Genomic DNA, 115,343 nt, shown 5'->3' on the forward strand with positions numbered 1-115,343 from the left:
TACTAAATGCATTATAGATTTATAGTATAAAAAAGAACCTTGATTAATCAAGGTTCTTTTTTATACTACTTGTTATCTATATCATTTTGAGTAGTGTCTTCATTTGTAGTATTTTCTAGGTTATTATATTTTACTTCAGACTCTTCTGTTGTTATAGCAGTTGTATCAACTTTAGATTCATTATTTTCTAAAGGCAATTCTTTATCAAAAGCTTTTATAAATTGCTCTGCATCTAAAGTTTCATGTACTAATAATGCTTGAGCTATATACTCTAAACTATCCATATTATCTTGTAGTAATTTTTTAGTTCTAGCATAAGCTTCATCAACTATTCTGCTTACTTCCTTATCTATTTCATAAGCTATTTCTTCTGAGTAATTCTTTTTAGAATTGAAGCTATTTCCTAGGAATACCTCATCCTCTTGATCACCAAATGCCATAGGTCCAAGCTTTGAACTCATTCCATATTTAGTAACCATACTTCTAGCTGTAGATGCTACTCTTTCTAAGTCATTTGATGCTCCCGTAGATATATCATCTAAAACTAATTCTTCAGCAACTCTACCACCTAGTAAGACAACTATGTTTTCTTTCATTTCATTCTTCGTTGCATAGAATTTATCTTCAACAGGAAGTTGCATAGTAAATCCTCCTGCTCTTCCTCTTGGTACTATTGTAACTTGATGAACTGGGCTTACATGTTCAAGTACATGCGCACAAACGGCATGACCTGCTTCATGATATGCTGTAAGTCTTCTTTCAGGTTCACTTATTACTCTAGACTTCTTAGCAACACCTGCTATAACTTTTGTTATAGCTTCTTCTATTGTTTCCATTTGGATTTTCTTTTCTCTTTTTCTAGCTGTTAATATAGCAGCCTCATTCATTAAGTTCTCTATATCTGCTGGAGTAAATCCAGGTGTTCTCTTAGCTAAAACTTCAATATTAACATCATCTGCTAATGGCTTATTCTTAGAATGAACCTTAAATATAGCTTCTCTACCTTTAACATCTGGTGCTCCTACAACTACCTGTCTATCAAATCTTCCTGGTCTAAGTAATGCTGGATCAAGTATATCTGGTCTATTAGTTGCAGCCATTATTATGATTCCTTGATTAACACCAAAACCATCCATTTCAACTAGAAGTTGGTTAAGTGTTTGTTCTCTCTCATCATGACCTCCACCAAGACCTGCTCCTCTTTTTCTACCAACAGCATCTATTTCGTCTATAAATATTATAGCTGGTGCATTCTTTTTAGCTTGTTCAAATAGGTCTCTAACTCTAGATGCCCCTACCCCAACAAACATTTCAACGAAGTCAGAACCACTTATACTAAAGAATGGAACTCCTGCTTCTCCTGCAACTGCTCTTGATAAGTAAGTCTTACCTGTACCCGGAGGACCTACCATAAGTATACCTTTTGGTATTCTTGCTCCTAAATCAATATACTTTTTAGGGTTTTTCAAGAAGTCTACAACTTCTTGTAAATCTTCTTTTTCTTCATTTAAACCTGCTACATCTTTAAATGTAACTCTAGTTTTTTCGTCATCTTTATGAACTTTAGCTTTTGACTTACCGAAGTTCATAACCTTTCCGCCTCCGCCTTGAGACTGATTCATGAAGACAAACCATATTATTACCATGAAGAATATTAATAATAGTGTCGGTAACATTTCTACAAACCAAGGAGTTGATGGTCTTGGCTCTCCACCAAACACTAATTTACCTTCCATAGCTTGGCTTAAGATTTCATTAGCTAATTTATCTCCCATTACTTCTTTTGGAACATATGACCTAAACTTTACGTTAGAGTTTTTTATAGTTCCTTCTACTGCAGTCCCATCAACAAAATGTATTCTTGATACATTTCCTTTTTCTAATTCTCTATATACCTTAGAGAACTGCATATTTTCTATCTTTTCAGTAGGTTTTCCTGAAAACTGTACTATTCCTACTATGATTATAAATATTAGTAGGTAGAAACCTATTCCCTTGAAAAATTTATTCAAAAGAAGTCCTCCTTTCCTATATCGTTTTATTCTATATTTTCTTAAAGGTAATCTTTAAGACTTCCTTTGTACTATTGTCTATTTTGTAATTTTCACTATTTTTATAATCACCTACACATAAGATACCTTGCTCATCTACTATTATAGGTACATTGCATCTTTCTTCTCTAGGTATTTTTAAATCTATAAATAAGTCTTTTATTTTTTTGCTTCCTGCTGAAAGCTTTATCTTATCGCCTTCTTTTCTACTTCTTACTACTATACCCCCTTTTACTTTATCAAAATCAAAACCTTTAGATTTCTTATCTAGTTTCATACTCTTATATCTATCTATATTCATTGTTTGAGTTTCTAAAACTAAATTAAGTTCTTTTACTTTAATAAAACCGTTACTAGGTAAATTATAACAAAACTCTATAGTTTCGTTAACTATTTCTTTATTAATTAATAGTATAGTATTTTTTCTTCTATATGCAAATATCCCCCTTGGAAGGGTTATCATTTTATCTATCTTTTTATTATCTTCTAATTGCATAATGTCTTCTATATGCTTTTGGTCTACAAAGTTAGTATCTCCAAGTATATGTTTTATACCTTTTCTTAATACCCTTACCTTGATAGCATCATGAAGTTTTGAATACTTTTGTATATCTATTTCGCAGGCATCTTCTTGTAAATTGGAAACTTCTTTAAATTTAATTTCTGATTCTTCTTGGATATAATCGCTGTCAGTTTTTAAACTATTACTCATTCTTACTATAGATTCTATTACATTTGGATTAAAATTATCCTTCATATATGGTATAAGTTCTAATCTTATTTTATTTCTGGTGTATATAGTTTCTAGATTTGTATGATCTATTCTTGGATTTAATTCGTATTCTTCACAATAAGCTTCTATATCTTTTCTATCTATATCTAATATAGGTCTTATTATATTGTTGTCTCTTATATATTCTATTCCTCTTAATCCTTGAAGTCCAGTCCCTCTCATTATTCTCATAAGTATAGTTTCTGCTTGATCATTTAAGTTATGACCTATAGCTATCTTATTAGATTTTGTCTTTTGCTTTATTTCTTCAAACATTTCATATCTAAGTTTTCTTGCACCTTCTTCTACAGATAAACCATTTTCTTTACAGTACTTAGGTACATCTATAGATTTAACAAAGGATGTTACTCCTAAATTTTCACAAAGTTGAGTTATATATAGTGCATCTTTTTGTGCTTCTATACCTCTTATTTGGTGATTTAAATGAGCTGCATATACTTCTATATCTAGTTTTTCTTTTAGTCTATAAAGTATATGTAATAGACAAACAGAGTCTGGTCCCCCAGAAAGTCCTAAAACTATTTTATCTCCATTTTCTATTAGATTATATTTATTTATAGTACTTAGTACTTTTTCAAATATCATATATTAATACCTCTTACATCTAGTTTTTAGTAACTTTTTATGTATAAAGTTTCTATAAAAAAACTATAAACCCTTGTACGTTTTTTAAAACATTCAAAGTTTAGTATAGTTATTATAATACCAAATAAATTAAATAAAAGGTAGTACTTTAACTACCTTTATAAAATTTATATATTTCTATTATTCTTTAATTTCTAACAAAATATCTATTTTATTTCTACCGTTAAACAAATCCATTATATTTATGTCATAATCTATATTTAATTTTATGCAGTTTTCTGCTTTTTTATCTATTTTTAAATCTCTTGTTTTAGTCTCTATTATAAATAAACCTTGTGGAGTTCTATATTTACTTTCATTTACAACTCCCTTTTCAAAATTCATAGTAGAATTTACTTCACCGAACTTCTTTATACTAACCTTATTATCAGATATTTTAATAGTTGTTGTAGTTGGTTTATCCATTTCCACTTCCTTATAAACTACATATAAATCTTCATTTTTATAGTATATGTTTGCATCAGCCTGTTGTCTAATAGTATCTAGTACTCTTTTCTTTTCATATTGTGTTGTAACTATATTTATTTTAGCATTCACTTCTTTTTCCTCCTAAAACAAATATAAACTTTAGATAATATCTAAAGTTTATATTTGTTGATTAGTACTTTTGTATTTCAACATGATTTACATTATCTATATCTCTTTTTATAAACTCTGTGGCTATACTAGCGAATTTTTCAGGTATATCAGAGACATAGTATTCATAATATGCTCTTTCATTACCATCTTTTCTTAATATATCTTCTTCTTCTAGTACTTTTTTCAAATCCATAGCAGTTTCTTTAGCTGGATTCACTAATTTAATATCTTCTCCAACATATTCTCCAATAGTTCTCTTTAATATTGGGTAGTGAGTGCATCCTAGCACTAAAGAGTCTATCCCTTCATTAACTAGCTCTTCTAAATATTTTTCAGCTGTTAGTCTAGCTATTTCTGTATTTGCCCAACCTTCCTCTACTATTGGCACAAATAAATTGCAAGCCTTATCTATTATCTTTATATCTTTATCTATTTTAGCTATTTCTGCATTATAAGTTTTAGAACGTACCGTACCTTCTGTTCCAATAACACCTACTATTTTATTTTTTGTAGAATATGCAGCTGTTCTAGCTCCTGCTTCTATAACACCTATTATAGGTATATCATATTTTTCATTAGCCTCTTTTAAGCATCTAGCAGTAGCTGTATTACAAGCTATAACAATAGCTTTTACACCTTTAGATATTAAAAAGTTTATTGCTTGGAAGGTATATTTCATTACTGTATCCTTTGATCTAGGACCATAGGGAACCCTTGCTGTATCCCCAAAGTAGATTATATTTTCATTAGGTAAGATTTTCATTATTTCTTTTAAGACTGTTAATCCACCTAATCCAGAATCAAATACCCCTATAGGTCTATCACTCATCATAAACACCTGCTTTACTTCTTAGAGTCTATTGCTAACTCTATTAATTTATCTATTAGATTAGAATATTCTAATCCTGTTACTTCCCACATTTTAGGATACATACTTATATTAGTAAACCCTGGTAATGTGTTTATTTCATTTATGAATATTTCTCCTGACTTTCTGTCTATAAAGAAGTCTACTCTTGAAAGTCCTTTACCATCTATTCCTTTAAATGCATCTACTGCCATCTTTCTTATATTTTCCATATCTGCATCACTTATTTTAGCTGGTATTTCATAAGTAGATGCTCCGTTTATATATTTATCCTCATAATCATAGAAATCTTTAGCTGGCTTTATTTCTCCTGCTATAGAAGCCTTAACTTCTTCATTTCCTAAAACAGAAACTTCTATTTCTCTTGCATCTACACCTTGCTCTAAAACTATTCTTGAATCGAATTTTAAAGCTTCATTTATTCCATTTAAAAGTTCTTTTCTATTTGTTGCTTTAGATATACCAACACTTGAACCTAAATTAGCAGGTTTTACAAATACAGGATAATCTAGCTCTCTTTCTATTTTGTTTAGTTCTTCTTCTGTGTTATTGTTAAATACTATTTTAGTTGTATAAGTATAATTTACTTGGGGTAATCCCATTTGAGAGAATACTTTTTTACATACAAGTTTATCCATACCAACGCTTGAAGCTAAAACACCACAACCAACATATGGTATTTGGCTTATCTCAAATAATCCTTGTATTTTACCATCTTCTCCATATGGTCCATGTAAAACTGGGAATAATACGTCTATCTTTTCAAATCTTCCATCTTCAAATTTTATACCTACTTCTCTATTTCCAACAGGTATAAGGTTTATTTCAACATTTTTATTAGCCAAATTCTCCCATTGTCCATTTTTTATGTTTTCTTCACTACCTTCATAATACATCCATCTTCCATCTTTAGTTATCCCTATTGTGAATACATTGTATTTATTTTTATCTATATGTTTATATATTGAAGCAGTTGAAGATAAAGAAACTTCATGCTCTCCTGATTTTCCACCAAATATTAAAGCCACATTAAGTTTGCTCATTAACAATCTCACCTTTCTGGTTTATTTTCTAATTCAAATATTATATGCATTTTACTATCTAAATGATTATTATAGTCCATTATAACAAAAAAATAAAGGAGCCAAGCTCCTTTTTGCGCATTTTTCATCAATTTTCACTATTATTTTGCAAACACATGGTTCCCTATTCTCATATGAGGACTCAAAGTTTTTATCCACTTGCAAGTGGCTATATCTGGATTCCAAAAATATATAGATTCGTTAGTTGGATCGGTTCCATATAAAGCTTCTCTTGCTGCTTTATATGCACTTTCTGTTGGATCCATTTTTATTGAACCATCATTTACAACAGAAAAAGCATTTTTCTGATATATAACATCTCTTATTGTATTTGGAAATCTAGGATCTTTTACTCTATTTATAACAACTGCCGCTACTGCTACCTGACCCTCATAAGATTCTCCTCTGGCTTCTCCTGACACTAATCTAGATAACAATAAAAGCTCATCATTTGTTATGTTTAAAACTTCCTTTTCTTGTTTTTTGGTAATACCTTCTTCTACAGTAGGTACTTCACTTGTTCCTAAATCTTTTCCTTCTGCTAGTACCACATTCGTACATAACAACATGTAGAATAAAATAATTAACGATACTATAGATTTATAGCACCTGCCCATTCTTATGTCACTCCTTTAGTTTTTTAATATTGAATCTATGATTTCTGCTATTTTAAATTTAACTTCTACTCTACTAACTTCTTCTTTAGTTTTATGAGTTATTAAATTGTATTCTTCTTCAGTTAATACTTCCTTTAACTTTTCATCTGTAGCCTTATCTATAACTCCATTTTCTTCATCTATAAAACATAAAGGTGGAAACATTACGCACCACCAATTTTTGCCTGTTCCCTCTCCGATAACTATCTTCAAAGCCTTATATTCCCCTGCTGGAAGAACTACACTTGAATATTGCTTAGTTGGAAAATTACTATATTCTATCCCTACCTTTATGTCATAAGTATATCCATTTTCTTTTATAATATTCTCACTTATTTTTTCTATTTGGTCATATTCATTCTTTATTATTTCTTCACTTTGGCTTATATTTTTTGATTTTGATAGTTTAGGTTGAAGATACTCAATAACCGCATCCCTTACTTTTAGCTTTAGTTCTTGATCTTCATCTGAATCACTATTTGCTATAACATGAAATCTAATTAACTTATCTTTATAATTTTCTGATAATGAATTTATATTTTTGACCTCTCCATTTATAGTTAGTGTCATTAGGCTTATAACGCCTATAAGACTTAATACTAATATTATCAATCTTATCCTTATCTTATTCATAATTATTTCCCCCTCAAAATATTTCTATTTTGAGTATATCCAATCTGCACTTTTTTATACTTTTGCATTTGAATTTTAAATTACTTTATATCACACATAAGAATTCTATTTTTAATTTGTTTATAAAAAATAGAAATTTTTTTATTTTGTTACAATAAAAAAAGAAGGTTTTACCTTCTTTTAAATTTCTTTATTATTCACTGTTCTTTCTATCATAAAGTTTTCTGCTTTTTCAATATGCTCTTTAGCATATTTCTTAGCAAGTTCATTATCTCCCTTTTTTATTGCATCTACAATAGCTTTATGTTCATCTATTATATTTTTCACTGTTTCATAATCAGCTATGTATGTCTCTCTAAATCTGTATACTTGCTCCCATAAAGAATTTATCAACTGATGAAGTTTTTTATTGTTAGTTGATTTAAATATACACTCATGAAATTCTACATCTTTTTTAAGAAGGGCATCAACATCTGAGCTTTTAGCACTTTCTTCAAATTCTTTCGCTATTTTTTCAAGTTCTTTTATATTTTCTGGATTTATTCTTTCTGCTGCTAAAGATGATGCTAACCCTTCTAGTGTTGCTCTTATTTCTAATACGTCTATTATATCTTTTAATGACATATTAGCTACATAAGCACCTTTTCTAGGTAACATAACAACAAGCCCTTCTAACTCAAGTTTTCTTATAGCTTCTCTAACTGGAGTTCTACTTACGCCTAACTGTTCTGCTAGCTGAACCTCCATTAATCTTTGTCCTGGATTTAACTTTCCTTCTACTATTGCTTCTCTAAGATTTTCAAATACTACATCTCTTAGTGGCTTATAATCATCTAGATTTAATTTAGTTAAGTTATCCACAAATTTCAACTCCTTTTTCACTACTGCTTACAACATATACTTGAGAATATTGCTGTAATAGTATGTCTTTACACTTTAGTGCATTTTCAGATTTATCAAATAATCCAAATACTGTAGGTCCACTACCACTCATCATAGAACCTAAAGCACTATTAGCCATCATTATTTCTTCTATTTCATTTATTTCCTTATGAATTTTACTAGTTACATTTTCTAATACATTTGACATATTTTTTGATAAGGAATCTATATCCCCTTTTTCTAGACACTCAATTAAAAGTTTATTATTAGGTCTATTTTCTATATTATTTAAGTCTAAACCTTGATATACATCTTTTGTAGACACAAATAGGTTAGGCTTACATATAAGTATACTTATATTTTTAGGCAGCCCTTTTATGTAACTAAGTTTTTCTCCAATTCCTTCTGCTAATGCAGTTTTCCCAGAAATACAGTATGGAACATCTGCTCCTAACTTTAAACCTAGCTCCTGTAACTCTTGCTCTGTTAAATTTAATTTCCATAGTTTGTTAAGTCCAACTAATACTGCTGCTGCATTTGAACTCCCACCTGCCATACCTGCTGCTACAGGTATATTTTTCTCTATAAATACCTCAATCCCTTTATTTATATTGAATCTTTGCCTTAAAAGTTCAATAGCTTTGTATACTATATTGTCATTATCTAGTGGTATATGGCTACTATTACTCTTTATAACGACGTCATTTGTATCTAATTGCTTTATCTTTATAACATCATACAAGTCAATTGTCTGCATTATCATTTCTACTAGATGGTACCCGTCGTCTCTTTTTCCTAGCACATCTATAGATAGATTAATTTTTGCTCTACTTTTTAATTCTATAGAATTCATCATATCCTCCTTGTATATAGTATAATGTATTCTCAGCTATTAACATTATACTACAAAAAATAAAATAATAGGGGATTGTCCCCCCTATTATTTTATTTTTTACAATATATTTTAATCTGCTAAAACGACCTTCTTTTCTAATATTAAACATTTTCCTGGTCTTAATGGTTCATCAACTTTTATCTCATTAACCTCTGCTATCTCTTCCTCTGTAGTATTATATTTCTTAGCTATATTCCAAAGACTATCTCCTTCTTTGCATATATAAACTATTATACTTGGAGCCTTAGATAAATCATAAATTCCTAAATCATCACCTTTTATTATAAAACTTTCTGATTTCTTATCTATACCCTCTATAAATCTCTTTATTTTCATATTAATATCTATTTCATCTCTATTTAAGTCTACATCTATTTTTTCTATACTAACTGTATTAAATACCTTACAAGTATCTGTTAATCTATCTATCTCTATATCATGTTCAAAAGGAATTTCTTCACTTATTCTATAAACCATTTTTAGCCCTTCCACTGGAACATAAAGAATATCTACTCTTACTATACCTTGGATAACACTCTTGTTATCTTCTATATAAGCATTTTCTATTGATATTGATGGACAAACACTAACTATATCCTTTATTTGTATATCATCTTTATCATTCTTTATGCTTTCTTTTACAACAAAATTTTCTGTTCCACTGTATAATATTTTATTTACATCTATAGCTCTATGATCAAATTTTAGTATTTTTTGAGGAGAGTACGCATCTTGTAATACCTCTCTCGTAGTTTCATCTGTTACTTTAACTTTACTACTAACTGTGCAATCTATATCTAGTATACCCGTATTACTATCTCCATTTTGCTTAAATGTATGGTTAAAATCTCCCATAAATAACATAGCTTCTTCTTTCATACCATCACAAGCTCCAGGAACCTCTATAAATTGTGTAAAATCTATACCAATTCTATCTAACTCTACTAGTTCACCATCATATGTACAAGCCAACGGGTTTACTTCTAGTACCCCACCAACGATTACTTTATTGTCTGCTATCCTAGTTTCTTTTATCCTAGCATTTGGATTTAAACTTATTATAGATTGTATTTCTTCTGTATTAACATTTATAGTATCCCTTATTACACTTTCTGTTCTCTCTATACCTATAATGTCTTGATAACTTATCTCTTTTCTATGTTTTTGTATCCCTTCAACTTGAGATACATCTTTAACTATATCTAATCTCTTTTTGTCAAATAAGCTACCTCTTACATTCATAAGAGCACCAACTTTTATCTTTCTTTCATTCATAATAGTACAATCAACATGTTCAATTTCAGGATATAACATATATTCCATGTCTTGGACTATATTATCCTTTTCTATAACTTCATTTATATCAATTCTTCCATCTACACTAGAAACAGTATTTTTATCATCTGTTATATATATTACATTATAGTTGAAACTTCCTCTACAATGTATTTTGCCATCTGCCACCTCTATTTTTTTAATTGCTATGTAACCTTCTGTTTTTATAATGTCATATACATCTGCTTTTTTATCTGGTACAACTACCTCTGATTCTATAAACGTTTGAAATTTACCGAAGTCTATTCTATTATCTACTTTAATTACATCTTTAATTAATTCCATCTTCGTCCCCCCTGTATTAAATAAAACTATCACACTATATTTATATTTAAGGAACAAAAAAAAAATTACACCTATTTTTGATAGGTATAATTTTAACTTACACTTAATTTATCTTGATGTTTAAATACTTTCAACTTTACGTTAGATGTTAATAAATCAGAGTAACTGTAAGATACTCTTGAATAACCATTTGCTTCGTCATATATTTTTACGACAAATACACTTGGATAAACATTTTCTAGTATCCCCTTCTTAGTAACAATCTGTTTTCTTCCCTTATTTGCCTTAAGTAAAATCTTTTTACCTAAGTGCCTCTCTAAGCTAGTTCTTATATTATCTAGCGTTTGAACAGTGGCCATAATATCACCTTCTCTTAAACGATTATATGTTTACATAATATCACATTTAAGAGGTTTTGTCAAATGTTTAAACTAATTATTTTATATATTTTTGATTAAAAAGTCAATAGTATTTTTTAAAATATACAATATAATTTGATATTATTTTTAATAAATTATAGACTTAGGCATAGCCCATCTAAATTTACCTCTTGTTTCTGACCCGCCTATACCCTTCATACCTGTAACAGTTTGCTCTATTACCTCTTCTATTGGTACTATAGTATCTATTCTTGAGCAAGCTATTTTTTCTACCACAAAAACTGGATCTAGAGCATGTATCATTATTCTCCCTGGAGAGCTTGCATAATTTGCTCCTGCTTTGATTAACTGTTCATAATTTGACTGGCATGCTCCAGCAAATATAACTAAATTATCTAGATTAGGTTGCCACTTTCTAGCTTGTTTTACTGTTTTAATAAAATTCATAGAGTTTTTATAATTGCTTAAATCTGTAGTGTTACCTTTTTTAGAAGTTAAAGCATCATGACCAGTGATTACAAGTATATCTGGATTATGTTTTTCTAACAGTGCTCGTACTTCTTTATACTGATTAGGCTCTGGTATAGCAATTCCGACTGCCGGTATTCCTAACTCTGTATAAACATCTAAGCATAGTTTTAGATATTCTTTATCTCCATCAATTTGAAGGACCTTTCCTGGCATACCATAAACATTTGTATTCATTTGTAATTTCGGAACTGCCCTATTCATCTTTTTTTCTCTTTCCTTTGCTTTTCTCATTGATTGAGATATTAAGGACTCTACATTTTTATCTAATAAAACATCTCTTATATTTGGTAATCTTACTGCCTCTAAATCATCTATTGGTGCATCAGCTAATATTCTAAATGCTACTCCTTTTAATATTGCCACTTTTTCATTTTTTTCATCTATGCTAAAAGCTATTATTTTAAATACTATATCTTTCCCATATGATTTTCTTACTACTATATCTCCTATATTCATATTCGTCCTCCCTAATAACTGTTATCTTAATCTATATTATGTTCGATACTTTTTTTTGTTCCTTAAGAATAAAAACATTTTATTGTTGAAAAATTGGAAAGATAATGTTAATATAATATTAAACAAATGCTTATCGATATAAGCAAATATTTATTTCAGGAGATAAATATGACTGATAGAGAAAAAGAAATTTTAGATATTTTGAAAGAAAATCCTATGATTTCTCAACAAGAACTAGCGGATAGACTATCTATAACTCGTTCTTCCACTGCAGTACATATAACTAACCTAATGAAAAAAGGTTATATCAGGGGAAAAGGTTATATATTAAATAAAAGTAATTATGTAACTGTAATCGGCGGTTCTAATATGGATATTCAAGGGTCTACTAACTCACCTCTTGTTATGTTTGACTCTAATCCAGGTAAGGTTGATATATCTTTAGGTGGTGTCGGGAGAAATATAGCTGAAAATATGTGTAGATTAGGGGTAGATACTAAGCTTATTTCTGCCATTGGAAATGATTTATATGGAAATAAGATACTATCAGAATGTAAAGGACTTGGAATAGATGTTGAAGATTGCTTTGTTTCCAATGAAATGCCGACTTCAATATATGTTTCAATATTAAATGATTCTAATGATATGCAAGTAGCTATATCTCATATGGACATTTTAGAAAAAATAGATACTTCATATATAAACTCAAAACATCAGTTTATTAATGAGTCATTAGCAATTGTAATAGATACAAATTTATCTAAAGAGGCTATAGAATATATAACCTCTAAGTATTCTCATATTCCTATATTTGTTGATACTGTTTCAACAGCAAAGTGTATGAAGATAAAAGATATAATAGGACGATTCCACACTGTAAAGCTAAACAAACTTGAAGCCGAAGCTTTATCTGGAATAGAAATAAATAATTTAAAAGACTTAGAACTTTGTTCTAAAATCCTATTAGATCAAGGAGTAAATAAAGTATTTATTACACTTGGAAAAGATGGTGTATTTTCTGCAGCTAAAGAAAATTCCATTAAATTAGATGGAGTAAAGGTTGATATAGTTAATGCAACAGGGGCAGGAGATGCATTTACAGCTAGTTTAGTGTATTGTCATATGAATGATTTTGACCTAGAGTATACAACTAAATTCTCTGTAGCATCATCAATAATAGCGCTATCACATAAAAATACAATAAATCCAAATATGTCTGTAGACAATGTTGAAAAAATACTTAAGGAGATGATTTTATGTTAGAAAAATATTTACAAGTACATCCAGAAGTTAAAAAAGCTATAGAAGCAGGGGAACCAGTAGTTGCATTAGAGTCTACTATAATTTCTCATGGTATGCCATATCCTAAAAATGTAGAAATGGCAAAAAACGTAAGTAAAATAATAAGAGAAAATGGAGCAGTTCCAGCTACAATTGCTATCATAGATGGTGTGTTAAAAGTTGGCCTTACTGAAGAAGAAATAGAATTCTTAGGAACAAGCAAAGATGTTGTTAAAGCTAGTAGAAGAGATTTACCTTTTATTATATCTAAAAAATTAACTGGTGCTACTACAGTAGCTACTACTATGATATTAGCTGATTTGGCAGGAGTTAGAGTATTTGCCACTGGTGGAATTGGTGGAGTTCATAGAGGAGCAGAAAAAACTTTCGATATATCTGCTGATTTACAAGAATTAGCTAATACAAATGTTGCTGTTATATGTGCAGGAGCTAAATCTATATTAGATATAGGTTTAACATTAGAATACTTAGAAACTAACGGTGTACCTGTAGTAGGATTTGGTACAGATGAATTCCCTGCTTTCTACACAAGAAGAAGTGGATTTGGTGTTGACTATAGAGTAGATTCTTCTATGGAAGTTGCTACTGCTTTAAAAGCTAAATGGGACTTAAATTTAAAAGGTGGTATGGTTATAGGTAATCCAATACCTACAGAACATGAAATGGATTATGATACTATAACAAATGCTATAGAATCTGCTTTAAAAGAAGCTGAAGAGAAAAATATAGCAGGTAAAAAAGTTACTCCTTTCTTATTAGATAAGGTTAAGACAATAACTGCTGGTAAGAGTTTAGATTCTAACATAGAGTTAGTTTATAACAATGCAAGAGTTGCAGCTCAAATAGCGAAAGACTTAGCAGACATAAACAACTAATATAGTACCATTAGATTATTATTGACTTAGGTATTAAAACTATTAATTTTATAATAATATATCTAATAATTTATTATACTTAAAATGCACATTAGTAAATAATGTGCATTTTGTTATGTTATAGAATTAAAATTTTCTACATTATCAAACTTATTGTACTTGGAAAATCATATTACTTCATATCTAATTCTTCTTTAGCTAATTTAGGTACGTCGTTAATATTTACTTCCTCAAAACTATCAACCCCATAGATATCTTTTTTTCTCTCCAGTACCTCCAACATGTACACATATATATGCACCTTTCTTCAAGTTTTTATCTGCATAAAAACTTACCTTAATTGACTTACCTTTTTTGTTATAGGCTGTTGTTTCATATTTGTATATCCAAGGATTTTTTTCTTTGTTATTTTCAATCACACCATCTTGTTCTATTTTTACAAAATACTTATCAGTTCTAATTGATGTTCTCATTTCATCTAAAAAAAAGATCTTTGTTTATCTTAACCCCCATATATATACCTAGTGTTAAGATACCTATAATAATTATACAAATCAAATTTTTAAAATAATTCTTTTCTTTTTTCAAAATTATTAACTCCTTTATTATCTATTTTTTCTTTATTTGATTACAATATATTATTATTCTAAAATCAATATATTTTATTGTTTTTTCAATAAATAATATATATTATTAACTAGATATAAAGTTACGAAAATAAAAAAGAACATATAAATATATCAATTATAAACAATCTTCTGCAAACATATTTAAAGCACTAACTAAAAAAGGTTACTCCAATAATTCAAAATCATCAGAGTAACCTACATATTAATCTTCTTTTAAGTTAGGTATTACTTTTTTTATTTCTTCTATTTGATGCCATGTTCTTTCTAGACTGTTTTCAGATATATAGCTTTTTACTTCACTTAAGTTTGTAAATTCCTTTACTGATAAGTCATCCTCTTCGTTCATGTATCTTAGAATAAACATAAATTTACCTTACTTTCCACAACACTTCTTATATTTCTTTCCACTTCCACATGGACAAGCGTCATTTCTTCCAACCTTTTCTTCTTTAACAACTGTCTTAGATGTCTTGTAAGCTTTTTGTAATTCTTTTCTCTTAGCTTCTGGTAATATTTCATTCCAGCCTGGTAAGTTATATAACCAATGAGCTTCTACAGCTACCATATTGTAGTATAACTTTTCCCAATCTATATCTAATTTTATAGTGCTATCTGCTTCTATAGTTTCTAATGTTATGTCTTCTTTTAAACTTTCACTTATTCCATCTATGAATCCCATGAAGTATTCAACTGATGTATTGTACTTAGCAGCTAACTCGCTAACTACACCTTCTACAACTTCTTGCTTATTATTTAATAACTCGTTGTATATTGAAGCTTCTACCTTTAAATAATCTTCCCAGAACTTTACTTCTGCTTCTTGACTTTCATGGTTATCACTTAAGTTTCTCCATTCAGTATATAAACTCATACGTTTTTCCTCCTAAAACCTTCTATAATATAATTATTAGATTAACTCTTCTATTATATCACAATTAAATAATTCTTTTAATACTTTTATAGCATACTCTTGGTCTATAAAGAAAGGGCTACTTGCTATAGTTATAACTTTGGCACCTTTTATTAATTCCTTTATTTTAGATACTCTCTTATCATAAGAAATATACTCCATATCTTTAGAAAATATGTCTAAATCTATATCTAGCACATACTCTCCTTCTATATCCATTTCAAATCCATAAGAACTATCAATTATTATTACTTCTGAAAAAATATTGTGCTTTAATGCTGGTTGTATAAAGTTACCTACATTAAGTACTTCATTTGTATATCTAAATACATCATCAAGACTATTCATGTCTACATTGTAATTTTCAGGTTCCCTCATATCTTTATGTTGGTCTACATGCACTAGTTTACAACCTTTTTTAAACTTATTTGATTTCAAGCTATTTATCCAAAAATAAAAAGCATGGTTGTGGTTATCGAAAATATAAATGTCCTTATCTTCTTTTTTATAAAAAACCATATTTTTAAGACCCTTAGCCTTTATCTCTTTATCTTCATCAATCTCATTAAACACTATTTCTTCACCAACAGCAACATCTTCTAAAGTACCTTCGATTAATGACGGTACAAATATACTTTTATTACTTCTTTCCTCATAAGAAAATATATTATTTCCCTTTGGTCTATCTATATAAAATCCTTTGTATCTATCCATAATATCTCCTTTTATTTTAATTTATTGTCTAAATTATTATACTATATAGTTTACATTTTTTTATTTTCTAATTACCTACCTTTTATCTTACACTAATGTAATCAATCTGTTATCTGTACGTAAGGCTTTTTTTGTATATTTATCTTATAATATGTATATAGAAAGAACAACTTATTTAAATTTTAAAATATCAATTATTTAACATAGACTATTAAATATTTTAGGAGGAATTATAAAATGATAACATTAATATTAACAACAATATTTTTAATACCTTTAGCTTTAACATTTTTAGCTTACGCAACAACTAATGGTTTTTGTGTTAATCCTATGCAATATAATACTGAAGAAGATTCTATAGACTTAATAAATCTAAATAGTGTTTTATCACTAAGTTTTGATAATAACTTATAAATTAAAAAGTGAAGTACTTCAAGATTATTAAATAATTTTGAAGTACTTCACTTTTTTAGATTATATAAAAATATTTCATATAATTTATCAAATACAATATTTTTTATTTAACGAATAAATTCCAAGGATGTTCTTGTGGTGGTTCACAAACAAACTCCATTCTTTCCTTTGTCGTAGGATGGTCTATTTCTATTTTATGAGACCATAAAGCTATTTGTTGTCCAACTTTATTTACATCTTGTCCATATCTTTGGTCTCCAAATAGAGGGTGTTTTCTACTTGAAAATTGTACCCTTATTTGATGAGGTCTTCCTGTTTTTAAGTCTATTTCAACTAAACTAAATTTCCCCTTAGTACTTAAAGTTTTATAACTTAATTCAGCATTCTTTGCTTCTTTATGGTCTTTTTTTACTACACTAACCATATTAGTTTTCTTATTCTTATAAAGATAATCTTTTAAAGTATCACTTTCTTTATTCATTGTTCCATGTATAACTGCCCTATATGTTTTTTTTAAAGTTTTAGTTCTTACTTGATCAGATAATCTTGAAGCAGCTTTTGATGTTTTGGCAAACACCATAACTCCACCGACTGGTCTATCTAATCTATGTACTAATCCTATATAAACATTCCCTGGCTTGTTATACTTTTCTTTTACATATTGCTTTAAAAGATTTACCATATCTTTATCATTTGTATCATCACCTTGAGATAGTATATTTACAGGTTTTTCTACTACTAGTAAATGGTTGTCTTCGTATATGACTTTAATCATTACTTAGACTCCCATCTTCCAAATATACCACATGGTAATACCTTCCCATCTTTAGATGCAGGTATACCTATTTCTCCACCATATATTTTTCCACCTTTAGCTTTCTTAGCTACTGTAGCATCTAATATATGTTCAAGTATTATTGGTGATAATCCTGTTGTATATGAGTTTATTAAGAAGAATAAAGGTTTGTCTGATAATACTTTTGTACATAATTCAACTAAACCATATAACTTATCTTCTATTTGCCATACTTCTCCCTTTGGTCCTCTTCCGTATGAAGGTGGGTCCATTATTATAGCATCATATTTATTACCTCTTCTTATTTCTCTTTCTACAAATTTAACAACATCATCAACTATAAATCTTACTTTTCTATCTCCTAAACCTGATGTATGTAAATTTTCTTTAGCCCAAGTTACCATACCTTTAGATGCATCTACATGGCATACTTCTGCCCCTGCTGCTGCACAAGCTACTGTTGCTCCACCAGTATATGCAAATAAGTTAAGTACTTTTATTGGTCTACCTGCATTTCTTATTTTATCCATTGACCAATCCCAGTTAGCTGCTTGTTCTGGGAATAATCCTGTATGCTTAAATCCTGTTGGACTTATATTAAACTTTAATTCTTTGTAGCTAACAGTCCATTTCTCTGGGTACTTTTTTTTATGCTCCCATTGTCCTCCACCTCTACTACTTCTGTGGTAGTGTCCATGAGGATTTTTCCATAATCCACTTTCATGTGGTATTGGCCACATAACTTGAGGGTCTGGTCTTCTTAAAACTATATCTCCCCAACGTTCTAATTTTTCCCCGTTACCCATATCTATAAGTTCATAGTCTTTCCATTTATCTGCTAATAATAACATTTATGTCCTCCTAAAATTTTTATTCTTAATCTATGTATTATATCATATATTTAACTAATATTTTCGGTATTTTCAATACTTTATATACTTATTCTTATGTATATATAATTTTATTTTTTATTAATTTTATTTAGTTTCCTAGCATATTCTATATAATAATTGATTTTTAATAGGGGGCGATTTTATGATGAGAAATTCTCAAGTTGGATACAACTGTATATATAATTTGTTGCATGTAAAATTTAATGAAGACTTTGGGAGAGATGGAAAATTTTCATACGATTTACAGTATCCTTCTTTTTATGCTTTTAAAAATACATATTTTAAGGTTAACCCTTCTATACTTTCCCAATTAAATAGTACTATAAAGGCCAATGTCAATGACTTTAAGGAAGGAACCTTAAAAGAAGAAGAAGAAATGGATAGAAAGTTTAATATTATGTCATGCTATGCTGTTACATTTAATAAAAACTATGTACTAAGCTCAATATTAACACTTAAAGGATTTGTAGAAAATGAAGGCCTACTTTATAACCAACTTAATAATTTTAATATTGACTTAAATAATGGAAAAACTATCTACCTTAGAGATATTTTTAAAGAAAATGTTGATTATATAACACTTATTACTAACTATGTTAATTATAAAATAAGTCAAAATAGAGATTTATATTATGAAAACTACGATTTATATATTCCAGAAGATCAGGCTTTTTATATAACAGATGACGGAATCGTTATATACTTTGAGTTAGATGAGATAGCACCTAAAGATATAGGAGTACCTAAGTTTAAAATGTCCTTTGAAAAATTTGCCCCTTACATTAATCCTAGGTTCTTTTGTTCTCCTCAAAATATTAACACTTTAAATAGTAGACACTTTAGATATTACCTTAGAAAAAATATGTAATTACAAAAAGAGTATGACGAAGTCATACTCTTTTTAAATAATTTTTGTGATTCTTAATGAGTAAATCCATATTTTTTATTTTCTTGTTTTTTACCATGAACTAATACATTGGCATTATTTAAATCATTTATAGCCATTTTTAAGTCTCTTATGAATAATTCAGCCATATCATGACTTAAGTCTGCTCTACATACTATACGTTGTATTATTGTATTTTGTAGATTAATTGGTAATGGATATGCTGGTATTTGCCATCCTTTCATTGCTAATCTATCTGCTAAATCATATAATGTCCATTCTACATTTACATCATCTTTTAATCTATAACATACTATTGGTAAATTTTCTCCATCATTATAGATTTTGAATAAACCAGTAGCTTCTATTTCTCTACTTAAATACATTGCAACATCTTTTGTACGTTGATGTATTTGTCTATATCCTTCAAATCCAAGACGTAAGAAGTTATAATATTGTCCTATAACTTGACTTGCTGATCTTGAGAAGTTTATAGCCATAGTTGGCATTGATCCACCTAAGTAACTTACTTCAAATATTAATTCTTTTGGTAAGTATTCTTCATCTTTCCATATTACCCAACCTATACCTGGGTATACTAATCCATATTTATGACCTGATGTACTTATTGAAACTACATTTTTTAATCTAAAGTCCCATTCAAGCTCTGGATCTATAAATGGTACGAACATACCACCTGATGCACCATCTATATGTATAGGTACTGATATCTTAGCTGTTTTATTGTATTCTTCTAATAAAGCATCTAATGCTTTTATATCATCAAATTTACCTGTGTATGTTATACCTAGTAAACCTACTACACCTATTGTATAATCATCTACATAATCTAACACTTTGTCTACATCTAAACTCATGTGTTCTTCATCCATTGGTACTAAACGCATTTCTATATCCCAATATACACAGAATTTTTCCCAACAAACTTGATATCCTGAAGATATTACTAAGTTTGGTTTCTTAGCATTTACATCTATTCCTGCTTCTTTTGCTCTATTTCTCCATCTGAATTTCATAGCCATACCACCTAGCATACATGCTTCAGATGAACCTACTGTAGAAGTACCTATGTATTTCATATCTTCTGGTGCATTCCATAAATCTGCTAACATACTAACACATCTATTTTCCATTTCTGTTGTTTGTGGATATTCAGACTTATCTATAGCATTTTTTTCTAATGTTTCTGCCATAAGTTTAGTTGCTTCTGGTTCCATATAAGTTTGGCAGAATGTACATAAATTAAGTCTTGCATTACCTTCATTCATTAACTCATCTTTAATTAATTGATATGCTACATTTGGAGCAATAGAATCTTTCCCTAAAACATCTTTGGCTACCTCAGAGCCAGATTCTATTGTCCCAAATACTGGTGTATCATATTTATCGCCTAATCTGTCTTTTCTACTAAATAACATTTTTGATTCCTCCTAATAGTGTTTTTATAATTATTAATTTTAATAATTATAAATTTAATTTTTTGTTCAAATTATTGAGCATTTTTCATTTTAGACTTTTTATATATTATTTTGTTTTTTGTTATACTATATATATACCTCTCTTTTTGTGTGTTAAACATATTTTTACAATTTTTTTATATATTTTTTCTTTTTTCTAAATTTTCTTTATAATAGAAAAGAGTATTTTTCAATGTATAAAACAAGTTCTATACATTTCAAAATACTCTTTTTTGCAATTTAATTTTATATTAAAATCAATTTTCTTGTTTAAGTTAATTATTTTGAAGATGAAGTTCCACTTTCTAATATAGATACTATAGAGAATAATGTAAAACAAATGGCTCCAAGTCCAATCATTACACGCGCTGGTATAAAGTATGCTATATTAAATATTTCAGCTTCAAATAAAAATGCTCCCATAAATAAGCATATAAGTGCTGTCACTACTGGTATTAAAGGTACTCTCTTAGCTAATGGATTTGATTTTCTCCACACCATTCCTAATAAAAGTACTTTACTTAATATACTGTAACATACTATCCCTAATCCAATTAGAACAAATCCTGGAGCTATCCAAGCAGGATTTGTAGCTATTGAAAGTACTGCTATCCCCCATATTATATCTATGGTTCCTAATATAACAACTAATATTGACCATTTATAGCGCTCTTTCTCTGTAAACTTATTTTGTATTTGTCTTACAACACTAGCTACTAGTGCTACTAAGCTAGCACAAACTAATGAGATTCCTATTATTACATGCCCTGCTACAAAATTTTCAGTAGCCGAAGATGACATTAATAAATATATACCCCTAATAAAAGCAATTAACGCGCAAACAACAGGTACTGATATTAATATTTTAGCTGTAGATTCTTTAAAAGAATCTTCAGGTTCATCTCCTTCTTTTAAATTAGAACTATTTTTAGGTATTAAAAGAAATTTAGTTGATGAAGTTGCAACTGTTGAAACACAACAAGCTATTAATCCTAATCCAAATACTACGTTTCCTGAAACAACATATGCTGAATTTTGACCTGCTGTTTCAAATAACATTATTCCTGATACCATTGTAAATATTGATGCTAAATAACCTATACTTGGTAAAACCCACTTATCAAAATTATTGTACTTATTTATAAGCTGTCTTATTATAGTTGCTGCAGTGGTAAATAGTGCAATACATATAGCTGTTAAATATATCAGAACATGGCCTGCAACTACAAACTCAGATCCTATTAATTGCCCTAAATTTTTCACATAAAACCCATACCCTAGACATACCACTCCCATAAGTAATGGTATCGCCCTAAAAAATATACTAATATAATAATTCATCTTTCTTACCTCCAAAAAAATTTTGAAAGTAGATAAAAATCAAACCAATACCTACATATTAATTATTAGCTTGATTCATAGCTACTTATCTTATTGTAAAAAAGCAACTAGAATTATATTTAATTCCAATTGCTTTTTTATATATATTTTACCAAGTTAGATTAAAGGTTTGATTACTAAAATCTTATTATAATTTAATTTATTTTTAGTGAGTAAATCCATATTTTTTATTTTCTTGTTTTTTTCCATGAACTAATATCTTAGCATTATTTAAATCATTTATAGCCATTTTTAGATCTCTTATGAATAATTCAGCCATATCATAACTTAAGTCTGCTCTACATACTATACGTTGTATTATTGTATCTTGTAGGTTAACTGGTAATGGATATGCTGGTATTTGCCATCCTTTCATAGCTAGTCTATCTGCTAAATCATATAATGTCCATTGTACATCATCTTCATTTTTTAATCTGTAACATACTATTGGTAAATTTTCACCATCATTATAGATTTTAAATAAACCAGTAGCTTCTATTTCTCTACTTAAGTACATAGCTACTTCTTTTGTACGTTGATGTATTTGTCTATATCCTTCAAATCCAAGACGTAAGAAGTTATAATATTGTCCTATAACTTGACTTGCTGATCTTGAGAAGTTTATAGCCATAGTTGGCATTGATCCACCTAAGTAACTTACTTCAAATATTAATTCTTTTGGTAAATATTCTTCATCTTTCCATATTACCCAACCTATACCTGGGTATACTAATCCGTATTTATGTCCTGATGTACTTATTGAAACTACATTTTTTAATCTAAAGTCCCATTCAAGTTCTGGATTTATAAATGGAGTAAACATACCACCTGATGCAGCATCTACGTGTATAGGTAATGATACTTTAGCTGTTTTATTATACTCTTCTACTACTGCGTCTAATGCTTTTATATCATCAAACTTACCTGTATATGTTATCCCTAATAAAGCTGCTATACCTATTGTATAATCATCTACATAATCTAACACCTTATTAATGTCTAAACTCATATGTTCTTCATCCATTGGCACTGTACGCATTTCTATATCCCAATATACACAGAATTTTTCCCAGCAAACTTGATATCCTGAAGATACTACTAAGTTTGGTTTCTTAGCATTTACATCTATTCCTGCTTTTTCTGCTCTATTTCTCCATCTGAATTTCATAGCCATACCACCTAGCATACATGCTTCAGATGATCCTACTGTTGATGTACCTATATAGTTCAACTCTTTTGGAGCATTCCATAGGTTAGCTATCATATCAACACATCTATTTTCCATTTCTGTTGTTTGTGGATATTCAGATTTATCTATGGCATTTTTTTCTAATGTTTCTGCCATAAGTTTTGTTGCTTCTGGCTCCATATAAGTTTGACAGAATGTAGCTAAGTTAAGTCTTGCATTTCCTTCATTCATTAACTCATCTTTAATTAATTGATACGCCACGTTTGGAGCAATAGAATCTTTCCCTATTACGTCTTTTGGAATATTAGAGCCAGACTCTATTGTCCCAAACACTGGTGTGCTGTAAGTATCTTCTTTTTTACTACATAACATTTTAAAAATCCTCCTAGAACTTCATGCTTTGATTTAAATTTTTAATGATTTTTTCTAGTGTCTATTTTGCGACTTTTTTACACTTTCTTTAGAGCTAAGACTGTTTAATTAGCCTTTCTCTTTTTATCAGTTATTGCATAAATTACAAAAGGTATTAGAATAGTTATTACAAAACTAACACTTAATATTGTTAAATATTCTGTAACACTCTTACCACTTAATTGGCTAGGTGGAACAAATGATATTACTAGAGCAAATATAGATGTTATGAATCCACATGCTGCTACTATTAATTTAAATGTTTTTCCTCCTGGAACTTGGTAAGAACGTTTTAAATCTTTATGTTTAAGTACTAAAGTAAAGTATCCTATGAAGAATAGTAAGTATCCTACTAGATATATTACAACTGTTAGTGATATTGCTGTAAGGAAAGATACGTTATTTCCTCCTCCACCAAAAGTAAGAACAGCTGCCCATATTGTAACTACTATTCCTTGAATTAATACTAAACGTACTGGAACATCATGTTCATTTGTTTTTGTTAATGATTTAGGTAAAATTCCTTTTTGTGCTGCTGAATACATTCCTCTTGAAGGACCTACAACCCAAGCACTAACTTCTCCCATTACTCCTAAAGCTAATAATAAAGCTATTAATTTTACAAGCCATGTAGCATTAGCACTAAAATGAAGTATTAGAACTTTAAATGTTTCAACAACACCTGAACTTAAGCTTAATTGAGACTTAGGTATTACAGATGCTACTGTTAAACCACCTATAGTATTTAGTATTATAGCTAGTACTACTAATATTATCATTGCTAATGGGTAATTTTTCTTAGCATTTTCTAATTCATTTACATGAGATGCTGATGCTTCAACCCCCATATAAGCTAATATAAATGAAACGAATACAACTAATGTATTTACTTTTGTAAAATCAGGTACGAAATATTTCATTCCAATTTTTACATCTACTGGGTTACCTTGTACTAAGTATGCTATTGATAAACCAAATAAAATTATAGCGGGTATAACTATACCAAATATAAATCCAGCCTTAGCTATCTTAGCTGTGTTTTTTGTTCCGCCTAACTGAGAAAATGTTAATCCCCAGAATATAACTAAAACTCCTATAAATTTTATAGCTGGAACATTGTTTAACGCATTCCAGTTAAATATGTATGAAACACATCCTAAAATAAAATAAATCATAGTTACAAATCCAACTGTGATTTGGAACCATTGGAAGAATATAGCTGCAAAGCCGTATCTTTCACCTAGAGTATTACCTACCCAAGCGAATATTCCCCCTTCTTGCCATCCTTCTACAGTGGCCATTTCTGCTGCACATAAAGCAACTGGTAAAAACCATAAAATTCCTCCTAATAAAAGGAAAAATACTAGATTAAATCCTGATGTTGCAAATGTTGGATATTCATAAACAGTCATTACCATTGATGCTGTCATTGCAAAGAATGCAAACAATGTAAGTGTTCCCTTTTTACCTACTTGTGCATCTTTCATTTGAATCATCTCCTAGGTATTAATTTTTTCTAACATATACTAAATTATCTTAGGCCTAAAGTAACTTATTGTCGTTATATGACATAAATACCCACGCTTCAACATCCATAACCATTTGATTTAAAATTTATTTAGTTTTCTTATTTTATAATTTTCTAACTTTTTCCATGTGTTAAAATTAATAAACACCACTTTAGAGATATCTCTAAAGTGGTGTTTATTAATTTTATTATTCAGCTATATTGTATACTTCTAAACCTTCATTCATTATATGCTTCTTTTTCACTTCAACTAAAGCCTTTAATGTATCAAGTGATGTCATTACTTCCGTAGAGAACTCTGTTGCAGTTCTTCTTATTTTAAATCCATCTCTTGTTGAGTCATTCCCTTTAGTAGGGGTATTTATTACTATATCTACTTGCTTGTTTCTTATAACATCAAGTATGTTTGGTCTAGCTTCTTCTACTCTCTTAACTATATCAGCATCTATTCCATTTTCTTGTAATATCTTAGCTGTTCCTTCTGTAGCTACGAAAGTATAGCCTAATTCATTCATATCTTTTGCTATTTCTATAAACTCTTCTTTATCATGATTATTTATAGTTGCAAGTACTACACCTTTTTTGTCAGACATAGTTTTTCCTGCTCCTAAGAACCCTTTATATAAAGCTTCTTCTAAAGTCTCACCTACACCTAGTACTTCTCCTGTAGATTTCATCTCAGGCCCAAGACTCACATCAACACTAGCAAGTTTTGACATTGAGAATACTGGAACCTTTACAGATACTAGATTAGGCTCTTTATATACACCTGTTCCATATCCTAAGTCTACTAACTTCTCTCCCAACATACATCTAGTAGCTAGGTCCACTATAGGTACATTACTTACCTTACTTATATAAGGTACAGTTCTACTTGCTCTTGGATTAACTTCTATTACATATAATTCATTTTTGAATTCTATAAATTGTATATTTACCATTCCAAGTACGTTTAGCTCTAAAGCAATTTTTTTCGTGTAATCTAATATTTTGGCTTTTATTTCATCATTTATATTTTGACTTGGATACATTGTTATACTATCCCCAGAATGAACCCCAGCTCTTTCTAAATGCTCCATTATTCCTGGTATTAGTATATTTTCTCCATCACATATAGCATCTACTTCTATTTCTCTACCTGTTAAGTACTTATCTATAAGTACTGGATTTTTCTTGTCTCTCTTGAAAGCATCTTCCAAGTATCTAGCTAACTTAGTTTCATCATAAGTTATTTCCATACCTTGACCACCAAGTACATAAGATGGTCTAACAAGTACTGGGTATTCTAATCTCTTAGCTTCTTCTATACCTTCTTCCACTGACCATATAGCTTTTCCTTTTGGTCTGTTTATATTTAATTTCTCTAGTAATTCTTCAAACTTTTCTCTGTCTTCTGCTGCATCTATGTCAGTAAAGTCAGTTCCTAATATTTTTATATTCTTTTCATGTAAGAATTTAGCTAATTTTATAGCTGTTTGCCCACCAAATTGAAGTATTACTCCATCTGGATTTTCTTTTTCTATTATATTTAATACTTCTTCTTCTGTTAATGGTTCGAAGTATAGTTTATCTGATGTATCAAAGTCTGTACTTACTGTTTCTGGGTTGTTGTTTACTATTATAGTTTCTATTCCCATTTTTCTTAATGATTTTACACAATGTACTGAGCAATAATCAAATTCTATCCCTTGACCTATTCTTATTGGTCCAGAACCTAATACTACAACTTTTTTCTTATTACTTACCTCTACTTCATCAAATTGCTCATAAGTTGAGTAGTAATATGGAGATAATGCATCAAACTCTCCTCCACAAGTATCAACCATCTTATATGCTGGTTGTATGTTGTATAGCTTTCTTAACTCACATAATATCTCTGGACTTATCTTCATTAAGTCAGCTATACCTTTATCTGAGAATCCTTTTTTCTTTAGTTCTAATAGGTAATCTTTATTTAAGTCTTCTATTTTCATACCTCTTAATTTTTCTTCTTGCTCTACTATCCACTTAAACTTGTGTATAAACCACTTATCTACACCTGTTATTTGCTCTATCATGTCAACTTTATAGCCTCTTCTTATCATTTCAGCTAAGTCGAATAATCTTTCGTCATCTGGTACCACTATACTCTTCTTTAATTCTTCTAAGCTCTTTTCTTCTGAAGGAGCATGAACTAATGAATATTTTCCTATTTCAAGAGATCTTATACCTTTTAACATTGCAGCTTCAAAGTTACTTCCTATACTCATTATTTCTCCAGTTGCCATCATCTTTGTTCCTAACTTCCTATTAGCTTGCTTGAACTTATCAAATGGCCACTTTGGTATCTTAACTACTACATAATCAAGCGTTGGCTCAAAACATGCGTATGTTTTCTTTGTAACTGCATTTTCTATTTCGTCTAGAGTGTATCCTAAAGCTATTTTTGCAGCAACCTTAGCTATTGGGTATCCAGTAGCCTTAGATGCTAATGCCGAAGATCTACTAACTCTTGGGTTTATTTCTATAATTGCATATTCTAAACTGTGTGGGTTAAGTGCTATCTGTACATTACACCCACCTTTAACCTCTATTGCATTTATTATATCTATAGATGCTTTTCTAAGCATTTGGTATTCTCTATCACTTAAGGTTTGACTTGGAGCTACAACTATACTATCCCCTGTATGAACTCCAACAGGGTCTATATTTTCCATATTACATACAGTTATACAATTTCCATTGCCATCTCTTATTACTTCATATTCTATTTCTTTCCAACCCTTTATACTTTTTTCAAGCAATACTTGGTTAACCGGGCTTAATTGTAAACCTTGAGTAAGTATTTCTGTAAGTTCTTCAACATTTTCAGCTATACCTCCTCCAGTTCCACCTAGTGTATATGCAGGTCTAACAACTACTGGATATCCTATTTTTCCTGCAAACTCTAATCCACTTTCTAAGTCAGTTACTATATCACTAACTACAACTGGTTGATTTATTTCTCTCATTACTTCCCTGAAAGTATCTCTGTCTTCACCTTTTTTTATAGATTCAACAGATGTACCTATTATTTCAACATTATACTTTTCAAGTATTCCAGCTTCATGTAATTCAACTGCTAAATTAAGAGCTGTTTGACCACCCATTCCTGCTAATAAGCTATCTGGTCTTTCCTTTTCTATTATTTTTTCTATAAATTCTATTGTTAATGGTTCTATATATATTTTATCCGCTACTTCTTTGTCCGTCATTATAGTAGCTGGGTTACTGTTTATTAATACGACTTCTATTCCTTCTTCTTTTAATGCTTGGCAAGCTTGTGTTCCAGAATAATCAAACTCTGCTGCTTGCCCTATGATTATAGGTCCTGAACCTAATACTAATGTCTTTTTTATTCTATCTATTTTAGGCATAATTTTTTCTCCTTATCTAATTAAATTTAACAATCTATACTAATGCTAAGAATTTATCAAATATATAATCATTGTCTTTTGGCCCTGGGCAAGCCTCTGGATGATACTGGACACTATATATAGGTAATTTTGTATGTCTCATTCCTTCTACAGTATTGTCGTTTAAGTTTATATGCGTTACTTCCATATCCTGTGGTAATTCACATACGTAATAACCGTGATTTTGAGATGTTATAAATACTTTGTTTTCCTCTAAATCTTTAACTGGATGATTTCCACCTCTGTGTCCAAACTTTAACTTTCCTGTTTTTCCACCTAAAGTTAATGCTAGTAATTGGTGTCCTAAGCATATTCCTGCTATTGGCTTTTTACCAATTAATTCTTTTATATTTTCTATAACATCTTCTAAATCTTCAGGATCTCCAGGTCCATTAGATAAGAATATTAAATCTGGGTTTATTCCTAATACATCTTCTGGCTTTGTTGTTGCAGGAAATACGGTTATATCACATCCACGATTTGCAAATGATCTTAGTATGTTTTCCTTAACTCCAAAGTCCATTACAGCAACTTTTGTTCCTCTTCCAGCTATATGCTCTACTTCTTTCCTAGTTACTGTTTTTACTGCTTGAGTATTTGAGAATGCATCTAATTTAGCTTGAACTTGCTCTAATGATGTACCTTCTAAAGTTATTATGCCTTTCATAGTTCCGTTGTTTCTTAATATTTTTGTAAGAGCTCTTGTATCTATTCCTTCAAGCCCTATAACTTTATTTTGCTTTAGGTATGTGTCTAAATCCATTTCACATCTAAAGTTATTTGGCATATCACTTTTTTCTCGTACTATAAATCCCTTTACATGAACTCCCTTAGATTCTACGTCTTCTAAGTTTATACCATAGTTTCCTACAAGAGGATATGTCATCGTTACTATCTGTCCATAGTACGAAGGATCTGTTAACACTTCTCCATATCCTGTCATAGAAGTATTGAATACTACTTCTCCTACACTGTCATTTAAATATCCAAAGGCTTTACCTTCGAATATAGTTCCATCTTGTAATATTAATTTCCCCTTCATATTAACCCTCCTAAGCATTCGCTATTTCATTTACTATATTTTTAGCTAACTGAGCTGGATTTTCAGCTTTAGTTATAGGTCTTCCAACTACTAAATAATGTGCTCCTTTGTTGATTGCATCAGCTGGAGTTACTACTCTCTTTTGATCTCCCTTGTCTGCACCTGCTGGTCTTACACCTGGGCATACTGTTACGAAATCTTTTCCGCAAGCCTCAACTATCTTATCTACTTCTTGTGCTGAACAAACTATTCCATCAATTCCTGCTTCCTTAGCTAGTTTGGCTCTTTTTATAGCTAATTCTTCTGTAGTCATATTGCATCCTATATCTTGTAAATCTTTATTGCTTAGCGATGTTAATACTGTAACACCTACTATTATAGGTTTTTCTATATTCAATTTCTCAGCCTCTTCCTTAGCAGCTAATGCACATTGTCTCATACCTTCCATATCAGAAACATGTATTGTCATTAACCAAACATTATCCCTAACTGCTGCTCTTACTGCACTTTGCATAGTATTTGGTATATCATGGAACTTAAGGTCTAAGAATATTTTTTTACCTTTTTCTTTTAAGTAATCTACTGTTTTACCTCTTGTTGCTACATATTGTTCTAACCCTACTTTAAATATATCCACTTCATTTTCTAGTGTATCTATTAATTCTTTAGCTTTATCAAATTCGTTAGTGTCTATCGCCACTATTAGTTTGTCTTTTCCATTTACCATAATTTTACTCCCCTTTTTAATAAAGCCTTAATAAAAAATCCTCATACCACAGGGTATAAGGATTCTATCTATACATAACATTACATTTATAAGCTATGAGATATCTTTCCCAGCCTCTCTGGACTAGTTTAAAAGACTTTATTATATTTTTATTTTAAAAATTCACTTCGTTCATATCGCCAACGATATGGCTTCGTATTCACTCAGTCACATCCGTTGCTAAAAAAACCTCTAGCCAATCCAGCTAGAGGTTATATATACAAAATTAATTATTATAGTTAACCTTTTTAGCCTCTCTGGACTAGTTTCAAGGAATTTCTATTTTATTTTAATTACATACTACACTTCATATCCTCTCGGGATATTTTAAAGCTTTATCTTGTATACAATTATTACATCTTTTCCTTTTAATGTCAACTCTTCTTTTATTCTTCTCTCTTTATAAATCGATATAATATATAATATTTTCTATTCTTCTATTATAGCACTTATATAATACTCTTTCCCTAATCTTTTTTTAGCCTTTGTTTTTTCATATTTTACTTTCATATCATATTTTTTACAAGCTATATCAAAATTTCTAAGACAAATTCCCATACTTATTTTACTCATTTTCTCTATAGACTTTTTTTGTTTTTCTTCATATATATCAATAGATGTTTTCGTATTGTAAAATCTCCAAGGTTGTACATTCTTTACAGATGATGACATTCTTACAGCACTTAATATTTTAGTCCACTTTCTATCCATTTTCTTTGATATTTCTTTTATTCTTTTTCTTCTTGGCTCTGCATTTACATTTCTAAAAATATGCTCTCCTTCTTTTGGGTATCCAAAAGCTATTACAATATATGGTTGCTCTTCACTTTCCTCTATACTTTCTTCTAGTTCTATATCTTCTTCCTTAACTTGTTCTTTTGAATATATTTCTATACTCTCTGTATCAATGTCTATAATCTCCTTTACATCTTCTTGAGATAAGTTACACTCTATCCAACAAGTACCTAAACCTAAAGTTGTTAATTGTAACACTACATTTTCTATTGCAAAACCAATATTTTGTAAATAGTCTTCCCCTTTATTCGATGTTACTAATATATAGTGAGGTGCCTTTATATTACAGTCCTTTTTCATTAAAAACTGTATCAAGTGACCTCTATCTATTAAATGTGCTTTTATATCCAATTCTTCATTTAAATAATCAATACTCTTACATATTTCTTTAATTTCTTTCATTAATTCTGGTTTTACAGCTCTATTTGAATATTCTTTTATCGTTCTTCTATAAAATATAGCATCATATAAGTCCATTTATTTCCTCCTAAAATATTTCCAATATCTATATAAATCAAATTGATATATTATATATCTTTTATTAATAGTTATATTTTTCTAGTCATTTCTACAAATTCATATATTATATTATAAATTTTTTTATTCTTTTTGTACATTTAAATACATATTATTTATAATTTATAGTTAAATATTTTTTATATATTTACTTATATTTTTTGGGGTATAAAATATAGTATTATAGTTTATCTAGTGCTTATTTTTGCCGATAATTTATTTTATAAGAAAACTGTTTCCAATTTTCTGTTTTTGTAAATATATTATAAATATTTTTTTATAGTAAAATTATGTAATTCCCTTATTTTTTTAGTATTATTAAGTTAGCAGTGAATAAACTATAATTATCTTAATAAGATAATTTTATTAAAATTTTAGGAGGTTCAAATTATGGAATTTGAAAGAAATTTAGATAAGTATGCTGAGTTAGCTGTTAAAGTTGGAGTTAATATACAAGCTGACCAAACTTTACTTGTTAGATCGCCTATCGAATGTGCTCCTTTTGTTAGAAAAGTTGTTGAGCATGCTTATAAGGCTGGAGCTAAAAATGTACATATAGAATGGTCTGATGAAGAATGTACTTTAATAAAATACTTAAATGCACCTGAAGAAGCATTTAACGAATTCCCTAAGTGGACTTCAGAACAATATGTTGATATAGCAAAAGAAGGGGGAGCTTTCTTAACTATATATGCTCAAAACCCTGATTTATTAAAAAATGTAGATCCTCAAAGAGTCGCTAACTTCCAAAAAGCATCTGCACAAGCTTTAAAGGAATGGAGATCTTACACTCTATCTGACAAATGTAAATGGAGTATAGTATCTGTACCAACTGAATCTTGGGCAGCTAAGATATTCCCTGATGTTTCTAAAGAAGAAGCTGTTGAAAAATTATGGGAAGCAATATTTAAGTGTTCAAGAGTTTCTGATCAAGACCCAATAGAAGCTTGGAATAATCACAACAATGACTTAAAAACAAGAATGAATTTCTTAAATGATAAAAACTTCAAAACATTAAAATTTAAATCAGCAAAAACTGATTTAACTATGGAATTACCTGAGGGGCATATTTGGTTAAGCGGTGCATCTCAAGACCCTAATGGTGTTAACTTCAACCCAAATATACCAACAGAAGAGGTTTTCTCTATGCCTCACAAATTTAAAGTTAATGGTGTAGTTCATAGCACGAAACCACTTGTTTATGGTGGAAATGTTATAGATAACTTCTCTTTAACATTTAAGGATGGAAAAATAATAGATTTCACAGCTGAAAAAGGTGCTGAGACACTAGGTAAATTAATAGACACTGATGAAGGTTCTCATTACTTAGGAGAAGTTGCATTAGTTCCTTTTAAATCTCCTATATCAGACACTAATATAGTATTCTTCAACACTTTATACGATGAAAATGCATCTTGTCACTTTGCATTAGGATCTGCATACAAGACTTGTATAAAAGATGGAGATTCTATAAAAGAAGAGGAAATGGATAAATATGGTGTTAACACAAGTTTAACTCATGTTGACTTCATGATAGGTTCAGCTGATATGGATATCGTTGGTATAACTAACGATGGTGAAGAAATTCAAGTATTCAAAGATGGAAACTGGGCTTTCTAATTTAATACCTATTAAATAAAAGAGATGCTAGTTAGGCTTAGCATCTCTTTTTAAGGTTATATAAAAATAATAGTAAATATTATAATAAGTTTACTGTCTTATCTATTTATTATCTATAGATAATAAAAAACATCTAGGATTACAAAATATAACCCTAGATGTTTTTTGGTTGTCGACGATAAATATTTTATATCAATTAATCTTACATTTTGCAGATTAACTTATAACTTAATTATACATAATTTTTTTAATATAGTAAATTTCTATTTACTATATTTTACTTCTGTCCACTCTATATTGTTAATATATTTTTCAACTAACTCGTGGCTCATATCTGGATGAATAGTTTCTTCTGTTGCTATAGTTATAGATGACATAGCTATTGCATATTTTACAGTATCAACTATATTAATATTATTCATATAACCATTAGCTATACCTGCTACAAAAGAATCTCCTGCACCAGTAACGTTGATTACTTTTACATCATTAGCCTTAATTTTACCTTCTTCTTGCCCATTGTTGTAGTATATACCATCTTCATCTAATGTTATAAATACGTTTTGGATGCCTAAGTCTGTAAAATATTTACCAGCTTTTCTTAAATCTTCATCATTGTGTATTTTAAATCCACACATTATTTCAGCCTCATATCTATTTGGCTTTATAGTATGGAACCCTTTTATTAAGTGTTTAACTGTTTTAGCCTTTGCTGCTGAAACTGGATCTAATATAAGTTTAGTATCTTTACTAAAGTTTTGTATTATATATTCTACTATATCAGGTCTATCTGAGTCTAGTATCATATACTCGGCATTTCTTATTATTTCCGCTTTTGAGTCTATAAATTCTGTAGTAAACATGTCTATTATGTTCATATCAACTACAGCAGAAACCATCTCACCTTGTTCATCTAAGATAGCCATATATGTAGGAGTGTGCCCTCCTTTTATTATTAGAGACTCGCTCATATCATAGTTCATCTTTTTAGAATGATCTAACATTCTTTTTCCTGTCTCATCATCTCCTAATATAGAGATAAATCTTGTATTTACACCTACTCTAGCCATACATTCAGCTATATTTCTACAAACTCCTCCGAAAGAAGTCTTAACTTTACCTGGATTAGAATCATTACATCTATAATTATTGTTTGTAAACCCGCAGATATCAAAAACTGATACTCCGAAAACTAACGCATAAGGTTGCCTATTGTCTATCATTTTTGTTTAAACCTCCCTAAGAATCACCTTCCTATTTTATCACATTCTTATGAGTTTTTTCTATAGATTTTACGTTTTAATGTCAATTATGCAAATTTTTACACTTTTTTTGTCATATTTTAATAAAATAGGAGGTTAAAATACCCCCTATATTTTATCTTAAATTTGTCTTTGCTATTTCTATAGATGATTTCGCATCTTTAGAATAATAGTCTGCCCCAATCTCTTTTGCATACTCACTAGTAAGTACTGCACCACCAACAAATACTTTCGCATCTAGTCCTTCTTTTCTTATTGCTTCTATTGTTTCTTTCATGCTTCTAACTGTAGTTGTCATTAAAGCACTTAATCCTATAAGTTTTATATTTCTATTTTTAGCCTCTTCAACAATTACATCAATATCAACATCTTTCCCTAAATCTAGGACATCATACCCATAATTTTCAAGCATTATCTTTACAATATTTTTACCTATATCGTGTATATCTCCTTTTACAGTTGCTACTATAATTTTTCCTTTTTGCTCTATACTTTCACTTTTACTTTGTAAACTTACTTTTAGAATATCCAGTGCTACTTTCACAGTCTCTGCCGATTGTATTAATTGCGGTAAGAATATTTCACCATTTTCATATTTTTTACCTATTTTATCTAGTGTAGGTATAAGTATTTCTTCTATTACTTCATTTTCTGATTGACTTTTTAAAATATTTGGTATTACTTCTTTTATTTCTTCTTTAAGTCCTCTTTCTATTATTTGTTCTACTGATAATTTTTCTTTATTATTTTGTCTTGTATTGATATCTTTATTATTTACAACATTTGCATATTTACTTATGTAATTTATACAATTTTTATCTATATTTTTTATTACTTTAAAAGAGTTTATAACCTCCATCATGCTATCTTCATTTGGATTTATAATTGGTAAGTCTAGTCCATTTGCTAATGCCATAGTTAAGTAAGTACTATTTAAAGCTTTTCTATTTGGTACACCAAAAGATACATTTGATACACCTAATATAGTTTTAACTCCCAATTCCTCTTTTATCATTTTTATACATTCTATAGTCGCCATGGCCTCTGATTGCTGCGCTGAAACTGTAAGTGATAAGCAATCTATAAATATATCTTCTTTATTTATTCCATAAGATATTGCTTTATCTACTATTTTTTTAGCAATATTAAATCTTCCTTTTGCCGTTTTTGGTATTCCATTTTCGTCTAAAGTAAGTCCAACCACACATGATCCGTATTTTTTTACTATCGGAAGTATTTTACTTAAGGATTCTTCTTTTCCATTCACAGAATTTACTATAGTTTTACCGTTATAATATCTAAGACCTTGTTCTAAGACATCTATATTTGATGAATCCACTTGAAGAGGAGTATCTATAACAGATTGAATTTCTTTTATAACCATAGGCATAAACTTTTCTTCTTCTATATTAGGTATTCCTACGTTTACATTTAATATTTCAGCTCCACCATTTATTTGTTCTAAACCTAAGTTTATAATGTAATCAAAGTTTCTATTTTTTATTGCATCTTGAAGACTTTTTCTCCCTGTTGGATTTAATCTTTCTCCCATAACAGTCGGAGCTTTTATTTCTACAACCTTTGATGGTGAGCATACAAAACATTTATTTACTTTCTCTACATTTACCTTTTTTAATTCATCTAGATTATTAGATATTTTATTTATAAAAGATGGATCTGTTCCACAACATCCTCCTATTATTGATGCACCTACTTTTACAAAATTTTTAACACCTTTATAAAATTCCTCTGCATCTACATCATATGTAGCTTGTCCATCCACTATATTTGGTAGTCCTGCATTAGCTTGAACCACTACCGGCACCTTTGTCATCTTAGCTATTCTCTCTACTATTGGTAAAAGCTGCTTTGGCCCTAAAGAGCAATTTACACCTACAGCATCTACTCCTAATCCTTCTATAGTTAAAACCATACTTTCTGGAAGGCACCCAGTAAAACTTCTCCCATTTTCATCAAAGGTCATAGTACAAAATACAGGTAAGTTAGTATTTTCCTTAGCTGCTAATACTGCTGCCTTAGCCTCATATAAATCCATCATAGTTTCTATTATTATTAAATCTGCACCAGACTTTTCACCTTGTATTGCTTGTCTTTTAAATATTTCATATGCCCTATCAAAACTTAGTGTTCCCATAGGTTCTAACATTTCTCCTATCGGTCCCATATCTAGTGCTACAAATTTATTATTAATATTTTGTGATTTATTAATAGCTTTTTTAGCAACTTTTACTGCATTATCTACTATTTTTTCTACAGTATACCCTAGTTTTTCTAATTTTAGCTCGTTAGCACCAAAAGTATTTGTAGTTATTACATTTGACCCTGCATCTAGGTATGATTTATGTATTTCTAAAAGTTTATCTGGATTTTCAAATCCAAATATTTCTGGATTTTCCCCTATTTTTAAACCTTTTTGTTGAAGCATTGTTCCCATAGCTCCATCAAATATTAATATATTATCTTTTATAAAATCTCTTACATTCATCTCTGTCATCCCCTTTTTTATATTTACAATTTTTGTTATTTTGGCATTTTGAACATGATTTAAAGCTTTGAATTGTTTTATCTTCTGATATTCCTATTATTGCTATAACAGACTTCCTTGGAATCATTATCCCACTTTCAGTTATAGTCAAACCGATTTCTTTTTGACAATTTAATAGATTTATTATTTCTCTATTTTTTTCTATTGGTAAGTCCCCATATCCTGGGCTATATCTTGATGTTATGAATTTATTAGTATTAATTAATTTTTCTTGTATTTCCAATTGTAGTCTATCGCACAGTTCTTCTATAGCTGTGGTAGCACAAGCATCTAATATTATACTTTTGCTTAACTCATTATAAGAGCGCTTTTTTATTTCTTTTTCTATTTCTATCCCTAGTGTTGTAGCCATTATTATGCATTCACTGCAACTATCTAATAAATTATACAAATCTCTACTTTTTAATGTTAAATTACTTCCCTTTATATATACCTTATCTCCATATGGTCTGTTATCTTCTCTTAATATAGGATAAACCCTCAAAATATATCGAGGGTTTATTGTTGATTTAGTTATTTTTATGCATTCATCAATTATATTATGAAGATTTTCATTTATTTCTTGACCTTTGTACTCTAGATATCTTAATACTTCGTTTTTATCTATATCTATGGATTGCGAAAAGTCAATTCTCATTTATTATTCTCCATATATATTTAGTGAGAATCCTTTTTCTAAAGCTTCTCTAGCATATTCTTGTGCTCCAAATAGAGATAAATCTTTGTAATTTCCACACTCTACAGCAGTAGCTGCTGGTATTTCTTTAGCATCTAAAACCATTTTTAATGCTTTTTCTAACCCTTCTTTTATAACTGCTGGTTCTACATCTCCCCATACTATTAAGTAGAATCCTGTTCTACATCCCATTGGAGATAAGTCTATTATGTTGTCTATTGTTTCTCTTAAATAAGTAGCTAATAAATGCTCTAAACCATGCATAGCAGCTGTTCCAAATGTTTCTGCATTTGGTTGTAAGAATCTTAAATCAAACTTGCTTACCATATCTCCTTTTTCTCCATTTAATAAACAACACTTTCTAACATAAGGTGCTTTTACTTTTGTATGATCTAATTTAAAACTTTCTACTTTTTGCATTTTAATTTCCTCCGATACTTAAATTTTCTATATGATAATATTATACTTCATAATAAGGATATATTATCAAGTTTTACATGATATTTTTATTTATTAAATTAATTTTTTATTAAATTTCTAAATATTTTATATTAATTTAAGCTTTACTTCAAAAATAGTTCTGCTACTATTACTTTCAACTTTGATGTTTCCCCCATGTAACTCTACTATATTTTTAGCTATAGCTAGTCCTAGTCCTGATCCACCATCATTTCTATTTCTAGATTTTTCTACTCTATAAAATCGTTCGAATATATGAGGTAAGTCTGAAGAAGGTATTTGTTCTCCATAATTTATAATTTGGGCTATAGCCATATTGTCTTGTTTTCTTGTTACTATATCTATATATCCCCCATCCTTACCGTATTTTATCCCATTGCTTATTAAATTTTCAAATACCCTTACTAACTTATTAGCATCTGCATTTATTATTAATTTATCTTCAGAAAAATCTGTTCTTCCTTTTATATCATTTTGCTTAAATTCATATTTAAACTGTTCCGTTATTTGTCCTAATAATTCTACTAAATTTATATCAATCTTATCTAAGCTTATAGTATTATTTTGCATCTTTGTAAGTTCAAACAAATCATTTATAAGAATGCTCAAGCTTTTAGATTTTTCATATGCAATCGTCGTATAGTATCTAAGTTCAACTTCATCTTTATATCTATCATCTTCTATTAGACCTAAGTATCCTATTATAGATGTTAAAGGTGTCCTTAAGTCATGTGAGACATTTGTTATTAAATCTGTCTTAGTTTGTTGTGCTCTTCTCTCTTCTATTGTTATATTTCTCAACTGTGAAACTATACTATTAATATTGTTTCCTAATTGTCCAACTTCATCTTTTGATACAACTTGTATAGTTTGATTTAAATCACCATTAGCCATAATATTAGTTGTATTTATAATTTCACTTATACTCTCAATCTTTTTCTTCATAAATATAATATATATAGGTATTGTTATTAGTAGAATTAGTATTATATAAACTAAATCTCCTATATAATTATTTTTTGCATATAAAAATTCGTTTACTACATTTATAATTACTTGGGGAATTTTCGCATAACTATTCATATACATATCTATTAATTTAAAATAAATAATACCTATTATGCTACCGCCTATAACTAAGCTAATTATAAAATATATTATGGGCTTAAAAGCATATTCAAACAAAATTTTTTTATTTTTCAACTTTATATCCTACCCCCCACACAGTGTGTATTATTTTATCATCTATATGATTTTCTATTTTTTCCCTTATCCTACTTATATGAACCATCACAGTGTTATTAGATTGGTAGTATTGTTCTTTCCATACCTTTTCAAAAATTTCTTCTGTACTAAATACACGCCCTTTATTACTAGCTAATAGATATAAAATATCAAATTCCCTAGATGTTAAAGGTATTTCAATTTCTCCAACAGTAACCTTATGTTTACTTTTATCTATATTTAAATTTTCTATTGTTATTATATCCCGACTATATTTTGATTTATTATTAAAATAATACGCTCTTCTAAGTAATGATTTCACTCTAACTGTAAGTTCTAATGGATTAAAAGGCTTTGTCATATAATCATCTGCCCCTGTCATTATACCTTGAATTTTATCCATATCTTCAGATTTAGCACTTAGCATTAATATAGGAATATCTAATTTTTCTCTTATCCTTCTACAAACTTCTATTCCATCTATACCAGGCATCATTATATCTAGTATCATCAATTGTATATCTTCTCTGTCTAATATATTTAAAGCTTCTATTCCATCTTCAGCTTTTATTACATCATATCCTTCATTTAATAAATATATTTCAAGAAGATTTCTAATTTCCTTTTCATCATCTACTACAAGTACTTTATTTTTCAAATTCCATCATTCCTATCTATATAATTCGTTTTTATATAATACTTCTACATTATTCGTTAATGTTTCACATAAAACAATTATAATATACTTTTATTGATTTAATTTAATTAATTTTTACTAGCTGTATACTCTTCTAATGTAGAATTATTTTCATATATTTCTTTAGCTACATCTTTCCCTACATATCTTATATGCCACGGTTCATATGACTTACCTGTTATATCTTCTTTTCCTAATGGGTATCTTAATATAAACCCGAATTTATGAGCATTCTCTGCTAACCATATAGCTTCTTTCGTACTACCTACAAACCATCTATCTTCATTAGTCACGTCTATACATAATCCAGTTTGATGTTCACTACTACCTGGCTTAGCCACATATTCATTAGCCTTTGTTAATCCATCCGAAATAACCTTTTTAGTATATATATCTTTTTGAGTTGCATAAGATCTATACGCTGATGTACCTAAAAAATTAATTCCTTCTTCTTTTGCTTGCTTAAATAACTCCTCTACTGCTTTTGACGCAACCTCTTCCATTTGTTTTTCTTCATTAGTTGCATTATCGATAAAAGGAATGTTTGGCACATCACTTTTATATGGTTTATAGTTTTCATCTAACTTATTATCATTGTTTACTAATAGCGTGTTTGTTATAATATTTGAGTTACTTTTATTTAATATTTTTTCTTGTATTGATGTTTTTCCTGGCGTTAATATTTTTACTAAAATAATTGTAACTGCTACTATTATTATAATAGGTACTATAACCCTAAATTTTTTCATAATCTATCTTCTCCTTTTAACCTTAACTACTACATTTTCAATGTAATTGTAGTGAATTTTTATAGGTTTATTTTAAAAGATAGATTTTAAATAACTTATAAGTAATTCTTAAGAGATCTTAAGTTTATTAATTTTGATGGAGGACACAAATATGACTATGCAAAAACTTCTTAGTAAAGCTCGTCAAGCTATACAAGATTTTGATATGATACAAGACAACGATAAAATAGCAGTAGGACTTTCTGGAGGAAAAGATAGTTTAACATTACTTCACATACTGAAAAACTATCAAAGATTCTCACCTCAAAAGTTTGAATTGATTGCAATAACGCTAAATCCTGGTGGTGTAGACAATTCACCATTATACAAACTTTGTGAAGATTTAGATGTAGAATTTCACGAAGTTCAAACTAATATAAAAGAAATTGTATTTGATATAAGAAAAGAGAAAAATCCATGTTCATTATGTGCCAACTTAAGACGTGGTGCGCTAAATGGTACTGCTAAAGAACTAGGATGTACTAAGGTTGCGCTTGGGCACCATAAAGATGATGCAATAGAGACTTTTTTAATGTCTATGCTATATGAAGGAAGAGTTAACTGTTTTTCTCCAAAGACGGTTATGGATAAACAAGATTTAACAATAATAAGACCTATGATTTATATAGAAGAATATATGACAAAAAAGGCCACAAGAGAATATAACTATCCAGTTATAGAGAATCCTTGCCCTGCCGATGGTCATACTAATAGACAAAATATAAAAGAACTTGTCCAAAGATTAAATAAAGAAATGCCAGGTTCAAAAAAGAACATATTTGGAGCTTTAAATAATCCTGATAAATTATTTATATGGGATAAAGAAAAAATAAAATAAATATAAAATCTTAAAAATATTATATATCTTAGGTATCAATCTATGAATTAATATTATATTATTCAATTCATAGATAATACGTCAAAATGACTTAAATTTTATTTTGGCGTATTTTTTTATCTATAATAATTGTAATATTATCTCATTGAAGTTTTTTATAGTACCTGAATCGTATAATTAAATCAGATAAATATATAAATAAAAAAGACACTTATGATACGCTTAGGTAACCGACTAAGATCAACAAAAGGATGGTCAAAAATGTATTTTAATTATATTAACATAAATTAGTTATAGTAACTCTAGTAGAAAAACATCAAATGAAGTTATGAAAAAATGAACTGTTTTGAAAATAATTAACTCATCATCCAAAACAATTCATTTAAATTTTATAAATTTTTATTAGTTTTAAGCTACACTAAACTTCCATAAATCCTTAGTTTCCTTCATGAAAATATCTATATCCCAAGTTTTATTGCTTTTTTCTTTACTATCAGGGTCATTCACTATTATATTTCCATCTTTATCTACGCCAGTTAAGACTATATAATGTCCTTGAGTTGTAAATGTTCCTGGACCCATAGTTGCTATTATTGGCTCTCCTTTTTTAAGAGTAGATATAATTACTTCTTTACTTAAAGGTATTTCTTTGCCCTTTAGTCCAAAGTTGCTTGCTCCATCAGTCATTAAACTCCACTTAGAGCCTATGCCCTCTACATAGTACCCGCTATTATAAGCAAAATCTGAAACTGCCTTTGGATTTATGTTTGTATTTCCTGTAAGACCTACCGCAACCATTGCTAAAGAAGTTGGTCCACATCCATCAATTGCAATAAAGTTTGAACCATATTTATCGTATCCCCATCTTTCGTCCCATTGAAGGAAAAGTGGTATTTCACCTTTTTTGTAATCATCTTTTACAGATATTTTTTTACTTGTTTTTGAATCATTATAGATATAATCTGAAACAAAATCTATAGTTTCAGGCTTTTTAGCTGCTAAATCTAATAAATCCTTAGGATATAAATCTATATTATTTAATATCTTTTTTACTTTTGGATATTCATTTGATTCTTCTACTAAACTAATTATAGTTGGATCATTTGAGTTTAAATTTTCTTTAGATATTAATTCATCCCCTTTATTTCCAGACATTGTATGCTTCCCCAATATGGCTACTAAACCTATACCTAATATAGCCGCTACGCCTATAATAGAATATTTAATATTCTTCTTCATCACTCTTTTTTTCTTCTTTTTATAGACCATTATGTCATTCTCCTTTTGATGCATATAAAAAACATCTAAAAGCTACCCTATATAGGTTTATTCTATACTTCATAGTTTCCAGGTGTTTTATTTTTACTATAATCTTAAGTCATTCAGCTATTTTCTAGTTGTATCAAACAACTTTGAGCATAATCACCTTCTAACATATTAACTAACTTGTCCATGTTCTTTAATTGAGCTTTATCAATTAATTCTGTAGTAATTTTAGATATTAAGTTTACAGTAGATTATATAAACTAATATCCTTTAGCTTAAGGTTCATCTCTTATTCTATATAACTAAATTACAATATATATTATAATCTATATTTTATAAAAATTTTATTAAGTAATTATCTGCATTATCATATTCCACAATGCTTATAAAGTAGTTTATTATTCAAAGTTACAACACCATCATTTTTGATATATCCATTAACGAAATTATATGTTAATATAATACCTTAATACAATTCTATAACATATTAATAATCAAAAAAGACGCTTATGATAAGCTTAGTTAATCAATTAAAATCAACAAAAGGAATATCAAAAATGCATTTTAACCATACTAACATAAACTAGCTAGCAAATCTAGAGGCAAGTTATTACTTAGGTGTAAAAGAGAGAGGCTTACTTCCAGTTACTTAGTGAACCATAGGTAATTTTCCTTATGTAAATTAACAATTTAGGATATAAAAATCTCTTTATCAATTAAACTTATATCTTAAGAAAATATAATTTTTATAACAAAAAAAGACTGTTTCCGTTACAGTCTTTTTAAAGGGCTATTAAAATTTTTATCAAATACTATTTAAGGGGGGTTAGTATTTTTATAGTTATAATTCTATATTTAGAAGGAGCATTAAGTATAGCTCCTCCTTTTATGTCAAATTCTTAAATGTCAATTTTTTATGTCCGTTCCTAATGCATATATCATCTTATGTCATTTCTTGTTGCCTATGTATACAATGTACTATATTTTTGTATAACTGTCCATAATACAAAATATTTTTTATAAAAAATTTACCTTTTATAACAAATTTAGTTTTTCTATAAATATTTTATAAATTTATATTTTAAAAATTCTTATAATGAATAAGTTCATAGAAATGCATTTAATATAACCGCTATGAACTTTGCTCCTTAAGAAGTCGGATCTGAAATTCAGAAACATATACCAGAATTTGAGCTTAGCTATAATGTAGACCCTATACGTCAATCTATTGCAGAATCTTGGCCTAATTCTATAGATTCATCTTGTGCAGTAGCAGAATGGGGATTTAAGTTCGAACATAATTTAAGTAAGATGACATCAGATATGCTTAGTAAATTATCATCAAAATAATATATAATACGTTTATATAAAATATATGTAATTATTTACATTCCATAGATTCTATCAATAGGAATTTAAGGTGTTTAAAGATTATTCCTATTGATAAAATCTATTTTTTTACTTTTTTAAAAAAAACAATTCTATATACATTATTATGGTTTTATTGTTTATTTAGATATACCTTCCGTTCTATATCCAATTTCTTTATTTGCTAGCCTATATGCTTCATTTATCATGTCCTCTTTAGACATGCTATTACCAATTAAACTATCTATGGTTATTTGATTTCTTTCACTAAAATATTTATCTGAAAGTTGATTTTCTATATCCTCTTGTTCGGCCACATCTCCTTCGTGTAGTATATACTTCACATTTATTCCATTTTCATTTAATCTTCTTCCAACTAATATACTCCTATGACATCTGATTGGATCTTGCATTGCCCCTAAAAGAGCAATTTTATATCCTTTTTTACACCCATCTTTTATTCTCTCTATCCCCTTTTTAAATATATCTTCTTTGCTTACTTTCTCAAAATCAGCAAATCCTTCTCTATTATAAGATTCTTTTGATCCTCTCCTAGCTCCAAATTCTTTTCCCATGTATATATATATAAATCCTTCTTTTCTTAAAGTTTTACAAAAATCTTCTCTATTGTATTGAATATTATACCTAGAATATGGAGTTTCTCTAATATCTACAACACAATTTATATTGTATTGATTTAACATATCTATAAGCTTTTCAATTGGATAATTAGAGTGACCTATCGCAAATACTTGCATAACTTCACCACCTTTTTTAATGCACTTTTACTTATATTTATATCCAAAATGAATTTATATAAATTCTATTATTTTAAATTAACTATTTAAATAATTAGTGTTTTTTATTATTATATCTCATAAACAAAAAATGATAGTCTATTGATGATTGATTTAATCTCATAGACTATCATTTTATTATTATATTTACTTTATATCTTTATAAGTTTAATCTACCTTCTCTATAGGTTTCGAAACTAACAAAATAACTTGAATCATTGTAGTTATTAATGATGTTTTTCTTTTATAAGCCATATATCTTCCATCCCAAGAATCACAGTATTTTTCTTTGAACTTCTTTAGACCTTGGAATGAATAGAATTTATGTCCATGTGAATATACCTTGGCAGCTATCTTCTCGCCTAGAAATGCATACTTTGATATACCTACATTTGATAATGGAGCCATACCCATATTAAATCTTGAGTATCCATTTTCTTTTCCCCACTCAAATAGATTAACGAACATGAAGTCCATTATTCCATTACAAGTTTCATGTGAAAAACGCATTAAGTCTATCGATAAAGTTTTATGACCATCATACATCGGCATAAAGTTAGCAAATCCCTTTATTTCACCATCTTTATTTTTAACTATAGATATTGGATTTCTACTTAAATACTCTACATCGAAAAATCCTATTGAGAATCCTTTTTCTTGTCTTCCACATAGCCATTCATCAGATACAGCTTTTATACTATCCATAAATTCATCACTGAAAGGAGGCTTTACAACTTCAAATGTATATTCTTCTTTACTAACTCTTGATATAGCATTTCTTACACTCTTCATTTTTCTTCCTTCTAATGTAAATTTATTTAAATCTACAGCTGCCTCTTCTCCTAATTTAAAGAACTCATATCCTGTTTCATGAAGGTATGGAATTAATTTATCATCTATAGCACAGAATGTTGGTATATATCCATATTTATCAGCTAACTCATAGAATTCCTGAATAGTATTAAATATATTTTCATCATTCCCTACTGGATTTCCTAATATAAATATCTTATTAGCATAAGTTTGATATTGTATTAAAACATCCTTATCTTTATTTATATAAACATACTTATCATTTAAATATATAAAGTGTATTATAGATGTCCCGCCAAATTTATTTAGTATATTTTCTACATCATCTTTACATTCTTCTAATTTCATCTTAGGGAATTCATTTTTACCATTCTTATAATATATAATACATAAGAATAATATGGCTATTATAAATCCAGCTATACTTAAAAACATTACATTTGATGATGCATTTGAAAATTGTATTTGATATTGAGTAAAAGGTATCTTTCCTACTTTTCCATGAACGCTTGCGTAGAAAGTATATAGATATAGTATTAAGAAAGATAGCAATATTATTACATCTTGTATAAATATTCCCCAACGCATTACAAAACTTTCTCTATAAAATTGTTTTTTACCAAGCCAAATTATAAGACCTACTATTACTAAATACAATGCTCTACCATAGTCCGTTCCTTGTGCGAAAGTCACCCCAATACATAAGGCAACTATTATTAAAGTTAATTTATAAATATTTTTTGATTTATAAATTAATAATCTAGACATAGCTATAAGTAAAAATCCTAATACTATGGCAAATTTATCTGGTATATATATTATTGATAGATGTGAGACTCTACTTATTATATTTATTTTATTTATAACTTCAGGAATAGCTTCTGATATTAACAGAATACTTCCTGTTAATAGTACAATAAGTACTATACCTATATGAGCCATTTTTGATAGTATAGTCATTACTATATCTCTTATATCATCATCTACAGTCTTCCACATTACATTTCCATATAAAATTAATCCTATAATTAATGGAACTATATAATAAGAAATTCTATATAGGAATATAGCTAATAAAACTTTCTCTGATGGAACATTTAAAGCTTGTAATCCTAGTATCATTGTCAAATCAAAAGAACCAAGTCCTCCTGGTGATAAACTTACAATAGCCACTATAATTGCTAGTACAAATACCGGGAATAATTTCATAAATGATATATTTGCATCTAGTACTAACATGATAGAGTATATTAAAACTATAGTTGTTAACCATTCTAATGCTGATATTCCCATTATAGTTACCGCATCTTTAATATCTTTTCTATCTTCATCATTTCCCTTAATAAACTTATATATGAAGTATATTGATATTGCCGGGAAATATACACTTATTATTAAAGTTAATATGCTTGTCCAATCATTTAACTTTAATGACTCAAAATTAGTGATGGCATATATGAAACTCACCATAGAAAAACCAGTTAAATTTAAAGCTACTATTTTTGATATCTCTTTTACAAGTAACTTTTTGTCCTTCACATAATTACCATAAAAATTACTCTTTAATGCTATGGCTGTACTTCCTCCAAATCCAGCTATACTAGCAATTGAACTAGCTATCCATGAGAATTTATATAACTCCCTGTTATCTAAGTTGATATTCACTCTTCTTTTTAGTACAAAATCGTAAAGACTTAAAGGAAGATATGAAATAATTCCTAAAAGTATTATTGTTATTGAGTTTATAAGCGTTAACTTATCTGCATATAGTTTAAATGTATTCATATTAAATGAAGAAACTACACTGATAAACTCTTTCATAACTATAACAAATATTACTAATGCTATTAAATACTTTAATGTATTTTTTAATTTTACTTTATTTATAATTATAATCTCCTCCTTTTATATTTCTGATAATAAGGCTATTTTACCATACTTTGACACAATATATCCTTACATTCTTCTTTATCTTATATAACAGATTTGTAAGAATTTAAATTTATTGTAAAAGTTTTGCCTGACAATATATATTATTCTACAAAAAAAAATAGATATTTAAAATCTATCCCTTTTTATTTTTAATAAACTTCTTAATACTATTGCTTTATATTACTAATAATGTTAAATATTCATACTATTTATTAATAATATAAATTTTAAAGATAACGGATTTATAGTTAACAATCTTTATAATAATTCCTTACATAATTCTTGTAAATACTTTTCAAATCTTATATTATCTTCTTTCTTCCTTTTTGATGGACCCTTTACTCGAGCACCTGAGCTTCTTAGTTTTTTTGATATATGTCTTGTAAATAGTAATTGGTCTATATTTTCATTTGTATACGCTCTTCCATTTTGATTTATTGGGTATCCTCCCTTTGAAAGTGCCATTGCAGCTAAACCGTAATCTTGAGTTACTATTATATCACCCTTATTTACTTTATTAACCAAAGAAAAATCTACGGAATCTCTTCCTTTTGATAAGACTATAGTTTCTACATTATACTTATCAAAGTTATGTGATGTATCACACATTATTAATACTTCTATATTAAATTTTTTAGCTACTTTTATTGTTATATCTACAACTGGGCATCCATCACCATCTATTAATATTTTCATAACTGTCCTCTTCTCTTTTATATCTAATACTACCCTATAGTATTTTACTCCATAACATTTATTATTTACAAAAAAATATGAACTAATTTTTAAATTAGTTCATATTTAAGCTAAAATATTTGTATGTACATCATAAATACTAAAAAAATTATTAATTATATTAAATTTATTATCTGTTTTTTATCTTCTATCTGATTTGAGTTAAATGTTGCTTTTATAATTAATGGATCCCCTCCTAGTATATATATTTTCCCCGTAAAATATAAGGCTTCATCTATATCATGTGTTACAAATAAAACTGTTCTAGTTTCTTCTCTCAAAACATTTTTGAAAGCCTTCATAATGTCATTTTTATTTTTTATATCTATCGATTTAAAAGGTTCATCCATTATTATAAGTTTTGATGGTTTAGCAAATGCTCTAGCGATATTTACCCTTTGTCTGATTCCACCGCTTAAACTTTGAGGATAATAGTTTTCAAAATCCTGTACTCCCACCAAGTTTAAGTATTTTTTGCAAATTTTGTCTAACTCACCTTTTTTATAGTCATTTTTTAATATTAACTTCAGATTTTCCTTTACTGTTAACCATTCTACAAGCCTATCCTCTTGAAATATGTAACTTATACTATTTGTATTTATACCTTCTATTTTTCCGCTATCTTTTTCTACTATATTGCTAATTATTTTTAGTAATGTAGTTTTTCCGCATCCTGATTTCCCTAATATAGTATTTACTCTATTTTCCTTAAATATAATATTAAAGTCTTTAAATATAACCTTATCATCATATTTCTTATATAAATTTTTTATCTTTATATCCATACTACACTCTCCATTTAAAGGACTTTTTAGTTATAAACTTATTAAGTATATCTAAAGCAAATGAAATCATTGCTATGATTATTATCCATGCAAATATAGCTTCTGTATTAAAATTCATTTTTTCATATTGAATTACTGTTCCTATTCCATACTTTGGTTGCCCGTGAACCTCTCCTGCTATAACCACTTTAAAAGCCAATGAAAATGTAGACACTAATAAATTAGTAACTTGAAACTTTATTAATGGAAAGTAGATATATTTAAGTTTGTCTATTTTTTTTACCTTATAGATGTTTGTCATCTCTATTATGTTTTTATCAACTCCTAAAATAGAACTTAATACACCTTCATATAATATGGGGAAAACTATAAATATCCCAACTATAAAAGGTGCGTTGTCCTTATCAAACCATATAAGAGCCAATACTACTAAAACCATAGTTGGGATAGATGTTGATAAAGCATTTACGGGTTTTAGTATGTTTCTAAATAAACTACTTCCTGAAGAAACTATACCTAAAAATATTGAACTTATTAAAGCTAATAAAAAACTTACTATTGTCCTGTAAGCAGAGCTAAGCACATTTATAAAAAAATCTTCACTTTTAAATATAATTAGAATATTAGCTAGAACCACTTCTACTGTAGGTAAATATATCGGATTATCTATAAGTGTCGCTAATATTTCCCAAATTATAATTAATAATATACAAGATGTAAGTATCTGTAATCTATCTTTCCATAAAAATTCCTTCATCTGGTATATTTCCTCCTAGTGACTTTGGATTTGAGTCGAATAGCTTTTTATAATAGTTTTTGTATATATCCTTGCTATCTTCTATAGGTACGAATTTAAGATTTGCTCTTTCAATAGATTTTACAATTATAGGTTTCTCTGTTGAAACTTCTATTTCTCCACAGTATGTAGCAAGTTCTGATGGGTTATCATTTGCCCATTCTATCCCTTCTTTAACATTATCTAAAAATTTATTAGTAAAATCTTTATTTTCTTCTAAAAAACTATTCTTAACTATAATAGTTGCTTGAGGATATCCATATTCTGAATCTGCTATTTCTTTATATTCATCATTTAAGCCTTTAAATATTTTCACATTTTCTTTTTTAGTCATGAGGGCACTAAGAGCTGGTTCTGGTACTATTGCTGTATTTTCTTTACCAGACACTATCATTGGTACTAATTCACTTGGTGAATTTACATAGCTAAAATTAACATCACTTTCAGTATTTAATCCCTTTTCAGATATTATATATTGTGCTGTTATGTCTGGTGTTAAACCCTTACCTATGTTCATAATATTTTTTCCTTTTAAGTCTTCATAATTATTTATATCTTCTGTTGAAACTATGTAAGATGAACCAAACCCTGTTGTTCCTGCTATTTGGTAATTCTTTGTTTTGTTATAAACTATAGATGCCATATTAGATGGTACTATAGCTATATCTGGTTCTTCTTTCATAACTGTTGTTGAAAGGGTTTCTGATGTCTTTTCTATCGTATATTCAATTTCATAATTTGACTTTATTTCTGGTTTCTCTTTTATTAATTTAGCTATTGCTATTGTTGGTAATCCATCTGGAGATACCACTTTTACAACCTTCTTAAATGTTTCGTCTTTAATACTTTCTGATTTTTCTTTATCAATAGATGCACAACCTGACAATATCCCCATTGCTATTATTCCTGTTGATAAAATACTTATAAACTTCCTCATCTCTAATCCCCCTTTTTTATAAATTCCCTATAACACTTATTTGTTCAAATAAATTCTGTAAACTTTATTAAAAGATTTAATTTTTCTATCCTTTATATTTTCTATATTTATAATTAATTTACCTTTTATCATGTTCTTTAGTTTATTAATTATTTACTAAATAATTTTAAAATTATTAATTATAATTTCTATTATTCTCAAAATTACGAAAATATAAGATTTCTAATTATTTTGTTTAGATTAAATTTAAAGTGGTATTTATATTAGAGTAGTTAATATTTAATATATACTTAGGGAGATGAATTAAAGATGAAATCTTTAAAAGGAACTAAAACAGCACAAAATTTAATGAACGCATTCGCAGGAGAGTCAATGGCTAAAAACAAATACCAATTCTATGCTAAAATAGCTAGAAAAGAAGGATTTGCTCAAATAGGTGATATATTTGATGAAACTGCTCAAAACGAAGAAATGCATGGAAAAATATTCTTTAGATACTTATTAAATGATTTCACTGGAGAAGATGTTCAAGTGACAGGTTCTTACGGAATGGGTATGTCTAGTACTTTAGAAAATTTAAAAACAGCAGCAGCAGGAGAAAATGAAGAAGATACTCTTTACTTAAAATTCGCTGCAGATGCTAGAGAAGAAGGATTTGAAGAAATAGCTGCTTCTTTTACTCATATTCATGGAATAGAAGCTCATCATAGAGATAGATTCTTAAGATTAGCTAAGAATATAGAAGAAAATAAAGTATTCGAGAAACCAGAAGTTAAAGAATGGGTATGTACAGTATGTGGATATGTTCATTCAGGAACAGAAGCTCCACAAGTTTGTCCAGCTTGCAAACATCCACAAGGATATTATGAAATAAAAGCTGAAAACTTCTAAGGCTAAGTATATAAAAAAGGTTAAACACATATCATTTATCAATAATGTGTATTTAACCTTTTTTATATTTCATAAATTTTTACTTTCTATACTACTTTATATCGTTTATTCTAACACAAAAAAGCCAGGTATTTTACCTAGCTTTTTTGTGTTTAAAATCTATATACTATGCTTTTTTTACAACGCTAGACTTTAATTTCATAGCTCCAAAACCGTCTATTTTACACTCTATATCGTGTCCATCAGCTGCATCTGGAACTAAACGTATACTCTTTACCTTTGTTCCTATTTTTATAGAAGATGAACTTCCCTTAACTTTAAGGTCTTTAACTACTGTTACAGCATCTCCATCTTTTAATACGTTTCCATTTACGTCTTTTATTACAACTTCTTCTTCAACTGAATCAGTTGGATTCCATTCATATGCACACTCTGGGCAAACTAAAAGATTTCCATCTTCATATACATACTCTGAATTACATTTTGGGCAATTTGGTAAAGTTTCCATAATATTATTTCCTCCGTTCAATATAGTTAATTTTTTTGCTCATAGGCTATATAATATCATAGTCTTCTCATATTGACAAATCTTCATACCGACTAGGCTCAAAGTTAGTATTTATCCTTGCTAATATAATTATTTATTGATCACTTAATACTGTCTATTTTAATATTTTCTGATAAGTATCAAATTATTAATACTTTAAATCTCAAACTAATATAATTAAACATAGAATTACTTAACTAATAGAAATAATTTTACTAATACAACTTAGCTTCACTAAGTATTCTATTATAATTTCTATTTATTAGAATTGTAATTTTCACATTAAAATAACAATGTGATTTTTAGATAAATAATTTGGAGGATATCAATATGAAAAATAAGATTTTTAATGTTTTATATAATACAATATTTCGTAATCATAATAAAAACAATATAAAAATAAAGTCAATAGCATCAAGACAAATTCCTTATGAAATTGAAGTTATCGCTGAAAATTTATATGTACCTTGGGCTATAGATATAAGCAATGAAGGTAACATATATTTTACAGAAAGATCTGGTGCTGTTAGAATTATTGAAAATGAGAAACTTAATCCACAGCCACTCATCACATTTAGTTCTCCCTTTATAAGTCAAGGAGAAGGGGGATTAATGGGTATTGCCTTAGATCCAAACTTTTCAAATAACCATTATATTTATATTATGCATTCATATCTAGAAGCTAACCAAGTCTATAATCGTATCATTAGATTGGTAGAAAATAATAATATAGCATCCATTGACCAGATTATTCTAGATAAAATTCCTGGAGGAAGTATTCATAATGGAGGAAGAATAAAGATAGGTCCAGACCAAAAATTATATATAACAACAGGAGATGCCGGAAATCCTGCATTAGCACAAGACCCTACAAGCACCGCTGGAAAGATACTTCGAATAGAATTAGACGGAAGTATTCCTAAAGATAATCCAATTATTAACTCTCCTATTTATAGCTTAGGTCATAGAAACCCTCAAGGCTTAGCATGGAATTCAAAAAATGTATTGTATGCATCAGAGCATGGGCAATCAGCGCACGACGAAATAAACATAATACAACCAGGAGCCAATTATGGGTGGCCTATCGTTCAAGGAGATGAAGAATCTACAGAAGTTATAACACAAAAACCTTTGATACATAGCGGTGAAGTTACATGGGCTCCATCTGGTATGACCTTCGTAAATCAAGGACCATGGGAAGGAGAATTACTCGTTGCTACTTTACGTGGACAACAGTTGCTTGGTATTTCGCTAAATGGAAAGGGAACAGTAGTTAAGAATGTAGAATCATGGCTAAAAAATGAATATGGACGTTTGCGTGAAGTTGTCCAAGGAAAAGATGGTTCAATTTACCTTGCAACAAGTAATAAAGACGGTAGAGGGAATCCTGATATAAATGATGATAGAATTTTCCGCCTCACTCCAAAATAAAAACACAATTTCTAAATATACTTTCTTATGGCATAATCAAATTATTTTCTAAATAATTAAAGTAATTAAAATATAGGAGCTTACCTTTGATTTATGAAAAATATAGAATATATGTAAAGAGGTCTATAAAATATATTTTATAGACCCTATTAAACTTAATTCTCTTTTTTATGCAATTATATTTTTAATCACAGTAAATTTTTATCTATTTTTATAGAATTTATACTAAAGGTGCTTGAATTTGGGTAGTGAAAAGGAAAATATGAAAATGGCCATCAACAACAGTAGTTTGTCCAGATACTAAATGAACATGTTTATTAGTTCCTGGTATTGGAATTGCTGGACCAGTTGTAACGCGTATTTGATGGAAATGATCTAAAAAGTCTGTATTGTCATTTCTGATTCTATGAACATGGTTTGTCCCACCATTTATTGGAATAGCTTCTCCTGTAACACCAGCAACTCTATGATTATGTCTGTCATCGCCTTCTTCAGCTAATTTAACACTTTCTGAGTATTCATGAACATGCGTCTGCATTTCGTCTTCTTCATGACAATTACAGCAATTACATTTATGCCAATTCATATGTTTACATTCATCTTCATTATGACATTTACAGCAATTATCTCTATGACAATTCATATGTCTACATTCATCTTCATTATGATATCTCATACATTTAAAGCTGTTACCTCTATTATCATTATCTCTTCTGCATCTATTATTTTGAAAACTCATTCTTTCTCTCTCCTATTATATTATATTAAAAGACTCTTATAAGAAATCTCTTGATATAATATATATGAGCATTTGTCAATTTCGTTCCTATTTCTCGTTAATTTTACATAATTCCCTCCTTTACACACCACTATAATTTTTCGTTTTTTAGTAAACAATTTTCCCTTCACTCTTGATACTTCTTACTTTTTTAGATTCCATTAATATGTATTAATAGTTAGATTATTATTAATCATAATACTCAAGTTAAAATAAAAGATTCTATTCAAAAAATATTATCCTCTTATATATTGAAACATCATCATTCCACTTTATTTCGTCAGAAAGGTGCTTTGGAATTAGTCTATATATTCTAATTTTTTATAAGTTATTGGTTAAAATAACATAAGTATTAAATATTTTAGGCAAAGGAGATATTTTATATGAACTTTTTAAATGGTCAAGAAACACTTAGCACCATTGACTGGATACTTCGTGCTATTATTGCTTTTTTCTTTTTGCTAGCAATTGCAAAGTTATTAGGGCATCGTTCCATTTCTCAATTAAGACTAATTGATTTTGCTATTACTTTAGTAATCGGTAATATTATTGCTCATCCATTGTCTGATGAAAAGCTTGGACTAGAAGGCTCCATCATTACAACACTTGTATTAGTTGTTCTATATATTTTGGGAGTATTCATAGTTCTTAAATTTCCGTACCTTGGAAAAATTATTAATAATCCACCAATCACGCTTATTCAAAATGGTGAAATCCTTTATAACGGGCTAAAAAAAGCACGAATATCAATCGATATATTATTAGAAGAATTACGTGAAAAAAAGGTAGAAGATCTGAAGAAAGTAGCATTAGCAACATTAGAGCCTAATGGTAAAATTTCTATTTTTTTACATCCAGAATATGAGCCCATTACACCTTCACATTTGTCTATTAAAGTGGAACCTTTTGGTTTTCCAAGAACAATTATTAAAGATGGTAAAATTAACTTTGAACAGCTAAAAATGCTTAATAAAGATGAGAACTGGGTCGTTTCCAAATTAGAAAGTTTATATCAAGTCGATGTAAAAAATGTTTTACTTGCCACACTTGATAATAAAGATAATTTAAATGTTTTTTTATATAAATAATCCATTGAGGCATAAACATATCCATATACACAGATTAGTTTAAGCCTCTTTTATTCTAAGAATATCATTTATCTATAATGCTGTTATCAGAAACTTACTCTACGGATCTTATTTTTATTTAGTTTGTTATTTATCTCACTTACATACCTTTTTAAACCAATGAAAAATATCACCTTCTATATTTACATTTATCTGTCTCTTAGCAACATAACTACGTATTAAATGCCTTATCTAACTACTTCAAAATATCTATAATTGCTCTTTCATCCAATTGAACTAAATTCAAAATTAATATATTAATTTTGAATTTTATCCTTAAAAATCTAATAGAATTTTTTTATTTACTAAGTTGACAAAATCCTATATTTTTTAATATTTATTATATATAAAAACCCGTATCACTTCGTTGTGATACGGGTTTTTGTAATAACCTTAAATAAAACTATTGGTTAAATTACTACTTTAGTATAATTTTTTAAATGTATTTTAAATTACATAGCTCTAGCAGGGAATATTGCATCTAAAACTCCAATAACTATAGCTGCAAGTATTGCGCCTATAATAGTTACACCCATATCAGGTACTAAAAATTGTGCTAAATATATTATTATAGCTGCAATTATAAACCCTTTTATTCCTTTTCCAAAAGGAGATGCGTCAACTCCCATAAGTAATTCTGCTAAATAATCTAATCCAGATATAACAACTGCAGCTATTAAAAATGACCATATTCCATTGATTGAAAATCCTGGAGTTACAAATGATGTTATCATTAGAATAACTGCGACTAATATAAATCTTCCTATCCATCTTAATAAACTATTATTATTTCCTTTTTTTTCATTATTATCATGTGCCATATAAGCCACTCCTTTAATAAAATTTTATAATTACTTTTTGTTATTAAATCTCTACAAATAAATCTTCAGTATTTATTAAATAGTTCATTTTTAATAATAAATATTTATTATTTTTACATTATAGTTATATATTTACCATTGTGTTAAATATTATTCCTTATAATATTGAAAAACCTTACAATTATAATTTTATTATTATCTAAAATCCTAATAATCCCTATTTTTAATTTTTGTAAGCTAGGTTCGAGTTTAATAGTTAAAGGAGTATATAACAATGAAAAAATTTAAAAAAATTCATTTTTATCATTATTTGTATTAATGCTTATTTTAATTAATTTGATTATCATAAAAACTTTTTATTAATACTCTAATATCTAATAAAATATTACAATACTAAAAAGCCTTCTACTATCAACTATTTTGCTATATAGAAGTATAACTTACCATATATAAATAACACTACCCTATGAATTAATAATATAATTATTATTATACTAAATTCCACTATATCTTACTTCTAATGCACTTCTCTGTACTTTACTCTACGAAACAAATTTTTCTTTATTTTCTCATTTATATTGTCACCTTTAAATTCATTAACTTCAATACAACTAAATGAAAATACAACTTTCTTGTGGGATAAGCACCTTCTCTAAACATATATCATAAAATATTATAAAGTCTATGAAAGGAATGAGAAATATGTTTAATGTTTGTGAACCATATACCTATTCTTACTGGATTAATACACCAATGTATAATATTTATAGAGGATATACATACCCTTACTGGGTTAATGCTCCAATGTATCCATACCCCTTCTGGACTAACACACCAATATATAACTCATACTTTAAGAGACAAACTACTAAATTGAAGGATTATGGAGCAGAGCCATTTACAGTTAATATTGATGAAGCTACTAAGCAAAACAATACTTTTCGTACCGCTTTATGGACAGGAAACAATCTGCAAGTTACCTTAATGAGCATCGATGTTGGGGATGACATAGGTTTGGAAGTCCACCCAACAGGTGACCAATTCATACGTATTGAAGAAGGTCAAGGTCTTGTTAAAATGGGTGAGAATAAAGATAAATTGGACTTTGAAAGAGAAGTTCATGATGATTATGCCATCATGATACCTGCTGGTAAATGGCACAATGTAATCAATACGGGTGATAAACCACTTAAATTGTATGCTATCTATGCCCCACCTGAGCATCCACATGGTACTGTTCATAAAACTAAAGCAGATGCAGAAGCTGCTGAGCATAACTCCGAGCATTAATCAAAAGATACTGTAAAAATGGCTTTCTATGTTAAGATTAAATTCTCGTAGGAAGCTGTATTTTACAGCAAAACAAATTCTTCTATTTATGCAATATAAGTATAAACTTTAATATAATTGTTTATAAAATCTAAATTCTATATTTCATTCAGAATATAAAGCATAACTATTCACTATAATTTATATACTTTTATTTAAGTAATCTAATGACTTTCCGTTTTTCATTAATAAATACCAAAAGACCGTATCAATTATTTGATACGATCTTTTTTATCTATCTTATAAAGTTTGTAAATATCTTATCTTCTTTTTCATTTTCTTTAACTTGAGATTTTCCAGCTTCAAGTACTTTCATCATCCAAGCCATATTTTTCCCAAGTACTCTCATTATTTGCATACCTTCTTCATCTTGAGTCACTTCTCCAGGAGTAGTTCCATAAGCTACATTCCAATAATTAGATGTAGGCATTATCATTTCTGAATAATTAATATAGTTATTTAATTGGTCAAATACAGGTATTCCTCCTGATCTTCTTACTGCTACTACACTTGCTCCTATTTTATGTCTAAACATTCCTCCATTTGAAGAAGCTACATAAAAAGCACGATCTAAGAATGATTTCATAGTTCCTGCTATTGCTGAATAATGAACTGGAGATCCTAAAATTATTCCATCAGCTTCTTTCATTTTTTGAACCCATTCATTTACTCCATCAGTTTCTATGACACATCTTTCATTCTGATTTCTTGAACATCCCCCACAAGCTAGACATCCACGTACTAATTTATTTCCTACATGAACAATTTCTACTTCTATTCCTTCTTTTTCTAATTCCGCTGCTACAGTTTTTATAGCATTATAAGTATTTCCGTTCTTATTAGGACTTCCATTGAAAGCAACTACTTTCATAACTTTACCTCCAAACATTGATTTTGCCTATGTGATTATTATATTTGTCATCTAGAAGCCTTACAAGTACGCACTTTTTAGTAAGATTACTTACCTATAGGTAAGATTTTTGAAATAAATATATTTTGAAATAAATAAATTTTTATAAAACTAAAAATAATATATAATATATTCATAAGTAATTTATTATAGTATTACTTTATTAAGAATAATTAGCAGGTAGGTAAAATTAATGGTTTATTATAATGGCAAAGAATTTGTATGTTTATTAGACTTAGCAATGGAATTTATTAAAGGTAAATGGAAATCTATTTTATTATGTAATTTATATAGAGGACCTAAAAGATTTTTAGAACTTCAAAAATCCATTGGAAGTTTAAGTCAAAAAGTTTTAAACGAAAAACTTAAAGAGCTTGAGAATGATGGTTTAATAGAAAAAATAGTATATGCTGAAGTGCCACCTAAGGTAGAATATTTCTTAACTGATAAAGGAAAAGAGCTTTATGAAATTATATCCCCTCTTGAAAATTGGTCTAATAAATACTACCCTAACTTAGATAAGATTCATAAATAAATATTATATAAAAGCAACTATATATTACTTTTATATAATATTTATTTTTTGTTTTATAAGATACAATATCTAATATATATCTAGAAAATAATATACAAATAAAAACCGTATCACTTACTTGGGATACGGTTCTCCGTTACACTTCTAAAAGAGATAATTTTTAGGTTAAATATTTTCAAATCAAGTATTTTCTACAATTATCTTCTCTACTAATTTTACCTCTGATCTAAAACCCAACTTCTTAAGATGTATTACTAGTTCATTCCCATCTATTACCCTATAATGAGACTTTCTAGTAACTTCTACATTGCCAATTATTTTTGCAATTTGTAACGTCTTATATTTATTTTACATAATATTTTCACCTCAATCCAACTATATCTTAACCTATATAATAAGTATGGTGTTGTAATGGATAGTTAGACTTAACATCACTTATGATACTGTTATTTTTACATTATAGTTATATATTTATTAATATATTAAGTATTATATTTTATTCTTAGTATATCTCAAGCAAAATACAATATTTCAGTATCAACCTAAAGAATATTTTGCCTTAATATAGCTAAAACTACATTATACGTAAATTTTGCTATATCAAGGAGGGCATATTATTGAAAGCTATTGTATATGAAGGAATTAAAAATGTAAATGTACGTGATGTAGCCGATCCCAAACTAGAAAAAAGTGATGATATTATTATTAAAGTTACATCTACTGCTATATGCGGTTCAGATCTTCATTTAATTCATGGAATGATTCCAAATCTTAAAAAAAATTCAATCTTAGGTCACGAAACAATGGGAATAGTTGAAGAAGTAGGTAAAGATGTTACTAAATTAAAAAAAGGTGATAGAGTTGTTGTTCCTTTTCCTATATCTTGTGGACATTGTTTCTATTGTGAACATGAGTTATATAGTCAATGTGATAACTCTAATGAATATGGCTCATGTGGTGGTATATTTGGTTATAGTGATACTTTTGGTGGATATGATGGAGGGCAAGCAGAATATTTAAGGGTTCCATATGCTAATGTAGGTCCTATAAAAATTCCTGAAGAATTATCAGATGATCAGGTACTTTTCCTTACGGATGTTTTGCCAACTTCTTACTGGGGTGTTGATAATGCAGGTGTTAAAAAAGGTGATACAGTTGTTGTACTTGGTTGTGGACCTATAGGTCTTTCTGTTATCAAATGGCTTATATTAAAAAATGTAGGAAGAATTATTGCAGTGGATAGAGTTTCATACAGACTTAAGCATGCCGCCTCCTACAAAGGTATTGAGACAGTTAACTTTGAAGATCATGATGATACAGGTGAGTACATAAAAGAAATTACTCATGGTGGTGCGGATGTTATTATAGACTGTGTAGGAATGGATGGTGTAATGTCAAACTTTGAAAAAATTGAAACTCTCCTAAAACTTCAAGGAGGTTCAAAGTCAGCAATTGAAGTTTCATCTAGAGCTGTTAGAAAAGGGGGAACTGTTATGATGGTTGGTGTTTATGGTGCAAGATATAATCTGTTCCCATTAGGTGATTTCTTTTCTAGAAATATCACATTAAAGATGGGTCAATGCCCTGCTCAAGCTTATATGCCTAAAATTTTAGATATAATCAAAAAAGGTGAATATAATCCTACTGATATTATTACTCATAAGTTGTCATTATCTGAAGGTAAACATGCCTATGATATATTTGATAGTAAATTAGATAACTGTATAAAGGTAGTCTTAAAACCATAATTATAAAAACCGTATCACTTACTTGTGATACGGTTCTCTGTACCTTACTCTACAGATCATATCTTTAAGGTCACAATAGTGCCTCTGTTTTTAAATTCTTTATTTTATAATACCAACCAGAAGTTAATGATGCTATTTATATCTACAATAACTTTGATTTACTCCCCTTTTCTAGTGTCATCTTTACTAATGTGTTGTACCCCCATAAATATAAGATTCATTAGTTCTGTTAGGTTTTTCCATTGTGATTCCTTTGAATCGAGGTAATAAAAGTTTTTTGTTCCTTCTCGACGTACATTCACAATCTCTGCTTCTTTGAGTATTTTAAGATGATGAGATACAGCAGGACGTGAGAGATGAGTTTTTTCTGTAATTTCTCCCACTCGAATTCCATTAAAATCACTCTCTAATAGAGTAAGTAAGATCAATTGACTTGTTTCGTCACCGATAGCAGAAATTGCCTTACGACATATTTTAAATTTTGATGTTATTTCTTTTAATCTTTCTTCACATTCTTTTTCCATAAACTTCTCCTCACACTTATAAGTATCTTACATTAGCTGTTTCTTTTTGTGCAGTACGTCTGTATTTCACATCTGGATATCCAAGAACTAGCGTTGTAACCACATAATCATTGCGTTTTAGATTTAAATGTCTTCGTAATTTTGGTGAATGGTTTACTACACTTGTAAAAAATCCACTATATAGTACACCCAATCCACAAGACTCTGCCATTAGTGCCATATTTGATGCTGCAAGCGATCCACTAACCTTATCTTTAGTTACTACCATTATTGCAATAGGTGCCTGTTTAAAAAAGAAGTTATCATCAATCGTAACTTCTTTTGCACTTTTCATAAAAAGGCTTACAATTGATTTTATTCTTCTAAAAAATTTCACTGCTATTTTCTCATACTTACTTTTGTCCTCACCCAAAACAATGTATGATACATTTTGTGCATTTTTAGCACTAGGTGTAAATCTACCTGCCTCAATAATTTTTTGTATAATTTCTGAAGGTAATTTTTTATTTTTAAACTTACGGATAGTTCTTCTTGATTTAATTGCCATTAATAATTCATCTGAATCTAAAACAGGTTGTTTTGAAAGTTCTATTGGTGGTTCATCAAATCCTGTCAGTGTAATAGCTTCTTTTGGACATATTGCTGCACAGTGACCGCACTTTATACAATCTTGATTTTTTATTACTGATTTTTTATCTTTAATAATTATATTATTTACCGGACAATCATTTTTACAAAGGCCACACCCAATGCAAAGATCTTTGTTAACTTCAATTATGTGTTGCTCTTTCATAATATATTCATCTGCCTTTCGTTTATTTGTTTAAACCATTATAACATTTAAATATTTTAAAATTTCATTGGTAAAGAATTTGATTACCATTAAATTTTATTAATAACACTACTTTTAGTTATTATTGTTAGTTTAACTAGCAAGAGTAATATATTTTTAATTACGTACAAATTGAAATTAAAGTAATCGAACTTGATATAGAAATTAATTGCAAAGAAAAAAGCACTCCATCTCGCAAGATTAGTGCTAATTTTTATTAACTTATTCTTATATTAGATTTCAGTTAAGCTATTATCCCTTACTTATGGTGCGGTGCTCCGTTACAGCTTTAAATGAGCACGATTTTATTTCCCTTTTATATCCTATATTCCTCTTATATTTACATCCCTTATTTATTCTTATTTTAAGTATTAACTATTTAAACCGCCAAATTTATTAAACTTAATATGGTGCTTATTTTCTATACATCTCCAACATAGCTACGTGTTAAATTCGGCATTATAAGTTGTCCGTTATTGCTATATTTTTTATAAATTTTTTTTAATTCATTAACGTAGTTATTATACTGTGAATCATTACTTTTTAGGGCATATGAGGATGATAGATTTCGTCCAATAAATTCATCCATATCAAAAATTAAATTGTTAGGAAAAACTTTTGTTTCATATTTACCGTTAAAAAAATCTGAAAAATCGTCCTTATTAGTTTTACCATACATTCCATCAGAAAAACCTTTGAAATTTGGGCAATATTTGCGATTAACTTCATAGTTTTCTATAACTAATTCATTGTTATTATCTCTAATATTCCAAACCAAAATCACTTTTTCTTCAGGTTTCAAAATACGCTGGCACTCTTTTTTAAATCTTTCCCTATCAAACCAATGGAAAGCCTGTGCAACAGTGATATAATCAACGCTATTGTCGTCAATAGTAGTATTCTCAGCATTTCCATTAACAGATGTAAATCCAAGAAAATTATTTAAATTAGTTTCAGCAATATCACGCATATCAGCATTAGGTTCAATACCATATACCTTACTACCTTTTTCAAGTAGTTGCCGAGTTAAAATACCAGTACCAGAGCCTATATCAGCAATAATACTCCTTTGAGATATTCCTACATCTGTAAAAAGATAATCAATAAAGTCGAAAGGATATGATAGACGATATTTAGAATATATTTTTCCCATACCATTAAATTTATTTTCATTCATATCTCTAACCTCCTAAGCTAATACAAATAATATTGCATATAATTTATGATTTATTCACATTCAGTATATAAGACCATAAAATTCTATCTATATAGAAATATTTTTTATAGATAGATTTCTATAGCTAAGTCTTGTATTCTTCTTTACTAATTATTTCAAAACTATGATTTTTTCCTTTTCATATTGTTTGATAGGATATTTGATAAACTATTTTGCCTACATTCTATAATTCATGACATACAAAGATCTATTTTTATTGTCTAGATTTTTACAAGTCATATACTTCCTTATCTTGAACTGTTTTAGAATAATGCATTCCAAGACAATAAATACATTAGAATTATTATCCCATTAATAAGTAAATCTGAAAATATCTATAATTTACCTTATAATAAAAGACTCACAAATACTTGTAAACCAAGTAATTGCAAGCCTTTTATTAATGTACCTAATGAATCTGAACTAACAATCTATGTTTTATTAACCCCTATTTCATATACTTAAATTTTATCTAACTATTAAAAAATGTACTTATTTATGATATGATTCACCGTATCAGCAATAAGTGAAGTATATATACTAATATTTAAAAGCTAAAAGCTTATTTTTTAATTGATTTTCAATATTTCTTAATTCAACTTCGGCTTCCCTACGTTTTTGACGTCCTTCTGTTTGTATATTAAGTATTTCATCAAGAGTTGAAATTAATGACTCATTTGTAGCTCTAAGTGTTTCAATATCAACAATTCCTCTTTCAGACTCTTTTGCAGTTTCTATAGTTGAAGTTTTTAATATTTCTGCATTTTTACGTAAAAGTTCATTTGTCATATCTGTTACTTCTCTTTGAACTCTTGCAGCATTAGCAGCGTGAGCAACTCCAAGTGCTAAAACCATTTGATTTTTCCAAAGTGGAATAGTATTTATAATTGTAGATTGTATTTTTTCAGACATTAATGCATCATTATTTTGAATTAAACGAATTTGTGGAGCCATTTGTAAAGAAATCATTTTAGTTAATTCTAAATCGTGAATTTTCTTTTCAAAACGATTGCAAAGAGCCACAAAATCATTCAACTCTTGAGCATCCTGAGGGTTCCCACTATTTCTTGCTTTTTCTTGCAATTTAGGAAGTTCTTCCTTTTCTAGTTTTTGAAGTTTCTTTTTACCAGCTAAGATATACATAGAAAGCTCTTTAAAGTATACTTTATTTATTTCATACATCTTATCTAGCATAGCAATATCTTTTAAAAGCTGTATTTGATGCGATTCAAGAACATTACACATTTTACTAATATTCTTATCTACATTTTCATATTTTATTTTCATTTGGGAAATCTTATCCTTACCTTTTTTAAAGAAACCTAAAATTCCTTTTTTCTCTTCGGATTCTTCAAAATTCTTTAATTCATGAACTACACTAGATAATATTTCCCCAATTTCACCTAAATCTTTAGTTTTTACATTATTCAGCGCTGACTGTGAAAAATCAGAAATTTTCTTTTGAGCACCTACCCCATATTGTAAAATAGAATTTGAATCATTTATCTCTATTTTATCTACAAATTGATCAACCATCTTTTTTTCTTCTTCTGTAAGTTGTATTTCATCAATTATTTTTTCTTCTACTTTTTCCTCTTTTACTTTTACATTAAGCACCTCATCTTGGAATGGTTGAAAAGTTAATTCTGGTTTTATATCAATAGACCCTTCTTTGAATTCATCACTCATTTTTAATGCCTCCCTTTTATTTAAAACTTACTTTTTAAAATCGTCTTCTGCTAATCCCTCTTGTTTAAATAATGTTTTAAGAACAGAAATATCTGTAGAAATATCTAAAACAACATCTTCAAATAAATCATCTAATAAATTTTCAAAAGCGCTATTAATAAGATCAATACTCTTTTCAATTTCACTTTTAGCACTTTCTATATTCTCACCTTGAACTAATTGATTGTTTATATCTTTGTACGAACTAATTAATTTTATAGTAATAGGAAGATAATGATTTATAAATTTATTAACTTCTTGTATCTTTTTAGGATTCTTTTCAACTTGAATAAGGATTTGGTTTGAAATGTTTCCTAATTTATCTAACTTTATAGCTATTTCTTCTTTATAAAGATCATTTCTTATACTTTTTATTTGTTCAATATAATTTCTTCCTATTTTAATTGTAGATTCTATTTCTTCTTTTTCTAAATTTTCTATTTCTTCATTTAATTTTTCATTATTGCTCTCTTTAACCATTTGTTGCTTTTTTAAATTTAAATAGTCACCATAAACTTCATCACTTAACATAAAGTAAGTTTTTTCTTCATCTATATGTCCTTCTAAAAACATACCTAAGTCAATCATTTTACTTAGATCTTTAACAACAAAACTCTCTTTTTCTTTGGCAAATTTCGCTAAGTCCTTAATTAAGAAATAACTATTGTCATCAATAAACCTTACATACTTCTTAAAACGTTTTACTCTTTTTCTTAAATTTATTCCTCTTAATAATAAACCTACACTTACTGCAAGGAATAAAAATAGAACTCCAAAAATAATGTTGCTACCTAAAATAATTCCACTGAAGAATGTATTAACTATTAGAAATATCAACACTGAAGAGCCAAAAACTAAACTTCCACTCGCTCCGAATAATATATAAAGTATTCCCGATATACTTCCAGCTGGTCTTTTACTAATATATGTTGATATATTATTTTTAGATTTTTTATTTAAGCCCATATATTTTTCACTATATTCATTAAGCTTTGATTTAAATTGATTTAAGGTATCCTCAGTTTTATCGTTAACATCCTTTTTAAAATTAGCTAAATCTATTGCTTTAAGTGCATTGCTAACTGTAGACATAATTTGGTCTTCTAAATTAGAAAAATCCTTTTTATCCATTATCTTGCCTCCAGATTATTTTTCTTATAATTAACATAAGTCTAGATATATACTATACCGTTATGTTAATATTTTAAGTTTATTATATCTTATAATTTAGCTAATTGTAACTGCTAACTTAAAAGGAATATAATAAATATATTTTATAAATACATTATTACTTATGATACAATACCTTTGCTAATAAATATAGCCTTAAGTAAGTCATATCAACACCTGAGGCTATGTATCTTGCTTATTTATGATACGGTTCTCCGTTACACCCCCAAAGGATGTCGCTTTTTATTCTATTATATTAGTATATTTTTTAATTTCTCTATATCTGTATATGGAAAGAAACTCAAGAATAGATGAAATCACAAATATAATATTTTTTATCATAAGTTGTCTAGTAAGAGCAACTTACCTTGTTTTTAATTTAATCATTTTGGGTATCATAAGATAAGCTACTTTAAAATTTTAAATTGAAAGAGGACATTTTAATATGATAAGCATAATCGGATTAATTTTATCATTATCTTTGATAATATTCTTAGCCTACAAAGGGTATTCAACTATTATTACAGCTCCCTTAGTTGCCTTACTTACAGTATTTTTAATAGGTGGAGATACTAATACACAGTTAATGGTTCATTATACTGAAGTATATATGGGTGGGTTTGCAAATTTCGTAAAGAACTACTTCCCTATTTTCTTAACAGGTGCAATCTTTGCTAAATTAATGGAAGAAGCTCTTTATGCTAAATCCATAGCAAATTTCATTACTAAAAATTTAGGTAAAAATAAAACTATATTAGCAGTAGTACTTGCTGGTGCACTTCTTACATATGGAGGGGTTTCTTTATTTACAGTTGCCTTCGTATTATATCCTATTGCCAATGTTTTATTTAAGGAATCTGATATTCCAAAGAGATTAATTCCAGGAACTATTGCTCTAGGGTCATTTACCTTTACAATGACAGCTCTTCCAGGTACTCCTGAAATACAAAATGTTATTCCTATGAGGTACTTTGGTACAGATACTTTTGCTGCACCCCTTATAGGAATTATAGCTAGTGTATTAATGCTATTACTTGGTATGGCTTGGCTTACATATCGCGTTAGAAAAGCACATGAGAATCTAGAAGGATATGGAAATCATTATATTGAGGATAGCTCTAATGAAGATAAGAATATTCCAAGTATATTTTTAGCAGTAACACCTATATTAATTATATTTTTAAGTAATTTATTCTTTTCAAAAATATTTTACCAATTAATCGATGGCTCTTATTTGAGTAAATATAACTTATCACTAGATAATGTGTCTGGCACATGGAGTGTAATTATCTCTATAGTTATATCCACATTATTTATAATAATAACTAACTTTAGGAAAATTTCTAACTTAAATAAAGTTCTTAATGAAGGTATATCAAATTCCTTTTTACCACTGCTTAGTTCTAGTGCTATTGTTGGGTATGGAAGTGTTATAAAATCATTGCCTGTATTTATTGCTTTGCAATCAATGATATTAAATGTATCCTCTAATCCAATAATTTCAGAAGCTTTATCAGTGAACATAATTTGTGGTATTACAGCATCTGCCTCTGGAGGACTTACTATAACACTAGATGCTCTATCATCTACCTTTATAGCAATGAGTCAATCCCTTAATATTTCTCCTGAAATAATGCATAGAATAGCTGCTTTAGCTTCTGGTGGACTTGATACCTTACCTCATAATGGAGCAGTAATAACAACACTTGCTATTTGTAGCCTTACTCATAAGGATTCCTATAAAGATATTTTTATTACCTCTGTTGTTATACCTATATTAGTAACCGCATTGGTCGTTATTACTACATCTATATTATATACTTAATAGTAATGGTATAAAAATAACCACACTTTAGAATTTTCAATATATTAAATCCTTAGGTGTGGTTATATATTTAGCATGATCTATGGAAAAATTATCCATTGTGTAAATTCACGCATTCCTTCACGTCTTTTTTCTTATGGATACTAATATTATCACTAGAATCTTTTCAGTATATCACAAGAGAGTTATACTTTACTTGTGATACGGTTCATTATTATTTATTCTAAACGCTCTATAAACTTGCTCTAAAAGTATAAGTTTCATTAACTGATGAGGGAAAGTCATCTTAGAAAAAGATAATTTATAATCAGCTCTCTTCAATACTTCTTCACAAAGCCCTAAAGAACCTCCTATAACAAAAGTTATATGACTATTACCTCTAACAGCTAACTTGCTCATAGTATCTGCTAATTCTTCAGAAGATAAATTCTTTCCATCAATAGCAAGTGCTATAACATAACTATTACTCTTTATTTTTCCTAGAATTTTTTTACCTTCCTTTTCTTTGACTATTAACATGTCCTTTGGACTTAAGTTTTCTGGACATTTTTCATCATCTAATTCTATTAAATCTAGTTTACAATACTTAGATAATCTTTTTGAAAATTCTTCTATTCCTAATTTTAAATACTTTTCTTTTAATTTACCTACGCTAATAACCGTTATATTCATAAGAATTCTCCTTTATTCTCTTTATTTATGTCTTAGTAAGTAATATTTATTTAACTTTGTATATATCTGAAACTTCTTCTCTTAATAAAACATCTAACTTAACATCTTGTCCAACTATTATATCATTTTGAGTAAGTATACTCTTAGATGTCTCATATGCTAGTTCTGGGAAGTTATTTTCTTTACTTAAATGAGCTAATAATATTCTTTCCGTACCGTTATTTATAAGCTCAACACAGAATTTAGCTGCATCTTCATTTGATAAATGCCCTTCCTCTGACATCACCCTCTTTTTTAATGAGTATGGGTAAGACCCCATCATAAGCATATTAGGGTCATAATTTGATTCTAATATTACTAATTTTGATTTATACAAATGTCTTCTTATATTATCATCTATATATCCTATATCTGTAGCTATCGACATCTTATCGTTCCCTGTGTAGAAGTTGTATCCTACTGCGTCCGACGCATCGTGTGGTATTGAAAATGGTCTTATTACCACATCTCCTAAAGAGTAAGTTTTATCATTTTCAAATACCTTCATATTGTTACTTTCTATATTTCCTAATTTGTCTTTCATAGCACACCATGTTTTTACATTTGCAAATATAGGTATATTATATTTTCTAGACATTATCCCTGCACCTTTTATATGGTCTGAATGTTCATGAGTTATGAATATTCCTTTTATTTTTTCCATGTTTATTCCTATATCATCAAGTCCTGTTGTTATTCTCTTTCCACTAAGACCTGCATCTACTAATATTCCTGTATCTTTATATTCTATATAATGGCAATTTCCGCTACTTCCACTTCCTATTGAACAGTATTTTAGCATTTATTCACCTCGTCTTCTCATTGTCATAGATTATATTATACCAAAAAACTCAAGCATTAAATAATTATTTAATGCTTGAGTTAAAATTTACTTGTATTCTTTTATAATTTTATCTATATCTACACCTTTATCATTCCATAACTTTACAAACTCTGCACTACTTACATTTTTGTGCATATATGTAGAGTAATATTCCTTTAAAGTATCAAAAAATACCTTATCTCCCACTTCTTTTCTTACTTCATGGAAAGCTAAAGCCCCTTTAGTATACACATTTAAACTATATTCAATTGAGTTTGAATACCCTGTTACTGGTTTAAATATATCTTCACTACGATAGCTTTTGGCCTGTAACTCCATATTATCTATTAATTTTTTAGCTAGTTTATCTCCATATTTTTTTTCAAAGTATAATATTGTGGAATACTCTGTTAGTGCTTCATCTAGCCAAGGTTCACTTATTTCATTATTTCCAACCACTGAATACCACCATTGGTGCGCTGTCTCGTGTGCAATTACATATTCTAATAAAAACTTATCTCTCTTATTATACAAGCTTTGATCTATCATTATTAAAGTTGGGTATTCCATCCCTCCTATAAAAAAGTCGCTTGCTATTACAGAGTATGTATCATATGGATATTTCCCAAATAATTCACTAAATATCTCCATAGAGCTCTTTGCGATATATGTAGCATCCTTAGATAATTCTTCATTTAAATTATATGTATTAATATTCACTTCATTATATTTATCACTATCAACGTGAAACTTATCACTTAAAATAAAAGCGAAATCTCTAACTTGTCTTGCTTCTACTTCATAAAGAGTCTTATCACTATCAGATGTCTCCTTTACTACCTTCCCTGTGCATCCCATTTTATACTTTTTAGGCAAAAGTATCTTTAAATAGAAGTCGCTTGTATCACTATAAAATGGATCACCTACTGTTTCATAACTATTTAAATTCCATCCGTTGGCATCATTGACACTAGCTATTGGAAACCAATTGGCTACATTTACTGTGTTTTCTCCATACCCAAATCTACCTTGTGAATTAGGTATTTTAACATTGTATTTCATATCTATAGATACTTTATTTCCTGGCTTAATTGAATTTTTTAATTCAACCTCTAGTATATCATTCTTATCACCACTTACCTTATAGGCCATTTTTTTTCCATTATTTAGTATGTTTTTTAAATCTATATATCCTTCATTAAATCCATTTGGATATGCTTGTTTCATTTCAGATTTTTCAAAAGGTGCAAATTCACTCTTTGAAAAGGCATTTGGATATATATGAAAATATAATTTGTCTAAAGTGCTTTTTGTATTATTTACATACTCTATATTTTGGTTACACATTAAACGTTTACTTTCATCATCGAAGACTACATCTATTGTATATCTATTAATCTCTTTTTCATTTGCTAGGTTAGCTGAAGGTATTCCTTTTTTATCATTGTAAAAATATACTCCTCCACTGGCTACTAAAACTAATGCTATTATTCCTACTGATAATAGCTTTCTTACTCTTTTAGTAAAGTTTATTATCAAATCTTCTCCCCCCTGTTTTACATGAATAATTTAAAAGTTTTTTTGCAAGATAAATTTATATAGCTTTTTATGATATAATTCTTCTTGATAATTATGTAGGCTACATTTAATATCACATTTTTATGATATAATTTAAAGCGAGGTGATAAAATGTTTTTTAAAGAACCTAATGAGGTTGACTTAGGTGATACATCCATTCCAAATATCTTTATAGATATATTTATGCCTATGGCGGACGGGTTATACGTTAAAGTTTATCTCCTTGGATATAAAAATGCTTGTGACCCAAGTTCTAATCCTAAGTTTAACAATAATTCTATTGCAAAAGACTTAAATATCCCTCTTTCAGATGTGTTATCAGCATGGAAGTTTTGGGAAAGCAAAAATATAATTAAAATGCACAAAAACGAAGGCCTTGATGAATTTGATTATTCTGTTGAGTTTTTAGATTTAAAGAAACAGTATATAGAAAATACCACTGTTAATACTAAATCTATTAAATCAAATACAGACTCTATCGTTTCTGTTGCTGAAAACCCAAGCATTAGAAAGATGTTTAACTCTATAAATCAAATTGTAGGCAGACATCTTGACCCAGGTGAAAAAATTAGTATTTTAGATATAATGAATAAATACAATATGAATCCAGATATGATTGTTTATGCTTATGAGAATGTAAAAGAAAGAACTGGTTCTTCCAAGCCTGTTAAATATATTGAGAGTATAATTAGAAACTGGTATGATAGCAACTTATATACTCCTGATGATGTTAAGGTTAGTTTTAATGCTAGAAGTGAAAGATATACGATATACAAAACTATATTTAATGAATTAGGATTCTTTAGACAGCCTTCTAGGTCTGAAAAAGAAACTATGGATATATGGTTAGATCAATTTAATATGGATATTGAATTAATTCTTGAAGCTTGTTCTAAGTCCAAAAATATTTCTAATCCTTCTATAACATACATTGATGGTGTTATTAAAAGTTGGAATAATAAAAGCATAAAAAATCTTCAAGATTTAAAGATACAAGAAGAATCAAGAAAATTAAAAGAAAATGTTGGTAAATTTTCCTCTAATAAGACTTCCGAAAATTATAAAAAGACTAAGTTCCATAACTTTAATGAGACATTCACTCAGTATAGTCCAGAGGAATTAGATAGAATTATCGAAAAAAGTCAGAAGGAAAAATTTAGGTAGGTGATTAGATGAACGAAAGTAAAATAAGAGAGATCCTGCTAAAGTACGAGCAAAAAAGAGATGCAGATGAACTTGACTTAGAAAACAGAAAAAAAGAACTTTATACTCGAATACCAGAAATTCAGCATATAGAAGATGAGATTAGTAAAATTGGACTTAAACTAGCTAAGGCTGTTTTACTTGATCCTAATTCAAGAGAAAAAATAGTAAAGGAATCTAAAGAACAAATGGATACTCTAAAAGCTAGAAAATCTCTTCTTCTAAAAACTCATGGTATACCTGAAAATTATTTAGAGATGAAGTATGATTGTAATTACTGTAAAGATACTGGTTTTACACCAAATGGTGAAAAATGTAGTTGTTTTAAGCAGGAAATAATCAATGAAGCTTACAAAATGTCTAATTTAGATAGAGTTTTAAGTAAAGAGAATTTTGCCAATTTCAATTTTGATATATTTTCACCTGTAAGACCTGAAGGTGCTGGTATATCACCTAGAGAAAACATGCTTGATATATTCTCTATTTGTGAAAAATTCGTATTAGATTTCGATAAAGATAATGGTGAAAATTTACTTTTCTATGGTTCTACTGGATTGGGAAAAACTTATATGTCTAACTGTATTGCCAAAGATTTATTAGATAGAGGATATGTAGTTATATATCAAACATCTTTTAAAATCCTAGAAATTATTGAAGACTATAAGTTTAGAAGAGATCCTAATAATAAAATGGCTAATGAAAATTATAAAAATCTATTCGATTGTGATTTATTGATAATAGATGATCTTGGAACTGAACTAAATAATTCATTTACAAGTGGTGAAATTTTTAATATAGTTAATACTCGATTAGTATCTGGTAAAAAGATAATAATCTCTACAAACTTATCACCTAATCAAATAGGAAAAACTTATACTCAAAGAACTTTATCTAGAATATTAGATAAGTTTAGGCTTATAAAGTTTGTTGGTAATGATTTAAGATGGGAAAGATATAAATAGGAGAAAAATATTATAATATTTTTCTCCTATTTTAGTATTATTTATAGTTAATTCTGATCATTTTATTATAGAATTTTTTATAATTACTATTTAGATTTCTTTTTGCTTTTTATAAATAAAGATGCAATTAAACCAAGTAATGATATAACAGCTACACCTATAAATAAGTGAGCATAACCTTGATTCATAGTGTATTGATACGCATTTTCTATGGCTGGTTTAGCTTTATCTAAACTTGTTAAGTAATTACTTTTTAATGCTGCAAAATCCATATTAGGATTTACTGACATAGTATGTTGTATACCATTGAGCATAGACATCATAAAAGATTTAACTGTTTCAAATATATTAGTAACATCTGCATTTTGTAATTTATTCATCATATCTGCTGATGCTGTACTACTTCCTAATGCACCTCCTGTTATCCCTTGTATATGTGGCATTACTTTTTCTATTGCACCTGGTACATTTCTGCCTGCATCTGATACGAAGTTTATCAGTAAGTTAGGTGATATAGCTACACCTATAGAGCGAAGTAATGAAACTGTTGATTGCCCCATTGATATTTCTTCTGGTTTAACTAAACTCATCATTAAATAATTTACAGGTGTTCCCATGGTAAATCCCATACCTATGCCCATAAATACTAATCCTATAGTTAAGTTTGTGAAATTGGGATGATTTGCAGTTATAACTGCCTGATATAATACACCGAATATATTAGCTAAAAATCCTAGTAATAATAATCTCTTAACACCAAATTTATCTATAAACTTACCACCAAGTGGAGCTGATATACCAGTAAATACAGCAAATAAAGTTACTATATAGCCACCACTACCTCTTTTTAACTTTAATACATTTTCAGCAAATTGTGGTAAAAATACAGTACTCATAAGTCCACATCCCACTATAAGACTTATAAATAAAGTTAATGCTATTTGCTTATTAGTAAAGAAACTTAAGTTTAAGACAGGGTCTTCTGCTCTTTTTTCTATATATATAAATATTGGAACCATTATTATAGATATTAATAAATATGGCCAAACATCTAATGTCTTAATTGAATTTCCAAAATCATAGAATTTAAGATTTGTTAAAGCATACATTAATGATGCAATTAAAATACTTAATATTAAAGACCCCCAAATGTCCATTTTTTTAATATCTGAGTCTTTTTTATTTTCTTCTAGTTTTAACGCTGCTCCTATTATAATAATGCTTATAGGTACATTTATTAAAAATAAATATCCCCATTTACCATCTCCAGCCACAGAAAGTATAAAACTTCCTAGCGTTGGTCCAAGAACAGTTGCTATTCCATATATTCCTCCAACTAATCCAAGTGCTGACCCTCTTTTTTCTTCAGGGAAAGATGAGCCTATATATGCTGTGGCTATTGGCATTATACCTCCGCCACCTATTGCTTCGATAACTCTTGAAGTTAGTAAAAATCCATAGCTCCCTACTATATCTGATATTCCACAAAGTAAAGAACCTGTGGCAAATAATGTAACACAAATCATATATACCTTTTTTCTACCATATGTATCTGCTAACTTACCTGTTATTGGCATAGATACAGCATATGCTAAAGTATATATGGTTATCATCCACACGCTAGCTGATTCTGATATTCCAAGTCCACTAGCTATTACATTTCTTGCTGGTGATACTATTCCAGAGTCCATAGCCCCCATAAAAATTCCAAGTAAAAATACTAACATAGCGATGCTTGTACTCTTCTTTTTTAATGCTTCACTCATGAAAAACTCACTCCTATTCATAATTATAAATGCTTATAATGTAAGAGTTATTGCTTCATATTCTATTTAAAAATTTTAATTATAACTATTTTAAAGTTTAATATTCTATATATAAATATTCCATATTAAAATAACTACAATTTTATGATATAAGAAATTTTATATTTTCCCTTACATTACCTACTAATATTGGAAAAATTTAATTTTAGCCAATACTATCCTATATACCCTTATAGAGGATATTTATTCATATATTAATTAAAATTATATTTACACAATAAAAAACTCTTAGATAAAATCTAAGAGTTTGATTGGAGCTGGTGATAGGAATCGAACCTACAACCTGCTGATTACAAGTCAGCTGCTCTACCGTTGAGCCACACCAGCATATGATATTTAAATTGGCGACCTGGAAGGGACTCGAACCCTCGACCTCCAGCGTGACAGGCTGGCATTCTAACCAGCTGAACTACCAGGCCGCATATAAATTGGTGGGACTAACAGGGCTCGAACCTGTGACCCCCTGCTTGTAAGGCAGGTGCTCTCCCAGCTGAGCTATAGTCCCAAAATGGTGACCCATAGGGGAATCGAACCCCTGTTACCGCCGTGAAAGGGCGGTGTCTTGACCGCTTGACCAATGGGCCGTGCTGAGTAAAAATTAAAATGGTGACCCATCCGCGACTCGAACGCGGGACACCCTGATTAAAAGTCAGGTGCTCTACCGACTGAGCTAATGGGTCATTTCCTTTTTTGCCTTTCGGCTTGTTCGTGTTTCTCTCACTCACAAATATTATTATATTAGGTTCATACACTTTCGTCAACACTTTTTTTACATTTTTTTATATTTTTTTACTTTTTTGTTTATTTTTCTCTCAACCTTAGTAAATAACAGAGGTTCATAAATTAATTTTTTATTAAAAAATACTTAATTTTAGATTTTTACCAATTATATAATCTATATTTTTCTTAAATTAGGGTATAAATATTAATTTATAAGTAAGTATTCTAATTGTTTTTTATTCAGTAAAACTTTTTGTAGAATATATTTTTATAAGTATAAATAAAAATATATTTATCTCTAACTTAATTTTATATATTTTAATTTTTATATATAAAAAAGTGTAGTGGATATAATCCACTACACTTATATATATTAAGCAAATATATTTCTTCTTATTATAGTTTGAGCTCTGTTTGGTCCTACTGAAACCATATCTATGTTAACTCCAACTATTTCTTCTATTCTATCTATATATTTCTTAGCATTTTCTGGAAGATCTTCGTATCTTTCTATAGTTGTTAAATCTTCATTCCATCCATCTAATTCTTCATATACAGGTTCGCACTTAGCTAAATCTTCTAATGATGCTGGGAAATCTGTTATTATCTTGTCTCCCATTTTGTATCCTGTACATATATTTATTTTTTCGAATCCACTTAAAACATCTAATAACATGAATGATATACTAGTTAATCCGTTTACTCTTGCAGCATATTTAACTATTACAGCATCAAACCATCCACATCTTCTAGATCTTCCTGTTACTGTACCAAACTCATGACCTTGGATTCTTATTCTTTCTCCTATTTCATTATCTAATTCAGTAACAAATGGTCCTTCTCCAACTCTTGTAGTATATGCTTTTACTATACCTACAACATCTTTTATCATGTTTGGTCCAATACCTGCTCCTATAGAGAATCCTCCTGATGTTGGATGAGAAGATGTAACGTATGGGTACGTACCTAAGTCTAAGTCTAATAATGTTCCTTGTGCACCTTCGAATAATACTTTTTTACCAGCTTTTATAGCATCATATACTACAACTGAAGTATCTGCAACATTTTTTCTTATTTGCTCTGCATATCCTAAATACTCATTGTATATAGTTTCAAAGTCAAACATTGCTTCTTTTCCGTATACACCTTGAACTAATTTATTCTTAGCATCTATTTGTGCTTTTAATTTCTTAGCAAATATGTCTTTATCCATTAAGTCACATATTCTTATTCCTGATCTCTCAGTTTTATCCATGTAACAAGGTCCTATTCCTTTTTTTGTAGTCCCTATTTTGTTATCTCCTCTAGCTTCTTCTGCTAGTGCATCTAATTCCTTGTGATATGGTAATACAACATGGGCTCTATCACTTACTTTTATGTTGCTAGTATCTATATTTTCTTTATTTAAAGTCTCTATCTCTTCTAAAAATCCTTTTGGATCAAACACTATACCATTTCCTATTACATTTATAGTGTTAGGATTTAATACTCCAGATGGTATTAGACGTAAAGCGAATTTTTTGCCATCTACAACTAATGTATGTCCGGCATTATTTCCACCTTGTCCTCTTACTACTACATCTGCTTGTGTAGCAAGGTAATCTATAACTTTACCTTTTCCTTCGTCTCCCCATTGAGATCCTACAATCGCTACTGTTTTCATATAACTCACCTCTACTATAGATTTTCGAACACTTTACCAATACATTTTATCAAACATTCGATACATTTTCAAACTTTTTTATTTACACTTTGAGTTTAATATGTATTTTTTTATATCTTCTAAGCTATTTAAACTCTTTATTATTCCTTCTGATTCTTCTATATTTTTTATAAATGTTCCTACTTCTTCTATTTTAGATACACCTAAAATTTCTTTATTTTCTCCAGACATTGTATCCATCATCATAATCTTATAATTAGATCCTTTTTTGCAGTAAAATACTAATGTCTCCTTTATATTATTATCAATTATTCTAAATAAATTTATTTCTTTGTTTATTTCTATTATTTTTGGATATATATATAATACATTTATATGCAACACATTTTTCCCCCATAAAAAATTTGTATTTATAAATATTAAGTTGTAAACAATAAAAGCAAGCTAATAGCTTGCTTTTTTTTGTACTTATTCACATTTATCAACAGGTTACATGTGGATAATGTGGATAAGTCTTTTTGTATTTTTCAACACTTATGATTTTTTTCCTACATTTATCCACATACTTTAACCAATTTCCAAAAAAACTTCTGTGGATATCTTGGTTACATATCCCTAGATTTATCCGCAAATTTTTGAACTTCACCAAGCCAAACTAGCTCTACTGCACCAGTTTCACCGTGTCTATTTTTAGCTATTATTACCTCTCCTATGTTCTTTTTTTCTGAATCTGGATGATAATATTCATCTCTATATAAAAACATTACTATATCTGCATCCTGCTCTATTGCTCCAGATTCTCTTAAATCTGATAGCATAGGTCTATGATCTGCTCTTTGTTCTGGTGCACGAGATAGCTGAGATAATGCTACTACCGGACAATTAAGTTCTTTTGCGATTATTTTTAAAGATCTTGATATTTTTGATATTTCTTGTTGTCTACTTTCATTATTACCTTCACCTTCCATAAGTTGAAGATAATCTATAAGTATTAAATCTAATCCCTGCTCTATTTTAAGTTTTCTACATTTTGATCTTAACTCAGATATTTTTATACCTGGAGTATCATCTATATATATCTTAGCATTAGATAAAACTGCCATAGAATCTATTATTCTAGGCCAGTCATTTTCTCCTAGCTTTCCTGTTTTTAATTTTTTAAGCTCTACACTAGATTGTGATGATAACATACGTTGAACTAACTGTTCTTTAGACATCTCTAAACTAAATACAGCTACAGATGCATCACCTTTTAGTGCTGCATTTTGAACAAGATTTAATGAAAATGCAGTTTTCCCCATAGCTGGACGAGCTGCTATTAGTATTAAATCTGTTCTCTGTAGTCCATTTATCTTTTTGTTTAAGTCTTTAAAACCAGTTGTTATTCCTGTTATTTCACTCTTTGATGTGTACAGATGTTCAATCATATCATAAGTATCCATTAGTACGCTATTTATAGATTTAAAATCATCACTAGCTTTTTCTTGAGATATATCAAATATCTGTTTTTCTGCTTTTTCTAAGACATCTTCTATTTTCGAGGAACCTTCATATCCTAAGCTTATAATTTCATTAGATGCTTTTATAAGTTGTCTTAAAACTGATTTTTCCTTCACTATATCTGCATAATACTTTACATTAGATGTTGTAGGGACAATCGTTGATAAACTCGTTATATAACTTATGCCTCCTACATCATCTAAATGTCCTTCTTTTTTAAGTTCTTCTGTTAGGGTTATTAAGTCTATTGGTTCACCTTTATTACTTAACTTTATCATGCACTCATATATGATTTTGTGAGCTTCTTTGTAAAAGTCATTTGGCTTTATAGTTTCACTCACCGTTATCATTGCATCTTTATCAAGTAATATAGACCCTAATATAGACTGTTCTGATTCCACACTATGTGGAGGAATTCTAGTCATATCCTCCATTGTTTATCACCTCAAGTGTCTTTTCTATTGTTTCTCTTTTACATCTACTCTCATCTTAGTAGTTACTTTTTGATGTATCTTTATCTCAACGAATCTTGAACCTAAAGCTCTTATTGGTTCATCTAAGTGTATTTTTCTCTTATCTACTTCTATAGAGTGTTGTTTTTTTATTTGTTCTGCTATATCTTTAGATGTTATTGATCCAAATAATCTTCCACCATCACCAGCTTTAGTATATATAACAACGTTTAATTCTTCCATTTTCTTTCCTAATTCTACTGCTGCTTCGTACTCTTTTTGAGCTTTTATCTCTTCAGATTTCTTCTTTTCACCTAATTCTTTTACTGCTGTATTATCTGCTACAACTGCTAATTTCTTTTTAAGTAAAAAGTTTCTTGCGTATCCATCACTTACTTCTTTTACTTCACCTTTTTTACCAGTTCCTTTAACGTCTTTTAATAAAATAACTTTCATCTATTTCTCCTCCTTTATGCATTCGTCAATTATATCTTGTACCATTGAATATGCAGTTTTTAATGAAACACCTTCTAATTGAGCACCTGCTATATCTTTGTGGCCTCCTCCGCCTAGTTTTTCCATAAGAACATGTACATTGGTTTCTCCTAATGATCTAGCACTTATGAATATTTTATCATCTTTTTTACCTAGAACAAATGATGCTTCAACTTCCTTTATATTTAATAATTCATCTGCTGCTTGTGCTATTACTATATTTATGTTATCTGCTACTCTTTCTGTATAAGCTAAACAGATTTTTCCATAAACTATCTTAGCACTTTGTATGATTTCAGCCTTAGTTATAAAATCACTTATGTCTGAGTTAAATAGCTTTTTGACTTCTACAGTATCTGCACCTACTTTTTTAAGATACGATGCAGCTTCAAATGTTCTTACCCCTGTTTTGAAGGCGAAGTTTTTAGTATCTAGAGTTATACCAGCTAATAAACCTTCTGCAGTTAATTTATTTATCTTTACATTATCTTCCATGTATTGGACTAGCTCAGTTACCATCTCACACGTAGATGATACGTATATTTCATGGAATAAAAGTACTGTATCATTTATAAATTCAACGCCTCTTCTGTGGTGGTCTATCACTACAATTTTGTCAGATATACCTAATAGTTCATTACATTCTGTAAAATTAGGTCTATGGGTATCAACAACTACCACAAGTGTATTTCTCGTGCAACTTCTTATAGCTTCTTCGCTATCTATAAATATTCCATCATAATAATCTGAAGATTCTATTCTATCTACAAATATATCTATTGATTCATTTGTACTATCTAGCACTATATTAGCATTTTTACCGCAAGATTTACATATATCATATATTCCAACTGCCGAACCCAGAGCATCCATATCAGGATATTTGTGTCCCATTATATATACATGATCACTTTCTAATATAATTTCTCTTAGTGCATGACCTATTAATCTTGATTTTACTTTTGTAGTTTTTTCTACTGCTTTAGATTTTCCACCGTAGAATACTGACTTATCTTTAGTTTTTATAACAGCTTGATCTCCACCTCTACCTAAAGCTAAATCAAGAGCTCCAGACGCCAATTTTAGATTTTCATTTATGGAATCTCCATCTACACCTATCCCCATACTTATAGTAACAGGTAATGTATTTCCATAGTCTATTTCTCTTATTTTATCTAGTACAGAAAACTTTTCACTTTCTAATTTTTTAAGTTCTTTTTTGTTCATAACTAAGAAAAATTTATCTTTTGATGTTCTTTTTAATGCTGACTTAGATGCATTTTCTAAATTAGAAAGAATTCTTTCTATTTCAACGTTTATCATTGGTCTTTTATCCTCTGATGCACTTTTTAATACGTCATCATATCCATCAACCTGAATCAACATCATAGAATTTTTCTCATCTTCATGCTTTTGTTGTAAATTTAGATAATCTGTCTTATCTAACCAATATAACATCATTAGATATTTTGCATTTTTTTCTTGATCATTTTTTACAACATTGTATACTACAGTATAATCTCTGTCTTTATACTTTACATCTGTGTACATTTCTTTATTTTCATTTAAAACTTTTCTAAGATCTAGATTCTTTACTATATCATCAATGTTTTCACCTAATAAATCTTGTGTTTCCGTCATCTGATGGAATTTATTATTGTACCAAGATATTTTTCCATCAAATTCTAATATACAAAGTGGAATAGGTAAATTCATTATTGCTTTTTTTGTTGTTTCATCTATATCTAAAGATAGATTTTGAATGTAATTATTCCATTCCTTCCTTCTAATATTAGTAGTTTTCCAGTTGTGGAAAACTATATATAAGAAAATAAGGAAAAATAAGCAACCTACATAAAAATCATATAAAAGTAGTGCTGTACTTGCTACACCTATAATTAATATGTATATATTATTTTCTGGCATATTAATTTTCAAGGCTGGTTTGTTCCTCATTACTTCCCTCCTTACGCAGATTTATAGCTTCTTACCTTTCTAAAATCTATTACACTATCTAACATCCCTAAGAAAGATATACCCATAAATCCGAATATATATAGGATTAATCCTGATATAAGTATATTTTTTATTTGACTAGCTTTAAACCAATTTCTTAGGTAATATACAGAAACTGCTATTCCCTGAGCCATAAACATAAAATTAAAAACTAGTTGAAGATTCATTATGATTAAATCACCATGAAAATTTAAGCCTAACATATCAATTAAGAAAACTAGTATGTATAGCATAAGTGACACCATTACTGGATTTCCCGGTAAATAAAAATCTCTAAATTTAGGCATTTCTAAATTTACCATTCTTATTCTTTTTAATATAAATGCCTCAATGTAGTACGTAACAAACGCTAATATTATCCCCTGTAAAAATAGCATTGTAGGTAAAAGATTTTGTGCAAAGGTGATTACATCTTCTACTTTTAATCCACTACTTACATCTACACCTGCATCACCTAAAATTTGAAGCTGAACACTTACAGCTTCCTTCATACCATTCATAAAGTTATCTAATAAATTAGTTTTAAATACCATATTTGCTATAGTATAGAAAATTATAGTTGAAATTATAACTATAATTGTCCCTGCATATATAGGTTCAAACTTATTTTCTTGACCTTTTTTTATGTTTTGTCTTGCAACACTACCTATAACTATCCCAGGAAGTACACTCATAATACTAATACTTACAGCATATGTTATATCTACACCAAATATAAGTATTAAAAAAGTAACTATCAAAGATAATATTGAGTACTTATTGTTACCTATAGTTCCTATTATTGCATAAGGTACTGGTATTAAGAAACTCAGCACACTTAATATAGGCACATATGCTGTTACTAGAGCTAATAATATTCCCAGCGTAACTATCATCGATACTTGTGATAGTTTTACTTTATTATTCAAATTAGATTCACTCCTTATTATCTATATGTTTTTTGAGTTCAGATAACTCACCATACCATCTTTCTATACTATGATTCTCATTTATTCCTAGTTTTATCTTTTCTTTTATTTTATAATCCATTTCGTTAAAACTAATTCCCAATCTTTTTGCTAAAAGGTATGTTATCATTATAATATTTGCTAAAGTATCTTGTAATGCCTCATCTAAAGGCTTTACTCCTTTAAACATTAAGTTGAACAAATCCCCTACGCTCATTAACAACTCTGTTTTCATCCATTCCATTATTTTAACGTTTCTTGCTATATCGGAATTCCTATCTAATCTCACAGTTGCCCCCTCCTTAATATATAAATATTATATCATAAATCATAGTAGATTTAACTAGAATAACAAAAAAACGAGCCATAAGGCTCGTCCTTCTTATTCTACAGTGTATGGTAAAAGTGCTATGTTTCTAGCTCTCTTTATAGCAACTGTTAATTCTCTTTGATGCTTAGCGCATGTTCCAGATATTCTTCTTGGTAATATTTTACCTCTCTCAGTTACATATTTTTGTAATCTTTGAGTGTTTTTGTAATCTATCTTAACGTCTTTTGAAGCACAGAATTGACAAACTCTTCTCTTCTTACGTCTCTTCTTGTTTATCATAACATTTCCCTCCTTTTTAGAATGGTATATCGTCGTCATCTATAGCTTGGAAACCTTGAGGGTCTAATCCTTGTGGTTCGAACGTAGGCTCGAAACTAGGTTCAAATCCTGTTTGACTTCCTTTATTATACGAATTTTCCGATTTATTTCTACTATCTAAGAACTGTACTCTGTTAGCATTAACTCTAAACGCTCTTCTGTTTTCTCCAGCTTGGTTTTGATATACATCCACTCTTATTGAGCCTTGTACAGCTACTAAACTTCCTTTACCGATATAGTTAGCGCAATTCTCTGCAGATTTACCCCAAACTTGTATATCTATAAAATCAGTTTCTCTCTTACCATCTTTGCCTGAGAATTCTCTATCAATAGCTATTGAGAAATTAGCAACAGGAGTTCCACTTCCTGCGATGTATCTTAACTCTGGGTCTCTTGTTAATCTACCCACTAAAACAACATGGTTCATAATAACACCGCCTTTTACATAATAAAACTAGTCATTAAGCAGCAACTATCATGTGTCTTATTACGTTTTCGTTTATCTTTAAGTTTCTATCTAATTCTTTTGGTAATTCAACACCAGCACTGAAGTTTACTAATACATAGTGACCTTCGTTGAACTTAGCTATTGGGTAAGCTAATTTTCTAGTTCCCCATACATCAACGTTAGCTACTTCACCATCAGTAGATATAACTTCCTTAACTTTGTTAAGTACAGCTTCTCTAGTTTCTTCATCAGCATTTGGTTTTACTACGAAAACTAATTCATAATTTCTCATTATCTTTTCACCTCCCTTTGGACTTAACGGCTCTACTTCGTAGAGCAGAGAAATGAGATTCAAATCTCATACTTACACATTTTATCATTACTAAAGATAATTGTCAATTTATATTTCCTCATATATTATGGTAAATTTTTTTGTTTTTAATACGTATATATTAAATTATGATGGATAATACTATTTATATATAGCCCCCATAACTTAAATATATTTCATCCCAATCTCCCATAAAAAAGAGTGACCGCAGGTCACTCTTTTTTTATACTATCTATGCGTTTGCTTTTACTTCCATATGTTTCTTTAAAACTTTACCTAATCTCTTGATTCCCTCAACTATCTTCTCATCTGTAGATGTTGAGTAATTTAATCTAAAACAATTTTCTTTTCCACCATTAGGGAAGAATGATCCCCCTGGAACATATGCAACATTATTTGCTATACAATCTTCCATTATAACTCTTGAGTCTAAATGTTTTGGTAGTTCTACCCATGTGAATAGCCCACCTTCTGGATGAGTATACTCTAAACCTTCTGGGAATTCTTCTTTAATAGTTTTTAACATAAGGTCTCTACGTCTTTTATAAACCTCTTTTAATTTTTCAACATGTTTATCTAAATCATATAATTCTATGTATTTACTAACTTCTCTTTGAGATATACTAGATGCTTGTAGGTCTGCTCCTTGTTTGACGAATATAAATTTGCTTAATATTTCATGAGATGCGCATGTCCAGCCTATTCTATATCCTGGACAGAATATTTTTGAAAAGCTTCCTAAATATATTACCAATCCTTTGTTATCCATTGATTTTAAAGATGGTAATGTATCACCTTCGAATCTTAATTCACCGTATGGGTTATCCTCTATTACTGGTATTTCATATTTATTTATAATTTCCATGAACTTTTTACGTCTTTCCATTGGCCAAGTTCTTCCTGTTGGGTTTTGGAAATCTGGTATTACATATATCATTTTCACTCTATCAGTTGTTTCTAATATTTTTTCTAACTCTTCCATTATCATTCCATCTTTATCTGTTGGAACTTCTATGAATTTTGGTAAATATGCTTTAAAAGCATTTAATGCTCCTAAGTAAGATGGACTTTCACATAAAACTACGTCACCTTCGTCTAAGAAAACTTTCCCTGCAAAGTCTAATCCTTGTTGTGAACCATTAGTTATTAATATATCATCCTTTGTTACATTAGTTTTAGCTTTACTATTCATTCTATCAGCTATATGTTCTCTTAAAGGAGTATAACCTTCAGTTGTAGAATATTGAAGAGCTGATCTTCCATCCTCTTCTAAAACCATAGTCGAAATCTTTTTCATTTCCTCTATTGGGAATAATTCTGGAGCAGGTAATCCTCCAGCGAAAGATATAACTTCTGGTTTTTCCGTCAACTTTAAAAGCTCACGTATTTCTGATCCTTTTAATCCTGCCATTCTCTTTGCAAATTTAACTGCCATAATTAAAGCACCCCCTGAAATTGTTTACCCTGTACTTTAATTATAGCAATGCCAAATTTGATTCGATACTCTCTTTGAAATTTTCTGAATTTTCTATTTTATTCTTTAGTAATTATCTTTTTTACTCTTTTTTCAAAAGTTTCTCTGTCTAGCATTATTTCTCTAGAGCATTTAGTGCATTTTATCTTTACATCCATACCAACTCTAGTTATTTCAAATTCTTTATTTCCACAAGGATGTTGTTTTTTCATTTCAACAACATCTCCTATCTTAATACTTATAGGCATTTAAAATCACTCCTTTTAAACTATCTCTGTTGCTTCTTTTTTTCCACTTTCTAATTTAGTTATTTTATATATACCCTTATATTCTACATCACTTTCTCTTAAAGTTTCTTTTACTTTTTCTATATCATTGTATAAGAATCTTATTGAAATCCCACAGCTAGCCGTTATCTCTCTTGGTGTAGGCAGTGTTGTACATACTATTTCCTTTTCCTTTAATAACTTCTCTGTTCTTATTGCATGATGTGTTGAGTTAAATGATACTATATACATTTCATTCATTGTTTTTCCTCTTTCTAATCTAGTTATTATAGATATTATTTTATATAAATAAGGCTACATATACAATATGTAACCTTATTATGTCCATTATATAGATATAGTTTGTAATGAGTTGTTCATCATTTCTACAATATTATACATATTAGTAACTGTACCTACTTGTAATAATTCTTTTAAGTTGTAATAATCTAAACATGTACCACAAGATAGTATTTCAACTCCATTATTTTCTAGTATTTTTAAGTTTTCTACTGTAGCTTCATTTACTGTTGTAAGTTTTACTCCTGAATTAACAAATACTATGTGCTTTGGATATGGCTTAGTTTCTGTCAAAGTATATATATATCCTTTTATAAGAACTTCTCCTAGTTCATCATTTCCTTGTCCCATTTTATCTGAAGATATAAATATACACTTATTATCTAAATCAACCTTTGTACCTTCTTCTATTTTTACATTTTCACCTTTTATTATTTCGACTACTATTAAATCTTCTTCTTCTCTTAAAACACTACTTTCGCAATTAGATGACTTTGATAGTTTTATTATATTTTCTTTTGCCATTGTATTGTCTACTGTGACTCTTATAACTCCATTTTCTAATTTATCTAATTCTTTCTTTGTATTTATTACTGGTTTTGGACAAGCTAGTCCTCTTGCATCTATTTCTATTAACATAATATCCTCTCCTTACATATTCCTTAAAATAATTCTATCATATATGTAAATTTAAACGTTATAGATTATTTCTATACAATTACTTATCAGATTAATTTTAATTATAAGAAATTTATTTCTTTGATTTTATTTAAATAGACGGTAAATTTTCAAATTGATTCTCTTGTAATCCAACTTCAAGATAAATATATTATAAACCTTTTAAAAATAAAACAGATATAGCGTATGCTATATCTGTTTTATTTTTCTATATTATTTCTAAATTTTTATATAAAGCTACCCCTTTGTGGTAGTACTCTAATTCTTTTTCCTTTGATATATTTGAATATAATTCTCCTAATTCAATATATAATTCAGCTAAAGTTTTAGTATCTCCTAATTCAGATACTATATTTGCACACTTATATAGATATTCTATCGCTGATGTATTTTCATTTTGTGCTTTGTGTATCTTAGAATACAACTTTAAAGCTTTATATTCATTACACTTATTTTTTGATTTTATAGCTAATGCTAGTGCTACTTTACAATACTTTTTAGCTTCTTCAAAATCTTTATTTTCAATATATGCATCTACTATTTTAGATAAACTCTTTATAGTTATCTTGTCTTCACTATTTTTATTTATATCATAGGCTTTTTGAGAATACTCTAAAACCTTATCTATATTTCCTAGGTTTTTATATATATCAGATATTCTCAGATAAACATTTGCTATTCCTGATTTATTTTCTTCTTCCTCCAATAACTCTAATGCCCTTTTAAAACATTCCTTAGAATCATCATACTTTCCAACTTTTAAGAAATTATTGGCCTTTAATAACAACATATCTATTTCATCTTTTATATTGTTTTGCATCTCTATATCACTAATCTTATTTATATAGTATAAAGACTTTTCAGAGTCATTTAACTTCATGTAAGAGTATGCCAGATTACTATACAAATCTTTATGAATATCCATATCCCCGATTTGCCCTTCTGTTAGTAAGTCCTCTGCAAATCCTAGATGTGTTATAGCACCTTTGAAAAATGCTTCTTGTATATATACTTTTCCTATATTCAAATAACATCTAAATATATTTTCTTTATCATTATCTTTTATGAAATAATACAAAGCTTTTTCTAAATTTCCAACTACAAGATTATAGTCTTCTTTTTTTATATTTATCGTTCCTAATAAAAAATTGCATTTTGCATAATTATCTATTAAATTATAATTTTTACATATATTTAAAATTTCATTTATTAATTCTTCCGCTTTTTCAAGTTCTCCTCTTTTTATATGAATTTCACTTTGAAGAATTAAGTTATCTGTTATCCTTCTAGATTGCATTTCTTTAGTTTCTAGTAAATAGTCTACACTTACTTCTAACTTTTGTGATAAGTAATCTAATAACTCATGACTTGTATGAGACTTATCTCTCTCTATATGGCTTATTTGAGCTGCTGTTATTCTATCTCCAGCTAACTCTTTTAATGTCATATTTTTTTCTTTTCTCAGTTTCTTAATTTTCTCTCCTAAGCTTAGAATGTCCATACTAAAATTCCCCCTTGAAACCATTTTCTTATAAGATGATTATAACTTAAATTTATATTAAAAACACTATGTATTTTGTAATATTTTACCTATTTATGTAGGTTTAATCAAATTTATTTTTAGTTTTTTGTTAATATAAATCAAATTTAACTTTTATTTCAATTTATATATTTTAAAATTTACCTATATACTTCCATAAAAAAAGATGTCTTAAAATAATTATTTTAAGACATCCTCATTTTTATCTTTTAGTTATTTTTAGAAATTTCTTTTAAAGCCTCTACAGCTTTATCTATTTCTTCTTTAGTATTGAAGTACCCTAAGCTAAATCTAACTGCACCTTGCTCTAGGGTTCCTAAAGTTTTATGAGCTAATGGAGCGCAGTGTATACCAGATCTAGTGGCTATATCATATTCACTATCTAGTATAAAAGTTATTTCTCCAGAATCCATATCTCCAATATTTATCGCTATAACTGCTGCTCTTTTTTTACTATCTTTAGTTCCATATATCTTTATATTAGGAATTTCTTCTAATTTATCTAACATATACTGACATAATTCTTCTTCATGTAGTCTTATATCATCTATACCTTTTTCTAATATAAACTTTACTCCTTCATTTAATCCTGCTATGCCAGGAGTATTGTGTGTTCCAGATTCATATCTATCAGGAACTATTTCGGGTTGGAATAAATCTTCTGATTTACTTCCTGTTCCACCTTCTTTTAAAATATCTACACTAAGACCTTCTCTTATATATAAGATACCTGTTCCTTGAGGTCCAAGCAAGCATTTATGGCCTGGAGCTGCTATCATATCTACATTCATATCTTTTACATCAATAGAATACACTCCCGCTGTTTGTGATGCATCTACTAAGTATAATATATTATTTTCTTTAGCTATCTCCCCTACGGCTTTTATATCTACTAAAGTTCCTACTACATTTGATGCATGAGTAGTTACTATTAATTTTGTATTTGGTTTTATTGCATTTTTTATATCATTTACGTCTAAGAAACCTTCTTTATCACAGTTAACTATTGTATTTAAAATTCCTCTTGCTTCTAGGGATTTTATTGGTCTTATTACAGAATTATGCTCCATACTTGTTGTTATTATATGGTCGCCTTCTTTTACAACACCTTTTATAGCTAAATTTAATGAATCAGTAGCATTATTTGTAAATATTATATTCATAGGGTTATCTATATTAAATAACTTTGCTATATTTTCTCTTGCGTCATAAATCTCTCTTGCTGCCCTCATAGCCATTTTATGTCCAGCTCTTCCTGGATTAGCACAGTAGTTTTTCATACAATCCATTATAGAATCATAAACTTGCTCTGGTTTAGGGTATGTAGTTGCAGCATTGTCTAAGTAAATCATATAAGTTTCCTCACTTTACATTAATTATCTTCAAGCATCATTGATAAAATATTATTTAATTCTTCATCATTATAATATTCTATCTCTATTTTTCCCTTTTTCTTCCCTTTTGATATATTTACTTTTGTTCCAAATATATTCATAAGTTTTTCTTCTACATCAACTATAAATATATCCTTCTCTTTTATTTTCTTTGGTACTTCTTTTGTATTATTTTCTGCAATAGTTTTAACTAAATTTTCAGTTGCTCTAACTGAAAGCTCTTCTTCTATAACTCTCTTTGCTAGTTCTTCTTGTAATTCTTTATCTGATATTCTAAGTAATGCCTTACCATGACCAGCTGTCATTTGGCCACTTTCTATCATCTTCATTACTGCTTCACCAAGATTTAATAACCTTAAAGTATTTGTTATATGTGGTCTACTCTTTCCTACTGCTTCTGATATTTCTTCTTGAGTGACTTTATAGTGATCTATTAATCCTTTATAGGCTAAAGCTTCTTCAATAGAGTTTAAATCTTCTCTTTGTAAGTTCTCTATCAAAGCTATCTCCATTATATCTTTCATTGGTATATCTTTAATAACAACAGGAACTTCTTTTAATTTTGCCATCTTAGATGCTCTGTATCTTCTTTCTCCTGCTATTATCATATATTTGCCATTTTCATCTGGCTTTACTACTATTGGTTGTAATACTCCATAGTTTTTTATAGATTCTGATAATACTTGTATTTTCTCTTCATCAAACACTTTTCTTGGCTGAGTTTCATTAGGATATATATTCTTTAATTCTATACTTATTATATCTTTGCTATCTATTCCTTCTTTAATTTCTGGAATTAAGGCACTAAGACCTCTTCCTAATCTATTTGTTCTTTTAGACGATTTTTTTTCCATATTATATTATATCCTCCTCTAAATCTATGAACTCTTCTGCTAAGTCCATGTATGCCTCTGCTCCCCTGCATCTTGCATCATAATATATAACTGGCTTTCCATGACTAGGTGCTTCTGCCAATCTAACATTTCTAGGAATTAATGTAGTATATACACTTCCTTTGAAATATCTTTTTACCTCTTCAACTACCTGTATTGATAAATTAGCTCTTCCATCAAACATACTAAGGACTACTCCTTGTATTTCTATATGTGGATTAAGTCTAGACTTAACTAGCTTTATAGTTTCCATAAGCTGACTTACACCTTCTAGTGCATAATATTCACACTGTATTGGTATTAATACACTATCTACTGCTGTAAGACAGTTTATAGTTAACATTCCTAATGAAGGAGGACAATCTATAAATATATAATCATAATCTTTTCTTACACATTCTATAGCATTTTTTAATACGTATTCTCTTTTGTCCATATTAGTAAGCTCTATTTCTGCTCCTGATAACTCAGTTGCTGAAGCAATAGTGTCTACATTGTCAAACTCTGTAGGTAAAATTGCCTCTCTTATATCTACACCATCTAACATTACTTCATATATAGTGTTTTCTACCTCTTGTTTCTCTATTCCATATCCACTAGTTGTATTTCCTTGTGGATCTAAATCTAGTACTAGTACTTTTTTACCCATCTTTCCTATACTTGCACTTAAATTTACATTAGTTGTAGTTTTTCCTACTCCACCCTTTTGGTTAAAAACTGCTATAACTTTTCCCACAAGATTTCCCCCCTTGTTTCTTCTAAAATTCACTTTTCTAAAATTTATAGTATAAAATTTTTAATTCCAATTTTGATAAAAAAAGGCTACTGCCAAGCAGTAACCTTACTTTTTAGGAATTTTTACAACAACCTCCATATAATCGCCCTTATCTACTTCGTTATATTTAGCCTCAATTCCTGTTCCTATTATAGCATCGAAGGCTTGCTTCATAGTATTTAAGTATATTCTTATAGCCATTGAACTCTTTACATTTTGCTTTTTCTCTGGCTCTTCAGTTTCTTGTAAATCTTCTAATATATCCTTTATCAACTTTTCTGTTTTCTTTACAGTTAGCTCATTCTTTATTATTTTATCTAAGACATCCTTCATTAACTCTTCATTTGGTAACTTAAGCAATGCTCTTGCATGTCTTTCTGTTAGGTTATTTTCTACTAATTTTATTTTTATATCACTTGGCAATCTTAGTATTCTAAGTTTGTTAGCTATAGTAGATTGATTCTTTCCTAACTTTTCTGCTAGTTGCTGCTGTGTAAAATCATGTTCTTTTATTAAATTTTCATACCCCATAGCCTCTTCTATAAAATTTAAATCTTCTCTTTGTAAATTTTCTAGCAGTGCTAATACAGCAGAATATTCGTCAGACATGTTATTTATAATAGCCGGTATTACTGTTAAATTTGCCAATTTAGCCGCTCTAAATCTTCTTTCTCCAGCAATTAATTCATACTTTTCATCTTTAACTCTAACTGTTATTGGTTGAAGTATTCCATAAACTCTTATAGAGTTGCTTAATTCCTCTAATGCTGACTGTGAAAATACTTTTCTTGGTTGATATGGATTTGGAACTATATTTTCTATAGGTATCTCCACAACTCTTTTTTCTTCCATAACATCCCTCTCTTATTAGATATAAATATATTTGAATTTCATTATTTACTTACAAATTAATACTGCATTAGATACATATGAGTATACTATTTCTGCATGTAATTATATAATCCTTCTATTTTGTTTTATTTTTAATATATTTTTAATATACCTATCTCTATTTTATAGGACTTTTTGCAGGTTTACCCGCTTTTCTAGGGTATTTTTCTGGAGTATTTCTTACTTTTTTGAAAACTAATATATTATGGTCTAAATCAGTTTCTGGAAGCTCTACATCTATTTTTTCAATAAATTCTAATCCTAAAACATCCATAGCAGCTTTTGACTCTTCTAGCTCTAAGTTTGCATTAGGTCCTTTTAAACACACAAAATATCCTCCAACTTTAACAAATGGTACACAAAATTCCATAAGTATAGGTAATCCAGCCACAGCTCTTGCTGTTGCTATATCATATTGTTCTCTATATTGTTCTGACTTACCGAAATCTTCTGCTCTACCGTGTATAAACTCCATATTAGTTAAACCTAAGGTATTACTAACTTCTTTTAAGAAGTTTATTCTTTTGTTTAATGAATCTAAAAGAGTTACATTAGCATTTTCTAAGCATATCTTTAATGGTAATCCTGGAAAACCTGCACCTGTACCAACATCTATTATAGACATTCCATCTTTTATGTATCCATTAACTACAGCTGAAACAGAGTCCAAGAAGTGCTTTATATACACTTCTTTTTCCTCTTCTATTCCAGTAAGGTTCATCTTTTGATTCCAGTCGACTAGTATCTCTCTATAAACCTTGAAATCATTTAGCATTTTATCGCTTGGTTCTATTCCAAAATCCTTTAGACCTTGTCTTAGCATTTCCGTATTATTCATCTTTTCCCCCTCTAGTTCTTCTCATTTGCTCTAAGTATATAAGGAGTACTGATATATCAGCTGGTGAAACCCCTGATATACGAGATGCTTGACCTATTGAAACTGGCTTTATATCATTAAGTTTTTGTCTTGCTTCTATTCTTAAACCATCTATAGTTGAGTAGTCTATAGTTTCTGGTAACTTTTTATTTTCAAGCTTCTTAAATTGCTCTATTTGCTTTAATTGCTTGTCTATATATCCTTCATATTTTGTCATTATTACACATTGTTCTTTCACTTCATAGTGAACATCTTCTCCAGCACCTTTTCCTATAGCTTCAATTAAGTCATAGTTAACCTCTGGACGCTTTAAAAATTCATATAAAGATAATCCTACTTTTATTTCAGATGCTCCCATTTCTGCTAAAAGATGATTTACTTCTTTAGGAGTAACTCTTTCTGTTTTTAATCTCTCTAATTCTTTTTCTATTTCAGCTTTCTTATCTAAGAATCTATTGTATCTGCTTTCTGTAACTAACCCTAAGTCATATCCTTTTTGAGTAAGTCTCATATCTGCATTATCTTGTCTTAAGTATAATCTATACTCTGATCTAGATGTCATCATTCTATAAGGTTCGTTTGTTCCTTTAGTAACTAAATCATCTATTAAAACACCTATATAAGCTTCTGATCTATCAAGTACAAATGGCTCTCTTCCTTGTATTTTACATGCTGCATTTATACCAGCTATAAGACCTTGTGCTGCTGCCTCTTCATATCCTGAAGTACCGTTAAATTGTCCCGCACTAAATAAGTTTTCAACACCCTTTATTTCAAGTGTTATTTTTAATTGAGTAGGATCTATGCAATCATATTCTATTGCATAAGCAGGTCTCATTATCTTAGCATTTTCAAGACCTTGAATACTTTTATACATTTGTAATTGTACTTCATAAGGTAAACTAGTTGATATCCCTTGGATGTACATTTCTTTTGTTTCTCTACCTTCTGGCTCTATAAATATTTGATGAGATTCCTTATCACTAAATCTAACAACTTTGTCTTCTATAGATGGGCAGTATCTCGCTCCTGTACTTTTTGCCTGTCCACTATACATTGCTGTTCTGCTTAAATTACTTGTTATTATTTCATGAGTTTTTGTGTTTGTTCTTGTTAAATAACAAGGCTCTTGATCTATATTTATTTCATCACTTAAGAAAGAGAATGGCGTTATTCTTTTGTCACCCTCTTGGATTTCCATCTTAGTGAAATCTATACTATCTCTATGGATTCTTGCAGGAGTTCCTGTTTTGAATCTTCTCATATTTAATCCTAAATCCACTAGCTTATCAGTTAAATCTTTAGAGTACCCTGATGCATTAGGTCCTTCATTAAGAGTTACTTCTCCTATGAATATTTTAGAGTTTAGATAAACTCCTGTTGCTAATATTACAGCTTTGGCTTCATATTGGCATCCAAGTTTAGTTACTATTCCATTAACAGTCTGGCCTTCATGTAATATATCTACTACTTCATCCATTACTATATCCAGATTAGGTTCATTTTCTAAAGTAGCTTTCATTTCTGTGTGGTATCTAAATTTATCCGCTTGTCCTCTTAGAGAGTGAACAGCTGGTCCTTTTGCAGTATTTAACATTCTACTTTGTATAAGTGTTTTATCTGCATTTACACCCATTTCACCACCTAAAGCATCTATTTCTTTTACTAATTGACCTTTACCTGTTCCTCCTACTGATGGGTTACATGGCATTAGTGCAATAGAGTCTAAAGACATAGTTACTATTAGTGTTTTTTGTCCCATTCTAGCAGCTGCTAAAGCAGCTTCACATCCGGCGTGACCTGCTCCAACTACTATTACATCATATTTTCCTGCTTTGAAGTCTATCATGTCAGTATCCTTTCTACGTTTATATTTATGTTTCACGAAAAACTTTTTTATAATTGCTTATCTGTATTTTATATTATACACTTTATTTTCCGATACAGAAGTTACTAAATATAGTATCTAATAGGTCTTCTTTTACTGTGTCTCCATTTATATAACCTAGATAATCCCATATATTCTTGAAATCAACCTCTATAAAATCATATGGAAGGAATGAGTCTATTGCATTTATAGCATCATTTATAGATTCATATGATTTTAATAATGCATCTTTGTGTCTAGAATTAGTTATTACTAAGCTAGATGAATTCTTAACACTGCCTTTATAAACCATAGATTCTATTTTATCATATAATTCTTCAATTCCTTCATGTTTTAATGCTGATGTTCTTATTATATTTTCTTCTTTTACATACTTAGCTAGTACATCTTCTTCTATTTTAGGTTCTAAATCTGTTTTATTTAATATAACTATAGTCTTCTTATTTTCTAGGTTTTCTAGTATTTCTATATCTTCATCAGAAAGATTTCTCGATGAATCTAATACCATTATAACTAAGTCTGCACTATTAAATGATTCTCTTGATTTTTCTACACCTATTTTTTCTACAACATCTTCTGTTTCTCTTATACCTGCTGTATCTACTATTTTTAAAGGTATACCTTTTATATTTACGAATTCTTCTATAACGTCTCTAGTTGTTCCTGGTATGTCTGTAACTATAGCTCTATTTTCACCTAATATAGAGTTAAGCAATGAAGATTTCCCAACATTTGGTTTACCAACTATTACTGTCTTAAGTCCGTCTCTAAGTATTTTACCACTTTCAGCCGTATCATATAATTTTTTAATTTCTATTCTTATTTCTTCAGCTTTTTCTTTAAGAGTTTGATATGTTATTTCTTCTATATCTTCCTCTGAAAAATCTATAGCAACTTCTAAGTGTGCTAATACTTCTGTTACTTTTCCTCTTAATTCTTTTATCTTACTTGATAAAGAACCTTCTAGCTGATTTTGAGCTACTTGATGAGCCATATCAGTTTTAGCTTTTATTACATCTATTATTGCTTCTGCTTGAGATAAATCTATTCTTCCATTTAAAAATGCTCTTTTTGTAAATTCTCCAGGTTCAGCTATTCTTACATCTTTAGATAATATAAGCTCTAATATTTTCTTTACTGAAATAAATCCTCCGTGGCAGTTTATTTCTATAACATCCTCTGCAGTATATGAGTTTGGCCCTTTCATATAAGCTAATAAAACTTCATCTATAACATCTTCACCGTCTACTATATTTCCGTATATTAAAGTTCTAGTTTTATATTCACTTATTGTTTTTCCTGACATAGATCTAAATATTTCATCTGCTACTTTCAGTGCTTTTTGACCACTAATTCTTACTATACCTATACCACCTTCACCTGGTGCTGTTGCAATTGCTGCTATAGTATCATCTATAAACAAATTAATCACCTCTTATTATTTAGTTAATTTATCTTTAATTTCGTTATCTTTAATTCTTTCCTTAATCTTAACATTATATAAAATAAATAACAAAAATAAAACCCCCTATTACATAGGAGGTTAAATTTTATCTTTTATACTCTATTACTAATCTTCTATATGGATCTGTTCCCTCGCTATACGTAGTTACATACTTATCGTTTTGAAGAGCTGAGTGAATTATTCTTCTCTCATATGGATTCATATAGTCTAATTTCTTTATTTTTTTAGTTCTAGCTACTTCTCTAGCTGCTTTGTTAGCATATCTTATTAAAGATTCTTCTCTCTTTGATCTGTAGTTTTCTATATCTACAAGCACTCTCATATGCGAGTCTTTATTTATTTTATTAAGCGCTAATCCTGTAAGGAATTGAATTGAATCTAATGTTTCCCCTCTTCTTCCTATTAAACATGCAGCTTCTTTTCCTTCTATGTCTACTTTAATTAAATTATTATCTTGAGTAACATTAACTTTAGCCTCTACATTAGAGTTCTTAAGTATATTTTCAACAAACTCTTTAGCTATATCTGACTCAGTTTTAATAACTTTGAATCTGTATAGACCTTCCTTAGCACCTATAAAACCTAAGAAACCTTTTGTAGGTTCTTGTACTGTTTCTATTTGTAAATCTTTTTCAGATACTTTTAGCTCTTCAATTGCTTGGCTTATAGCATCTTCCTTACTCTTACTTCTTATTTCTATGCTTTCCTTCATCTATTACTTCCTCCTTAGAATTAGCTAACTTAGCTTTTAAAGGATTCATTACTAAATAATGTTGTGCAATTGAGAATAAGTTACCTACTGTCCAATATAATGTAAGACCTGCAGGGAACGTGAATCCCCAAAATAACATCATCCCCGACATGAAGTAAGTCATTATCTTCATTGAACCTTGTTGCTGATCCTTTGGCATCATTATCATTTGCATTAAGAATGTAGTTGCCCCTGATAATACAGCTAATATAATATCTGGTTGAGTTAGGTTTTTTATCCAAAGAAACCCTTCTGATGCAGTAGCAAGCGTTGCTTTATCTTGGAAAACACCATAAGTAACAGGATCTCTTAATACTGTAAATAATCCTATTAATATAGGCATTTGTATTAATAGTGGTAAACATCCTGCTAATGGATTTATCTTAGCTTCTTGATATACCTTCATTAACTCTTGTTGTTGCTTTTCTGGCTTATTTTTATACGTTTCTTGTATCTCTTTTATTTTAGGCTGTATATCTTGCATAGCCTTTGTAGACTTAGTTTGCTTTATTGTAAGCGGTAATAATAAAACTTTTACAAAAATTGTAAATACAATTATTGAAAGACCATAATTTCCAATAAAGTCAAAAATTGTCTTTAACACAACACCTAATAAATTACTTATAATACTCAACTGTTATACCTCCTAGAGTATATTCTGTTTTATTTTAAAGGATCGTAACCTCCTGGATGAAAAGGATGGCATTTCGATACTCTTTTTACTGTTAAATATATTCCTTTTAATAGCCCGTATTTTTTAAAAGCTTCTATAGAATATTGTGAACATGTTGGATAAAATCTACATGTAGGTCCTTTTAATGGAGATATAAATTTTTGATAAAATCTCACTAGATAAATACATAATTTCGCTAAGTATATATTTATTTCCTTCAGTATAGTAATTATTTTTTTCAAATTTTAAAATGCCTCCATATTTAGACTTTTGTTATTCACTTAATCTTATATTTGCTTTTCTTACCAAATATTTTACAGACTTTTCAATATCTTTATATTCAGCCTGATTACTTGCTATCCTTGCTATAAAAACTATATCATACCCACTTTTAACGTTTTCATCTACATTTAATCTATATGATTCTCTTATTCTTCTTCTTATCTTATTTCTAACAATTGCTTTACCTACTTTTTTAGATACTGATATACCTAATTTAGTATCATCTGATTTGTTATCTAGTACATACATTACCAGATACTTAGTTGCAAAAGATTTGCCGTGTTTATACACTTTTCTAAAATCAGAGTCTTTTTTTAAGCCCTTTGTTTTCTTGAAGTCCATATTAAACCCTCCGTAAACACAGCTTGTAAATATAGTTTCTACACAAAAAGGCCACCTTTACAGCGGCCTCTCTCAATGATTAATGAGTTAATCTCTTTCTTCCTTTAGCTCTTCTTCTCTTTAACACGTTTCTTCCGTTAGAAGTTTTCATTCTTTTTCTGAATCCGTGTTCTTTTTTTCTTTGTCTTTTCTTTGGCTGATAAGTTCTTTTCATTACATACACCGCCTTTCAAATTTTATTTCCGTTTATTTTCCGTTTATAAGAATAATAACCTTACCCTCAAAGTAAACATAACACATACAATTATAAATGCTTTTATATTGCTTGTCAACTTGTTTTTAGATACATGAAATAACAAAATTGTTTGTTTTATTTTATATGTTTTGGTGACTATTTATTACCTCAAATTTGTCGTCTGATTTATCCACATTCATTTAAAAGTTGATTTATTATTATGTAGGAAAATTGCGTAAATTGTAGCTGTGTATTAATTTATCAACAGGTAGTTAATATTGTGGATAAATTAAGCAGAATGCCTTGAAGTTTGGCACTTATTCTGATATTATTAATATACTTGTTGATAATGTTTATAAGATTTATTAACTTATTAAGGTTATTCACAAGCTGTGGATATAAATGTGTATAACTTGTATACTTTTAGATAATACTTTAGTTATAAACTACATTTATTATATCTTTAGACTATTTATAACTTTATATACATATTGTTTATATCTTTTTATTTTTTAATACATTTTTACATTATTAATATTTTATCCACATAATTATCCAAATAAATCTAATGAATTTATTTATCATATATATTTTTTTGTTTTTTTGTTAATAACTTGTGGAAAGTGTTAATTAATTTGCGCGGAGGTTTATATTATGGATGTAGTTTCTTTATGGGACAAAACACTACAATTAATAAAAGGTGAGCTATCTCCACCTAGTTTTAATGCTTTTTTTAAGCAAATAGTACCTTTAAAAATACACAATAACGATTTAATTCTTTTAGTCCCTAATGACTTCACTAAAGGTATTTTAGAAGATAGATACTTAAATTTAATAGAAAGTTCTGTAAATCAGCTATCATTAAAAAAATATAATATTAAATTTGTTTTAAGTGAAAAAGACATAGAAGGTCTTGGAGAAGAAGCTAAAAGTTCAGCTTCAAAGGCTAATTATCCTAACCTAAATCCAAAATATACATTTGATACATTCGTAATCGGTAATAGTAATAGATTTGCTCATGCCGCATGTGTTGCTGTTGCTGAATCTCCAGCTAGAGCTTATAATCCTCTTTTCTTATATGGAGGCGTTGGATTAGGTAAAACTCACCTTATGCATGCTATAGGACATCATATAATGAGTCAAAAAAAGGATCCTAAAGTAGTCTATGTATCTTCTGAAAAATTTACAAATGAACTTATAAACTCTATCAAAGATGACAGAAATGAAGAGTTTAGAAATAAATATAGAAATGTCGATGTTCTTTTAATAGATGACATTCAATTTATAGCTGGAAAAGAAAGAACACAAGAAGAATTTTTCCATACCTTTAATTCTTTACATGAGGCTAATAAGCAAATAATTATTTCAAGTGATAGACCACCTAAAGAAATTCCAACATTAGAAGATAGACTTAGATCTAGATTCGAAATGGGACTTATAACAGATATACAAGCTCCTGATTTTGAAACTAGAATAGCAATACTTAGAAAAAAAGCTCAAATGGAAAATATTGATGTTCCAAACGAGGTTATGACATATATTGCTAAAAATATAAAGTCTAATATAAGAGAATTAGAAGGTGCCTTAACTAGAGTGGTTGCTTATTCATCTTTAACTAATAGAACTATATCTTTTGAATTAGCAGAAGAAGCTTTAAAAGATATAATAACTACTTCAAAAAATGAAGAAATAAATGTAAATAGAATAAAAGAGAAGGTAGCATCTGTATTTGATATAAAAATGGAAGATTTTAATTCTAAAAAAAGAACAAGATCAATTGCTTATCCTAGACAAATAGCAATGTATCTATCACGTGAACTTACAGATTTATCACTTCCTAAAATAGGTGAAGAGTTTGGAGGACGTGATCATACAACTGTTATACATGCCCACGATAAGATTATTAAAGATATACAAACTAATGAAGAAATCAAAATAAAAATAGAAAAAATAATCTCTGAATTAAAAGGGTAACTTATAAACAATTATATGTGGATTTTGTGTTAATATAATGTTTATATTTTTTTGTCTAAAATTTATTAACACTTTATACTACTAAAATCAACAAAGATATTAACACTTTATACACATGTTAATATCTTTGCATTTATTAGGCTTAAAGTATTTATTCACATTATCCACATAGCCTATTACTATTACTACTAATTTTTTATTTATTTTTTATATATGAAGACCACAAGGAGGTTATCCACATTGAAAATAATTTGTAATCAAAAAATACTTGCTAATAAAATCGGAATATCTCAAAAAGCTATTAATAGTAAAACTACTTTAGACTTATTAAAGGGAATATTATTATCAGCAAAAGGAGATCAACTAAAATTAACTGGTTATGATTTAGAAATAGGTATAGAAACTTATACACAAGCTGAAGTTATAGAAGAAGGAGAAATAGTAGTAAATGCTAGACTTTTTGGTGATATAATTAGAAAGCTACCAGATTCTTTTGTTGAAATAGAAACAGATAGTGAAAATAATGTATACATAAATTGTGTAAACTCAAGATTTAAGATAAAAGGAGATTCAGCTAAAGAATTTCCAAAGTTACCAGAAGTAAATAAAGAAGACTTATATAATATACCTCAAGATTTACTAAAAAATATGATAAAGCAAACAGTATTTGCTATATCTCAAGACCAAACAAAGCCTATCTTAATGGGTGAACTTTTAGAAATAGTAAATGGTAATATAAGTTTAGTAGCTATAGATGGATATAGATTAGCTGTTAGAAGCTGTAATTTAGAGAATATTTCAAATGATGCTAAAGTTATAATTCCAGGAAAGGCATTAATAGATGTAAATAGCTTATTATCATCAGAAGAAGATATAAAAATGGGATTTGATGATAAAAATGCAATATTTATAATAAATGACACTAAAATAATAACTAGACTTTTAGAAGGTGAATTTATAGATTATAAAAGATTACTTCCAAGAGAACACAATACTAGAGTTAAATTAAAAACAAGAGATCTTTTAAATAGTATTGAGAGAGCATCATTATTATCTCAAGCTGAAAAAAATAATCTAATCAAATTATCTATAAGAGATAATGCAATGGCAATAACTTCTAATACAGATAAAGGAAATGTTTATGAAGAAGTTTCACTAGAATTAGAAGGAGATTATTTAGATATCGCATTCAATTCAAGATACTTCTTAGAAGGATTAAAAAACATTGATAGTGAAGAGATATTTATAGAATTCACAACAAATGTTAATCCTTGTATAATAAAACCTGCTGACGAAATCGAGTACACATACCTATTACTTCCAGTAAGAATATCATCTAGTATATAATTCATTAAAAAAGCCCAACTAATAAAGTTGGGTTTTTATAACTAATTTTATGATATAATATATTTTTGACATGTTAGTGAAAAACTAAATGAAAATAAATAGGAGGACGAGCTATGATAGAGATAAATATAGATTCAGAATATATAAAATTAGATCAACTTTTAAAATTAGCAGACTTAGCATCAACAGGTGGACATGCTAAATTTTTAATATTAGAAGGTCTAGTTAAGGTAAATGGAGAAGTTGAAACAAGAAGAGGAAGAAAACTTAAACCTCAAGATATAGTTGAGGTAGAAGGAAATCAAATAAAAGTAGTGTAATAAGGAGAGCCTTTTATGCAACTAAATAGTTTGCAGTTAGTCAATTTTAGAAATTACGATAGCTTACATCTGGAATTTAATAAAAAAGTAAATCTTCTTGTCGGAAAAAATGGCCAAGGAAAGACTAATATAGTAGAATCTATATATATGCTATCTTTTGGAAAGTCCTTTAGAACCAATAAAGACAAGGAAATAATAAAATTTGAAAAAGAGAATCTTTATGTTGGAGGAGCTTTTTCAAAGGAAAATACTAAAGGCTTAATTGAAATAGCTATCAGTAAGAATAAGAAGGGTATAAAAGTAAATAAAATACCTATTCAAAAAATATACGAACTGCTTGGAAATATAAATGTTGTAATATTTTCTCCAGAAGATCTGAGACTAGTTAAAGAAGGACCTAAAGAAAGAAGATCTTTCATAGATAAAGAGATTAGTCAAATTATACCCAGATATTATAATTATCTTACAAATTATAATAAAATATTATTCCAAAGGAATCAGTTACTTAAGAGTAAGAATATAGATAAATCTTTATTAGATGTATATGATGAAAGTTTAGCTAAGTACGGGAGCTATATTTACATACTTAGAAGAGATTTTATAAAGAAAATAGCAGGTATATCTAAAAGTTTACATGATAAACTAACTGGAGGAATTGAAGATTTAGTTATAACATATAAAAATCAAATTGATATAAATGATGAAGATACTGCCCAGACAGTATATAACAAATTTATTGAAAAACTTTCGTCAAGCCGTGAGCATGATATAGATACAAGGACTACTAGATATGGACTACATAGAGATGATCTTAACATATTTGTTAACGGACTAGATGTAAGGTTATATGGTTCACAAGGACAACAAAGAACTGCGTCAATTTCTTTAAAATTATCAGAAATTGAGTTAATAAATAATGAAGTTGGAGAATATCCAATATTAATTTTAGATGATGTGTTCAGTGAATTAGATGAAACAAGGCAAAAACTATTAGTAAATAACTTAAATGTAGTTCAAATGTTTATAACTACAGCAGAGGTTTCACATAAAAGTATATTCAATATAGATAACACTACTATATTTAATATTGATAATGGAAGTGTTGTAAACATAGAGAATGGAGGGAACTAGATGAAGCAAGAATATGGTGCAAGTCAGATTCAGGTTCTAGAAGGATTAGAGCCTGTTAGAAAAAGACCTGGTATGTATATAGGATCTACTGGTCCAAGAGGGTTACATCACTTAGTTTACGAGATAGTAGACAACAGTATAGATGAAGCACTTCAAGGATATTGTACTGAGATATACGTATCTATAAATCAAGATGGAAGTATCTTAGTAAGAGATAATGGGAGAGGGATACCAGTTGAAGTTCACCCTCAAACAGGTAAGTCTACACTAGAAACAGTTTTAACAGTACTTCATGCAGGAGGAAAGTTCGGTGGAGGAGGATACAAGGTATCTGGTGGTCTTCACGGAGTTGGGGTATCTGTTGTTAATGCGTTATCTGAGTGGTTAGTAGCAGAAATTTCAAGAGATGGAAAGTTATACAGACAAACTTATGAAAAAGGTGTAGCTACATCAGAACTTAATGCAGTAGGAACATCAAGCCACACAGGAACTTGTATAAGCTTTATGCCTGATGCTACTATATTTGACGAAATAGACTTCAAGTATGAAACATTAGAGCATAGATTAAGAGAATTAGCATTCCTTAACAAAGGAATAAAAATAATTTTAGAAGATAAAAGAGAAGGAAAAGAAAAGATAAAAGAATTCCACTACCTTGGTGGTTTAGTAGAATATATAAAATACTTAAATAAATCGAGAACTGGAATACATGAAGATATAGTTTATATAGACAAAAAAGTAGATGACTATATGGTAGAATTAGCAATGCAATATACTGATGGTTACACGGAAAACATATATTCATTTGCTAATAATATAAATACTCATGAGGGTGGATCTCATTTAAGTGGATTTAAAGCGGCCCTTACTAAAACATTAAATGATTACGCAAGAAGAAATAAAGTAATAAAAGATAATGAGCCTAATTTATTAGGTGAAGATATAAGAGAAGGTCTTACAGCTGTAGTATCTGTTAAGCTTCCTGAGCCTCAATTCGAAGGTCAAACAAAGACTAAGCTAGGTAATACAGAGATGAGAGGTATAGTGGATAGTATAACTGTTGAAGAATTAGGAGCTTTCTTAGAAGAAAACCCAACTACAGCAAAAATAATAGTTGATAAGGCCCTTAGAGCTCAAAGAGCGAGAGAAGCTGCAAAAAGAGCAAGAGAGTTAACTAGAAGAAAAAGTGTGTTAGAAAGTACTGCATTACCTGGGAAATTAGCAGACTGTGCTGAAAAAGACCCAGCTAAGAGTGAAGTATTCTTAGTCGAAGGGGATTCTGCCGGTGGATCTGCTAAACAAGGTAGAGATAGACACACTCAAGCTATATTACCACTAAGAGGTAAGATACTTAACGTTGAAAAATCTAGATTAGATAAAATATTATCTTCAGATGAAATAAAAAATATGATAACTGCTTTTGGATGTGGTATAGGAAATGACTTCGATTTAGAAAAAGCTAGATATCATAAAATAGTAATAATGACCGATGCCGATGTCGATGGAGCTCACATTAGAACATTATTACTTACATTCTTCTTTAGATACATGAGACCACTTATAGAAAATGGATATGTATATGCAGCGCAACCACCACTATATAAGGTCAAGAAACAAAAGAAAGAATACTATGTATACTCAGACAAAGAGCTTGCTAGCCTATTAGAGTCGATTGGTAGAACTGGCGTAGAGTTACAAAGATACAAAGGACTTGGAGAAATGAATGCAGAGCAATTATGGGATACAACAATGAACCCAGAAACTAGAACATTACTACAAGTAAATATAGAAGATGCGGCTATGGCAGATGAGGTATTCTCAATGCTTATGGGTGATAAAGTAGCCCCAAGAAAAGAATTTATAGAAACAAATGCTAAATACGTTAAGAATTTAGATATATAAGAAAGGGGATGAGTGTAAATGGAAGAAAACAATAGAATACTTCCTTTAGAAATAGCTGATGAAATGAAAAAATCGTATATGGATTATGCGATGAGTGTTATAGCTGGACGTGCTCTTCCTGATGTAAGAGACGGTCTTAAGCCAGTTCATAGAAGAATACTATACTCTATGAATGAATTGAACTTAACACCAGATAAACCTTATAGAAAGTCTGCCCGTATAGTTGGGGACGTTCTAGGGAAATATCACCCACATGGTGATAGTGCAGTTTACTTAGCTATGGTTAGAATGGCACAAGATTTCTCTACAAGAGGACTTTTAGTTGATGGACATGGTAACTTTGGTTCAGTCGATGGAGATTCACCAGCGGCAATGCGTTATACTGAAGCTAGAATGAGTAAACTATCTTTAGAATTATTAAGAGATATAGAAAAAGAGACTGTTGATTTTATCCCTAACTTTGATGAGTCTTTAAAGGAGCCAGCAGTATTACCATCTAGATTCCCAAACTTATTAGTTAATGGATCTAACGGTATAGCAGTTGGTATGGCAACAAGTATACCACCTCATAACTTAGCAGAGGTTATAGATGCAACAGTACATTTAATAGATAATGAGGAGTGCACTGTAGAAGATTTAATGCAGTTTGTACAAGGACCAGATTTTCCTACTTCAGCAATAATAATGGGAAAAGAAAATATAGCTAATGCCTATAGAACAGGTAGAGGAAAAGTAAAAGTTAGAGCAAGAGCTTATATAGAAGAACTACCTAAGAATAAGCAACAAATAGTAGTAACTGAAATACCATATCAAGTTAATAAAGCTAAGTTAGTTGAAAAAATAGCTGATTTAGTTAAAGAGAAGAAGGTTGAAGGAATATCTGACCTAAGAGATGAAAGTAACAGAAATGGTATGAGAATAGTTATAGAGCTTAAGAGAGACGTTAATGCAAATATAGTATTAAACAACTTATATAAGCATTCTCAAATGGAAGAAACTATAAGTATAATAATGCTTGCATTAGTTGATGGGCAACCAAGAGTATTAAATCTTAAGCAAATATTATACTACTATGTAAAACATCAAAAAGATGTAGTTACAAGAAGAACTAAATTTGAATTAAATAAAGCTGAAGCAAGAGCGCACATATTAGAAGGGTTAAGAATAGCTTTAGATAACATAGATGCAGTAATAAAATTAATAAGAAGCTCTAAAACTACTCAAGAAGCTAAAGCAGGTCTTATGGAGAGATTTGGATTATCAGAAATTCAATCACAAGCTATATTAGACATGAGACTTCAAAGACTTACAGGATTAGAAAGAGATAAAATAGAAGCAGAGTATGAAGAGTTAATTAAGAAAATAAATAGATTAAAAGAAATATTAGCTAATGAGAGATTACTTCTTAACGTAATAAAAGACGAAATGCTAATAATTAAAAAGAATTATGCTGACGAAAGAAGAACTGAAATAAGACATGCTGAGGGTGAAATAGACGTTAGAGATCTTATTGAAGAAGAAGAAATAGCTATAACTCTAACTCACTTTGGATACATAAAGAGAGTGCCAGCAGATACTTATAAGAGTCAAAATAGAGGTGGAAGAGGTATATCAGCTCTTACTACAAGAGAAGAAGACTTTGTTAAGCACCTTGTAACAACAACGACTCATAGTAAGTTATTATTCTTCACTAACAAAGGTAGAGTATTTAAATTAAATGCTTATGAAATACCTGAAGGGAAGAGACAGTCTAAAGGTACAGCTATAATAAACTTACTTCAACTAGCTCCAAATGAAAAAATAGCCACACTAATAGCAATAAATGAAAATGATGAGAATCAATATTTATTATTAGCTACTAAAAATGGTATAGTTAAAAAGACTAAGCGTGAAGAGTTCAAAAATATTAATAAATCTGGGCTGATAGCTATAGGATTAAGAGAAGACGATGAGCTTATAGGAGTTAAGTTAACAGATGCTAATAAGGAAGTTTTACTAATAACTAAAGATGGTATGTCTATAAGATTTGATGAAAATGACATAAGACCAATGGGTAGAACTGCTATGGGTGTTAAAGGTATAACTTTAGGCGCTGATGATAAAGTAGTATCTATGAGCTTAACAGATGAAGGAACAGAAGTATTAGTAGTTAGTGAAAATGGATTTGGAAAAAGAACAGATATAGAAGAGTATAGAACTCAGATAAGAGCTGGTAAAGGTATAAAGACATATAATATAGCTGCTAAGACAGGAAAGCTTGTTGGAGCTGAAATGGTTACAGAAGAAGACGAAATAATGATAATAAACTCAGATGGAGTGTTAATAAGATTAAGAGTGAATGAAATATCATTATTTGGAAGAGTAACAAGCGGTGTTAAACTAATGAAGACCAATGATGAAGTTAATGTAGTTTCTATTGCTAAAATAAATATAGAAGAAGAATAGGAATATATCCTATTCTTTTTCCATAGCTATCGACTATAGGAGAGGAGAATGTATTATGAGCAATAAGAAAGGGAAATATTTATTACTAGGAGCATTTCTTGGATTTATAGCCGGTTTATTCTTTGCACCTAAAAAAGGTTCAGAATTAAGAAGAGATGCTAAAGAAAAGCTAGGTGAGGTTAAGGAAAACCCAAAAGAAGCTTTACAAGGAACAATAGATGGTGTAAAAACTAAAATAAATAATCTAATTGATGATAATGTATTAGAAGATAGTATAGATATATGTGAAGATGAAATAGTAATAAGTAGAACTTTTGAAGATGAAGGGGAGAATAATTAATGGATGCAATGGGATGGCAAATAGGTGCTGTTTTATTTGGTGTTTCGGCATTAATTATAGCAATATACATAGGAAGATTATTGAATGAGACAACTAAAGTTGTAGGAAAGGTATACAAAATAGTTGACTATAATGAAAGACATATACACGAGACAATAGAAAATGTTGCCGCTATATCTAAAAATACAGAAGAAATAACTGATTTAGTTGGCAAAGTGGCAGGTATAGCCAAAATATTTAAATTTATAAAGAGATAATTGCATATAAGGAGGTTTATTGATGTCAATAAATATAAATTCAAAGCTAAATGAACAAGAATGTTTCTGGGATATATCACTAGAAGGAGAACTTGATGTTTCTACAGCAGATAAGTTAAAAGAACATTTACATAATTTAGCAGATAAAGAATCTTTAGATATGAAAATTAACCTTACAAACTTAGACTATATAGATTCAACTGGTTTAGGTGTAATGATAGGAGTACTTAAGAAATTAAAAATAAACGGAAAGGAAATATATATATTAAATCCAAAAATCAATGTAAAAAAAATATTTGCAATAACAGGACTAGATAAAATATTTAAAGTGGAGGGATAGACGTTGGCTTTTGAAACAATAAAGATGGAAATAAGCTCAAACCCTGAGTATGTTGGAATTATAAGATTAACCACATCAGGTATAGCTAATAAAATCGGATTTTCGATAGGTGATATAGAAGACATAAAAGTTGCTGTATCAGAAGCTTGTACAAATGCTATAAAGCATAGTAATGATAATAAATTTTTTATAACTTTTGATATATTAGAAAATGGATTAGCTATAGAAATTGAAGATAAAGGCAAGGGGTACGATGTAGAATCTTTACATCAACCAGATTTAAATAATCCAAAAGAAAGTGGGTTAGGATTATTTATAATACAATCATTAATGGATGAAGTTAATATAGAATCTAAAGAAAATAAAGGGACTATAATAAAAATGACTAAGTATTTAGGAGTTGGTATTTAATGAAAAACGTAGCTAATGCTACTAATTACCTAGACATAGATAATAAGGAGCTATTCAAGATATATAGCAAGGATAAAGATAACAAAGAAGTTAGAAATATTCTTATTGAAAAACATCTATATTTAGTAAATTTGTTAGCTAAAAAATATGCAAATAAAGGTGTAGAATTTGAAGATATATATCAAGTAGCTTCATTAGCATTAATATACGCTATAGATAGGTATGATATAGAAAAAGGGTATGAGTTTTCAAGTTTTGCAACTCCTACGATAATAGGTGAAATAAAAAAGTACTTTAGAGATAAAGTATGGACACTTAGAGTACCGAGGCGTGTTCAAGAGTTAAGCAAAAAGATAAGTGAAGCCAAAGTTATATTAGAACAAGAATATAAAAAACAACCTAGAGTAGAAGAGATTGCAAAATATATAGGGTGTACAGAAGAAGATGTTTTAGAAGCCATGGAAGCATCTTATGGATATCAACCTATATCATTAGATTCATCAAGTAATGATGATTCAGAAGATAAAGATATAACATTGATAGACAAAATTGGACAAGAAGAAAGTAGTTTTGGAAATATAGAACAGCGAGACTTTATAAATAAATTCATGGAAAATTTAAATGAATTAGAAGTTAAAATATTTAAAGATAGATTTTTCTTAGATAAAACTCAATCTATGATTGCAAAAGAACTAGAAATCTCTCAAATGACTGTTTCTAGGCTAGAAAGAAAGATAGTTGAAAAGCTTAGAAAAGAATATGAAAAAAATTTATAAAAAAGTTTTTGAAAAAGTATTGACCTACTGTTTATTCTATAGTATATTATTACTTGTCCTTAAGAAAAGGGCAAATAAGAAATGAACTTTGAAAATTAAACAGTAGGTTAATTTATATAACTGATTCTTAAAAGAATCGAATACAACCAAGCCAGATATTCAGATAATGATAGTCTGAGCAGGTAACAACTTTTATTTGAGAGTTTGATCCTGGCTCAGGATGAACGCTGGCGGCGTGCCTAACACATGCAAGTCGAGCGATTTACTTCGGTAAAGAGCGGCGGACGGGTGAGTAACGCGTGGGTAACCTGCCCTGTACACACGGATAACATACCGAAAGGTATGCTAATACGAGATAACATGAGAGAGTCGCATGGCTTTCTTATCAAAGCTTTTGCGGTACAGGATGGACCCGCGTCTGATTAGCTAGTTGGTAAGGTAACGGCTTACCAAGGCGACGATCAGTAGCCGACCTGAGAGGGTGATCGGCCACATTGGAACTGAGACACGGTCCAAACTCCTACGGGAGGCAGCAGTGGGGAATATTGCACAATGGGCGAAAGCCTGATGCAGCAACGCCGCGTGAGCGATGAAGGCCTTCGGGTCGTAAAGCTCTGTCCTCAAGGAAGATAATGACGGTACTTGAGGAGGAAGCCCCGGCTAACTACGTGCCAGCAGCCGCGGTAATACGTAGGGGGCTAGCGTTATCCGGAATTACTGGGCGTAAAGGGTGCGTAGGCGGTCTTTCAAGTCAGGAGTGAAAGGCTACGGCTCAACCGTAGTAAGCTCTTGAAACTGTAAGACTTGAGTGCAGGAGAGGAGAGTAGAATTCCTAGTGTAGCGGTGAAATGCGTAGATATTAGGAGGAATACCAGTTGCGAAGGCGGCTCTCTGGACTGTAACTGACGCTGAGGCACGAAAGCGTGGGGAGCAAACAGGATTAGATACCCTGGTAGTCCACGCCGTAAACGATGAGTACTAGCTGTCGGAGGTTACCCCCTTCGGTGGCGCAGCTAACGCATTAAGTACTCCGCCTGGGAAGTACGCTCGCAAGAGTGAAACTCAAAGGAATTGACGGGGACCCGCACAAGTAGCGGAGCATGTGGTTTAATTCGAAGCAACGCGAAGAACCTTACCTAAGCTTGACATCCTTTTGACCGATGCCTAATCGCATCTTTCCCTTCGGGGACAGAAGTGACAGGTGGTGCATGGTTGTCGTCAGCTCGTGTCGTGAGATGTTGGGTTAAGTCCCGCAACGAGCGCAACCCTTGCCTTTAGTTGCCAGCATTAAGTTGGGCACTCTAGAGGGACTGCCAGGGATAACCTGGAGGAAGGTGGGGATGACGTCAAATCATCATGCCCCTTATGCTTAGGGCTACACACGTGCTACAATGGGTGGTACAGAGGGCAGCCAAACCGTGAGGTGGAGCTAATCCCTTAAAGCCATTCTCAGTTCGGATTGTAGGCTGAAACTCGCCTACATGAAGCTGGAGTTACTAGTAATCGCAGATCAGAATGCTGCGGTGAATGCGTTCCCGGGTCTTGTACACACCGCCCGTCACACCACGGAAGTTGGGGGCGCCCGAAGCCGGATAGCTAACCTTTTGGAAGCGTCCGTCGAAGGTGAAATCAATAACTGGGGTGAAGTCGTAACAAGGTAGCCGTATCGGAAGGTGCGGCTGGATCACCTCCTTTCTAAGGAGAATTACCTACTGTTTAATTTTGAGAGTTCATTGAATAAATGAAAATCTCAAAAAATGCGCGTAGCGCAAACTCATTAATTTGAGCAACGTAGCATGACCGAATGGGAGTGACCGTTGGCGATATGCGAAGCATTTTAGTACTTTGAAAACTGTATAACATTTAGTGATATGACATCATTTTTTATAAATAGACAAGAAAAGTCTTTAAAATAACTTTAATAACTGGTCAAGTTATTAAGGGTGCAGGGCGGATGCCTTGGCACTAGGAGCCGATGAAGGACGTGATAAGCTGCGATAAGCTTCGGGGAGTTGCACGTAAACTTTGATCCGAAGATTTCCGAATGAGGAAACTCACTTAGAGTAATGTCTAAGTATCGTTAAGTGAATACATAGCTTAGCGAGGGGAACCCGGGGAACTGAAACATCTAAGTACCTGGAGGAAGAGAAAGAAAAATCGATTCCGTAAGTAGCGGCGAGCGAACGCGGAACAGGCCAAACCAACAAAGTTTTCTTTGTTGGGGTTGCGGACATATCATCAAGGTCGAGGTCATCGTAGATGAAGAGAGTTGGAAAGCTCCGCTATAAAGTGTAACAGCCACGTAGTTGAAACGATAATTCGATAGATATGATCCAGAGTACCACGGGACACGTGAAACCCTGTGGGAAGCAGGAGGGACCATCCTCCAAGCCTAAATACTACCTAGTGACCGATAGCGCATAGTACCGTGAGGGAAAGGTGAAAAGAACCCCGGGAGGGGAGTGAAATAGAACCTGAAACCCTGCACTTACAAGCTGTGGGAGCACATTACTTGTGTGACCGCGTACTTTTTGTAGAACGGGCCAACGAGTTACGTTAAGTAGCAAGGTTAAGCACTTAAGGTGTGGAGCCGTAGCGAAAGCGAGTCTTAAATGGGCGATTTAAGTTACTTGACGTAGACCCGAAACCGGGCGACCTATCCATGAGCAGGTTGAAGCGAAAGTAAAATTTCGTGGAGGACCGAACCCACGAGCGTTGAAAAGCTCGGGGATGACTTGTGGATAGCGGTGAAATTCCAATCGAGCCCGGAGATAGCTGGTTCTCCCCGAAATAGCTTTAGGGCTAGCCTTGAGCTTAGAGAAACGGAGGTAGAGCACTGAATGTCCTAGGGGGTATTGCACTTACCGAAGACTATCAAACTCCGAATGCCGTCTTCTTTTGCTCAGGAGTCAGACTGTGGGTGATAAGATTCATAGTCAAGAGGGCAACAGCCCAGATCGTCAGCTAAGGTCCCTAAATGTACGTTAAGTGGTAAAGGATGTGGGATTGCACAGACAACCAGGATGTTGGCTTAGAAGCAGCCACTCATTTAAAGAGTGCGTAATAGCTCACTGGTCGAGTGATCCTGCGCCGAAAATTTCCGGGGCTAAAACGTACTACCGAAGCTACGGCATCATTTATGATGGGTAGGGGAGCTTCGTATGCAGGCTGAAGCATGACCGTAAGGACATGTGGACAGTATACGAGTGAGAATGTTGGCATGAGTAGCGAGACGTGGGTGAGAATCCCACGGGCCGTAAACCCAAGGTTTCCAGGGGAAGGTTCGTCCGCCCTGGGTTAGTCGGGACCTAAGCCGAGGCCGAAAGGCGTAGGTGATGGACAACAGGTTGATATTCCTGTACCACCAATAACCGTTTGAGGAATGGGATGACACAGTAGGATAAGCTAACCACACTGTTGGTTATGTGTGGCTAAGTACTGAGGCAGTCAAGATAGGCAAATCCGTCTTGATAATGCTAGGGTACGATGGGGAGCCCTTTCGGGCGAAGTAGCTGATTTCACACTGTCGAGAAAAGTCTCTACCGAGGTTAAAGGTGCCCGTACCGTAAACCGACACAGGTGGGTGAGGAGAGTATCCTAAGGCCAGCGAGAGAACTATTGTTAAGGAACTCGGCAAAATGACCCCGTAACTTAGGGATAAGGGGTGCCATCCATTGGATGGCCGCAGAGAATAGGCCCAAGCGACTGTTTACCAAAAACACAGGTTTCTGCTAAGTCGCAAGACGATGTATAGGAGCTGACGCCTGCCCGGTGCTGGAAGGTTAAGGGGATCTGTTAGGAGTAATCCGAAGCAGTGAACTTAAGCCCCAGTAAACGGCGGCCGTAACTATAACGGTCCTAAGGTAGCGAAATTCCTTGTCGGGTAAGTTCCGACCCGCACGAAAGGCGTAACGATTTGGGCACTGTCTCAACAATAGACTCGGTGAAATTGTAATCCCGGTGAAGATGCCGGGTACCTGCGACAGGACGGAAAGACCCCATGGAGCTTTACTGTAGCTTGACGTTGGGTCTTGGTACTACATGTACAGGAT

At 29.6% G+C, this 115,343-nt stretch carries 106 protein-coding genes, 5 tRNA genes and 2 rRNA genes (1 of these 113 only partly in view); 28 read left to right on the forward strand and 85 right to left on the reverse strand.

The features are described from left to right. Positions 1-65: 65 nt before the first annotated feature. The 12 genes from ftsH to yabG form a co-directional block, all read right to left on the reverse strand. Positions 66-2,012: an ATP-dependent zinc metalloprotease FtsH gene (gene ftsH / locus FRIFI_RS13740; protein WP_166506121.1), complete on the reverse strand. Its 1,947-nt coding sequence runs from the start codon at positions 2,010-2,012 to the stop codon at positions 66-68. Between the two features lie 31 nt (positions 2,013-2,043). Then, positions 2,044-3,429: a tRNA lysidine(34) synthetase TilS gene (tilS, locus tag FRIFI_RS13745; RefSeq protein ID WP_092921524.1), complete on the reverse strand. Its 1,386-nt coding sequence runs from the start codon at positions 3,427-3,429 to the stop codon at positions 2,044-2,046. 180 nt (positions 3,430-3,609) lie between these two features. Next, positions 3,610-4,026, reverse strand: a complete 417-nt coding sequence (locus FRIFI_RS13750) for a YwiB family protein (RefSeq protein WP_092921526.1) — start codon at positions 4,024-4,026, stop codon at positions 3,610-3,612. Positions 4,027-4,087: 61 nt separating this feature from the next. Continuing rightward, a complete protein-coding gene (murI, locus tag FRIFI_RS13755; protein WP_166506305.1) occupies positions 4,088-4,897 on the reverse strand; it encodes a glutamate racemase in 810 nt (269 codons plus the stop codon). 14 nt (positions 4,898-4,911) lie between these two features. Beyond that, the gene (locus FRIFI_RS13760; protein WP_092921530.1) at positions 4,912-5,979 is read right to left on the reverse strand and encodes a D-alanine--D-alanine ligase family protein; all 1,068 of its coding nucleotides are present in this window, start codon (positions 5,977-5,979) and stop codon (positions 4,912-4,914) included. Between the two features lie 140 nt (positions 5,980-6,119). Further along, on the reverse strand, positions 6,120-6,587 hold the full coding sequence (locus tag FRIFI_RS13765; RefSeq protein ID WP_092921726.1) for a cell wall hydrolase: 468 nt from the start codon (positions 6,585-6,587) through the stop codon (positions 6,120-6,122). 63 nt (positions 6,588-6,650) lie between these two features. Then, a complete protein-coding gene (gene spoIIR, locus FRIFI_RS13770) occupies positions 6,651-7,307 on the reverse strand; it encodes a stage II sporulation protein R (RefSeq protein ID WP_092921532.1) in 657 nt (218 codons plus the stop codon). A gap of 180 nt (positions 7,308-7,487) precedes the next feature. After that, positions 7,488-8,168, reverse strand: coding sequence for a GntR family transcriptional regulator (locus FRIFI_RS13775; RefSeq protein WP_092921534.1), 681 nt, complete (start codon positions 8,166-8,168; stop codon positions 7,488-7,490). Continuing rightward, positions 8,161-9,042 carry a 4-(cytidine 5'-diphospho)-2-C-methyl-D-erythritol kinase gene (gene ispE / locus FRIFI_RS13780; protein WP_092921536.1) on the reverse strand — a complete coding sequence of 294 codons (882 nt, stop codon included), beginning with the start codon at positions 9,040-9,042 and terminating at the stop codon, positions 8,161-8,163. Before ispE ends, FRIFI_RS13775 begins: the two co-directional genes overlap by 8 nt. Positions 9,043-9,153: 111 nt before the next feature. Next, on the reverse strand, positions 9,154-10,704 hold the full coding sequence (locus FRIFI_RS13785) for a DUF3794 and LysM peptidoglycan-binding domain-containing protein (RefSeq protein ID WP_092921538.1): 1,551 nt from the start codon (positions 10,702-10,704) through the stop codon (positions 9,154-9,156). Between the two features lie 92 nt (positions 10,705-10,796). Continuing rightward, complete coding sequence (locus FRIFI_RS13790) at positions 10,797-11,063, reverse strand: Veg family protein (RefSeq protein ID WP_092921540.1); 267 nt, start codon at positions 11,061-11,063, stop codon at positions 10,797-10,799. 147 nt (positions 11,064-11,210) lie between these two features. Then, positions 11,211-12,071 (reverse strand): sporulation peptidase YabG, encoded by an 861-nt coding sequence (gene yabG, locus FRIFI_RS13795; protein ID WP_166506123.1) that lies wholly within the window; start codon positions 12,069-12,071, stop codon positions 11,211-11,213. A gap of 168 nt (positions 12,072-12,239) precedes the next feature. Between yabG and FRIFI_RS13800 the strand changes: the two genes are divergently transcribed. Both FRIFI_RS13800 and FRIFI_RS13805 read left to right on the forward strand, forming a co-directional pair. Continuing rightward, positions 12,240-13,334: a PfkB family carbohydrate kinase gene (locus tag FRIFI_RS13800; protein ID WP_166506124.1), complete on the forward strand. Its 1,095-nt coding sequence runs from the start codon at positions 12,240-12,242 to the stop codon at positions 13,332-13,334. Further along, positions 13,328-14,248, forward strand: coding sequence for a pseudouridine-5'-phosphate glycosidase (locus FRIFI_RS13805; RefSeq protein ID WP_092921546.1), 921 nt, complete (start codon positions 13,328-13,330; stop codon positions 14,246-14,248). Before FRIFI_RS13800 ends, FRIFI_RS13805 begins: the two co-directional genes overlap by 7 nt. A gap of 239 nt (positions 14,249-14,487) precedes the next feature. Here the strand turns inward: FRIFI_RS13805 and FRIFI_RS13810 are convergent, their stop codons facing one another. The 4 genes from FRIFI_RS13810 to FRIFI_RS13825 form a co-directional block, all read right to left on the reverse strand. Beyond that, complete coding sequence (locus FRIFI_RS13810; protein WP_166506125.1) at positions 14,488-14,721, reverse strand: YxeA family protein; 234 nt, start codon at positions 14,719-14,721, stop codon at positions 14,488-14,490. A gap of 358 nt (positions 14,722-15,079) precedes the next feature. Continuing rightward, the gene (locus tag FRIFI_RS13815; RefSeq protein WP_092921550.1) at positions 15,080-15,241 is read right to left on the reverse strand and encodes a hypothetical protein; all 162 of its coding nucleotides are present in this window, start codon (positions 15,239-15,241) and stop codon (positions 15,080-15,082) included. 9 nt (positions 15,242-15,250) lie between these two features. After that, positions 15,251-15,748, reverse strand: coding sequence for an SEC-C metal-binding domain-containing protein (locus FRIFI_RS13820; protein WP_092921552.1), 498 nt, complete (start codon positions 15,746-15,748; stop codon positions 15,251-15,253). Between the two features lie 36 nt (positions 15,749-15,784). After that, positions 15,785-16,501: a peptide arginase family protein gene (locus FRIFI_RS13825; protein ID WP_166506126.1), complete on the reverse strand. Its 717-nt coding sequence runs from the start codon at positions 16,499-16,501 to the stop codon at positions 15,785-15,787. Between the two features lie 237 nt (positions 16,502-16,738). On the opposite strand from FRIFI_RS13825, the gene FRIFI_RS13830 reads away from it, so the two are divergent. Next, complete coding sequence (locus FRIFI_RS13830; protein ID WP_166506127.1) at positions 16,739-16,915, forward strand: hypothetical protein; 177 nt, start codon at positions 16,739-16,741, stop codon at positions 16,913-16,915. A 103-nt stretch (positions 16,916-17,018) separates the two neighbouring features. On the opposite strand, the gene FRIFI_RS13835 is transcribed toward FRIFI_RS13830, so the two are convergent. Continuing rightward, entirely contained in the window at positions 17,019-17,690 is a 672-nt protein-coding gene (locus FRIFI_RS13835) for an RluA family pseudouridine synthase (protein WP_166506128.1), read from the reverse strand. Continuing rightward, positions 17,690-18,562 (reverse strand): class I SAM-dependent methyltransferase, encoded by an 873-nt coding sequence (locus FRIFI_RS13840; protein WP_092921558.1) that lies wholly within the window; start codon positions 18,560-18,562, stop codon positions 17,690-17,692. The genes FRIFI_RS13835 and FRIFI_RS13840 overlap by 1 nt, the downstream gene beginning before the upstream one ends. 184 nt (positions 18,563-18,746) lie before the next feature. Between FRIFI_RS13840 and FRIFI_RS13845 the strand changes: the two genes are divergently transcribed. Continuing rightward, the gene (locus FRIFI_RS13845; protein ID WP_092921560.1) at positions 18,747-19,472 is read left to right on the forward strand and encodes a DUF3298 and DUF4163 domain-containing protein; all 726 of its coding nucleotides are present in this window, start codon (positions 18,747-18,749) and stop codon (positions 19,470-19,472) included. 53 nt (positions 19,473-19,525) lie between these two features. Here the strand turns inward: FRIFI_RS13845 and FRIFI_RS13850 are convergent, their stop codons facing one another. From FRIFI_RS13850 to FRIFI_RS13885, 8 genes are all read right to left on the reverse strand, one after another. Further along, positions 19,526-20,929, reverse strand: a complete 1,404-nt coding sequence (locus tag FRIFI_RS13850) for a glutamate decarboxylase (RefSeq protein WP_092921562.1) — start codon at positions 20,927-20,929, stop codon at positions 19,526-19,528. A gap of 318 nt (positions 20,930-21,247) precedes the next feature. Next, positions 21,248-22,309 (reverse strand): DUF2776 family protein, encoded by a 1,062-nt coding sequence (locus FRIFI_RS13855; protein ID WP_092921564.1) that lies wholly within the window; start codon positions 22,307-22,309, stop codon positions 21,248-21,250. A gap of 205 nt (positions 22,310-22,514) precedes the next feature. Then, the gene (locus FRIFI_RS13860) at positions 22,515-23,909 is read right to left on the reverse strand and encodes a glutamate decarboxylase (RefSeq protein ID WP_166506129.1); all 1,395 of its coding nucleotides are present in this window, start codon (positions 23,907-23,909) and stop codon (positions 22,515-22,517) included. Positions 23,910-24,013: 104 nt separating this feature from the next. Further along, positions 24,014-25,435, reverse strand: coding sequence for a glutamate:gamma-aminobutyrate antiporter (gene gadC / locus FRIFI_RS13865; protein WP_092921567.1), 1,422 nt, complete (start codon positions 25,433-25,435; stop codon positions 24,014-24,016). A gap of 229 nt (positions 25,436-25,664) precedes the next feature. Continuing rightward, the gene (gene carB / locus FRIFI_RS13870) at positions 25,665-28,871 is read right to left on the reverse strand and encodes a carbamoyl-phosphate synthase large subunit (protein ID WP_166506130.1); all 3,207 of its coding nucleotides are present in this window, start codon (positions 28,869-28,871) and stop codon (positions 25,665-25,667) included. A 34-nt stretch (positions 28,872-28,905) separates the two neighbouring features. Next, the gene (gene carA / locus FRIFI_RS13875) at positions 28,906-29,952 is read right to left on the reverse strand and encodes a glutamine-hydrolyzing carbamoyl-phosphate synthase small subunit (RefSeq protein WP_166506131.1); all 1,047 of its coding nucleotides are present in this window, start codon (positions 29,950-29,952) and stop codon (positions 28,906-28,908) included. Positions 29,953-29,962: 10 nt separating this feature from the next. Next, the gene (gene pyrF / locus FRIFI_RS13880; RefSeq protein ID WP_166506132.1) at positions 29,963-30,679 is read right to left on the reverse strand and encodes an orotidine-5'-phosphate decarboxylase; all 717 of its coding nucleotides are present in this window, start codon (positions 30,677-30,679) and stop codon (positions 29,963-29,965) included. Between the two features lie 468 nt (positions 30,680-31,147). Beyond that, the gene (locus FRIFI_RS13885) at positions 31,148-31,990 is read right to left on the reverse strand and encodes a nitroreductase family protein (RefSeq protein ID WP_166506133.1); all 843 of its coding nucleotides are present in this window, start codon (positions 31,988-31,990) and stop codon (positions 31,148-31,150) included. 429 nt (positions 31,991-32,419) lie between these two features. On the opposite strand from FRIFI_RS13885, the gene FRIFI_RS13890 reads away from it, so the two are divergent. Then, entirely contained in the window at positions 32,420-33,649 is a 1,230-nt protein-coding gene (locus tag FRIFI_RS13890) for an aminopeptidase (protein WP_166506134.1), read from the forward strand. 263 nt (positions 33,650-33,912) lie between these two features. Here FRIFI_RS13890 and FRIFI_RS13895 read toward each other — a convergent pair whose 3' ends face one another. From FRIFI_RS13895 to FRIFI_RS13925, 7 genes are all read right to left on the reverse strand, one after another. Further along, positions 33,913-34,872, reverse strand: a complete 960-nt coding sequence (locus tag FRIFI_RS13895) for a carbohydrate kinase family protein (protein ID WP_092921581.1) — start codon at positions 34,870-34,872, stop codon at positions 33,913-33,915. Between the two features lie 154 nt (positions 34,873-35,026). Beyond that, positions 35,027-37,417, reverse strand: coding sequence for a homocysteine S-methyltransferase family protein (locus FRIFI_RS13900; RefSeq protein WP_166506135.1), 2,391 nt, complete (start codon positions 37,415-37,417; stop codon positions 35,027-35,029). After that, positions 37,389-38,114, reverse strand: coding sequence for a vitamin B12 dependent-methionine synthase activation domain-containing protein (locus FRIFI_RS13905; protein ID WP_166506136.1), 726 nt, complete (start codon positions 38,112-38,114; stop codon positions 37,389-37,391). Before FRIFI_RS13905 ends, FRIFI_RS13900 begins: the two co-directional genes overlap by 29 nt. Before the next feature lie 3 nt (positions 38,115-38,117). Further along, positions 38,118-38,573 carry an S-ribosylhomocysteine lyase gene (locus FRIFI_RS13910; protein ID WP_166506137.1) on the reverse strand — a complete coding sequence of 152 codons (456 nt, stop codon included), beginning with the start codon at positions 38,571-38,573 and terminating at the stop codon, positions 38,118-38,120. Positions 38,574-38,699: 126 nt separating this feature from the next. Further along, positions 38,700-39,695: a HAMP domain-containing sensor histidine kinase gene (locus FRIFI_RS13915; protein WP_330405537.1), complete on the reverse strand. Its 996-nt coding sequence runs from the start codon at positions 39,693-39,695 to the stop codon at positions 38,700-38,702. Between the two features lie 109 nt (positions 39,696-39,804). Continuing rightward, positions 39,805-40,494: a response regulator transcription factor gene (locus FRIFI_RS13920; RefSeq protein WP_166506139.1), complete on the reverse strand. Its 690-nt coding sequence runs from the start codon at positions 40,492-40,494 to the stop codon at positions 39,805-39,807. A gap of 107 nt (positions 40,495-40,601) precedes the next feature. After that, complete coding sequence (locus FRIFI_RS13925; protein ID WP_166506140.1) at positions 40,602-41,282, reverse strand: M15 family metallopeptidase; 681 nt, start codon at positions 41,280-41,282, stop codon at positions 40,602-40,604. A 151-nt stretch (positions 41,283-41,433) separates the two neighbouring features. On the opposite strand from FRIFI_RS13925, the gene FRIFI_RS13930 reads away from it, so the two are divergent. Next, complete coding sequence (locus FRIFI_RS13930) at positions 41,434-42,159, forward strand: tRNA 2-thiocytidine biosynthesis TtcA family protein (protein ID WP_330405538.1); 726 nt, start codon at positions 41,434-41,436, stop codon at positions 42,157-42,159. Between the two features lie 408 nt (positions 42,160-42,567). Here FRIFI_RS13930 and FRIFI_RS13935 read toward each other — a convergent pair whose 3' ends face one another. From FRIFI_RS13935 to FRIFI_RS13965, 7 genes are all read right to left on the reverse strand, one after another. After that, positions 42,568-43,428 (reverse strand): C39 family peptidase, encoded by an 861-nt coding sequence (locus FRIFI_RS13935; RefSeq protein WP_166506141.1) that lies wholly within the window; start codon positions 43,426-43,428, stop codon positions 42,568-42,570. A gap of 1,505 nt (positions 43,429-44,933) precedes the next feature. After that, entirely contained in the window at positions 44,934-45,551 is a 618-nt protein-coding gene (locus FRIFI_RS13940; RefSeq protein WP_166506142.1) for a DUF488 domain-containing protein, read from the reverse strand. Between the two features lie 207 nt (positions 45,552-45,758). Beyond that, positions 45,759-48,299 carry a bifunctional lysylphosphatidylglycerol flippase/synthetase MprF gene (gene mprF, locus FRIFI_RS13945; RefSeq protein WP_330405630.1) on the reverse strand — a complete coding sequence of 847 codons (2,541 nt, stop codon included), beginning with the start codon at positions 48,297-48,299 and terminating at the stop codon, positions 45,759-45,761. A gap of 294 nt (positions 48,300-48,593) precedes the next feature. Continuing rightward, positions 48,594-49,031, reverse strand: a complete 438-nt coding sequence (locus FRIFI_RS13950) for a YaiI/YqxD family protein (RefSeq protein WP_166506143.1) — start codon at positions 49,029-49,031, stop codon at positions 48,594-48,596. A 155-nt stretch (positions 49,032-49,186) separates the two neighbouring features. Next, positions 49,187-49,855 carry an ATP-binding cassette domain-containing protein gene (locus FRIFI_RS13955; protein ID WP_166506144.1) on the reverse strand — a complete coding sequence of 223 codons (669 nt, stop codon included), beginning with the start codon at positions 49,853-49,855 and terminating at the stop codon, positions 49,187-49,189. A 1-nt stretch (position 49,856) separates the two neighbouring features. Beyond that, the gene (locus FRIFI_RS13960) at positions 49,857-50,612 is read right to left on the reverse strand and encodes an ABC transporter permease (protein ID WP_166506145.1); all 756 of its coding nucleotides are present in this window, start codon (positions 50,610-50,612) and stop codon (positions 49,857-49,859) included. Continuing rightward, positions 50,587-51,588, reverse strand: a complete 1,002-nt coding sequence (locus tag FRIFI_RS13965; protein WP_166506146.1) for an ABC transporter substrate-binding protein — start codon at positions 51,586-51,588, stop codon at positions 50,587-50,589. Before FRIFI_RS13965 ends, FRIFI_RS13960 begins: the two co-directional genes overlap by 26 nt. Positions 51,589-51,897: 309 nt before the next feature. Here FRIFI_RS13965 and rbr point away from each other — a divergent pair, with 309 nt between their 5' ends. Beyond that, the gene (rbr, locus tag FRIFI_RS13970; protein ID WP_166506147.1) at positions 51,898-52,479 is read left to right on the forward strand and encodes a rubrerythrin; all 582 of its coding nucleotides are present in this window, start codon (positions 51,898-51,900) and stop codon (positions 52,477-52,479) included. 166 nt (positions 52,480-52,645) lie between these two features. On the opposite strand, the gene FRIFI_RS13975 is transcribed toward rbr, so the two are convergent. Further along, positions 52,646-52,987, reverse strand: coding sequence for a zinc ribbon domain-containing protein YjdM (locus tag FRIFI_RS13975; RefSeq protein WP_166506148.1), 342 nt, complete (start codon positions 52,985-52,987; stop codon positions 52,646-52,648). Between the two features lie 369 nt (positions 52,988-53,356). Between FRIFI_RS13975 and FRIFI_RS13980 the strand changes: the two genes are divergently transcribed. Then, positions 53,357-54,457, forward strand: coding sequence for a PQQ-dependent sugar dehydrogenase (locus tag FRIFI_RS13980; RefSeq protein ID WP_166506149.1), 1,101 nt, complete (start codon positions 53,357-53,359; stop codon positions 54,455-54,457). A gap of 220 nt (positions 54,458-54,677) precedes the next feature. Here FRIFI_RS13980 and FRIFI_RS13985 read toward each other — a convergent pair whose 3' ends face one another. Then, complete coding sequence (locus FRIFI_RS13985; protein WP_166506150.1) at positions 54,678-55,196, reverse strand: YmaF family protein; 519 nt, start codon at positions 55,194-55,196, stop codon at positions 54,678-54,680. A gap of 422 nt (positions 55,197-55,618) precedes the next feature. Here FRIFI_RS13985 and FRIFI_RS13990 point away from each other — a divergent pair, with 422 nt between their 5' ends. Next, the gene (locus FRIFI_RS13990) at positions 55,619-56,323 is read left to right on the forward strand and encodes a DUF421 domain-containing protein (RefSeq protein ID WP_166506151.1); all 705 of its coding nucleotides are present in this window, start codon (positions 55,619-55,621) and stop codon (positions 56,321-56,323) included. Positions 56,324-56,814: 491 nt separating this feature from the next. Here the strand turns inward: FRIFI_RS13990 and FRIFI_RS13995 are convergent, their stop codons facing one another. Next, complete coding sequence (locus tag FRIFI_RS13995; RefSeq protein WP_166506152.1) at positions 56,815-57,183, reverse strand: phage holin family protein; 369 nt, start codon at positions 57,181-57,183, stop codon at positions 56,815-56,817. 702 nt (positions 57,184-57,885) lie between these two features. Between FRIFI_RS13995 and FRIFI_RS14000 the strand changes: the two genes are divergently transcribed. Beyond that, on the forward strand, positions 57,886-58,473 hold the full coding sequence (locus tag FRIFI_RS14000; protein ID WP_202819464.1) for a cupin domain-containing protein: 588 nt from the start codon (positions 57,886-57,888) through the stop codon (positions 58,471-58,473). A gap of 274 nt (positions 58,474-58,747) precedes the next feature. Here FRIFI_RS14000 and FRIFI_RS14005 read toward each other — a convergent pair whose 3' ends face one another. Next, positions 58,748-59,383 carry a flavodoxin family protein gene (locus FRIFI_RS14005; protein ID WP_092921625.1) on the reverse strand — a complete coding sequence of 212 codons (636 nt, stop codon included), beginning with the start codon at positions 59,381-59,383 and terminating at the stop codon, positions 58,748-58,750. Between the two features lie 232 nt (positions 59,384-59,615). Between FRIFI_RS14005 and FRIFI_RS14010 the strand changes: the two genes are divergently transcribed. Both FRIFI_RS14010 and FRIFI_RS14015 read left to right on the forward strand, forming a co-directional pair. Next, on the forward strand, positions 59,616-59,957 hold the full coding sequence (locus tag FRIFI_RS14010; protein ID WP_166506154.1) for a winged helix-turn-helix transcriptional regulator: 342 nt from the start codon (positions 59,616-59,618) through the stop codon (positions 59,955-59,957). 617 nt (positions 59,958-60,574) lie between these two features. Continuing rightward, positions 60,575-61,705: a zinc-dependent alcohol dehydrogenase gene (locus tag FRIFI_RS14015; RefSeq protein WP_166506155.1), complete on the forward strand. Its 1,131-nt coding sequence runs from the start codon at positions 60,575-60,577 to the stop codon at positions 61,703-61,705. A 158-nt stretch (positions 61,706-61,863) separates the two neighbouring features. Here the strand turns inward: FRIFI_RS14015 and FRIFI_RS14020 are convergent, their stop codons facing one another. The 5 genes from FRIFI_RS14020 to FRIFI_RS14040 form a co-directional block, all read right to left on the reverse strand. Next, positions 61,864-62,229 (reverse strand): ArsR/SmtB family transcription factor, encoded by a 366-nt coding sequence (locus tag FRIFI_RS14020; RefSeq protein WP_166506156.1) that lies wholly within the window; start codon positions 62,227-62,229, stop codon positions 61,864-61,866. 16 nt (positions 62,230-62,245) lie between these two features. Further along, a complete protein-coding gene (locus FRIFI_RS14025) occupies positions 62,246-63,022 on the reverse strand; it encodes a nitroreductase family protein (protein ID WP_166506157.1) in 777 nt (258 codons plus the stop codon). A 460-nt stretch (positions 63,023-63,482) separates the two neighbouring features. Beyond that, on the reverse strand, positions 63,483-64,238 hold the full coding sequence (locus FRIFI_RS14030) for a class I SAM-dependent methyltransferase (RefSeq protein ID WP_166506158.1): 756 nt from the start codon (positions 64,236-64,238) through the stop codon (positions 63,483-63,485). A gap of 579 nt (positions 64,239-64,817) precedes the next feature. Then, positions 64,818-65,966, reverse strand: coding sequence for a toxic anion resistance protein (locus FRIFI_RS14035; protein ID WP_092921635.1), 1,149 nt, complete (start codon positions 65,964-65,966; stop codon positions 64,818-64,820). A gap of 27 nt (positions 65,967-65,993) precedes the next feature. Next, positions 65,994-67,136: a 5-bromo-4-chloroindolyl phosphate hydrolysis family protein gene (locus tag FRIFI_RS14040; RefSeq protein ID WP_166506159.1), complete on the reverse strand. Its 1,143-nt coding sequence runs from the start codon at positions 67,134-67,136 to the stop codon at positions 65,994-65,996. A gap of 484 nt (positions 67,137-67,620) precedes the next feature. Here FRIFI_RS14040 and FRIFI_RS14045 point away from each other — a divergent pair, with 484 nt between their 5' ends. Next, positions 67,621-69,000, forward strand: coding sequence for a GntP family permease (locus FRIFI_RS14045; protein WP_166506160.1), 1,380 nt, complete (start codon positions 67,621-67,623; stop codon positions 68,998-69,000). A 192-nt stretch (positions 69,001-69,192) separates the two neighbouring features. Here FRIFI_RS14045 and rlmH read toward each other — a convergent pair whose 3' ends face one another. The 3 genes from rlmH to FRIFI_RS14060 all read right to left on the reverse strand — a co-directional run bounded on the left by rlmH (position 69,193) and on the right by FRIFI_RS14060 (position 72,073). Beyond that, positions 69,193-69,672, reverse strand: a complete 480-nt coding sequence (rlmH, locus tag FRIFI_RS14050) for a 23S rRNA (pseudouridine(1915)-N(3))-methyltransferase RlmH (protein WP_092921641.1) — start codon at positions 69,670-69,672, stop codon at positions 69,193-69,195. 46 nt (positions 69,673-69,718) lie between these two features. Next, on the reverse strand, positions 69,719-70,513 hold the full coding sequence (locus FRIFI_RS14055) for an MBL fold metallo-hydrolase (protein WP_092921643.1): 795 nt from the start codon (positions 70,511-70,513) through the stop codon (positions 69,719-69,721). An 87-nt stretch (positions 70,514-70,600) separates the two neighbouring features. Continuing rightward, positions 70,601-72,073: a M1 family metallopeptidase gene (locus tag FRIFI_RS14060; RefSeq protein ID WP_166506161.1), complete on the reverse strand. Its 1,473-nt coding sequence runs from the start codon at positions 72,071-72,073 to the stop codon at positions 70,601-70,603. A gap of 150 nt (positions 72,074-72,223) precedes the next feature. On the opposite strand from FRIFI_RS14060, the gene FRIFI_RS14065 reads away from it, so the two are divergent. Both FRIFI_RS14065 and FRIFI_RS14070 read left to right on the forward strand, forming a co-directional pair. Continuing rightward, entirely contained in the window at positions 72,224-73,276 is a 1,053-nt protein-coding gene (locus FRIFI_RS14065) for a DnaD domain protein (protein WP_092921645.1), read from the forward strand. A gap of 8 nt (positions 73,277-73,284) precedes the next feature. Next, positions 73,285-74,277, forward strand: a complete 993-nt coding sequence (locus tag FRIFI_RS14070) for an ATP-binding protein (protein WP_166506162.1) — start codon at positions 73,285-73,287, stop codon at positions 74,275-74,277. 86 nt (positions 74,278-74,363) lie between these two features. Here FRIFI_RS14070 and FRIFI_RS14075 read toward each other — a convergent pair whose 3' ends face one another. From FRIFI_RS14075 to rpmH, 33 genes are all read right to left on the reverse strand, one after another. Further along, positions 74,364-76,064: an MFS transporter gene (locus FRIFI_RS14075; protein ID WP_242977261.1), complete on the reverse strand. Its 1,701-nt coding sequence runs from the start codon at positions 76,062-76,064 to the stop codon at positions 74,364-74,366. 291 nt (positions 76,065-76,355) lie between these two features. Further along, positions 76,356-76,430 (reverse strand) — tRNA-Thr (locus FRIFI_RS14080). A 15-nt stretch (positions 76,431-76,445) separates the two neighbouring features. Next, positions 76,446-76,522, reverse strand: a tRNA-Asp gene (locus tag FRIFI_RS14085). Positions 76,523-76,532: 10 nt separating this feature from the next. Then, a tRNA-Val gene (locus FRIFI_RS14090) sits at positions 76,533-76,608 on the reverse strand. 4 nt (positions 76,609-76,612) lie between these two features. Further along, positions 76,613-76,687 (reverse strand) — tRNA-Glu (locus FRIFI_RS14095). A 20-nt stretch (positions 76,688-76,707) separates the two neighbouring features. Next, positions 76,708-76,783: transfer RNA gene (locus FRIFI_RS14100), tRNA-Lys, on the reverse strand. Positions 76,784-77,196: 413 nt separating this feature from the next. Next, the gene (locus FRIFI_RS14105) at positions 77,197-78,486 is read right to left on the reverse strand and encodes an adenylosuccinate synthase (protein WP_092921651.1); all 1,290 of its coding nucleotides are present in this window, start codon (positions 78,484-78,486) and stop codon (positions 77,197-77,199) included. A gap of 78 nt (positions 78,487-78,564) precedes the next feature. Further along, entirely contained in the window at positions 78,565-78,870 is a 306-nt protein-coding gene (locus FRIFI_RS14110) for a hypothetical protein (protein WP_166506163.1), read from the reverse strand. Positions 78,871-79,091: 221 nt separating this feature from the next. After that, positions 79,092-80,420 carry a replicative DNA helicase gene (gene dnaB, locus FRIFI_RS14115; RefSeq protein WP_092921655.1) on the reverse strand — a complete coding sequence of 443 codons (1,329 nt, stop codon included), beginning with the start codon at positions 80,418-80,420 and terminating at the stop codon, positions 79,092-79,094. Between the two features lie 24 nt (positions 80,421-80,444). Next, a complete protein-coding gene (gene rplI / locus FRIFI_RS14120; protein WP_092921657.1) occupies positions 80,445-80,894 on the reverse strand; it encodes a 50S ribosomal protein L9 in 450 nt (149 codons plus the stop codon). Beyond that, positions 80,895-82,889 carry a DHH family phosphoesterase gene (locus FRIFI_RS14125; RefSeq protein ID WP_092921659.1) on the reverse strand — a complete coding sequence of 665 codons (1,995 nt, stop codon included), beginning with the start codon at positions 82,887-82,889 and terminating at the stop codon, positions 80,895-80,897. Between the two features lie 11 nt (positions 82,890-82,900). Then, the gene (locus tag FRIFI_RS14130; RefSeq protein ID WP_092921661.1) at positions 82,901-83,857 is read right to left on the reverse strand and encodes a DUF2232 domain-containing protein; all 957 of its coding nucleotides are present in this window, start codon (positions 83,855-83,857) and stop codon (positions 82,901-82,903) included. Positions 83,858-83,864: 7 nt separating this feature from the next. Further along, positions 83,865-84,185 (reverse strand): MazG-like family protein, encoded by a 321-nt coding sequence (locus tag FRIFI_RS14135; protein WP_092921663.1) that lies wholly within the window; start codon positions 84,183-84,185, stop codon positions 83,865-83,867. 93 nt (positions 84,186-84,278) lie between these two features. After that, the gene (gene rpsR / locus FRIFI_RS14140) at positions 84,279-84,506 is read right to left on the reverse strand and encodes a 30S ribosomal protein S18 (protein WP_092921665.1); all 228 of its coding nucleotides are present in this window, start codon (positions 84,504-84,506) and stop codon (positions 84,279-84,281) included. A gap of 16 nt (positions 84,507-84,522) precedes the next feature. Further along, the gene (locus FRIFI_RS14145) at positions 84,523-84,972 is read right to left on the reverse strand and encodes a single-stranded DNA-binding protein (RefSeq protein WP_092921667.1); all 450 of its coding nucleotides are present in this window, start codon (positions 84,970-84,972) and stop codon (positions 84,523-84,525) included. A gap of 34 nt (positions 84,973-85,006) precedes the next feature. Further along, the gene (gene rpsF, locus FRIFI_RS14150) at positions 85,007-85,285 is read right to left on the reverse strand and encodes a 30S ribosomal protein S6 (protein ID WP_092921669.1); all 279 of its coding nucleotides are present in this window, start codon (positions 85,283-85,285) and stop codon (positions 85,007-85,009) included. A 271-nt stretch (positions 85,286-85,556) separates the two neighbouring features. Beyond that, positions 85,557-86,759: an aminotransferase-like domain-containing protein gene (locus tag FRIFI_RS14155; RefSeq protein ID WP_166506164.1), complete on the reverse strand. Its 1,203-nt coding sequence runs from the start codon at positions 86,757-86,759 to the stop codon at positions 85,557-85,559. A gap of 98 nt (positions 86,760-86,857) precedes the next feature. Then, complete coding sequence (locus FRIFI_RS14160; protein WP_166506165.1) at positions 86,858-87,046, reverse strand: DUF951 domain-containing protein; 189 nt, start codon at positions 87,044-87,046, stop codon at positions 86,858-86,860. Positions 87,047-87,061: 15 nt separating this feature from the next. Next, positions 87,062-87,325 (reverse strand): putative Se/S carrier protein, encoded by a 264-nt coding sequence (locus tag FRIFI_RS14165; RefSeq protein WP_166506166.1) that lies wholly within the window; start codon positions 87,323-87,325, stop codon positions 87,062-87,064. 87 nt (positions 87,326-87,412) lie between these two features. Then, the gene (gene yedF / locus FRIFI_RS14170) at positions 87,413-88,003 is read right to left on the reverse strand and encodes a sulfurtransferase-like selenium metabolism protein YedF (protein WP_166506167.1); all 591 of its coding nucleotides are present in this window, start codon (positions 88,001-88,003) and stop codon (positions 87,413-87,415) included. A gap of 247 nt (positions 88,004-88,250) precedes the next feature. Next, on the reverse strand, positions 88,251-89,543 hold the full coding sequence (locus FRIFI_RS14175; RefSeq protein ID WP_166506168.1) for a helix-turn-helix domain-containing protein: 1,293 nt from the start codon (positions 89,541-89,543) through the stop codon (positions 88,251-88,253). A gap of 248 nt (positions 89,544-89,791) precedes the next feature. Then, the gene (locus FRIFI_RS14180) at positions 89,792-90,934 is read right to left on the reverse strand and encodes an aminotransferase class V-fold PLP-dependent enzyme (protein ID WP_166506169.1); all 1,143 of its coding nucleotides are present in this window, start codon (positions 90,932-90,934) and stop codon (positions 89,792-89,794) included. Positions 90,935-90,954: 20 nt separating this feature from the next. After that, a complete protein-coding gene (locus tag FRIFI_RS14185; RefSeq protein WP_092921683.1) occupies positions 90,955-91,830 on the reverse strand; it encodes a ParB/RepB/Spo0J family partition protein in 876 nt (291 codons plus the stop codon). A 1-nt stretch (position 91,831) separates the two neighbouring features. Then, positions 91,832-92,605 carry a ParA family protein gene (locus tag FRIFI_RS14190; RefSeq protein ID WP_092921685.1) on the reverse strand — a complete coding sequence of 258 codons (774 nt, stop codon included), beginning with the start codon at positions 92,603-92,605 and terminating at the stop codon, positions 91,832-91,834. Between the two features lie 105 nt (positions 92,606-92,710). Continuing rightward, on the reverse strand, positions 92,711-93,496 hold the full coding sequence (gene noc, locus FRIFI_RS14195) for a nucleoid occlusion protein (protein ID WP_092921687.1): 786 nt from the start codon (positions 93,494-93,496) through the stop codon (positions 92,711-92,713). A 157-nt stretch (positions 93,497-93,653) separates the two neighbouring features. Beyond that, positions 93,654-94,373, reverse strand: a complete 720-nt coding sequence (gene rsmG / locus FRIFI_RS14200) for a 16S rRNA (guanine(527)-N(7))-methyltransferase RsmG (protein ID WP_092921689.1) — start codon at positions 94,371-94,373, stop codon at positions 93,654-93,656. Beyond that, positions 94,366-96,261, reverse strand: a complete 1,896-nt coding sequence (mnmG, locus tag FRIFI_RS14205) for a tRNA uridine-5-carboxymethylaminomethyl(34) synthesis enzyme MnmG (RefSeq protein WP_166506170.1) — start codon at positions 96,259-96,261, stop codon at positions 94,366-94,368. Before mnmG ends, rsmG begins: the two co-directional genes overlap by 8 nt. An 82-nt stretch (positions 96,262-96,343) precedes the next feature. Continuing rightward, entirely contained in the window at positions 96,344-97,723 is a 1,380-nt protein-coding gene (mnmE, locus tag FRIFI_RS14210) for a tRNA uridine-5-carboxymethylaminomethyl(34) synthesis GTPase MnmE (RefSeq protein ID WP_166506171.1), read from the reverse strand. A 127-nt stretch (positions 97,724-97,850) separates the two neighbouring features. Next, a complete protein-coding gene (gene jag / locus FRIFI_RS14215; protein WP_092921694.1) occupies positions 97,851-98,477 on the reverse strand; it encodes an RNA-binding cell elongation regulator Jag/EloR in 627 nt (208 codons plus the stop codon). Next, on the reverse strand, positions 98,449-99,150 hold the full coding sequence (locus tag FRIFI_RS14220; protein WP_092921696.1) for a YidC/Oxa1 family membrane protein insertase: 702 nt from the start codon (positions 99,148-99,150) through the stop codon (positions 98,449-98,451). Before FRIFI_RS14220 ends, jag begins: the two co-directional genes overlap by 29 nt. Before the next feature lie 29 nt (positions 99,151-99,179). Further along, positions 99,180-99,431, reverse strand: coding sequence for a membrane protein insertion efficiency factor YidD (gene yidD, locus FRIFI_RS14225; protein WP_092921698.1), 252 nt, complete (start codon positions 99,429-99,431; stop codon positions 99,180-99,182). Positions 99,432-99,462: 31 nt separating this feature from the next. Further along, positions 99,463-99,813 (reverse strand): ribonuclease P protein component, encoded by a 351-nt coding sequence (gene rnpA / locus FRIFI_RS14230; RefSeq protein WP_092921700.1) that lies wholly within the window; start codon positions 99,811-99,813, stop codon positions 99,463-99,465. A gap of 79 nt (positions 99,814-99,892) precedes the next feature. Then, the gene (gene rpmH, locus FRIFI_RS14235) at positions 99,893-100,027 is read right to left on the reverse strand and encodes a 50S ribosomal protein L34 (protein WP_092921702.1); all 135 of its coding nucleotides are present in this window, start codon (positions 100,025-100,027) and stop codon (positions 99,893-99,895) included. A gap of 675 nt (positions 100,028-100,702) precedes the next feature. Between rpmH and dnaA the strand changes: the two genes are divergently transcribed. The 13 genes from dnaA to FRIFI_RS14300 form a co-directional block, all read left to right on the forward strand. Continuing rightward, positions 100,703-102,022 carry a chromosomal replication initiator protein DnaA gene (gene dnaA / locus FRIFI_RS14240; RefSeq protein ID WP_092921704.1) on the forward strand — a complete coding sequence of 440 codons (1,320 nt, stop codon included), beginning with the start codon at positions 100,703-100,705 and terminating at the stop codon, positions 102,020-102,022. Between the two features lie 240 nt (positions 102,023-102,262). Next, complete coding sequence (gene dnaN, locus FRIFI_RS14245; RefSeq protein ID WP_092921706.1) at positions 102,263-103,369, forward strand: DNA polymerase III subunit beta; 1,107 nt, start codon at positions 102,263-102,265, stop codon at positions 103,367-103,369. Between the two features lie 113 nt (positions 103,370-103,482). Next, the gene (yaaA, locus tag FRIFI_RS14250; RefSeq protein WP_092921708.1) at positions 103,483-103,689 is read left to right on the forward strand and encodes a S4 domain-containing protein YaaA; all 207 of its coding nucleotides are present in this window, start codon (positions 103,483-103,485) and stop codon (positions 103,687-103,689) included. A gap of 15 nt (positions 103,690-103,704) precedes the next feature. Further along, on the forward strand, positions 103,705-104,820 hold the full coding sequence (recF, locus tag FRIFI_RS14255; RefSeq protein WP_092921710.1) for a DNA replication/repair protein RecF: 1,116 nt from the start codon (positions 103,705-103,707) through the stop codon (positions 104,818-104,820). Further along, a complete protein-coding gene (gene gyrB, locus FRIFI_RS14260; protein ID WP_092921712.1) occupies positions 104,821-106,722 on the forward strand; it encodes a DNA topoisomerase (ATP-hydrolyzing) subunit B in 1,902 nt (633 codons plus the stop codon). 18 nt (positions 106,723-106,740) lie between these two features. Then, positions 106,741-109,167, forward strand: a complete 2,427-nt coding sequence (gene gyrA, locus FRIFI_RS14265; RefSeq protein ID WP_092921714.1) for a DNA gyrase subunit A — start codon at positions 106,741-106,743, stop codon at positions 109,165-109,167. A gap of 55 nt (positions 109,168-109,222) precedes the next feature. Next, entirely contained in the window at positions 109,223-109,507 is a 285-nt protein-coding gene (locus FRIFI_RS14270) for a YtxH domain-containing protein (RefSeq protein ID WP_092921716.1), read from the forward strand. Continuing rightward, on the forward strand, positions 109,507-109,764 hold the full coding sequence (locus FRIFI_RS14275; RefSeq protein ID WP_092921718.1) for a hypothetical protein: 258 nt from the start codon (positions 109,507-109,509) through the stop codon (positions 109,762-109,764). Before FRIFI_RS14270 ends, FRIFI_RS14275 begins: the two co-directional genes overlap by 1 nt. A 22-nt stretch (positions 109,765-109,786) precedes the next feature. Next, a complete protein-coding gene (locus FRIFI_RS14280) occupies positions 109,787-110,104 on the forward strand; it encodes an STAS domain-containing protein (protein ID WP_166506172.1) in 318 nt (105 codons plus the stop codon). Positions 110,105-110,107: 3 nt separating this feature from the next. Then, on the forward strand, positions 110,108-110,515 hold the full coding sequence (locus FRIFI_RS14285; protein WP_330405539.1) for an ATP-binding protein: 408 nt from the start codon (positions 110,108-110,110) through the stop codon (positions 110,513-110,515). Further along, positions 110,515-111,291: a SigB/SigF/SigG family RNA polymerase sigma factor gene (locus tag FRIFI_RS14290; RefSeq protein ID WP_166506173.1), complete on the forward strand. Its 777-nt coding sequence runs from the start codon at positions 110,515-110,517 to the stop codon at positions 111,289-111,291. Before FRIFI_RS14285 ends, FRIFI_RS14290 begins: the two co-directional genes overlap by 1 nt. Positions 111,292-111,483: 192 nt before the next feature. Further along, a 16S ribosomal RNA gene (locus FRIFI_RS14295) occupies positions 111,484-112,986 on the forward strand. A 232-nt stretch (positions 112,987-113,218) separates the two neighbouring features. After that, positions 113,219-115,343: ribosomal RNA gene (locus tag FRIFI_RS14300) — 23S ribosomal RNA — on the forward strand; it runs 778 nt beyond the window's last position. The 16S and 23S rRNA genes sit together here, the layout of an rRNA operon.

The sequence above is a fragment of the Romboutsia hominis genome, from assembly GCF_900002575.1.
Taxonomy (GTDB): domain Bacteria; phylum Bacillota; class Clostridia; order Peptostreptococcales; family Peptostreptococcaceae; genus Romboutsia_C; species Romboutsia_C hominis.

Bases quoted from the DNA above. Each gene is read 5' to 3' on its own strand.
- FRIFI_RS13995 (WP_166506152.1), bottom strand. From the start codon at position 57,183: ATGGCACATGATAATAATGAAAAAAAAGGAAATAATAATAGTTTATTA.
- FRIFI_RS13860 (WP_166506129.1), bottom strand. From the start codon at position 23,909: ATGTTATGTAGTAAAAAAGAAGATACTTACAGCACACCAGTGTTTGGG.
- yaaA (WP_092921708.1), top strand. From the start codon at position 103,483: ATGATAGAGATAAATATAGATTCAGAATATATAAAATTAGATCAACTT.
- FRIFI_RS13965 (WP_166506146.1), bottom strand. From the start codon at position 51,588: ATGAGGAAGTTTATAAGTATTTTATCAACAGGAATAATAGCAATGGGG.
- FRIFI_RS13835 (WP_166506128.1), bottom strand. From the start codon at position 17,690: ATGATTAAAGTCATATACGAAGACAACCATTTACTAGTAGTAGAAAAA.
- FRIFI_RS14070 (WP_166506162.1), top strand. From the start codon at position 73,285: ATGAACGAAAGTAAAATAAGAGAGATCCTGCTAAAGTACGAGCAAAAA.
- FRIFI_RS13905 (WP_166506136.1), bottom strand. From the start codon at position 38,114: ATGAGAATTGACTTTTCGCAATCCATAGATATAGATAAAAACGAAGTA.
- FRIFI_RS14000 (WP_202819464.1), top strand. From the start codon at position 57,886: ATGTTTAATGTTTGTGAACCATATACCTATTCTTACTGGATTAATACA.
- pyrF (WP_166506132.1), bottom strand. From the start codon at position 30,679: ATGGTAAATGGAAAAGACAAACTAATAGTGGCGATAGACACTAACGAA.
- gadC (WP_092921567.1), bottom strand. From the start codon at position 25,435: ATGAAAGATGCACAAGTAGGTAAAAAGGGAACACTTACATTGTTTGCA.
- tilS (WP_092921524.1), bottom strand. From the start codon at position 3,429: ATGATATTTGAAAAAGTACTAAGTACTATAAATAAATATAATCTAATA.
- murI (WP_166506305.1), bottom strand. From the start codon at position 4,897: ATGAGTGATAGACCTATAGGGGTATTTGATTCTGGATTAGGTGGATTA.
- rpsF (WP_092921669.1), bottom strand. From the start codon at position 85,285: ATGAGAAATTATGAATTAGTTTTCGTAGTAAAACCAAATGCTGATGAA.
- FRIFI_RS14030 (WP_166506158.1), bottom strand. From the start codon at position 64,238: ATGAATGAAAATAAATTTAATGGTATGGGAAAAATATATTCTAAATAT.
- FRIFI_RS13930 (WP_330405538.1), top strand. From the start codon at position 41,434: ATGACTATGCAAAAACTTCTTAGTAAAGCTCGTCAAGCTATACAAGAT.
- FRIFI_RS14165 (WP_166506166.1), bottom strand. From the start codon at position 87,325: ATGAATGAAATGTATATAGTATCATTTAACTCAACACATCATGCAATA.
- yabG (WP_166506123.1), bottom strand. From the start codon at position 12,071: ATGAATATAGGAGATATAGTAGTAAGAAAATCATATGGGAAAGATATA.
- FRIFI_RS14160 (WP_166506165.1), bottom strand. From the start codon at position 87,046: ATGCCTATAAGTATTAAGATAGGAGATGTTGTTGAAATGAAAAAACAA.
- FRIFI_RS13960 (WP_166506145.1), bottom strand. From the start codon at position 50,612: ATGAAGGAATTTTTATGGAAAGATAGATTACAGATACTTACATCTTGT.
- FRIFI_RS14175 (WP_166506168.1), bottom strand. From the start codon at position 89,543: ATGGACATTCTAAGCTTAGGAGAGAAAATTAAGAAACTGAGAAAAGAA.
- rsmG (WP_092921689.1), bottom strand. From the start codon at position 94,373: ATGAATAATACGGAAATGCTAAGACAAGGTCTAAAGGATTTTGGAATA.
- FRIFI_RS13840 (WP_092921558.1), bottom strand. From the start codon at position 18,562: ATGTTATTATTAGCAGATAAATGGAAAGACTATGAACTTATAGATATG.
- spoIIR (WP_092921532.1), bottom strand. From the start codon at position 7,307: ATGAATAAGATAAGGATAAGATTGATAATATTAGTATTAAGTCTTATA.
- FRIFI_RS13805 (WP_092921546.1), top strand. From the start codon at position 13,328: ATGTTAGAAAAATATTTACAAGTACATCCAGAAGTTAAAAAAGCTATA.
- rplI (WP_092921657.1), bottom strand. From the start codon at position 80,894: ATGAAAGTTATTTTATTAAAAGACGTTAAAGGAACTGGTAAAAAAGGT.
- ispE (WP_092921536.1), bottom strand. From the start codon at position 9,042: ATGAATTCTATAGAATTAAAAAGTAGAGCAAAAATTAATCTATCTATA.
- FRIFI_RS13830 (WP_166506127.1), top strand. From the start codon at position 16,739: ATGATAACATTAATATTAACAACAATATTTTTAATACCTTTAGCTTTA.
- carB (WP_166506130.1), bottom strand. From the start codon at position 28,871: ATGCCTAAAATAGATAGAATAAAAAAGACATTAGTATTAGGTTCAGGA.
- FRIFI_RS14125 (WP_092921659.1), bottom strand. From the start codon at position 82,889: ATGAGGAACAAACCAGCCTTGAAAATTAATATGCCAGAAAATAATATA.
- FRIFI_RS13885 (WP_166506133.1), bottom strand. From the start codon at position 31,990: ATGGACTTATATGATGCTATATTTTATAGAAGAACGATAAAAGAATAT.
- FRIFI_RS13895 (WP_092921581.1), bottom strand. From the start codon at position 34,872: ATGATAGACAATAGGCAACCTTATGCGTTAGTTTTCGGAGTATCAGTT.
- FRIFI_RS14005 (WP_092921625.1), bottom strand. From the start codon at position 59,383: ATGAAAGTAGTTGCTTTCAATGGAAGTCCTAATAAGAACGGAAATACT.
- FRIFI_RS13925 (WP_166506140.1), bottom strand. From the start codon at position 41,282: ATGAAAAAATTTAGGGTTATAGTACCTATTATAATAATAGTAGCAGTT.
- FRIFI_RS14155 (WP_166506164.1), bottom strand. From the start codon at position 86,759: ATGGCAGTTAAATTTGCAAAGAGAATGGCAGGATTAAAAGGATCAGAA.
- FRIFI_RS14035 (WP_092921635.1), bottom strand. From the start codon at position 65,966: ATGAGTGATGAATTCAAAGAAGGGTCTATTGATATAAAACCAGAATTA.
- FRIFI_RS14040 (WP_166506159.1), bottom strand. From the start codon at position 67,136: ATGGATAAAAAGGATTTTTCTAATTTAGAAGACCAAATTATGTCTACA.
- FRIFI_RS13855 (WP_092921564.1), bottom strand. From the start codon at position 22,309: ATGAATTATTATATTAGTATATTTTTTAGGGCGATACCATTACTTATG.
- FRIFI_RS14180 (WP_166506169.1), bottom strand. From the start codon at position 90,934: ATGATTTACTTAGACAATGCTGCAACTACATACCCTAAACCAGAGCAA.
- FRIFI_RS13940 (WP_166506142.1), bottom strand. From the start codon at position 45,551: ATGCAAGTATTTGCGATAGGTCACTCTAATTATCCAATTGAAAAGCTT.
- FRIFI_RS13850 (WP_092921562.1), bottom strand. From the start codon at position 20,929: ATGTTATTTAGTAGAAAAGACAGATTAGGCGATAAATATGATACACCA.
- FRIFI_RS13985 (WP_166506150.1), bottom strand. From the start codon at position 55,196: ATGAGTTTTCAAAATAATAGATGCAGAAGAGATAATGATAATAGAGGT.
- FRIFI_RS13890 (WP_166506134.1), top strand. From the start codon at position 32,420: ATGGAATTTGAAAGAAATTTAGATAAGTATGCTGAGTTAGCTGTTAAA.
- rbr (WP_166506147.1), top strand. From the start codon at position 51,898: ATGAAATCTTTAAAAGGAACTAAAACAGCACAAAATTTAATGAACGCA.
- FRIFI_RS14045 (WP_166506160.1), top strand. From the start codon at position 67,621: ATGATAAGCATAATCGGATTAATTTTATCATTATCTTTGATAATATTC.
- FRIFI_RS13955 (WP_166506144.1), bottom strand. From the start codon at position 49,855: ATGGATATAAAGATAAAAAATTTATATAAGAAATATGATGATAAGGTT.
- FRIFI_RS14105 (WP_092921651.1), bottom strand. From the start codon at position 78,486: ATGAAAACAGTAGCGATTGTAGGATCTCAATGGGGAGACGAAGGAAAA.
- FRIFI_RS14145 (WP_092921667.1), bottom strand. From the start codon at position 84,972: ATGAACCATGTTGTTTTAGTGGGTAGATTAACAAGAGACCCAGAGTTA.
- FRIFI_RS14065 (WP_092921645.1), top strand. From the start codon at position 72,224: ATGTTTTTTAAAGAACCTAATGAGGTTGACTTAGGTGATACATCCATT.
- FRIFI_RS13990 (WP_166506151.1), top strand. From the start codon at position 55,619: ATGAACTTTTTAAATGGTCAAGAAACACTTAGCACCATTGACTGGATA.
- gyrB (WP_092921712.1), top strand. From the start codon at position 104,821: ATGAAGCAAGAATATGGTGCAAGTCAGATTCAGGTTCTAGAAGGATTA.
- rnpA (WP_092921700.1), bottom strand. From the start codon at position 99,813: ATGGACTTCAAGAAAACAAAGGGCTTAAAAAAAGACTCTGATTTTAGA.
- FRIFI_RS13815 (WP_092921550.1), bottom strand. From the start codon at position 15,241: ATGTTTATTCTAAGATACATGAACGAAGAGGATGACTTATCAGTAAAG.
- FRIFI_RS13820 (WP_092921552.1), bottom strand. From the start codon at position 15,748: ATGAGTTTATATACTGAATGGAGAAACTTAAGTGATAACCATGAAAGT.
- FRIFI_RS13760 (WP_092921530.1), bottom strand. From the start codon at position 5,979: ATGAGCAAACTTAATGTGGCTTTAATATTTGGTGGAAAATCAGGAGAG.
- FRIFI_RS13900 (WP_166506135.1), bottom strand. From the start codon at position 37,417: ATGAATGTAAGAGATTTTATAAAAGATAATATATTAATATTTGATGGA.
- FRIFI_RS14290 (WP_166506173.1), top strand. From the start codon at position 110,515: ATGAAAAACGTAGCTAATGCTACTAATTACCTAGACATAGATAATAAG.
- FRIFI_RS14270 (WP_092921716.1), top strand. From the start codon at position 109,223: ATGAGCAATAAGAAAGGGAAATATTTATTACTAGGAGCATTTCTTGGA.
- FRIFI_RS13915 (WP_330405537.1), bottom strand. From the start codon at position 39,695: ATGAATAGTTATGCGAAAATTCCCCAAGTAATTATAAATGTAGTAAAC.
- FRIFI_RS14025 (WP_166506157.1), bottom strand. From the start codon at position 63,022: ATGAAAGAGCAACACATAATTGAAGTTAACAAAGATCTTTGCATTGGG.
- dnaA (WP_092921704.1), top strand. From the start codon at position 100,703: ATGGATGTAGTTTCTTTATGGGACAAAACACTACAATTAATAAAAGGT.
- FRIFI_RS13980 (WP_166506149.1), top strand. From the start codon at position 53,357: ATGAAAAATAAGATTTTTAATGTTTTATATAATACAATATTTCGTAAT.
- mnmG (WP_166506170.1), bottom strand. From the start codon at position 96,261: ATGATAGACTTCAAAGCAGGAAAATATGATGTAATAGTAGTTGGAGCA.
- dnaB (WP_092921655.1), bottom strand. From the start codon at position 80,420: ATGGAGGATATGACTAGAATTCCTCCACATAGTGTGGAATCAGAACAG.
- FRIFI_RS13785 (WP_092921538.1), bottom strand. From the start codon at position 10,704: ATGGAATTAATTAAAGATGTAATTAAAGTAGATAATAGAATAGACTTC.
- yedF (WP_166506167.1), bottom strand. From the start codon at position 88,003: ATGTTAATAGAAATAGATGCAAGAGGACTAGCTTGTCCAAAACCAGTA.
- FRIFI_RS14010 (WP_166506154.1), top strand. From the start codon at position 59,616: ATGGTTTATTATAATGGCAAAGAATTTGTATGTTTATTAGACTTAGCA.
- FRIFI_RS13910 (WP_166506137.1), bottom strand. From the start codon at position 38,573: ATGCAAAAAGTAGAAAGTTTTAAATTAGATCATACAAAAGTAAAAGCA.
- rpsR (WP_092921665.1), bottom strand. From the start codon at position 84,506: ATGATAAACAAGAAGAGACGTAAGAAGAGAAGAGTTTGTCAATTCTGT.
- FRIFI_RS14075 (WP_242977261.1), bottom strand. From the start codon at position 76,064: ATGAATAGGAGTGAGTTTTTCATGAGTGAAGCATTAAAAAAGAAGAGT.
- FRIFI_RS13810 (WP_166506125.1), bottom strand. From the start codon at position 14,721: ATGAGAACATCAATTAGAACTGATAAGTATTTTGTAAAAATAGAACAA.
- rlmH (WP_092921641.1), bottom strand. From the start codon at position 69,672: ATGAATATAACGGTTATTAGCGTAGGTAAATTAAAAGAAAAGTATTTA.
- FRIFI_RS13975 (WP_166506148.1), bottom strand. From the start codon at position 52,987: ATGGAAACTTTACCAAATTGCCCAAAATGTAATTCAGAGTATGTATAT.
- FRIFI_RS14185 (WP_092921683.1), bottom strand. From the start codon at position 91,830: ATGGAAAAAAAATCGTCTAAAAGAACAAATAGATTAGGAAGAGGTCTT.
- recF (WP_092921710.1), top strand. From the start codon at position 103,705: ATGCAACTAAATAGTTTGCAGTTAGTCAATTTTAGAAATTACGATAGC.
- FRIFI_RS13825 (WP_166506126.1), bottom strand. From the start codon at position 16,501: ATGGATAGATACAAAGGATTTTATATAGATAGACCAAAGGGAAATAAT.
- FRIFI_RS14055 (WP_092921643.1), bottom strand. From the start codon at position 70,513: ATGCTAAAATACTGTTCAATAGGAAGTGGAAGTAGCGGAAATTGCCAT.
- carA (WP_166506131.1), bottom strand. From the start codon at position 29,952: ATGAAGGGGAAATTAATATTACAAGATGGAACTATATTCGAAGGTAAA.
- noc (WP_092921687.1), bottom strand. From the start codon at position 93,496: ATGGAAGAAAAAAGAGTTGTGGAGATACCTATAGAAAATATAGTTCCA.
- FRIFI_RS13800 (WP_166506124.1), top strand. From the start codon at position 12,240: ATGACTGATAGAGAAAAAGAAATTTTAGATATTTTGAAAGAAAATCCT.
- FRIFI_RS13790 (WP_092921540.1), bottom strand. From the start codon at position 11,063: ATGGCCACTGTTCAAACGCTAGATAATATAAGAACTAGCTTAGAGAGG.
- gyrA (WP_092921714.1), top strand. From the start codon at position 106,741: ATGGAAGAAAACAATAGAATACTTCCTTTAGAAATAGCTGATGAAATG.
- FRIFI_RS14020 (WP_166506156.1), bottom strand. From the start codon at position 62,229: ATGGAAAAAGAATGTGAAGAAAGATTAAAAGAAATAACATCAAAATTT.
- FRIFI_RS14275 (WP_092921718.1), top strand. From the start codon at position 109,507: ATGGATGCAATGGGATGGCAAATAGGTGCTGTTTTATTTGGTGTTTCG.
- FRIFI_RS13845 (WP_092921560.1), top strand. From the start codon at position 18,747: ATGATGAGAAATTCTCAAGTTGGATACAACTGTATATATAATTTGTTG.
- FRIFI_RS13765 (WP_092921726.1), bottom strand. From the start codon at position 6,587: ATGTTGTTATGTACGAATGTGGTACTAGCAGAAGGAAAAGATTTAGGA.
- FRIFI_RS13950 (WP_166506143.1), bottom strand. From the start codon at position 49,031: ATGAAAATATTAATAGATGGTGATGGATGCCCAGTTGTAGATATAACA.
- FRIFI_RS14280 (WP_166506172.1), top strand. From the start codon at position 109,787: ATGTCAATAAATATAAATTCAAAGCTAAATGAACAAGAATGTTTCTGG.
- jag (WP_092921694.1), bottom strand. From the start codon at position 98,477: ATGAAGGAAAGCATAGAAATAAGAAGTAAGAGTAAGGAAGATGCTATA.
- rpmH (WP_092921702.1), bottom strand. From the start codon at position 100,027: ATGAAAAGAACTTATCAGCCAAAGAAAAGACAAAGAAAAAAAGAACAC.
- FRIFI_RS13935 (WP_166506141.1), bottom strand. From the start codon at position 43,428: ATGGTCTATAAAAAGAAGAAAAAAAGAGTGATGAAGAAGAATATTAAA.